The sequence below is a fragment of the Variovorax sp. dw_308 genome, from assembly GCF_019207085.1.
In the GTDB taxonomy this organism is placed as follows: Bacteria; Pseudomonadota; Gammaproteobacteria; order Burkholderiales; family Burkholderiaceae_C; genus Variovorax.
Genome location: NZ_JAATOM010000022.1, coordinates 1 through 110369 on the forward strand (window position 1 = coordinate 1; position 110369 = coordinate 110369).

Below are 110369 nucleotides of genomic sequence, written 5' to 3' on the forward strand. Positions count from 1 at the left end.
GCTGCTTGGGGACATTGGCACGGATCTGACGCGCAATGCGGTCAGGGAGGGCATCACCGGGCCGCTGGCCAAGTTCGGCGGCGATCTGTTGGGCGACGGCGGCGCGCTGGCTGGACTGCTCGGCAGCACCTCGAAGAAGGAGACGTTCGCCGGCCGCGGGGCCAGCGCATCGAACCCTCTCTACGTCCGGTCTGTTGACAGCTTGGGCGCTGCCGCCAACTCGTCGACGTTCGGTTCGTCAAGCGGCGGCGGCTCTGGCCTCGCCGGCGCAATCGGCTCGATCTTCGGCGGGCTGTCGAACGGCACCGCGACTTCGGTTGCCAACGCACTGCCAGGTGACTCGCTCGACAACCTCATCAAGCTCACCGGCGGGTGGGGAACGATGGCCGGCTTTGCCGATGGCGGATCGCCTCCGCTGAACCGCGTCTCCATCGTCGGCGAGCGCGGGCCTGAACTGTTCGTCCCGAAGCAGGCCGGCACCATCATCCCGAACCATGCGCTCGGTGGCGGAGGTGGAGGTGGCATCCACATCACCATCCCCGTCCAAGGAAACATCGACCGCCGCACCAAGGACCAAGTCGCGGCTGAAGCTGGCCGTGCTGTCCGGCGCGCCGCCCGCTTGGGGTGACTGATCTTCAATCATTAGGCCTAGCCGGCTGACCGAGTCCCGTCCCTCAAGGCAAATCGCGCTTTAAATCGGGCTGCGATAGCTTGCAGCTCAGTCGTGCTCCGTGCGCTGTTCGTGTTCATAGAGGTCCAAGAAGATCTCAACCTCCAATAGCTCCGTCGTTGCCAGATGGAAGAATCTGCTGCTGACACGAAATTGGTGAGGCATCAGAGCCTCGATAGTAAAGAAATCGCCCGGGAACAATTCGGGCATCTCGCCGCTGAACGTCAAATTCACCTCGCCGAGACCGTCTTTCCGCAGGGCTTGTTGCGCTTGATCGGTGAAGGAGTAGGTCGTTTTTTTTACGAGTGCCATCGGTGCTTTCTGTTGCCCCCTGATGCTACGGGCTAAAACGCGGTCGGCTGGATCTTCAGCGAGCCGCCCTGATCGGAGCTGATGCGGTACGAGCGCGCCTGCCCCTCGCGCACAGTGATCTCCGCTTCGGCATCGCCTCCGCCGCAGACCCCGTTCGGCCGGGCGCCGACGATGTGCTGGCCCGGCTGCAGGTAGATCACCACGAACTGCCCAGCGCGCAGATCCGCGATCGGCGAGCCATTGACATAGAGCCGCTGCGAACACGCGCCGCCCATGAGCCCGCTGTCCCGCTTGAACGTGACCGGAACAGTTCCCGGCGCGCTCTTGGACATCGCTGACGCCAAGGTTGTGCCAGGCGTCGCTTCCGAGATGGGGGTGACGGTAGTGGCGCATGATGCGAGTAGTACGGTGCACGCCGCCAGCGCCGATCGGGACCCGAAGAGGGCCGTCATCGATTCAGCCGTCCGACTTCACGCTGGCTCCGAATGTCCCCGCGTTTATCTCCACACTCTTTGCCTTCGTCGTGAAGTATGCGAGCGCGCCGCAAAGAGCCAAGGCGCCCAAGCCAAGCATCGCTTCCACGATTGGGTTGTCGACCGACCCGCCCGGGAACTCGATGAGCTTACGAACCGACATCAGATCTTCTGCATCCATTCTTCGTTTCCTTTGAGATTGTGACGAATTGTGTCGATGCAGATCTTACTGCGCGATAGGCTTGCTCCGTCGGCATCAGATCATGAAGTAATTCACGTGTACGGCCGTCGAATTTCTCAACGCGCTAGATCAATCATGGCGTGGTGGCGGCCAAGGAGATTGCTATCTGCTCAGTTGGTCGTACAGCCAGTCCAAATCCCAGACGTGAGGCACGACACCAATCCTCGTTAGTGCGGCTGGGGTGATTGCGCGGCCTGTGTCCTTAAACGTCATCGCAATCACTCGCGCGCCCACTTCCTGCGCCATATCAAGTTCCCACGGCACCCATTTGCGGCTTCGATGGGTGTTCTCGCCAACCAAGCAGAGACAGGCCTTGCAGGACTGGATCTTCGGCCGAATCACGCGCTTGATGTACTGCTCGTCGGTGCTGTCGATTGAATTGCGTAACGACACGTCATCCATCTCGAACGGGATGTTTCTGAATCCGGCAAGACCTCGCAGTGTCCACACCTTGAACTCGTCCTCGCCGCGGAAAGAGATGAATGTCTTGACGGGCATGTAGACCTCCGAATGGTCGCGGACTTTGGCACGTCTCCCCGATACCCACCATCTGGCGCTCGGCCTATATCGAGTCTTCCCCCGCCAAGGAAGGGGTGAATGTCGCGCGCAGACGCGAATTGTTCAATTGGGGCCGCAGTTGCTGCGTCCCTTCACATTGCATAGATTGAAGGCGTAACTCTTGCATTCCGTGAACGCGTCGAAGTCTATGAAAAACACCTCAAGCAGCCACTTGCGCCCCGGCTTCCGTTCGATGCGTCTCGTGCGACCGTCAAACAGCGTTGCAGTTGCCTCGAGTTGCTGTAGCGCCGTCAAGTCATCAAGAGGGCGCCCGCGACAGTACAAGAACCAACGAGCTCCGGCCATCGCAAGTAGGCACGACCCCGCGAGCAAGTTCTTCATCCCTCGTCTCCGTTCTATGTTGCTCGCGATGGTAGTGGCGACGCGCAGCATGACCGGCTCGGGTAAATACCAGCAAGAGGACTTGCATCTTTTTGATTTACAGTCACAATATCAAACATGGAAACGAAACCAACGGGCCGCGGCGGCGCAGGGCGAGGCCAAGGGCGAAAGCCTCTTAAGGAAGGGGTGGAGTCGGTCGCGGTGCATGTCCGCATGACTGTCGACCAGCGCGACAAGTTGAACCGTCTCGGCGGTCCGCCATGGGTTCGCGACCGCATCGACAAGGCGAAGGAGCCGAAGGAATAACCGCATCGGCCTGCAGCGGTGAATGCAGGCCACAAAAGGCGACGGCCGCAGGAGGTGAGAGTCCTGCAGCCGTCTACCACAACGTGCAACCAGCAAAGGAAACGCACACCATGGCTAAGTCAATTATCGCGCCTCCGAGCGCGCCATCATCCCCTGCAGCAAGGCCGGCCGGGCCGGATGCCGAACTGAAAAGCGCCCTCAACGAGGTCGACATGCTCGTGCAGGGTGCAAACGAATCGATCGGCGCCCTGGCGCGTTCAATCAGCATGCTGCTGCGCGAGCCCGACAGCGGGAACATGCGGTTGCGCATCAAGGCGCTCTGCGAGCTGATCGAGTACACGGCAGGCGACTTGTCGAACACCGTGAACTGCATTGCGGAGCAGCACGGCGCCCACTTCATCGACGAGGGGGACCTCAATGAGAGGAGCCTGATCTGGGCCGCCGTGCGGGACACCGCCGCCAAGAAAGAGGTGCAATCGTGATGGCCGGCACCACTCCCGTCGCGCGGGCTGCCGTCACTCTCGCGCCCATGTCGGCCACCGCCGCCGAACTGCTGCACCGCCTGCAGCAAGAGGCGGCCGATGCCGTGGCGCCGGCAGATGGCACCATCCTGCTGTCGCCACCGGCCGCGGCATGCGACTACTACCGCGCCACCGAGACCTCGTGCACCGCCTACTTTGGTGATTGCCGGGTCAGTCTCTTCCGCCACCGCGGCTACGCCTACTGGACGGGCGATGAGGAACGCACTGACGGCGATGGCCGCCGGTGGGAGCGGCGCATCAAGGCCGTGGTTGACAACTTTGGCGAGTTGATCGAGGGGCAATCATGAGCACGGCCACCGCCAAGCCCAGGAAGGCAGCTCGAGTGGCCGCCGCTGCGCAGCTCATCGACATGGAGGCCAGGGACTTCGAGCGCGGCCGCGACCTTGCCGTCGCGATGCTGCGCGAAGGGCATGCGCTTTGGAACACAGACGATGCGGCCGAACTGCGGCGATACCGCGAGGGCCGCGCGCAGAACAGATTCGCGCGCTCGTCGCTCGAGCGCCTGATCGAGGAGCCAGCACTGCTGGAGGGCTTTGCCGCAGTCTTGTCGGCCAAGCTCGGCGCCGGCGAAGGCGGCTATCCCGAGGCGTACGCAACCCTGCCCATGGCGGAGTTTGAAGCCGGCGAACTCGGTGCCGATGGGACGCAGGTCGAAGACAGCGCCCCAACGCCATCGACGGATACCGATCCATCGCAGCCCGCCCCACAAGGTCCAGGGAACATAGGAGACGCTTGGTTGCCAAGCGCGTTGCTCTCGGAAGCAGGTGCGGTCATGGAAATGGCCTTGGCAGGGTGGTGCAGCGATGTTGCGTATGGGGCACAAGAGTTGACGGAGGCATGCCGGAAACGGTTGGACCAGGCGATCGAGGCGAAGGACTGCAACGCCGTCGAGGCAGAGAGCTGTCGCATCGGGGTTGCGCTGGCGGTGATGTTGACCGTTGCGGAAGACGACGACGACCAGGTATGTTGGGCAGTCGTTCGCCTCCTGCAGTACGCCAAGAAAGAACTCGACGATGTCATTGAGCGGTTGCCCCCAGCTCGTCATTACGCTCAGCCGGAAATCGACGGGGCACACGAAGGAGGCGAAGGTCCAACTCGACGCGAAGCTCGGACCTGTCGAAGCGGCTACGGTATGACGCTTGAGCAGCTGCAGGCCACGCAGGCGGGGCGGACGATATGAAGGCCCGCAAGGACACCTCTCGGGCACGCTCGAACGTCCATCACCTGCGCTTGGTCCCTCCTGCCAAAAGTAAGCCGAACGCTGACTTGGTCCAGTCGCTGATGACCCTCGCCGCCGCCGCCGCCCGCGACGAGATCACAGGCATCATTTTCGCCGCCTCGCTGGACAAGCCGGACCGATTCATCAGCAACATCGTCGGCGAATGCGCTGATCGGCCGACCTACGCATTGGGACTCGTGTCGATGCTGACGGATCAGTTGAAGGGGTTGCAGCACGACATGAGGGACAACGGTGAGGCGTGACCGGAGGCCCGCTCGTCGTGATCTTCGGCCGGGAAGTCGGGCGCGTTAATCGACCAGGCCTCCCTTTTCGGGGGGTCTCTGGCCGATGTTAAGTTTGGCTAAGTGCCTGCGAGAGCGCTCGGCGTGTTCACCAATCCAAGGGGGTAAACGGAGTGCTTCATACCCCCATTGCTGCCCGTTACCCCGAAATTACCCCTTGCGGGGGCTTAGCTTGGGCTAATCCACAGCGGTCGGCGCTGGACACAAAAAAGCCCTAAGTGCTTGATTCACTTAGGGCTCTGTGGGTAAGATGGACTGTAATCGACCACCTTAGACGGGAAAATGGTGGCCTGGGGCGGAATCGAACCACCGACACGCGGATTTTCAATCCGCTGCTCTACCAACTGAGCTACCGGGCCTTGGTATGGAGCCTTCGATTATACAGCGCTTCTGCGCCCTCTCGAAAGATCGACGCCCAATTGTTTGAGTTTGCGATAAAGATGGGTGCGTTCCAGGCCGGTTTTCTCGGCCACGCGGGTCATGGAGCCGTTCTCCATTGCCAGGTGGAACTCGAAGTACGCCTTCTCGAAACCATCGCGTGCATCACGCAGCGGCCGGTCCAGGTCGAAGGTCTGGTTGGCGCGCGGGCCGGCCTCGACGACCAGCGCCGCCGTCGGCAGCGGCATCAGGCCGTGGTCGCCGGTGGTGGTCACCGCGGCGGCGAAGTGGCTGGTGGTCGGCACCACGCTGGCGGCGGCGCGGCGGGCGCTCTCGCGGGCCAGGCCCTGCTCCACCGCTTTCAGCAGCTTCTGCAACGTGATGGGTTTCTCAAGGAAGGCGAAGGCGCCGATGCGCGTGGCGTCGACCGCGGTGTCGATGGTCGCGTGCCCGCTCATCATGATGACGGGCATGCTCAACAAGCCAGCGGTCGACCACTCCTTGAGGAGCGTGACGCCATCGGTGTCGGGCATCCATATGTCCAGCAGGACCAGGTCCGGCCGCGCACGTTGCCTGGCCGCGCGCGCTTCCGCGGCGTTTTCGGCCAGCTCGACGTTGTGGCCTTCGTCGTTAAGGATCTCGAATAGCAGGTCTCTGATACCCAGCTCGTCGTCGACGACAAGAATGTTTGCCATGAATGCTTCGGTGTGCGCGCTCAGGCGACAGTGGTAGGCGAATGTTCGTCGGGTGTTGCGGGAGTGGCTGGCAGATCTGCCGCCAGCGCGAATGATAGCGAGACTTGCGCCCCCACTACAGCCCCATCGATGACACGATTGGAAAGTTCGACGCGTGCACCGTGCTCGTCGGCAATCTTCTTCACCACCGCAAGCCCCAGTCCGGTGCCCTTGGACTTGGTGGTGACGTAGGGCTCGAAGGCGCGCTTGAGGATGTTCTCCGCAAAGCCATGGCCGCTGTCCTGCATCGTCAGTCGCACGCGTTTGCCCGCGTCGTCCAGGCGAGTGCGAACGATGACTTCTCCACTGCCCTTGCCGCCCTGGGCCGTCTCGGTGGCGTCCTGCGCGTTCTGCAGCAGGTTGTGGATGACCTGCCTCAACTGCTGCGCGTCACCGCGTATCGGCGGGCAGCGCGCATCGAGTTCGGTGTGCACCGGCACCGCTGCGGCCTCGGTCTCGTAGAGGCTCAGCACGTCGATCACGACCGCGTTGAGGTCGACCGGCTTGAGCTCTGCCGCCGGCAGGCGCGCATAGTCCCGGAATTCGTTGACCAGCCGCTTCATCGCATCGACCTGGTCGACGATGGTCTTCACCGACTTGTTGAGGATCGCCTGCTCCGGCGGCTCGACCTTGCCGTTGAGTTTCATCTGCAGGCGCTCGGCGGAAAGCTGGATCGGCGTGAGCGGGTTCTTGATCTCATGCGCGAGCCGCCGCGCCACTTCGCCCCAGGCCTGCGCGCGCTGGGCCGAGACGATCTCGGAGATGTCGTCGAACACCAGCAGCCGCGCGCTGCCCGGCAGCTGCGCGCCGCGGGCGACGATGTTGATGGTGTCCTGCGCCATGCCGCCGCCGGGCGGGTGCAGTTCGAAGGCATGCTGCCAGTGGTCGAGCCCATGCTGCAGGTGCTCGACCTGGAAGTCGTCGAACTGCTGCTGCACGTCCTGCGCAAAATCCGTGAGCCCCGGCACCGCCACCAGTCGCTGGCCCTCGAAGGCCGCCAGAGGCGCCCGCAGCACGCGCGTGGCGCCGGGGTTGGTCTGCAGCACCGTGCCGGCCGCGTCCAGCACGATCACGCCGGAGGTGAGGTTGTCGAGGATGGTCTGCAGGTTGCCGCGCGCGGCATCGAGTTCACCCATGGTCTTCTCGACCGCGCCGCGCGCATCGGCCAGTTGCTGGGTCATGACCGCGAAGGAGCGCGTCAGCCCGCCCAATTCATCGCGGGTCTGCAGCACGGTGGTGGGCCGCAGGTCGCCGCCGGCCACCTGCCGCACACCATCGGCCAGCACCAGCAGCGGTCGGGCCAGCTGGTTGCCGAACAGCACCGCCAGCAGCACCGCGCCGAACACCGCGAGGAACAGGCACAGCGTGAGCGTGCCGATGTACATGCGCCGCAGCCCGCCACGCGCCAAAGCGCGCTCCTGGTATTCGCGATTGGCCTCCTGCACCGCCAGCGCGTTGGCCACCAGGGCGGGCGGGATCGGGCGCGTCACCTGCAGGAAGCGCGGATCGGTGCTGAACTCGAAGCCTGTCCGCTGCACGATGTTGAGCGCATGCACGGTCGCAGGCGGCGGCGTCAGGCCCGGCGGGGATGCCTCGTCCAGCCCCTCGATGTGCGCCACGCCGCGCTCGGTGCGCGCCTGGCGGAACTGCAGCGGGGTCGGCCGCTCCGGATTGAGCTGGAAGCGCGAGGTCCCCGCGCTGGCCACGAGCTGGCCGCTGCCGGTCCAGAGCACCGCGTCGCTCGCGCCGAGCTGGTCGCGGATGCGCTCGAGCACGAGGCCTGCGCTGGTATCCGGCACTTCGGCCAGTTGCACGCTGGCCGCACGCGCCTTGCTGGACAGGTCCTCGGTCAGCGAATCGAGTGTCGCGCGGCCCAGGTTGAGGCCGGCGTCCAGCGCGCCCTCGACCTTGACGTCGAACCAGCTCTCGATGGAGCGCGACATGAAGTTGTACGACACCACGTAGATCAGCGCCCCCGGCACCACGCCGACCAGCGCGAAGATGGCCGCCAGCTTGATCAGCAGGCGGCTGCCGAACTTGCCGAGCCGCAGGCGCTGGATGAGGCGGAACGCGACCCAGACCAGCACCAGCAACAGGAAGATCGCGACCACGACGTTGATGCCGAACAGCAGCGCGTAGTTGCGTTCGTAGAGCGCGCGGTTGTTGGTGGCCTGCGCCAGCAGGAACATCATCACCAGCCCGATGGCGGTGATCGCCGCGGCGCCAACGCCCATCGCCCAACGTACGGCCTTTGTGCGGCGCGTGTGGTGCGTGTGGGGCGGGTTGCGGCGGTCGCCGTGCGGCGCCTGGCCCGGGCCGGGGGTCACGGCGGCTTCCCTACTGTCAGCTTGGCGGCGCGTTCCGCTGCGATGTTCCAGTCGGTCTGGCCGGCCAGGCCGATCTGGAAGGGCCGCGGCAGTTGCGAGGTGTCGAGGCGGAACCGGAACTGGACCGGATGCACGGCGTCGTCGGAGATGTCGCTGGAATCGCCCATGCGCATCCGGCCGACGCGCTTGACCGCATCCAGCGCATCGGAGAGCGTGTCGAAGTTCTGGTTCAGGGTCGCGCCGAAGCCGGCGTTGGTGATGGGCACGGGTGACACGTTGAGGCGCCAGCGGCGTGTGAGGGGCTGGTAGGCCAAGCGCATGTAGCGTGCCACCTGGGCGATGCGGGCATCCGTCCAGTACCAGCGCTCGCGGTAGAGCTCCGCCTCCGCGACGAAATAGACGGCAATGCCCTTGTCGAGCACCTCTTCCACGAGTGTTGGCAGTTCAAATTGCACGGCAGCCGTGAGATACACGGCATCCCCGCTGCGTTCCAGCTTCATCTGCGTGACCTCGGCCGCCTCCGCCGCCGCCGGGGTTGGCAGCCATGCCGCCAGGAACACCAGCCACAACGCGCCGATCCAGGCTGCGATCGGCCAGCCGCGCCGGCTAGCGGGCTGGTTTTTCAAGCAAGGCGTAGAAGAAACCGTCGTGTTCACCCAGTCCATTGTCCGGGACGCCGCGCACGTTGCCGCCGCTTTGGGGCAGCAAATGGCCGGGCGAAGGCCGCAAACGGGCATGGGTGTTGTGCGCAAGAAACGCCTCGATCTGGTGCGCGCCTTCCTGCCTGAACACCGAACAGGTGCAATAGAGAAGGCGCCCTCCGGGCCGCACCAGCGGCCACAGCGCCGCCAGCAGCATGGCTTGCTGGAGGGCCAACTGCTCGATGTCGCTTTCGCGCCGCAACCAGCGCACGTCGGGATGGCGCCGCACGATGCCCGACGCGGTGCACGGCGCATCGAGCAGGATGGCGTCGAAGAGCCGGCCGTCCCACCATTGCTCCGGGCGGACGGCATCGGCCACCAGCACGTTGGCACTCAGGCCGAGGCGCGCCAATGTCTCGCCGATACGCTTGCTGCGGCCGGCGTCGATCTCCAGCGCCGTGACCTCGATGGGCATGTCGCCGGCATATTCCAGCAGATGGGCGGTCTTGCCGCCGGGCGCGGCGCAGGCGTCGAGCACGCGCAGGGGTACCGAGCCCCCAGGCCCGGGCTTCGCCCGGTCCGCCCCCCGAGGGGGATCAAGTCGAGATGGCAAAGCCACATCGACTTGAGATTCGCCCGGACGCAGCCCGTCGAGCAGCAAGGGCGCGGCGAGTTGCGCGGCGCTGTCCTGCACCGAGAACTCGCCTTCGGCAAAGCCCGGCAACTGCGTGACGGGGCGCGCCCGCGCGAGCTGGACACCGCTCGCCGCCACCGGGGTGGCCGCCATGCCTGCGGCCGACAGCGTCTGCAGGTAGAGGCCCTGGGAGGTCTTGCGCGTGTTCACGCGCAGCGTGAGCGGCGGTTGCTGGTTGTTGGTCTCCAGCACGCGCTGCCAGTCGCGCGGATGATCGCGCCGCAGCCGTTCGATCCACCAGCGCGGATGGTTCCATTGCGCCACAGGCTCGTGATCGGTCGCGGCGACCAGGTCGTCGCGCTCGCGCAGGAAGCGGCGCAGGCAGGCGTTGATGAAACTGCCTTGCGCCCGCGTCGCCGGGTCGCGCTTGGCGGCCTCGACCGCCTGGTCGACCAGTGTGAAAGGCTCATAGGGCGCACGCGCGGCATCCCATCCCAACGCCAGGGCGGTGCAGAGCAAGGCATCGGCGCCGGGCGGCGGCGTGCGCTTGGCAAGCTGGCGCCGCAGCGCCTCGGCACGGCCCAGCCAGCGCAGCGCCTGGAAGCCGAGCGCCTGCACGCCCGGCCGCAGCGCGGGCTCCACCGCTTCGAAGGCGGCACTGCCCGAGGTCCCGGCGCGAATCGCCGCGATGGCCTGCGCAGTCAACTGCAACTGGCGCCACAGCGGAGGCCCCAGATGGGGCGGTGTCGAACTGGAAGGGGGGGCGGTGAGGTCTCGCAAGCGGTTGATGGTAACAACCCGAAGCACCGCCGAACGCTTCCCTGCGGCTTCTTTTCAGATCAGCGGCATTGCGCGGCGCATGCCGAAGATGAACGCCATCAGCATCGCCGGAAACTGGGCGATGGCCGCGTTGTAGTTCAGCACCGCCTGGTTGAACTGGCCACGCGCGATCTCCGGTGCGGCCGACGCTTCGGGCCAAGCGATCGGCACGGCGACCGAAGCGACGGCAGGATCGTCGCCGGTGCTGCCCAGGGGAGCGGGCCGCGAGAGCGTGCCGTCGGCCTCGAACACCATCGCCGGATCGCCATGCTGCCGCTGCCAGGCGGACAGCAACGCGTGCAGCGCGGTCCCCAGCGCGGCCATGGCCTGCATATCGAGCGGTTGCTTGCGCGTAGCGCCCAGCATGTTGCCGAACTGACGGGCCGCGGCACGCAGCGACGCCCCACTGGTCAGTTCGCCCGGTCCGAAGGCGCCCGGCTCGGTCGGGATCACATGGGTCTGCACGAAATCGAGTTGGCGCATCAGTGCGGCATCGAGCGCGCCGTAGGCCTGCAACGCGCTCGAGCGCAGCCGCACCAGCCGGTTGTGCGCGCCGATGAACCAGAACAGCGCCACCGCACCGACGATCCACCAGGGCCAGCCTTCAGGCAATAGATTCATGGCTTGTTCATGGAGCATGAAAAACGCCCCCGATCCGCGCGAGCGAAAAGGGGGCGTCTGGGTCCGGTCATGGGGTCATGGCCGGGTCGCGCGGGCGATTACTCGCTGGCGGCAGCGGTCCCTTCGCCGGCATCCGCGGTGGCCGTGGCGGCCTCCTCGGTGCTGGACGAACTGTCGCCGGCCAGTTCCGCGGCTTCGGACTCGGCGATGGCGCGGCGCTCGGCCTCGTCCATCTGGTCCTTCACCTTGCGGGCCTGGTGGTACGCCATGCCGGTGCCTGCGGGGATCAGGCGGCCGACGATCACGTTTTCCTTCAGGCCACGCAGCTCGTCGCGCTTGCCCATGATCGCGGCTTCGGTCAGCACGCGCGTCGTTTCCTGGAACGATGCGGCGGAGATGAACGAGTCGGTCGACAGCGAGGCCTTGGTGATACCGAGCAGCAGGTTGGTGAACGTCGCGGGGATCTTGCCAGCGGCGCGCAGGGCGTCGTTGGTGTTGAGCATTTCGCTGCGTTCGACCTGTTCGCCCGAGATGTAGTTCGTGTCGCCGATGTTGTCGACCACGACGCGACGCAGCATCTGGCGAACGATCACTTCGATGTGCTTGTCGTTGATCTTCACGCCTTGCAAGCGGTACACGTCCTGCACTTCGTCCACGATGTAGCGCGCCAGTTCTTCCGAACCCAGCAGGCGCAGGATGTCCTGCGGATCGGCCGGACCGTCGACGACGCTTTCGCCCTTGTTCACCACCTGGCCTTCGTGCACCAGGATGTTCTTTTCCTTGAGGACGAGTTCCTCGTGGACCGTGCCTTCCGGATCGGTGATCTGCAGGCGGACCTTGCCCTTCGTTTCCTTGCCGAACGACACGGTACCGGTCATCTCGGCCAGCGTGCCCTTGTCCTTCGGCGAACGGGCTTCGAACAGCTCGGCCACACGCGGCAGACCGCCGGTGATGTCGCGCGTCTTCTGGCCTTCGACCGGGATGCGGGCCAGCACTTCGCCGGGGCCCACGTCCTGGCCGTCGCGGATCTGCACCAGCGAGCCGATCGGGAAGCCGATCGTCACCGAGTGGTCGGTGCCGGGGATCTTCACTTCGGCGCCGGAGGCGTCGATGAGCTTCACCTGCGGACGAACCACCTTGGCAGCGCCGCGGCGCTTCGGGTCGATCACGACCAGGGTCGACAGGCCCGTCACTTCATCGACCTGCTTCGCGACGGTCAGGCCTTCTTCGACGTTCTCGAAGTGGGTCTTGCCGGCGAACTCGGTGATGATGGGTCGGGTCAGCGGGTCCCAATTGGCAAGCACGTGGCCGGCCTTGATGGTCTGGTCGGCCTTCACCGCCAGCGTCGCGCCGTACGGCACCTTGTGGCGTTCACGCTCGCGGCCATGCTCGTCGTGGATGATGATTTCGCCGGAACGCGAGATCACCACCAACTCCTGCTTGGAATTGGTCACGTAGCGCATCGTGGCGTTGAAGCCGATCGAACCGTTCGACTTGGCTTCCACGCTCGAGGCGATGGCTGCGCGCGAAGCGGCGCCACCGATGTGGAAGGTCCGCATCGTCAGCTGCGTGCCGGGTTCGCCGATCGACTGCGCGGCGATCACACCGACGGCTTCGCCGATGTTGATCAGGCCGCCGCGACCCAGGTCACGGCCGTAGCAGGTGGCGCAGATGCCGAAGCGCGTGTCGCAGGTCAGCGCGGTGCGGACCTTGACTTCGTCGACGCCTTGCGCTTCGAGCTCTTCGATGTTGTCTTCGTCGAACATCTGGCCGGCGTTCAGCAGCACCGAACGGTTTTCCGGATGCAGCACGTCTTCCGCAGCCGAGCGGCCGAGGATACGGTCGCGCAGCGACTCGATCACTTCACCGCCTTCGACGATCGCGCGCATCAGGTAGCCGCCGTGTGTGCCGCAATCCTGCTCGGTCACGACCAGGTCTTGCGTCACGTCGACCAGGCGACGGGTCAGGTAACCCGAGTTCGCCGTCTTCAGTGCCGTGTCGGCCAGACCCTTACGGGCACCGTGGGTGGAGATGAAGTACTCCAGCACGTTCAGGCCTTCGCGGAAGTTCGCGGTGATTGGCGTCTCGATGATGGAGCCGTCAGGCTTGGCCATCAGGCCCCGCATGCCGGCGACCTGGCGGATCTGCGCGGCGGAACCGCGAGCGCCCGAGTCGGCCATCATGTAGATCGAGTTGAACGATTCCTGCTCGACTTCCTTGCCGTGGCGGTCGATGACGCGCTGCTTCGACAGCTTGGCCATCATGACCTTCGACACTTCGTCGCCGGCCTTGCCCCAGATGTCCACCACCTTGTTGTAGCGTTCGCCGGAGGTGACCAGACCGGACACGTACTGCTGTTCGATCTCCTTCACTTCCTTGGCGGAGCGCTCGATGATGCCGTGCTTTTCGGCGGGCACCAGCATGTCGTCGATGGCGATCGAGATACCGGCCTTGGTCGCGAGGCGGAAGCCGTTCTGCAGCAGCTTGTCGGCGAACACGACGGTCTCTTTCAGGCCGCACTTGCGGAACGAGACGTTGATGAGCTTGGAGATTTCCTTCTTCTTCAGCGCCTTGTTGATGTTCGAGAACGGCAGGCCCTTCGGCAGGATCTCGGACAGCAGCGCGCGGCCCACGGTCGTATCGACGAGCGAGGTCGACGCGGTGAACACGCCGGTTTCCTTGTCCTTCGAATACTCGGTGATGCGCACGGCGACCTTGGCGGTCAGCTCGACCACGTTGGCGTCGAGCGCGCGCTGGACTTCGCCGATGTCGGAGAAGATCAGGCCTTCGCCCTTGGCATTGATGCGGTCGCGGGTCGTGTAGTACAGGCCCAGCACCACGTCTTGCGACGGAACGATCGACGGTTCGCCCGAAGCCGGGAACAGCACGTTGTTGGAGGCCAGCATCAGCGTGCGGGCTTCCATCTGCGCTTCCACCGACAGCGGCACGTGGACAGCCATCTGGTCACCGTCGAAGTCGGCGTTGAATGCCGCGCAGACGAGTGGGTGCAGCTGGATGGCCTTGCCTTCGATCAGGATCGGCTCGAACGCCTGGATGCCCAGACGGTGCAGCGTAGGCGCACGGTTCAGCATGACCGGGTGTTCCTTGATGACTTCCTCAAGGATGTCCCAGACCACCGGCGTACCCGATTCGACTTCCTTCTTGGCAGCCTTGATCGTGGTCGCGATGCCCATGGCTTCGAGGCGCGAGAAGATGAAGGGCTTGAACAGTTCAAGCGCCATCAGCTTCGGCAAGCCGCACTGGTGCAGCTTGAGCGTCGGGCCCACCACGATGACCGAACGGCCCGAGTAGTCCACGCGCTTGCCCAGCAAGTTCTGGCGGAAACGACCGCTCTTGCCCTTGATCATGTCGGCCAGCGACTTGAGCGCACGCTTGTTGGCGCCCGTCATGGCCTTGCCACGGCGACCGTTGTCGAGCAGCGAGTCGACGGCTTCCTGCAGCATCCGCTTTTCGTTGCGCGCAATGATTTCCGGAGCCTTCAGCTCCAGCAGACGGCGCAGGCGCGAGTTGCGGTTGATGACGCGACGATAGAGGTCGTTCAGGTCGGAGGTCGCGAAGCGGCCACCGTCCAGCGGCACCAGCGGACGCAGGTCCGGCGGCAGCACGGGCAGGACTTCCAGCACCATCCAGTTGGGCTTGATGCCCGACTTGCGGAAGGCTTCCAGCACCTTCAGGCGCTTGGAGTTCTTCTTGACCTTGACTTCGGATCCGGTCAGGTCGCCGCGCAGGCGTTCGATCTCGCTGTCGAGTTCGATGCCTTCGAGCAGGTCCTTGATGCCTTCGGCGCCCATCTTGGCGACGAACTCATCGCCGTATTCCTTGCGCTTCGCGTCGTAGTCGTCCTCGGACATGATGTCGCGCTTCTTCAGCGGGGTCATGCCGGGGTCGGTGATCACGTAGGCTTCGAAGTACAGCACGCGTTCGATGTCGCGCAGCGTCATGTCGAGCACCAGGCCCAGGCGCGACGGCAACGACTTCAGGAACCAGATGTGCGCGCACGGTGCGGCCAGGTCGATGTGACCCATGCGCTCGCGGCGAACCTTGGTCTGCGTGACTTCAACGCCGCACTTCTCGCAGATGACGCCGCGGTGCTTGAGGCGCTTGTACTTGCCGCACAGGCATTCGTAGTCCTTGATGGGCCCGAAGATCTTGGCGCAGAACAGGCCATCACGCTCCGGCTTGAAGGTGCGGTAGTTGATCGTCTCGGGCTTCTTCACTTCGCCGAAAGACCACGAACGGATCTTCTCGGGCGAAGCCATGCCGATCTTGATGGCATCGAAATGCTCATCCGGCGTGAATTGCTTGAACAGGTCGAGTAATGACTTCATGTGACTCTTTCCTTGTCTGCTTATGAGCGTTCGAGTTCGATGTCCAGGCCCAGGGAACGGATTTCCTTGACCAGCACATTGAACGATTCCGGCATGCCGGCTTCGATGGAGTGTTCGCCCTTGACGATCGACTCGTAGACCTTGGTGCGGCCGACCACGTCGTCGGACTTCACCGTCAGCATTTCCTGCAGCACGTAGGCGGCGCCGTAGGCTTCCAGCGCCCACACTTCCATTTCACCGAAACGCTGGCCACCGAACTGGGCCTTGCCGCCCAGCGGTTGCTGCGTGACCAGCGAGTACGGGCCGGTGGAACGGGCGTGCATCTTGTCGTCGACCAGGTGATGCAGCTTCAGGAAGTGCATGTAGCCGACGGTGACCGGACGCTCGAACTGCTCGCCGGTGCGGCCGTCGTACAGGTACGCCTGCGTGCGCGTATCGGTCAGGCCCTTGAGCTTGGCGATGTCGTCCGGAAAGGCGAGCTTCAGCATGCCGCGGATTTCCTCTTCCGAGGCACCGTCGAACACCGGGGTCGCGAAGGTCGCGCCGTTTTGCAGGTTCTGCGCCATCTCGAGCACGTCGCCATCGCTCAGCTGGCTCAGGTCTTCCTTGCGGCCCGAGCCGTTGTAGAGCTGTTCCATGAACTTGCGCAGCTCGGCCACCTTGGCTTCTTGCTGCAGCAGGTCGCCGATGCGCTGGCCGATGCCCTTGCCGGCCCAGCCCAAGTGCACTTCCAGCACCTGGCCCACGTTCATCCGCGAAGGCACGCCCAGCGGGTTCAGGCAGATGTCGCACGGCGTGCCGTCGGCCATGTGGGGCATGTCTTCGACCGGAACGATCTTCGACACCACACCCTTGTTGCCGTGACGGCCGGCCATCTTGTCGCCGGGTTGCAGGCGGCGCTTGACGGCCAGGTAGACCTTGACCATCTTGAGCACGCCCGCGGGCAGCTCGTCGCCCTGCGTGAGCTTCTTGCGCTTTTCTTCGAACGACAGGTCGAAGCTGTGGCGCGTCTGCTCCAGCGAGTTCTTGATCGACTCGAGTTGCGAAGCGACTTCGTCTTCCGCCGGGCGGATGTCGAACCAGTGGAACTTCTCGACCGAGTCGAGATAGGCCTTGTCGATCTTCGTGCCCTTGGCCAGCTTGTTCGGGCCGCCATTGGCAGCACGGCCATTGAGCAGCTTGGCGATACGGTCGAACGCGTCGGCTTCGACGATGCGAAGCTGGTCGTTCAGGTCAAGGCGGAAGCGCTTGAGTTCGTCGTCGATGATCTGCTGGGCGCGCTTGTCACGCGTGATGCCTTCGCGGGTGAACACCTGCACGTCGATCACGGTGCCTTGCGAGCCCTGATCCACACGCAGCGAGGTGTCCTTCACGTCGGAAGCCTTCTCGCCGAAGATCGCGCGCAGCAGCTTCTCTTCCGGCGTCAGCGTGGTCTCGCCCTTCGGCGTGACCTTGCCCACCAGCGTGTCGCCCGGTTGCACTTCGGCGCCGACGTAGATGATGCCGGACTCGTCCAGGCGGTTGAGCTGCTGCTCGGCCAGGTTCGGGATGTCGCGGGTGATTTCCTCGGCGCCCAGCTTGGTGTCGCGTGCCATGACCACCAGTTCCTCGATGTGGATCGAGGTGTAGCGGTCTTCGGCCACGACGCGTTCGCTGATCAGGATCGAGTCTTCGAAGTTGTAGCCATTCCACGGCATGAAGCCGATGAGCATGTTCTGGCCCAGGGCGAGCTCGCCCAGGTCGGTCGATGCGCCGTCGGCCACCACGTCGCCCTTGGCGATCTTGTCGCCGCGCTTGACGATCGGACGCTGGTGGATGTTGGTGTTCTGGTTCGAACGCTGATATTTGATCAGGTTGTAGATGTCCACGCCGACTTCGCCGGCTTGCGCTTCGGCATCGTTCACGCGCACCACGATGCGGGTCGCGTCGACGTAATCGACGATACCGCCACGGGTGGCTGTCACCACGGTGCCCGAGTCGACCGCGGAGACGCGCTCGATGCCGGTACCGACCATCGGCTTTTCAGGACGCAGCACAGGCACGGCCTGGCGCTGCATGTTGGCGCCCATCAACGCGCGGTTCGCGTCGTCGTGCTCCAGGAACGGCACGAGCGAGGCGGCCACCGACACGATCTGCGCGGGCGACACATCCATGTACTGGATACGCTCGGCGCCCACCAAGATCGATTCGCCGGCTTCACGCGCGGAGACCAGGTCGCCGGTCAGCGTGCCGTCCTTGTCCAGCACCGCATTGGCCTGGGCAATGACGTACTTGCCTTCTTCGATGGCCGACAGGTAGTCGATGTCCATCGTGACCTTGCTGTCGACCACGCGACGGTACGGCGTCTCGATGAAGCCGTATTCGTTCAGGCGGGCATACAGGGCCAGCGAGTTGATCAGGCCGATGTTCGGGCCTTCAGGCGTTTCGATCGGGCAGACGCGGCCGTAGTGGGTCACGTGCACGTCACGCACTTCGAAGCCGGCGCGTTCGCGGGTCAGGCCGCCCGGGCCAAGGGCCGAGACACGACGCTTGTGCGTGATCTCGGACAGCGGGTTGGTCTGGTCCATGAACTGCGACAGCTGCGAGGCGCCGAAGAATTCCTTCAGCGCGGCCGAGATCGGCTTGCTGTTGATCAGGTCGTGCGGCATCAGCGGCTCTTGCTCCGCCTGGCCCAGACGTTCCTTCACGGCCTTCTCGATGCGGGCCAGGCCGGTGCGGTACTGGTTTTCGGCCAGTTCACCGACGCAACGCACGCGGCGATTGCCGAGGTGGTCGATGTCGTCCACTTCGCCGTTGCCGTTGCGCAGGTCCACGAGGATCTTGACCACGGCCAGGATGTCTTCGTTGGTCAGCACCATCGGGCCGGTCGACTCGTCGCGGCCGACCTTGGCATTGAACTTCATGCGGCCGACGCGCGACAGGTCGTACGTGTCCGGGTTGTAGAACAGGCGCTGGAACAGGGCCTGCACCGCGTCTTCCGTCGGCGGCTCGCCGGGGCGCATCATGCGGTAGATCGCGACACGTGCAGCGAACTCGTCGACGGTTTCGTCGATGCGCAGGGTCTGCGAAATGTACGCGCCCTGGTCGAGTTCGTTGGTGTAGATCACCTGGATGTCTTGCACGCCGGCCGTGCGCAGCTTCTTCAGCAGCGCTTCGGTCAGTTCGTCGTTGGCCTTCGACAGGATTTCACCCGAGTCGGCGTCGACGATGTTGCGGGCGATGACGCGGCCAACCAGGAAGTCTTCCGGCACGCTGATGTGCGTGGTTTCCGACTGCTCGAGCTCACGCGTGTGGCGTGCGGTGACGCGCTTGTCCTTGGCGACCACGACCTTGCCGGCCTTGTCGGTGATGTCGAAGCGCGCCACTTCGCCGCGCAGGCGCTCGGCGACGAATTCCATCTGGGCGCCGCTGTCCATCAGGCGGAAGTTGTCGTTCACGAAGAAGTTCGCGAGGATCGATTCCGGGTTCAGGCCGATGGCCTTCAGCAGGATCGTCACGGGCATCTTGCGGCGACGGTCGACGCGGAAGTACAGCATGTCCTTCGGGTCGAACTCGAAGTCGAGCCACGAGCCGCGGTAGGGAATCACGCGGGCCGAGAACAGCAGCTTGCCGCTGGAGTGGGTCTTGCCCTTGTCGTGCTCGAAGAACACGCCCGGCGAACGGTGCAGCTGCGACACGATCACGCGTTCCGTGCCGTTGATGATGAAGGAACCCTTCTCGGTCATCAGGGGCACTTCGCCCATGTAGACCTCTTGTTCCTTCACTTCCTTGACCACCTTGGATTGCGAGGTCGAGGACTCGCGGTCATAGATGATGAGTTGCACCTTGGCGCGCACTGCCGAGGCAAAAGTGAGGCCACGGGTCTGGCACTCGCGCACGTCGAAGGCGGGTTTCGCGAGGTTGTACTCGAGAAACTTCATCTCGACGAAACCGTTGTGCGAGACGATCGGGAAGGCCGCGTCGAACGCGGCTTGCAAGCCTTCGACGGTGCGTTTTTGCGGGGCGATGCCGGCTTGCAGGAACGCGGTGTACGCATCTTTCTGCATCTGCAGCAGGTACGGGATTTCAACGACGCTGTCGCGGTTGCCGAAACTTTTTCGGATGCGCTTGCGTTCTGTGTATGAGTAGGCCATGAGAGCTCCGGAGCTTGAGATCTTCAGCGACTTGGTTCGGGTGCAAAATGCACCACTCCTTGGCGGCTGGCCACTACCAGCCGTTGGCGGACGGTGATGCATTGCACATCACCCGAACCAAGGGGTCTTCTGCAGTCGGGGTCAGAAAACACTGGAAAAAAGACTTGGAAAAGTCCTTTTTCCGGTGTTTCTCTAAACACTCCGCCAGCGCCGAAGGCTCTGGCGGGGGTGCGCTCTGAAAGCGCGAAAGGCTGGAGGGCCTTTTCAGGCGCCTCCAGCCCTTGAAGGGACCGAATTACTTCAGTTCCACCTTGGCGCCGGCATCTTCCAGCTTCTTCTTGGCGGCTTCAGCGTCAGCCTTCGACAGGCCTTCCTTGACAGCCTTGGGAGCGGCTTCGACCAGGTCCTTGGCTTCCTTGAGGCCCAGGCCGGTGATTTCGCGAACTGCCTTGATCGCCGAAACCTTGTTCGCGCCAGCTTCCATCAGCATGACGTTGAACTCGGTCTTCTCTTCGACGACAGCGGCGGCGGCGCCACCACCAGCGGCGGGAGCCGACATTGCAGCGGCGCTCACGCCGAACTTCTCTTCGATGGCCTTGACCAGGTCGTTGAGTTCCAGGACCGTCATTGCGTCGAGCGCGGTCAGAAATGCGTCTTTATCGAATGCCATTTTTGTTTCCTAACAATTGGGTTGAATGTTTCAAACACAAGCGCTTCAAGCGGCTTGTGCTTCGGCCGGAGCCGCTTCTTCTGCAGGTGCTTCGCCACCACCACGCTTTTCCGCGAGTGCCGCGAGGACGCGGGCGGTGCGGGAAATGGGGGATTGCATCAAGCCCAGCAATTGCGCCAGCAACACTTCCTTGGAAGGGATGTTGGCCAGTTGCTTCACGCCTTCGACGTCCAGGGCCTTGCCACCGAATGCGCCACCGCGGATGACCAACTTGGCGTTGGTCTTCGCGAAATCGGCCACCACTTTCGCGGCAGCCACAGCGTCTTCGGAGAAGCCATAGATCAACGGACCGGTCATCTGGTCGCCGACGATCTCAAACGGGCTACCAGCAACAGCACGGCGTGCCAACGTGTTCTTCAACACGTTGAGGGTCACACCCTTGCTGCGTGCTTCGGCGCGCAGTTTGGTCATATCGGCCACCGTGATGCCACGGTATTCCGCCATCACGAGCGTTTGAGCTTTTGCGGCGAGGCTGGTCACATCACTGATGACCGCTTCTTTCTCACTGCGATTCAGACTCAAGGTCTACTCCTTTTAATGCAACCCTCGGCCGGGGCCTTGGATTGCGCTACATGCAGCGACCAACCGTTCAGGAAACAAAATCCTTTGCGGCGGGATCGCCATCTGCGCTGATCGCCTCCTGCGCGGAGGAGGCAATTAAGAACGGGCTGCCCTGCTCACCAGCGGTCTTGGATGGCTCGCAGCGACTTTTGAGAGTTGCTGCGACCCACCACATCGCCCCACCGTTTCACCGGCGGGACAAATACTTCTCAGCTCAGCCCGAGATGGTCTGCGTGTCCACGCGGACACCCACGCCCATCGTCGACGACACAGCCACCTTGCGCAGGTAAACACCCTTGCTCGATGCCGGCTTGGCCTTGACCAGCGCTTCGATCAGCGCAGCCAGGTTGCCTTGCAGCTTGTCGGTGTCGAACGAGCGACGGCCGATCGTGCCGTGGATGATGCCGGCCTTGTCAACGCGGAACTGGACCTGGCCAGCCTTGGCGTTCTTGACGGCGGTGGCAACGTCCGGGGTCACGGTGCCAACCTTCGGGTTGGGCATCAAGCCGCGCGGGCCGAGGATCTGGCCGAGCGTACCGACGACGCGCATGGCGTCCGGCGCGGCGATGACCACGTCGAAAGGCATGTCACCAGCCTTGACCATGGCAGCCAGGTCGTCCATGCCGACGATGTCAGCGCCGGCGGCCTTGGCTTCTTCAGCCTTGGCGCCCTGGGCGAACACAGCCACGCGCTTGGTCTTGCCGGTGCCGTTGGGCATCACGACAGCGCCACGCACCACTTGGTCCGACTTCTTCGCGTCGATGCCGAGTTGCACGGCCACGTCGATGGATTCATCGAACTTGGCGGTTGCAGCTTCCTTGACGATGCCGATGGCGTCGGTCAACGGGTACAGCTTGTTGCTGTCGACCTTGCCGGCCTGTGCTTTTTGCTTCTTCGTAACCTTGGACATTTACACGCCCTCCACATTCACGCCCATCGAGCGGGCCGTTCCGGCGATGGTGCGAACTGCTGCGTCCATGTCGGCCGCGGTCAGATCCTTCATCTTGGTGGTGGCGATCTCTTCGAGCTGTGCGCGCGTGATCTTGCCGACCTTGTCGGTGTGCGGACGGGCCGAGCCCTTGTCCAGCTTGATGGCCTTCTTGATCAGGACGCCGGCCGGCGGCGACTTGATGATGAAGGTGAAGCTCTTGTCGGCGAACGCGGTGATGACCACCGGCAGCGCCAGACCCGGCTCGTAGCTCTGCGTTTGCGCGTTGAACGCCTTGCAGAACTCCATGATGTTCAGACCGCGTTGGCCCAGTGCGGGACCGATCGGCGGTGAGGGATTGGCCTTACCAGCTGGCACTTGCAGCTTGATGAAGCCGACGATTTTTTTCGCCATGACTTGCTCCTTGCGGGTAGTAACGCTGTGCACTGGGCAACAGCTCCCCGGGGTTGACGACTCTTGCTGCTACGTTCCTTGCCGAGTCGGTTTGCAAGGAAACACGGAAATACAAAGACCCGCGACGCGGGCTTTGGTTCCCTTAAGTCTTTTCGACCTCGGCGAAGCCAAGCTCGACCGGCGTGGCGCGTCCGAAAATCATCACGGACACGCGCACCTTGTTCTTCTCGTAGTTGACGTCTTCGATCGTGCCGTTGAAGTCGGTGAACGGGCCTTCCTTGACGCGCACGAATTCGCCCACGACGAACTCGACCTTGTGGCGCGGCTTCTCGGTGCCCTGCTGCATCTGGTTGACGATGTCCTCGACTTCCTTCTGCGAGATCGGGGCCGGACGGTTCTTGGCGCCGCCGACGAAGCCCGTCACCTTGTTGGTGTGCTTCACCAGGTGCCAACTCTCGTCGTCCATGATCATTTCGACCAGCACGTAGCCCGGGAAGAAGCGGCGCTCGGTGGTGCGCTTCTGGCCGTTCTTGATCTCGACCACTTCTTCGGTCGGCACCAGGATGCGGCCGAACTTGGCCTGCATGCCCGCGCGGTTGATGCGCTCGAGAATGTTGCGCTCCACAGCCTTTTCCATGCCCGAATAGGCGTGGACGACATACCAGCGCAGGTCCGGATTGGCCGAGGGCGGCAGGGCAGACGTCGCTTCCGACGTAACTTCAACTTCTTCGGTCATTACTTTCTCCAACCCAGAATGAGGTCAAAAAACACCCATTCGAGGGTCTTGTCGGTGAGCCAAAGGAAGATGGACATGATCACCACGAACCCGAACACGTAGGCGGTCATCTGGATGGCCTCCTTGCGGGTCGGCCAGACAACCTTCTTGACCTCGCGCCAGGAGTCGCGGCCAAAGGCGATCAGCTGCTTGCCGTTCTCGGAACTCGCAAAGACGCCGACGGCGGCGGCCAGGCCCACCAGCAAGGCGATCCACTGCACCACGCCGCCTTGCTTCGAGAGCATGTAGAACGCAACAATGGCGCCCACCGCCAACACCACGGCCGCAGCCAACTTGGCTTTGTCGGCGCCGGTGCTCACGGTTTCAATTTGAGTAGTAGCCATCTTTGGGCGGTGTTTCCTGGCCTGTCGGCCTTCAATTCAATGCGGCATCTGTTAACGCCGAAGCCCGTCGTGGTTGCGACGGGCTTTTTGCCTGGTTAGGGCGCCACTTTCAGGTGGCAGGGGCAGTAGGAATCGAACCTACAACCTTCGGTTTTGGAGACCGACGCTCTGCCAATTGAGCTATACCCCTACGTTGCTTTCTTAGACGTCCAGAATCTTGGCCACGACGCCCGAACCCACGGTACGGCCGCCTTCACGGATGGCGAAGCGCAGGCCTTCTTCCATCGCGATCGGGTTGATCAGCTTCACGGTGATGCTGACGTTGTCGCCAGGCATGACCATTTCCTTGTCCTTCGGCAGCTCGATCGCGCCGGTCACGTCCGTCGTGCGGAAGTAGAACTGCGGGCGATAGTTGTTGAAGAACGGCGTGTGACGGCCGCCTTCGTCCTTCGACAGCACATACACCTCGGCGGTGAAGTGCGTGTGCGGCTTGATCGAGCCCGGCTTGCACAGGACTTGGCCACGTTCGACTTCTTCGCGCTTGGTGCCGCGCAGCAGCACGCCGACGTTGTCGCCAGCCTGGCCCTGGTCCAGCAGCTTGCGGAACATTTCCACGCCGGTGCAGGTGGTCTTGACCGTCGGGCGGATGCCCACGATTTCGATTTCTTCACCGACCTTGATCACGCCACGTTCGACGGCGCCGGTCACGACCGTGCCGCGACCCGAGATCGAGAACACGTCTTCGACGGGCATCAGGAAGGTGCCGTCCACGGCGCGTTCGGGCGTCGGGATGTACGTGTCGAGTGCGTCGGCCAGCTTCATGATGGCTTCTTCACCCAGCTTGCCCTTGTCGCCTTCGAGCGCCAGCTTGGCCGAGCCGTGGATGATCGGGGTGTCATCACCCGGGAATTCGTACTTGTCCAGCAGTTCGCGGACTTCCATTTCGACGAGCTCAAGCAGTTCGGCGTCGTCAACCATGTCGCACTTGTTCAGGAACACGATGATGTAGCCCACACCCACCTGGCGAGCCAGCAGGATGTGTTCGCGGGTCTGCGGCATCGGGCCGTCAGCGGCCGAGCACACCAGGATCGCGCCGTCCATCTGGGCGGCGCCGGTGATCATGTTCTTCACATAGTCGGCGTGGCCGGGGCAGTCGACGTGGGCGTAGTGGCGGTTGGCCGTTTCGTATTCGACGTGCGCGGTGTTGATCGTGATGCCGCGGGCCTTTTCTTCGGGCGCTGCGTCGATCTGGTCATACGCCTTGGCTTCGCCGCCGAACTTGGCCGACAGCACCGTTGCGATCGCAGCGGTCAGCGTGGTCTTGCCGTGGTCGACGTGACCGATCGTGCCGACGTTGACGTGCGGCTTGGTGCGGGTGAACTTGCCTTTTGCCATTTTTTCGCTCCGAAGAAATTACTGAATCAGCACACTGACATGGGGCCGCGATGTCATGACGGCAAGTGGCCGGCCATCGACATCCTCAACACAACCCGGGGGCGGATGCTGCGCCACCCCTTGAAACCTGGTGCCCTTTGCGGGAATCGGACCCGCGACCTCTCCCTTACCAAGGGAGTGCTCTACCACTGAGCCAAAAGGGCAAACTAACGAACGCTTTCCAACAATCAAAACAGACCGACTGGAGCGGGAGACGGGAATCGAACCCGCGTCATCAGCTTGGAAGGCTGGGGTTCTACCATTGAACTACTCCCGCATCAGGGGGCACTTCAGCAAGCACCCCGAAACCTGCACCCCGCCCGATTCAGGCGGTATCCAAACGCTCTTTCTGTCCGTTTCATCGCTGGTGGAGAGGGCTGGATTCGAACCAGCGTACTCGTAAGAGGGCAGATTTACAGTCTGCTGCCATTAACCACTCGGCCACCTCTCCAGCGAGCCTCGGAATATAGCACGAATAGAAGAGGCCGTCGATCCGCTACCCGGAATTTCACACCGAAGCCGTGCCTTGCGCGTCCCGCCAGGCCCTCGCCTGCCCGAAATGACCGCATCCGATGAAAGGCAGCGGCGGCCGCAGGGCCGACAGGGGCGAAGGGTGGTTGGCCACCAGCACCTTGTGGCGTTTCATGTCGATCAGGGCCCGTTTGCCCTGGGCGTGGGCGCCCCAGAGCATGAAGACGACCGGCCACTCGCCCTGCGCCACATGGCGGATGATGGCATCGGTCAGCACTTCCCAGCCTCGGCCCGCATGGCTGGCCGGCTGGGCCTCCTCGACCGTCAGGCAGGTGTTGAGCAGCAGCACGCCCTTTTTGGCCCAGTTCACCAGACTGCCGCCCGGATTCGGGAACGGCGGCGTCGGCGTGCCGAGGTCGCGCTGCAACTCCTTGAAGATGTTGCGCAAGGACGGCGGAATGGGCACGCCCGGCGCGACGGAGAACGCAAGTCCCTCCGCCTGCCCGCGGCCGTGGTACGGGTCCTGGCCGAGGATCACGACGCGTACCTGCTCCGGCGGCGTCAGTTCGAGGGCGCGCAGCGGATGCGGCGGGAAAATGACGGCGCCCGCCGCCAGGCGCTCGCCGAGGAAGCCCAGCAGCTTCTGCCCGACTGCGCCGCCCAGGAATTCGTCGACGAGCGGCTGCCAGCCGGGCGCGACCGGCCAATCGGCCGGGTCGTTGCTCGACAGTTGATCCGTGCGCGGGTCTGCCATGCCGACGCCTCAGCGGAACAGTTCGGCGAGCGCGTCGCCCGGTTCGTCGGCGCGCATGAAGGTCTCGCCGACCAGGAAGGCGTGGATGCCGGCGGCGCGCAGCCTGGCAACGTCGTCACGGGTGGCGATGCCCGACTCGGTGACCATCAAGCGATCCGAAGGTAGCTTGGGCAGCAGGTCGATCGTGGTCTGGATCGACACCTCGAAGTTGCGCAGGTTGCGGTTGTTGACCCCCACCAGCGGCGTCTTGAGCTTCAGCGCGCGCCCCAGTTCCTCTGCGTCATGCACCTCGACCAGCACCGCCATGCCCAGACCCAGCGCGATGGCTTCGAAGTCCCTCATCTGTGCGTCATCCAGCACGGCCGCGATCAGCAGGATCGCATCGGCGCCGATCGCACGCGATTCGTAGATCTGCCATGCGTCGACCATGAAATCCTTGCGCAGCACCGGCAACTCGCAGGAAGCGCGCGCCTGCTTGAGGTAGTCGATGCCGCCCTGGAAGAACTGCTTGTCGGTCAGCACCGAGAGGCAGGCTGCGCTGACGGTGCCGTCGCCTTCCGCATAGCTCTGCGCGATGTCGGCCGGGATGAAGTCGGCGCGGATCACGCCCTTGCTGGGGCTCGCCTTCTTGACCTCCGCGATCACCGCCGCCTGCCCTGCCGCGATCTTCGCCCGCATGGCGCCCACGAAGTCGCGCGTGAGCACGCGGCTTTCCGCATCGAAGCGGATGGCGTCGAGCGGCGTGCGCTGCTTCAGCGCCGCCACTTCCTGGTGCTTGACCGCAACGATCTTGTCGAGGATGTCGGACATGCTCAGTTCGCCCCCGCAGCCGTCGTCGCCTTGACCAGTTCAGCGAGCTTGGCCTTTGCCGCGCCGGACTCGATGGCCGTGCGCGCCTTGGCGACGCCCGCCGCCACGGAGTCGACCACGTTCGCCGCATAGAGCGCCGCGCCCGCGTTGAGCACGACGATGTCGCGTGCCGGCCCGGGCTGGTTGTCGAGCACGCTCATGAGCATGGCCTTCGACTGGTCAGGCGTTTCCACACGCAGGGCGCGGTTGCTCGACATCGAAAAGCCGAAGTCCTCGGGATGCAGCTCGTATTCGCGGATCTCGCCGTGCTTGAGTTCGCCGACCAGGGTCGCCGCGCCGAGCGAGATCTCATCCATGCCATCGCGGCCGTAGACGACCATCGCATGCTCGGTGCCGAGGCGTTGCAGCGCGCGAACCTGGATGCCGACCAGGTCGGCATGGAACACGCCCATGAGGATGTTCGGCGCGCCGGCCGGGTTGGTCAGCGGGCCGAGGATGTTGAAGATCGTCTTGATGCCGAGTTCCTTGCGCACCGGGGCGACGTTCTTCATCGCCGGATGGTGGTTGGGCGCGAACATGAATCCGATGCCGACGTCGGCAATGCACTTCGCGATCTGCTCGGGCTTGAGGTTGATGTTGACGCCCAGCGACTCCAGCACGTCGGCGCTGCCCGACTTGCTCGACACGCTGCGCCCGCCATGCTTGCTGACCTTGGCCCCCGCTGCCGCCGCGACGAACATCGAACAGGTGGAAATGTTGAAGGTGTGCGAACCGTCACCGCCGGTGCCGACGATGTCGACCAGGTTCCGGGTGTCCGCCACCGGCACCTTGGTCGATACCTCGCGCATGACCTGCGCGGCGGCGGTGATCTCGCCGATGGTTTCCTTCTTGACGCGCAGGCCGGTGATGAGCGCGGCCATCATCACGGGCGAGCATTCGCCGCTCATGATCAGCCGCACGATGTGCAGCATCTCGTCGTGGAAGACTTCGCGGTGCTCGATGGTGCGCTGCAGCGCTTCCTGGGGGGTGATGGGCATGGTGTCTCCTTGATTTGAATGCGTCAGTGCGCGGCGGGTGCGTCCGACAGTGCGAGCTTGATGCCGAAGCCGATGAACATGGCGCCGGCGATGCGGTCGAGCCAATGCATGCCCTTCTGCACCGCATCGCGGCGGGCCATCCAGGCACCGGCCAGCGCCCAGCCCGAATTCACCGGGATCGCGTTGACGTTGAAGAGCACGCCGAGCAGCACGAAGGCCAGCGCCTTGTTGTCCACGTCGGGCGCGATGAATTGCGGCACGAAGGCCAGGAAGAACAGCGCGACCTTCGGGTTCAGCACATTGGTCCAGAAGCCGCCCATGAAGACGGCCCGCAGGCTGCGCGGCGCCGTGGCCGACGCCATCGCAACCAGGTCGGTGGCCGGCGACGCCTTGGCAAAGATCATGCGCATGCCCATGTACAGCAGGTACGCGGCGCCAATGAACTTGAGCACGGTGAACGCATGCGCCGACGTGGCCAGCAAGGTGCTCACGCCCAATGCGGCAGCGCCGATGTGCACGAAGCAGCCCGCGGTGATGCCGAGGCCCGCCACGATCCCGGCGCGCGTACCCGAGCGCAGCGCGTGGCTGACGATGTAGAACACGTCCGGGCCGGGCGTGAGGTTGAGCAGCCAGCCGGCCGCGATGAAGACCAGCAGATGCGAAAGATCCGGCATCCCAGCGCCTTCAGTTCCTGAAATACGCGCGGACCGTTTCGATCGCGCGGTCGACACCTGCCGCATCGACGTCCAGGTGCGTGACGAAGCGCAGCTTGTAGAGGCCCGTCGCCAGGACGCCCTGCTCGCCGAGGTACGCCATCAGCCCGGCCGAGCGGGCCTTGGCCGGGCCTTCGAGGTCCACGAACACGATGTTGGTCTGGGGCGGCTCGACGATGAAGCCGTCGATGCCCGACAGGCCCTGCGCCAGCCGTTGCGCCAGCGCGTGGTCGTCGGCCAGTCGATCGACGTGGTGGTCGAGCGCGTGCGACGCCGCGGCCGCCAGCAGGCCCGACTGGCGCATGCCGCCGCCGGCCATCTTGCGGATGCGGTGCGCGCGCGCGATGAACTCGCGCGAGCCGCACAGCGCGGAGCCGATCGGCGCGCCGAGGCCCTTGCTGAAGCAGACCGAGACGCTGTCGAAGCACTGGGCGATGCGGCGGGCTTCGGCGCGCGCGTGTCCGCCGGTGGTTGCGGCCTGGGCCACGGCGGCATTGAAAAGGCGCGCGCCGTCGAGGTGGCGCTGCAAGCCCTTCGATTTCGCGAGGTCGGTGGCGGCTTGCACGTAGTCGAAGGGCAGCAGCTTGCCGCCAAGGGTGTTCTCCAACGCGAGCATCTTCGTCCGCGCGAAGTGCGCGTCATCGGGCTTGATCGCCGCCTCGATCTGCGCGAGCGGGATCGAGCCATCGGCCGCGTGGTCCAGCGGCTGCGGCTGCACGCTGCCGAACACCGCTGCGCCGCCGCCTTCCCAGCGATAGCAATGGGCCATCTGGCCGACGATGTATTCGTCGCCACGGCCGCAGTGCGAGAGGATGGCGCAGAGGTTGCTCTGCGTGCCGGTCGGGACGAACAGCGCGGCTTCGAAGCCGAGCATCGATGCGATCTTTTCCTGCAGCGCGTTGACGCTCGGATCGCTTGCGAACACGTCGTCGCCGAGCGGCGCGGCATCCATGGCCGCGCGCATCGCGGGCGTGGGCTGCGTGACGGTGTCACTGCGCAGGTCGACGGTATTTGAAGCGGTTGCCATGCTCAGTCCAGGAAGTTCTTGAGCATGGCGTGGCCATGCTCGGTGAGGATCGATTCGGGGTGGAACTGCACGCCCTCGATGCGCACGTCGTGTGCGTAGCCGGTGTGGCGCACGCCCATGATTTCGCCATCGTCCGTCCAGGCGGTGATGGCCAGCGCCGGCGGGCAGCTGGCACGCTCGATGGACAGCGAGTGATAGCGGTTGACGACGAATTTCTCAGGCAAGCCGGCGAAGACGCCCTCCTGCGTGGTCGTGATCTCGCTGGTCTTGCCGTGCATGAGCTGTTGCGCGCGGATGATCTTGCCGCCGAAGGCTGCGCCGATGGCCTGGTGGCCGAGGCACACGCCGAGGATGGGCAGCTTGCCGGCGAAGGCCTGGATGGCCGGGACCGACACGCCGGCCTCCGCGGGCGAGCACGGACCGGGCGAGATGACGAGACGCGTAACGCCCGCGCCGATGCGCTCGCCGATCTGCTCGACGCTGATCTCGTCGTTGCGCTGCACCTCGACCTCAGCCCCCAGCTCGCCCAGGTACTGGACGATGTTGTAGGTGAACGAGTCGTAGTTGTCGATCATCAAGACTTTCATGGCTTGCTCACGATCCTGTGGATGCCTTTGACGACGGGGAACACATTGAAGTTGATCAGCAGGCCCAGCTTGAGGCCGGACAGACGCAGCGCGGCCTGTACTTGCGCCCGGTGCAGGTCGCTCAGCACCTCCACGGCCCGCAGTTCGACGACGACCGATTGCTCGACGACAAAACCGGCACGGCACACTTCGCCGAGCGGCCGGCCCTTGTAGCTGGCCGACAGGGGCACGTCGCGCTGGAAGCCGATCTCGCGCTCGGCGAGTTCGACTTCGAGTGCCGTGGCGTACGCGGCTTCGCTCAAGCCCGTGCCCAGCATGCGCTGGACCTCGACCGCGGCGCCGATGATCTCGTGCGAGAAGTCGGTCTGGGGGACGGATGCGGTCATTCCAGGCCCTCCTCGACCAGTTCGGCCGCACGCAGGAGTGCCCGCGCCTTGGCTTCGGTTTCGCGCCATTCGAGCTCGGGCACCGAATCGGCCACGACGCCCGCCGCTGCCTGCACGTGCAGTACCTGGTCCTTGATGATGCCGGTGCGGATGGTGATGGCCACGTCCATGTCGCCGGCGTAGCTGATGTAGCCGCAGGCGCCGCCGTACAGGCCGCGCTTGGTGGGTTCCAGCTCGTCGATGAGTTCCATCGCGTGGACCTTCGGCGCGCCGGTCAGGGTGCCTGCCGGGAAGGTCGCCTTGAGCACGTCGATGGCCCTCATGCCGTCCTTCAGGATGCCCTCGACGTTGCTCACGATGTGCATCACGTGGCTGTAGCGCTCGACCGCGAAAGCCTCGGTCACCTTCACGGTGCCGATCTTCGCGATGCGGCCGATGTCGTTGCGCGCCAGGTCGATCAGCATGACGTGCTCGGCGCGTTCCTTCGGGTCGTTGATGAGCTCGACCTCGGCAGCCTTGTCGAGCTCGATCGATGCGCCGCGCGGGCGGGTGCCGGCGAGCGGACGGATGGTCACCTTCTGCTCGCCGTCGGGCATGTTCTCCTGGCGCACCAGGATCTCGGGCGAGGCGGCGACCACGTGGAAGTCGCCCATGTTGTAGAAGAACATGTAGGGCGAGGGGTTCATCGAGCGCAGCGCGCGGTACAGCGACAGCGGCGACTCGGTGTAGCGCTTGCTGATGCGCTGGCCGACCTGCACCTGCATGAAGTCGCCGCCGGCGATGAGTTCCTTGGCACGCTCCACCGCGGCCAGGTAGTCGGCCTTGGCGAAGGAACGCTCTGGCGGGTGCGGCTGGCTCGGCTTGACGTGCGGCGCGGCCACCGAGTACTTGAGCTGGTCGCGCAGCTCGCGCAGGCGGCGCTTGGCATTGGGATAGGCCTCGGGGCGCGTCGGGTCGGCGTAGACGATCAGGTAGAGCTTGCCGGAGAGGTTGTCGATGACCGCCAGTTCCTCGCACTGCAGCAACATGATGTCGGGGCAGCCGAGCGTGTCGGGCGGGCATGTCTTCTCGAGCTTCTTCTCGATGTAGCGCACGGCGTCGTAGCCGAAGTAGCCGGCCAGGCCGCCGCAGAAGCGCGGCAAACCGGGGCGCAGCGCGACCTTGAAGCGGCGCTGGTAGGCATCGATGAAGTCGAGCGGATTGCCGGTGGCCGTCTCGACCACGACGCCATCCGTCACGACCTCGGTGCGGGCCTCGTCAGCGAAGCCGCTGGCACGCAGCAGCGTCCGGGCCGGCAGGCCGATGAAGCTATAGCGCCCGAAGCGCTCGCCGCCAACGACGGATTCGAGCAGGAAGCTGAACTTGCCGCCGTCCTTGCTGTTCGCCAGCTTGAGGTAGAGCGAGAGCGGGGTCTCGAGGTCGGCAAAGGCCTCGATCATCAGCGGGATGCGGTTGTAGCCCTGGGCGCTGAGGCTCTTGAATTCGAGTTCGGTGATCACGGGATGTCCTCCGTCTGCCGGCCGGCGCTGCGTTGGCCGGTGGCGTTGTCATTCATGGTTGGCCCTGAGTCGAGAAGTGATCAGGCGCCGCGGGCGCACGGCGTGCGCCGTGCAATCAACGAGACAGCGACGACGGGCGACGCCAGGGCCAGGCTCCCCGGCTGCCTTGACCTGTCTGGATGACGTGATGAATGAACATGGAACGGCGGAGTTTAGCTGAGCGAGAATGCTCGTACAAAAAGATACATCTCGGGGAGAAGTTGAGACAGGACACGGAGATACACATGTTCCAGTTCGCCATCCGGCGTGCGCTTCCCTCGGTTCTTCTGGCGTTGGCCTCCTTGGTCGGGACCGCCGCTTCTGGCGCGACCATCGACGTCGCGGGCGTCAAGCTCGAAGAAGGCATCGAACTGCGCGGCAGCAAGCTGCAGCTCAACGGCGCCGGCATTCGCTACAAGGCGGTGTTCAAGGTCTACACGGCCGGCCTGTACCTGGGCAAGAAGGTCGGCACGCCCGAAGAAGTGCTGGCGGCCACCGGGCCCAAGCGCGTCACCGTGACGATGCTGCGCGACATCGATGCCAACGAACTGGGCAAGCTGTTCACGCGTGGCGTGGAGGACAACTCGGCGCGCAACGAATTCAGCAGCCTGGTGCCGGGCCTGCTCCGGATGAGCCAGGTCTTCTCGGAGCAGAAGCAGTTGAAGGCGGGCGACAACTTCCTGATCGACTGGGTGCCGGACGTGGGCACGGTGATCACCGTCAAGGGCGTGGTGCAGGGCGAGCCGATCAAGGAGCACGCCTTCTTCAACGCGCTGGTGCGGATCTGGCTCGGCCCGAACCCGGCCGACTGGAAGCTCAAGGACGCGCTGCTGGGCAAGGCGGGCTGATTTCGGCCAGGCTGTCGACGAAGGCGTCGGCGTCGACGCCCCGGATCGGCTCGCCGTGGTTGTACCCGTAGGTGACGAGCACGACGGGGCATCCTGCGGCCCGGGCGGCCTGCGCGTCGTTGCTGGAATCGCCGATCATGAGCGTGCGCGCGGGCGGGGTGCCGAGCGCCGCGCAGGTCTTCTGCAGGGGCAGCGGATCGGGCTTCTTGCGCTCGAAGGCGTCTCCGCCGAAGACGAATTCGAAGTAGCCGTCGAGCCCCTTGGCCGCGAGCAGGGGCCTGGCGAAATCGTTCGGCTTGTTGGTCAGGCAGGCCAGCCGCAGGCCTTGGGCGCGCAGCGCCTCGAGGCCTTCCAGCGCGCCCGGGTAGACCGCCGAATGCCGGCCGTTGATGACGAGGTAATGGTGGGTGTAGCGCTGCCAGGCCGCATCGCAGAGCGCCTCGTCGGCTTCGCTTCCACGCACGTGGCGCAAGGTCGAGCGGATCAGGTGCTCGGAGCCCTTGCCGACCATGGCCTCGACGTCGCGCGCAGTGACGTACCCCAGCGAGAAGTCGTCGAGCATGAGGTTCAGCGCCACGACGAAATCGCCGATCGTATCGACCATGGTGCCGTCGAGGTCGATGATGGCTGCGTCGAAGCGGGAGGGGTCGAGGGGGAGGATGTTCAAGGCAGGTGCAATGGCGTTCGAAAGGTGGCGAGCATAGCCGTGCGATGGCCGGGAGTCGGCTGCGCGCGCAAGGTGGGTCAGCGCCTGCACCACTCGAAGAACAGGTCGAGTTCCTTCGATTTGTCGAAGATCGCATCGGCGCCCAGCGCGAGGCTCCGGCGCCGCATCTCCTCGGTGGGGTAATTCGTGAACACCACCAGGCGCTGGTGCGGCAAGCGGTCCCGGCAGGCGCGCAAGACGGTCAGCCCGGTCCCTTCCCGCAGGAACAGATCCACCACCGCCAGTTGCCACCGGTCGTGGAGGTCCTCGAGGATGGCCACGGCCTCGCTCGCGGTTTCGGCGATCGCGACCACATCCACATCGGCGAGCTCCGCCAGCGCCGGGATCAGGTTGTCCCGGATGGTCTTGCTGTCTTCGACGAGGACGGTGGCGACGGGCATGGCTTTTGGCAGTTGCGCCCCTGCCGGATTTGTTGCGTCAAGTTGCAGAGCAACACGGTCTCCGGTTATACGGGCAGGGCGCGCGATGCGTGTAGGCCGACAGCCTGACCTGTTCCTTCCGGCAGCGAGCTTGCACAATTTTCAATAGCATCGGGCCGTTGCTCGAAACGAGGATCCCCATGTCCAAGCAGTCGTCATACACCGGCCCGGCCAATCCGGCCGTCCTGGCCGAGTCCCTGAAGGAAAACAAGGAGGCGGCGCAGGTGGTGCAGAAGGCTTCGGATGACCTCGCGGTCGTCCATGCAGTGCTGGACCACGGGGTGCCCAAGGGTTCACTGCCGCCAGACGTGGACCGGGCCGTCGCGCAGACCGAACGCATCGAGAAACAACTCAGTGCGTCGGTCGAGAAGCTCAAGAAGGTGAACGCGGCATTGGCCCGCGCGTTGCCGGACCCCAAGGCTTGACCTCGAGGCCGGCGCCGGAGGCAAGGTCAAAGCTTCCTGACGATCGCGCTGCCGATCGAATAGCCCGCGCCGAACGAGCAGATCACGCCGAGATCACCGGCCTTGAAGTCGGCCTGGTGGCGGTGGAAGGCGATGATGGAACCGGCGGAGGCGGTATTGGCGAATTCGTCCAGGATCACGGGCGCCTCGTCCGCCGTGGCGTCGCGGCCAAGCAAGCGGCGCGCGATGAACTGGTTCATCGACAGGTTGGCCTGGTGCAGCCAGAAGCGGCGCATGTCGGCGGGGGCGTAGCTGAACGCGGCCAGGTGCTGCTCGATGTGGTCGGCGGCCATGGGACAGACTTCCTTGAAGACCTTGCGGCCTTCCTGGCGGAAGAGCTGGTCGCGGTCGTCCGGGTCGCGGTCTTCGGCGCGCGACATGAACCCGAAGTTGTTGCGGATGTTGTTGGAAAAAGTGGTCAAGGCCCGAGTGCCCAGCACCTCGAAGGCGCCCGGCGGCGCCAGTTCCAGGCGCTCCACCAGCACGGCGGTACAGACATCGCCGAAGATGAAATGGCAGTCGCGGTCTTTCCAGGCCAGATGGGCCGAGGTGATTTCGGGGTTGACCATCAGCACCGCGCGCGCGCCGCCGCTGCGCACCGCGTTGTAGGCCATCTCCAGCCCGAAGGTGGCCGACGAACAGGCCACGTTCATGTCGAAGCCGAAGCCCTGGACGCCGAGCGCGGTCTGGATCTCCACGCCCATCGCCGGGTAGGCGCGCTGCATGTTGGCCGAGGCGCAGATCACCATGTCGACATCGGCGGCCGTCTTGCCAGCAGCCTGGAGTGCGTCCTGCGCGGCCTTGACGGCAATCTCGGCCATCAGCGAAAGCTCGTTGTCGGGCCGGGGCGTGAAGACCGGGCGCATGCGCGTGGGGTCCAGCACGCCGGACTTTTCCATGACGTAGCGGCGCTTGATGCCGGAAGCCTTTTCGATGAACTCGACGCTGGAGCTGGTCAGTGCGGCGTGGGTGCCGGCGGCGATTTCCCCGGCATGCTTCGCGTTTTCCAGCGCGGCGTATTGGTTGAAGGCCTCGACCAATTCCTCATTGGTGATCACCTCCGGCGGAATGAACAGGCCGGTGCTGCTGATGGCGACACGATGCATGACGGTCTCTCTGATCTATGTTGTGGATGGGGCAAGCGAACTGCCCGGGGGCGGGCCAGATTGTCCGCTACCGCTCACCCCTGCGCGGATACGGATTTGTGCCTAGCGGCGACCGGGACGAGCACCGAAGTAGTACCGTCCGCGTCTGCCGGTACGGGCAAGGATGCGGGTACGGGTACGGGTGCCGAACGCAGAAGGAATTCAAAGAAAATATTTGGTTTTCCTTTTGCGACTTCTGCGGAACCTTTGCGACTTCTGCGTTCGGCTCCCGATCCCGGACCGCCCACGCGGTGGCGCGTCAATTGCATGTCCGCCTTCCTCCCCCACACCCCGGCACCACCATGAAGCTGCACGCCACCTGCAAGATGACTGTCACCGCCAGCAGCGACTGCCCTGTCGTCGCGATGCTGCGGCCACGCAGCGGCGAGGCGCAATGGATGGTGCAGGAGCGCTACGAACTCGACCCGTGGGTGCCGACCACGGAATACGTCGACGACTTCGGCAACCTGTGCCAGCGCTTGAAGATCCCGCAGGGCCAGATGCGCATCGAAGTCGACATGCTCATGGTGACGGACGAGCTCATCGCCGTGGATTTCAACGCCGTGGCGACGCCTGTCGAGCAATTGCCTTTCGATGCGTTGAAGTACCTGCTGCAAAGCCGCTACTGCCCGTCGGACAAGATGGGCGACAGGGCGCAGGAGATCGTCGGCAACGCCGCTGCGGGCTATGCACAGGTCGAGGCGATCCGCGGCTGGAGCCATGCCAACCTGCAATACAAGTACGGCGTCAGCACCGGCAGCACCGACGCCCTCGACACGTTGAACGACGGCGCCGGCGTGTGCCGGGATTTCTCGCACGTGGGCATCGCCCTGTGCCGCGCGCTGCGAATCCCGGCCCGGTTCGTGGTGGGCTACCTCCATCGGCTGGACCCGATGGACATGCACGCATGGTTCGAAGCCTTCGTCGGCGGCCGCTGGTACACCTTCGACGGCACGCAGGATCAACCGCGCGGCGGGCGCATCGTCGTGGCCTACGGGCGCGACGCGGCCGACGTGGCCTTTCTTTCGAACTACGGGCCGCTGGAGATGGGGGAGATGGAGGTCACGGTGCGGGAGGTGTTGCCGGGCGATGCGGCTCAACGCTCCTCCATGTGACCGCCGCCCCGCGTCGGGCGCTCAGGAGCCCCGGTAGGTCGAGCAGCTCCAGCCCGAGCACAGCATCGGCACGTGGTAGTGCTGCTTCGCATCGAAGATCGAGAAGCGCACCGGCACGGTGTCGAGGAAGGGCAGCTCCGTGGCGTTGGCGCCGGGCCGCTGGAAGTAGTCGCCGATGTAGAACAGCAGCTCGTACTGCCCGACCTTGGCGTCCGCGGGTGCCAGCACGGGCGCGTCGGTTCGACCGTCCTTGTTGGTCGCGAGGGTCTTGACGAGTTTCCAGCTGGTTCCGTCGAAGACCGAGAAGTCGATGCGTACGCCCGCTGCGGGGCGACCGGTGCCGCTGTCGAGCACGTGGGTGGAAATGCCTGCCATGGTGGTTGTTCCTGGTGCGTTGAGGAGGTGCTCAGAGTCGCCTTAGCTGCCCCGGTAGTACGAGTAGCTCCACGGCGTGAAAAGGATCGCGAGGTGGATCCGTTCCTGCGGATTGCGCACGACGAAACGCAGCGGCACGGTCGACAGGAAGGTCGGCTTGGGCAGCGGCGTGTCGAAGCGAGCGAAGTACTCGTCGATGTGCAGCAGCACTTCGTAGCGGCCGGCCTTGTAGGTGCCCTCCAGCAGCAGCGGCTCGGCGGAGCGGCCGTTGGCTGCGGTCTCTATCGACTTGACTGGCTTGTAGCTTCCGCTGTCGAACATCGACAGGTCGGCCTTCATCCCCGCACCCGGCGTGCCGTGGAAGATGTCGATGGCGTGCATCGTGAGGCGGGGGCTCAGCTCGGCCTGCGACACCGGCGCGACGGTGAGACCCGCCGGCATCACCGGGGTTGCGGGTGCATCGGCGGCGCGAGCGTTGCCGGCCAGTTGCAGGCCAAGGCCGCCGAGCGCCAGGCTGGCGGGGAGGAATGAGCGACGGCTCAGGGGTTTGTCGATCATGTCGTGGCTCCCAGCGGTGAACGATCGGATTCCGGGGCGCGGAACAGCGCGGCGAGGCGGCGGCGCGTGATCAGGCCGATCTGGCGCAGCGCCTCTTCGCGCTCGGTGTCCGTATCGCGGTGGATGCGCATGCGCAGCGCGTCGAAGATGCCGGCGCGCGTGTGGCCCAGCACGGCGATGATGAAGGGGAAGCCGTGGCACTGCGCATAGGCCGCGTTGAGCTCGCGCAACTCGACGACCTGCGCGTGGCTCAGGCTGTCCAGCCCGCGCTGCTCGAAGGTCGAATGCCCGGTCATCGTGCCGGCCTGTGCTTCCTTGCCGGCCAGTTCGGGATGGCCGCGCAGGAAGGCGATCTGCCTGGGCAGCGGTGCGGCGCGCACCGCCTCCATCATGGCGCGATGCAGGGCGTCTTCGCTGGCGAAGGGGCGTACGGCCCATGCCGCCTCGGCCACCCAGGGCGCGTGTTCGAACAGGTCGCCGAGTGTGTCGATGAAGGTGCCGTGGTCCATCTCCGCGATGGCAGAGATCGTGAGGGTTGAAGTGGTCATCGTTGGCATCACTTTCCGTTGGCCTTGGCGACGAAGCGCGGAACGAACAGCAGGATCAGCACCGTCGCGCACACCTCGACGGCGGCGACGATCAGCAGGCCCGGAGCAAGTCCGCCGGTCTGCGTCTTGATGAAGCCCAGCATGGCCGGTGCACCGAAGCCCGCGAGGTTGGCAATCGAGTTGATCAGCGCCACGCCACCGGCCGCTGCGGCGCCCGCGAGGAAGCGGCCCGGCAACTGCCAGAACACCGGGATGGCGCTCATGGTGCCGATGATGGCGACCGTCTGCGCGACAAGCGTCAGCACCGGGCTCACCTGGATGAACAGCGACGTGAACAGCAGGCCGACCGCGCCGAGCGCCGCGGCAAACGCGCAATGCAGCCGCGCCTCCTTGCTGTGGTCGGAGTGCAGGCCGTTGACGACCATGCCGATGGCGCCGAACAGGTAGGAGGCCGCCATGATCCAGCCGACCGTGGCCGGGTCGGTGAAACCGACTTCCTTCACGACCGACGGGCCGAAGAAGGTCAGCGACGAGTTGGCCGCGATCACGCAGAAGAACACCAGGATCAGCAGCCAGAGGCGGCCGTCCTTCAGCGATGCGAGCAGGCTCTCCTCGCGATGGCCGAGCGAGGCCCTGTCGCGTGCGAGGTCGTCCTCGATGAGTTGGCGCTGCGCCGGCGAGAGCCACTTGGCCTGTTGCGGGCGGTCGGTCAGGTAGAACCAGGTGACGAAGGCCGCGATGATCGACGGCACGCCCTCGACCAGGAACACCCACTGCCAGCCGGCCCAGCCGTTGACGCCGTTCAGGCTGTTCATCACGGTGCCCGCGAGCGGCCCGCCGATCACGCCCGCCACGCCGGACGCCGACATGAACATGCCGAAGGCCTTGGCCCGGCGCTCGCTCGGATACCAGTAGGTGAGGTACAGGATGATGCCGGGGTAGAAGCCCGCTTCGAACACGCCCATCAGGAAGCGCAGGAAGTAGAACATCGCGGGCGTCTTGACGAACATCATCAGCACGCAGACGACGCCCCAGCCCATGGTGATGCGGGTGATGGTCTTGCGCGCGCCGATGCGTTGCAGCAGCAGGTTGGACGGCACCTCGAAGAAGAAGTAGCCGAGGAAGAAGATGCCGGCGCCGAGGCCGTAGATGGAGTCGCTCCACTTCAGGTCGTCGAGCATCGTGAGCTTCACGAAGCCGATGTTGACCCGGTCGATCCAGGCCAGCACCCAGAGGATGAAGAGGAAGGGAATGAGGCGCCAGGTGATCTTGCGATAAGTGGCGTCGAGGTCGTCGGTCGGGCCCGTTCCCGCGACTGCGGGGGAGGGCAAGGGAATGGTGGTCATGCGCGGCTCCGGGATGATTCGGTGGGGTCGGATCGGGGGTTGGATCGGGGGGTGGATCGAGAGGGCGAAGATTGCGCTTTTTCGAGCGAAAACGGGAGGCCTCGGCGGCAGCGGTTTCGATATAGAGTCGATCAGCAAAGACCATGTGGCACGGCTCGGGCCCTGCCCCGACCGCAATGCAATGACCTCACGCAGCAACGTCGACCAACTCGATGGCTACCTCATCCGCGCGCTCTGCGCGCTGGTGGAGGAGCGCAGCGTCTCACGCGCGGCGCGGCGCATGGGCCAGACCCAGCCGGCCGTCAGCGCAGCGCTCAAGCGCCTGCGGCTGATCCTTTCGGATCCGCTTCTGGTGCGCAACAAGCTCGACATGATCCCGACCGAGCGCGGGCTGCAATTGGCGGCGCAGGCGCGGGTGGCGCTGGACGCGATGTCGGTGCTGGTGGCCTCGCGCGAGGACTTCGATGCGCAGCGAGCGTCGCTCACCTTCCGCGTGGCCTCGCCCGACTACCTGGCGCCTTCGGTGCTGGCCGAGGTGGCGCGGCGCATCCGCGAAGAGGCGCCGCTGTGCCGGCTGGAGGTGCATCCGATGGGCCCCGATTTCGACAGCGAACGCGCGCTGGCCGACGACCTGCTGGACGTGATCATCGGCAACTGGCCCAACCCGCCCGAGCTGCTGCACACCTTGCTGTTGCTGGAGGACGAGCTGGTTTGCATGGTGCGACCGGGCCATCCGCTGGCTGATGCCGAAGCGTTGACCGAAGCGCAGTACCTGTCGGCATCGCACGTCGCGCCGATGCGCTATTCAGGGTTGCATCGGGGCGTGGTCGAGACGCACCTGGCGCGTCAGCATGTGGCCCGCGACGCACGCGTGTCGGTGCCCTACTTCGGCCTCGCGCCGCATGTGGTCGCGCGCACCGACCTGGTGTTCACCACGGCCAGGCATTTCGCCGAGCACTTCGCGCAATCGCTGGGACTGGTGATCCTGAAGGCGCCCTCGGGCTTTCCGACGATGCGCTTCTATCAGCTCTGGCACGAGCGCGCGCACCTGGCGCCGGCGCACCGGTGGCTGCGTGCGGTGATCGCGGAGGTGGGTCGGGCCCACGCGCCCAAGCCGGCGTGACGGCAGTCTTCAGGACAACTTGATCTCGTTCGACAGCGCCGCACCCGCCTCGAATTCGCTGACGCTGCGCACGGTGGTCTCGCAGATCGTGGTGATCGCCTCGCGCGTGAAGAAGGCCTGGTGGCCCGTGACGATCACGTTCGGAAACGCGATCAGGCGCTGCAGCACGTCGTCGGTGACGATGGTGCTGGACAGGTCGCGGAAGAACAGTTCCGCTTCCTGCTCGTAGACGTCCAGGGCCAGCCCGCCGAGTTGCCCGGTCTTGAGCGCCTCGATCGCTGCTTCCGCGTCCACCAGGCCGCCCCGGCTGGTGTTGACCAGCAAGGCGCCGCGCTTCATGCGGGACAGCGATTCGGCGTTGACGATGTGGTAGGTCTCGGGGGTCAGCGGGCAATGCAGCGAGACGATGTCGGCGCTCGCGCCGATCTCGCCGGGCTCCGCGTATCGCGCACCGAGCGCCTCGAATTCGCGGGAAGGAAACTTGTCGTAGCCGATGACCTCGCATCCGAAGCCCAGCATGATGCGTGCGAACACGCGGCCGATCTTGCCGGTACCGACCACGGCGGCGGTCTTTCCGTGCAGGTCGAATCCCATCAGCCCGTCGAGGGAGAAATTGGAATCGCGCGTCCGGTTGTAGGCGCGGTGAATGCTCCGGTTGATGGCCAGCAGCAGCGCCACGGCATGCTCCGCCACCGAGAACGGCGAGTAGTCGACCACGCGCACCACCTTGATGCCCAGGCGCGCCGCGGCCGCGAGATCGACGTTGTTGAAGCCGGTGCAGCGCAGGCAGACGAGCTTCGTGCCGCCGCGCTGCAGCACTTCGAGCATGGCGGCGTCGACGGTGTCGTTGACGAAGATGCAGACCGCCTCATGGCCGGCGGCAAGCGCCGCCGATTCGGGCGCCAGCGACGCCTCGAAATACTGCAACTGGTGCTGCTGGCCCGCATTGGCCAGGTCGAGGAATTCGCGGTCGTAGCGCTTGGCGCTGAACACGGCAATTTTCATGGGCACCCCAAGGTTCTGGCGTGTGTACCTCATTCGCCCCGGGCCGTGTTGCGCGTTACAGCGGGTAGCAATGCCGCGGCCACGGCCAGCACGCCCCCGTGTGTGGAATACCATCGCCAGAATCAACTTCGATCCAACAAATCGAACTCAATGTCTCAAAATTCGTTGATTTGAGCGACACAACGCTACACAATGCATCCCAAGGATTGAGAAATGGATCAAGAGTCTCGTTTCCAGGAAACACCAGGCGATGCCGACAAGCCGGGCGGCAGTGCGCTCGCCCGCGGCGTCCATATCCTCCAGGCCTTCAGCGTCGATGCACCGGCGCTCACGGCGCGCGACCTCATGACCGCGACGGGCCTGCCCAAACCCACGCTTTTCCGGCTGGTAACCACGCTGACCGAACTCGGGCTGCTGCGCTACGAGGAAGCCGACGGCCGCTTCATGCCCGCGCCGGGCCTGGCACGACTGGCCGCGCCGCTGCTCGCCCGCACGCCCATCCGGCAACTCGCCTTCAGCCCCATGCAGGCGCTGGCCGACCGGGTCTGCGCGCAGGTCTCGCTGGGCCTCGGGCTGGGCCTCGACCTGGTGTTCATCGAACTGGCGCAGTCGAAGGATTGCGTGACGGTGCGCCCCGCCATGGGCAGCCACATCTCGCTGTCGCGCACCGCCTCGGGCCGCGCCTACCTGGCCGCCCTGCCAACGGAGCAGGCGCAGCGCTACATCGACAGCGTTCGCGAGGCGGACGCCGCGCAAGGCGCCTGGCTGGCCGAGCGCATGCAGGAAACCCGCGCCGACCTGGCCGAGCGCGGCTTCTGCGTGAGCCACGGCGACCTGCAGCGCCAACTGGAAGCCGTGGCCGTGCCCCTGCGCGGCGCCGGCAGCGCGGACGAGATCTATGTGTTCGCCTGCACCGTGCCCAGCTTCGAGTTGAAGCCGGGTCAACTGCTGGAGGAGGTCGGCCCCCGGCTGGCCACGCTGGCACGCAGCATCGAGGCTGCGCTCGGCGCGCCGCCAACGCTCGGGGCTTGAACATGAGCGTTCTTCGGCGCGCGCTACGGAATCCTTCTCACCCTGAGAGCCATCCCGCTTTCCTGACCTGACTGCTCCACTCGCCGCGCATGAATTTCGACCTCTCCGAAGACCAGCAATCCGTGTGCGACGCCGTCGGCCGCATCTGCAACCAGTTCGACGACGACTACTGGCTCGGCAAGGACAAGGACGGCGGCTTTCCGTTCGAGTTGCATCGGGCGCTGGCCGAGGCCGGTTGGCTCGGCATCTGCATTCCGGAGGCGTACGGCGGCTCCGGCCTGGGCATCACCGAGGCCGCGCTGATGATGCAGACCATCAGCGCATCCGGCGCCGGGATGACGGGCGCATCGGCCGTGCACATGAACATCTTCGGCCTCTCGCCGGTGGTGATCTTCGGGACCGACGCGCAGAAGCAGCGCATCCTGCCGCCACTGGTCAAGGGCACCGAGAAAGCCTGCTTCGCGGTCACCGAGCCGAACACCGGCCTGAACACCACGCGCCTGAAGCTGCGTGCGGAACGCGACGGTGACCACTACGTGCTGAACGGCCAGAAGGTCTGGATCTCGACCGCGCAGGTGGCCGAGAAGATGCTGATCCTGGCGCGCACCACGCCCATCGAGGACGTGAAGAACCACACCGATGGCCTGAGCCTGTTCTACACCGACCTGGACCGCCGCTTCGTGGAAGTGCGCGAGATCGACAAGATGGGCCGCAAGGCGGTGGACTCCAACCAGGTGTTCATCGACGGCCTGCGCGTGCCGGTGGAAGATCGCATCGGCGAGGAAGGCAAGGGCTTCCACTACATCCTGCACGGCATGAACCCCGAGCGCATCCTGATTGCGTCGGAGGCCATTGGCCTGGGCAAGGTCGCGCTGCGCCGCGCCACGCAATATGCCAACGAACGCGTGGTGTTCGACCGGCCCATCGGCAAGAACCAGAGCATCCAGCACCCGCTCGCCGAATGCTGGATGAACCTCGAGGCGGCCAACCTGATGATGCTGAAGGCTGCCGACCGCTTCGACCGCGGGATGCCTTGCGGCGCCGAAGCCAACGCCGCCAAGTTCCTCGGCGCAGAAGCCGGCTACCAGGCCTGCCTGCAAGCGGTGATGACGCATGGCGGCTTCGGCTACGCGAAGGAATACCACGTCGAGCGCTACCTGCGCGAGAGCCTCATCCCGCGCATCGCGCCGATCAGCCCGCAGCTCGTGCTGTGCTTCATCGCGGAAAAGGTGCTGGGGCTGCCCAAGTCGTACTGAACAAGAACAATCGGAGACAACGTGCTGGATAACCTGGAGCGCTGGTCCTTGGAGAACCCGGCCAAACCCGCCGTCTGGGAGGAAGACGCCTCGACGCCCGTCACATATGCCGACCTGCACCGCCGCTCGGCCCAGGTCGCGCAATGGCTGGTGTCGCTGGGCCTGCCCGCGGGCGGCAGCATCGCGATGCTGATGGAGAACCGGGCGGAGTTCTACGCGCTGTGCTGGGGCGCGCGCCGCGCCGGGCTTTACTACACGACGATCAGCGCGCAACTCAAGCCGGCCGAGATCGCCTACGTGATGACCGACTGCGGCGCGACCCTGCTCGTCAGCACGCCGAAACTGGCAGCACTGGCACGCGAGGTGGTGGCCGGCAGCGGCTGGGCGGGGCGTGTGTTCATGCTGGATGACGAAGGACCGGCCGAGACCTCGGTTTCGGCGCAACTGGCGCGCTTCGATCCTGCAACGCCGCTGGCGCAGCGACCGGTCGGCCGCGAGTTCCTGTACTCGTCCGGCACCAGCGGCAAGCCCAAGGGCATCCGCCGGCCGATGATCGCCTTCGAGGACCGGTTCAAGGAAGCGTACGACTTCGCCGCCTGGCGCGACACCTACCGCGTGACGCGCGACAGCATCTACCTTTCGCCCGCGCCGCTGTACCACGCCGCGCCGAAGCGCTTCACCAACCGCATGATCGAGATCGGCGGCACGGTGGTGGTGATGAAGCGCTTCGATGCGGAGAAGGCGCTCGCGCTGGTCGAGCGCCACAAGGCCACGCACAGCCAGTGGGTGCCGACGATGATGATCCGCATGCTGGCGCTGCCCGAGGCGGTGCGCTGCCGCTACGACCTGTCGAGCATGCGCATGTTCATCCATGCCGCTGCGCCCTGCCCGCCCGATGTGAAGCGGCGCTGCATCGAATGGTGGGGACCGGTGGTCATCGAGTACTACGGCGGCTCGGAAAGCATCGGCCTGACCGCCCTCTACAGCGACGAGGCGCTGCAGCGCCCGGGATCGGTGGGACGGCCGGTGCTGGGCACGGTGCACATCGTCGGCGATGGCGGCGAGGAATTGCCGGCGGGGCAGCAAGGCGCGATCTACTTCTCCGGCACGCCCCGCTTCGAATACCACAACGATCCGGTGAAGACGGCCGCGGCCTACGATGCGCAAGGCCGCGCCACGTATGGCGACATCGGGCACGTGGATGCGGACGGGTATCTCTACATCTCGGGACGGCGCACCGACCTGATTCTTTCAGGCGGGGTGAACATCTATCCGCAGGAGATCGAGAACCTGCTCGCCGGACATGCCGACGTGCGCGATGTGGCCGTGATCGGCGTGCCGCATGCGGAGTTCGGCGAGGAGGTCAAGGCGGTGATCGAGCTCAATGATCCGCAAGCTGCAAGTGATGAGTTGGCGCAGGCGTTGATGGCGTTCTGCCGCGAACACATCGCGCACCTGAAGTGCCCGCGCAGCGTGGACTTCGTGGCGCAGTTGCCCCGGCAGGAGAACGGCAAGCTGTACAAGCGGGTGTTGATGGAGCGCTATGCGCAAGGCATTCAGGCGCCGGCTGCCTGCGCCTTGAACGCCAGCGCCACGTAGTCGACGAAGGCGCGCACCCTGGCGGCAAGCTGATGCCGCTGCGGATACACCGCATGAATGTCCGCATCCGGCGTGTCGTACTGCGGCAGGACGCGCACGAGCCTGCCGTCGCGCAGGTAGCGCTCGATGTCCCACTCGGCCCGCATCAGGATGCCGTGGCCATCGAGCGCCCACTTCACGGCGATCTCGCCATCGTTCGTGGCCAGGTTGCCGCGCGTCTTGACGGCTTCGGTGCTGGCGCTGCGTCCCTTGCCGCCTGACAGGCGCCACACGCCGTAGGCCTCTTCGCCCTGGCGGATGCCGATGCAGTTGTGCCTGGCGAGGTCGTTGGGCACCTTGGGGATGCCGTGCTTCGCGAGGTATTCCGGAGCGGCGCACAACAGTCTTCGATTGGCCGCGATGCGCCGCGAGATCACGCGCGAATCCGGCGGCGCGCCAAAGCGGATGCAGACGTCGAACGCGTCCTCCGTCAGCGGCGGCGGGTTCACCGACAACTGCAATTGCACCTCGACCTGCGGGTACTCGCGGACGAACTTCGAGATCAGTGGCGCCACGTGGCTGCGGCCGAAGCCGAGCGTGGCGTTGACGCGCAGCAGGCCCTTGGGCGTGGCCTTGGAGACGCCCAGCAGCTCGCCCATGCTGTCGATGTCGCCGAGGATGCGGCGGGCATGCGCCAGGTACAGCTCGCCCTCGGGCGTGAGGCTCATGCGCCGCGTCGTGCGGTTGACCAGCGACACGCCGAGGCGCGACTCCATCAAGGCCAGGTGCTTGCTCACTGCCGGCGTGGTGTTGCCCATCTCTCGCGCCGCCGCGCTGAGGCTGCCGGCACTCGCCAGCGTCGAGAAGAAGCCGAGATCGGCCGGCAGCACTTCACTGGCCATGGCCGCTCCATTGTTGAGTTCAGGTTAACGATGGATTCACTTTAGGCCCGGCTGCAAAGGCTGTCGAGTCCATACATTCACTCCACCCCCAACCACCCCTCGGAGACACCCCATGAAGACGTACAAGATCGCAACCATCCCCGGCGACGGCATCGGCAAGGAAGTCGTGCCTGCCGGCCAGCAGGTCCTCGAAGCGCTGGCCGCAGGCGGCGGCAACTTCCGGTTCGAGTTCGAGAACTTCGACTGGGGCGGCGACTACCACCGCGCGCACGGCGTGATGATGCCGGACGACGGGCTGAACGCGCTGCGCGACAAGGACGCCATCTTGTTCGGCTCCGCCGGCGACCCGCACATCCCCGATCACATCACCCTCTGGGGCCTGCGCCTGAAGATCTGCCAGGGCTTCGACCAGTACGCCAACGTGCGCCCGACGCGCATCCTGCCCGGCATCGACGGCCCGCTCAAGCGCTGCGGCCCCGACGATCTCAACTGGGTCATCGTGCGCGAGAACTCCGAAGGCGAATACTCCGGCGTCGGCGGCCGCGTGCACCAGGGCCACCCGATCGAGGCTGCCACCGACGTGTCGATGATGACCCGCGCCGGCGTCGAACGCATCATGCGTTTCGCCTTCAGGCTGGCGCAGTCGCGTCCCCGCAAGCTGCTGACGGTCATCACCAAGAGCAACGCGCAGCGCCATGCGATGGTGATGTGGGACGAGATCGCGCTGCAGATCTCCAGGGAGTTTCCGGACGTCAAGTGGGACAAGGAGTTGGTCGACGCATCGACTGCCCGCATGATCAACAACCCGGCTTCGCTCGACACCATCGTCGCAACCAACCTGCATGCCGACATCCTGAGCGACCTGGCCGCGGCACTGGCCGGCAGCCTGGGCATCGCGCCCACCGGCAACATCGATCCGGAGCGCCGCTACCCGTCGATGTTCGAGCCCATCCACGGCTCGGCTTTCGACATCATGGGCAAGGGCCTGGCCAATCCGATCGGCACCTTCTGGTCGGTCGTGATGCTGCTGGAGCACCTTGGCGAGACCGAAGCAGCAGCACGCGTGATGGCCGCCATCGAGAAGGTCACGGCCGACAAGACGCTGCATACGCGCGACCTCGGCGGCAAGGCGACCACGGCCGACGTGACCAAGGCCGTGTGCGGACAGGTCACTGCGAGCGGCCAGCGCAAGGCGGCCTGAGCGCCCGCTTCCCGGACGCCGAGCGAGGGTTGTCTCTCGCCCTGACCCCTGCGCCACGCCCGGGCCGCCAACCTCCTCCACCCAGGCCGGCGCAGCGCGCCGTGCCTTGCCCCGAAGCGGCCGTTCAAGCGCCGCGGGGGCCGGCTCGCGCCCCCATCACTCCCGGAGACAAATCATGCGACGCTACCTCGGAAAACTCTACGTGCAAGTGCTCATCGGCGTGTTCGCCGGTGTGCTGCTCGGCATCTTCGCGCCCAATATGGCGAGCGACTTCAAGCCCTTCGGCGACATCTTCATCAAGCTCATCAAGATGGTCTTCGCGCCGATCATCTTCGCGACGGTGGTGCTCGGCATCGCCCGCATGGAGAACATGAAGGAGCTCGGGCGCGTCGGCTTCCGGGCGCTCATCTACTTCGAGGTGCTGTCGACCTTCGCGCTGCTGCTGGGCCTGCTGGTCGTCAACGTGTTCCAGCCCGGCCATGGCATGAACATCGACGCCACGCAGCTCGACACCAAGGCCATCGCCAGCTACACGGCAGCCGCCGCCAAGCCCGAAGGCTTCGTCGAGTTCGTGCTGCACCTGGTGCCGACCAGCATCGTCGACGCGCTGGCCAGGAACGACATCCTGCAGATCCTCGTGTTCGCGACCATGTTCGGCGTGGCGCTCTCGCACATCGGGCCGCGTGCGAAGCCGGTGGTGGACTTCCTCGATTCGTTCACGCACGCAGTGTTCTCGGTCGTCGGCATGATCATGCGGCTCGCGCCGCTGGCGGCCTTCGGGGCGATGGCCTTCACCGTCGGCAAGTACGGGCTGGGCTCGGTGCTGTCGCTGGGCAAGCTGATGGGCACGATGTACATCACCTGCTTGCTGTTCGTGACGCTGGTGCTGGGCGCGATCTCGAAGATCTCCGGCTTCAGCCTCTGGAAGTTCCTGAAGTACATCAAGGACGAGCTGTTCACCGTGCTGGGCACCAGCTCATCGGAATCGGTGGTGCCGCAGCTGATGCGCAAGCTCGAGCATGCGGGCGTGTCGAAGCCGGTGGTAGGCCTGGTGGTGCCGGCCGGCCTCACCTTCAACCCTGACGGCCAGTGCATCTACTACACGATGGCGGCAATCTTCATCGCCCAGGCCACCAACACGCCGCTGACGATGACCGACCAGTTCGTGGTGCTGGGCGTGCTGCTGCTGACCTCGAAGGGCTCTGCGGGCGTGACCGGCTCCGGCTTCATCACGCTGGCGGCGACGCTCGCCTCGATGGGCAAGATCCCCGTGGCCGGCATGGTGCTGCTGCTGGGCGTGGACCGCTTCATGTCGGAAGCGCGCGCCATCACCAACACGATCGGCAATGCGGTCGGCACCGTGGCCATCGCCCGCTGGGTCGGCGCGGTGGACTGCGACCGGCTTGCCCAAGTGCTGGACGGCAAGAGCGATCCGGAGGACCTGCACGGGCTCTACGAAGGCGATGACGACAGCAAGGTGACGCCGCTGCGTCCGCCGGCCGACGTGGCCCATCCCTCCGCTGCGCGCGTGGCGGCCTGAAGCGCATGGATGCGAAGGTCGCGATCGACTGAGAGCACCATCGGTGGTCGAGAATGCCCGCTGACCCTGCCGCGGCAACCTCATGACCCACCTCGACACCTCCACCCGTGCGCTGATCGACACCTGCGCCCAGGCCTCGCTCGATCTCCTTGAAGCCAACCTCACCCCGCACGGCATCCTGGCCGCCAGCCGGACCGAGGCGGCGGTGGCGCGTCGCTACACGCGCATCTTCGGCCGCGACGCGGCGATCTGCGTGATGGCCATGTGCGGCAGCGGCGTGCCGGCACTGGAGCAAGGCGCGGTGGCCAGCCTCGATGCCCTGGCGGCGCAACAGGCGGCCAATGGGCAGATCCCCAAGTACGTCGACCCCGAAGGCCAGGACGCCGACTTCTGGTACCTGGGCTGCATCGACGCCACCTTGTGGTGGCTGATCGCGGTGGACCACGTGCGCCGCCACGGCAGCGTCGGCCCCGCGCACTGGGGCAGCGGTGTGCGCCGAGCGATCGACTGGCTGCTGGCGCAGGAGCACCAGCACTTCCGGCTGCTGCAGCAGAACGAGGCCAGCGACTGGGCCGACATCATGCCGCGCTCGGGCTACGTGCTCTACACCAACGCGCTCTGGTATGACGTCAAGCGCCGCTTCGCGCTGGACCATGCGGACGAGACGCTCTACCACTTCAACCACCTGTTCAACCCCTTCCAGCAGGACCTGCCCGAGTACCACCGCGCCCGGCTGCTGCGCCACTACGCGCGGCGCGGCCGGCAGGACCCAGGGATGTACCTGAGCTTCGTCAACCTGTCCGTGGTCGGCGACGAGGGCGATGTGTTCGGCAACGTGCTGGCGATCCAGGGCGGACTGGCCGACGCGGACATGGCGCGCCGCATCGTCGACACCATCGCCACGGCGCACGCGAGCGAGCCCTGGCCGGTGCGCGTGGTGCTGCATCCGCTGGCGCGCGAGCACGAGCTGTGGCGGGCGTACATGGGGCGGCACCAGCAAAACATCGTGCACCAGTACCACAACGGCGGCATCTGGCCTTTCGTCGGTGGGTTCTGGGTGATGGCGCTGGCGCAGCTGGGCATGCGCGAACGGGCGTGGACGGAACTGGGGCGGCTGGCCCGGGCCAACGAGCACGGGAACTGGCGCTTCACCGAGTGGTTCCACGGCAAGACGCTGGCGCCGATGGGGATGGCGGGGCAGAGCTGGAATGCGGCGGCGTTCCTGCTGGCCAAGCGGGTGCTGGAGGGGACGGGCGCGGCTTGGTGACACGGGTCGCGGCGAAGTTGCAAAGCGGGGACTCCCGCCAGCACGTGCCGCGCCTTGGCTCAGCGAGCAAATACATATAGATATTGACGAAATTGCCATTTTCACAATAATCTATGTGTATGCCAAAGACAGCCCGAGCCCTCCTCCAACTGCCGCCGGCGACCGCAGCCGCCCTCGGCAAGCTCGGCGCTGACCTGGCCGTCGCCCGTCTACGCCGCAAGGAATCCTTGAAGACCTGGGCCAAGCGCATGGGTGTTTCCGTGCCCACGCTGCAACGGCTCGAAGCCGGCGACCCCTCCGTCGGCATCGGCATCGTTGCCACCGCGCTCTGGCTGATCCAGCGCGATGGCGAGCTGGGCAATCTCGCCGCCCCTGAGCACGACCAAGGCGCCATCGAGATGGATGTCCGGGCGGCCGTCGAACTGGGCCGCGCGCGCGCCCAGGCCTCCGCGGAAGCGCGCATGAACAGCCAGCGCGCCAAGGCCTGAGATGCGCCTGGACGACCTTTACCTCTGGTTCCTGCACGACCCGGCCGCCCCGCGCCACGTCGGTGCGCTGAAGCTGGTCTCCGCCGGCAAGGGCGTCTCGCTGCACTACGCCACGGATTGGCTCGCCAACGGCTTTGCCCTGAGCGAAGACCTGCCCCTCATCGACAGCGAATTCCTGCCGCCGGGCCGCCTGTCGGCCGATGCGCAGCGTGCGGTCGGCGCGGTCGACGACGCGCGGCCGGATCGCTGGGGCGAAAAGGTCATCCGCTTCGTCGACAAGCCCCGGCGCCTTTCCCTGATGGAGTACCTCTACTACGCGGGCGACGATCGCTTCGGCGCGCTAGGCGTCTCGACGTCCGCAAGCCAATACCTCCCGCGCGAGACGGGTCCCCTGCCCCGGATCGGGGATGCGCAGAAGCTCAGCGAAGTCGCGGCCAAGATCGAGGCGTCGGAGCCGCTGACCAAGCTGGAAGCGAAGATCATCGCCGGCGGCGGCAGTCCGCTCGGTGGCGCGAAGCCCAAGGCCCTCATCGAGATCGAAGGCCAGCAGTGGGTCATCAAGTTCTTCAACAACGAGCCCGTCGACACGCCGCTCATCGAGCATGCGACCATGACGCTTGCCGAACGCGCCGGCATCACGGTCGCCACAACACAGGTCATCCGCCTTCAGGCCGAGCACGCGATCGCCATTCGACGCTTCGACCGCGAGCGAGGCCGACGGATTCACAGCATCTCGGCGGGCACCGCCATCCGTGCGGCAACTGCGTCGGGCGCGGAACCGGAGATGGGCTATCCGGAACTGGCGCGCATCCTCCGGCGGATCGGCATTGCCCACGACGGCATCAACCTGCGCGACGCGCGCGAACTGTTTCGTCGCATGGTCTTCAACATCCTCGTCGACAACACCGACGACCACGAGAAGAACCACTCGCTGCTGGTCGCCAACCCCTTCGAGAATGGACGCCTGAAGCTGGCGCCGGCGTACGACGTCTTGCCGACGAATTCGGGGCAGGGCTTCCAGGAGTTCATCTGCGGCGCGTATGGCCGGGACTCGACGCTCGAGAACGCGATGTCGCAGTGCGATGCATTCGGCCTGCTGCCCGCGGAGGCCGCCCTCGAAGTGGCCGCGGTGATCGAGGTCGTGAATGGCTGGCAGACGCACTTCGCAGCGGCCGGCGTGACGAGACGCGACATTGCGAGCCTGGCCGAACGCATCGACGGTGATGACCTGCAGATCCAACGCACCGCCTTCGATCCCAACAGCTTCAAGACCGCGCGGACCAAGTCAAAGCGTGCAAGCCCATTTCAGCGGAGCAATCCTCGCCACGAAACCTGAGGCCCGGCAGCGCAAGCTCAGGGGGCCGGTCGAAAGCCTCGCGGCCTACTCGCCACTGGGCATGGGCCACTCCACGAACGGCTACTTGCAACCCCGATTCAAGCCGTCGACTTGAGGTACGCCGGAGCCTGCACCTGGTTCTCATACGCCCCGTATCGAACGGATGAGGGGTAGTACTCCGCCGCAAACTGCACCTTTCCGGCGGCATCGTCACCGGCTGTACGGGCGATAAAGGCCAGCATGAGGTCGATGCCCGCCGAGACGCCTGCGGATGACCAGACGCCTCCGTCTTCGACGTAGCGCTGCTCGACCACCTCCACATCGCCCAGCGTGCGCAGCCGGTCGAGCGAGCCCCAGTGGGTGGTGGCTCTCTTTCCGGAAAGAAGTCCGGCGGCGTGGAGGATGAATGCGCCAGTGCAGACCGACAGCACGGCCTTGCAAGTCCTGGCTTGGGCAGAGACGAAGTCGAGCAAGTTCGGGTTGCCGACCTCAGCGCGCGTCCCTTGGCCGCCCGGAACCAACAAGTAATCGAGTGGCGGGCAGTCCGCGAACGAGCAGTGCGGATTGACGGACAAGCCCTTGGCGCATTGCACGGGCCCAGGGGACTCAGCAACGAGAAGACATCTGCCTGGGCCTTCGGCGACCTTGCTCCACATCGCAAGCATCTCCCAAGGCCCGACGAAATCAAGCTCCTCCACCTTGTCGAAGAGCAAGACGCCAAAGTTCATTGAAGCCTTTCCGGGCGCTTTCGCGCCACAGCAGACGAAGGGAGCGAAGGGCCGCCGACGGACGGCTCCAGTCTCTTTCAAATCTAGCAGTGCATGGTTTCGCGGGCAATCATCACGCCGACGTGCGAGAAGTTCAAAGGCACCGTTCCCGGCAGCGTGCGCCTACCAGAGCCGCGCCAACGGGAGTACCACGCCTGCGAAGAGCGAGGTCGTGGCAGGTCGCGGCCGCAGCGCGCGTGAAAGTCCCATGTCGAAAGTCAAGGTCTTGCTCGGACTGAAGGTCAGGGCACAGAGCAACTGAAGGCCGTTGTCCGCGCCGGCGCGGTGCGTGCCGGAGACTTCGCCGAGCATGCCCCAGTGCTGCGACAAGTTCACCGAGAACGCGCTCGCCCCGCCGAGTTGCGTGTGCGAGGTGCCTGGGTCGACCAGACCCAATTGCGTGAGATTCAGGTTGGCGTCCAGGTGGACCGGACCGAAGTCCTGGCTGTAGATCGCGTTGACGTCGTAGTCGGCCCTGCCGCTACCCAGGGGATCCTTGGCCGTCGGCAGCTTGACGTTGAACTCCAGGCCGAAAGCCGTCGCCTTGTCGACGACCCAGGCACGCTTGAGCGTGATGTTCGTGTCGCCCACGCCTTCGAATCGACCGTCATCGCCCCGCGACCAGATGTAGGCGTCCCCGCCCACGAGCAGGCCCCATTCGTTGTTGAACGCCAGCTTGAAGAGATAGGGCAGGTTGCCGCGTCGCGACGCGCCGCCCGTGCCCTGGCCTCCCAACTCGAGCTCCAGCTGGCCCGGGAACGGCAGTTGCGCCGGAGTGGAGACCGAAGGACGGTAAGGGGTGATCTGCTCGTATTCGGTGCCTTCGTCTGCACGCCCGGTGCCGGCGAGCGTCATCGCCAGGATCGTGACCAGCATGGTGCCGGAGGCTGAGCGTGGGTGTGGCATGGTACGTGTCGTGGCGGCAGCGCAGGTCGAGCGCATTCTCTCCGGCGCAACCGCTACGGCGTCCGGGTCCGAATCACCATCTGCCGATCTCGAAGCCAATGGCCTCGTCACGCGGCAGCGCGACGTCGCGGACGAACGGCGCGTGCACGTCACGCTGAGCGCGGCCGGGCGCAAGCTCAAGGCCAGGGCAGCGAACGTGCCGGCCTGCCTGCTGGCCGCGAGCGAGTGCTCCATCGACGAACTGGTCGGGCTCACGCGGCAGCTCCAGTCATTGCGCGACCGCATCAGGGCGGCCGCCGCCTAGGTTTTCTCCCAGCGCTTCGCCAATGAAGCATTTTTCTTTCACCCACCCCAAGGAACGACACGACATGACCACCGCACTCGACAAGGTTCTCTACACCGCTGAAGCCCACACCACCGGCGGCCGCGACGGCGCCGGCAAATCCAGCGACGGCGCCATCGACGTCAAGCTGAGTTCGCCCGGTTCGGGCAAGCCGGGCACGAACCCCGAGCAGCTCTTCGCAGTCGGCTATGCCGCCTGCTTCATCGGCGCCATGAAGGCGGTCGGCCCGAAGATCAGCGTCAAGGTGCCGGACGACGTGGCGATCGACTCCAAGGTCTCGCTCGGCCCGATCAACGGCGGCGCCGCCTACGGCATCGCGGTCACGCTGGGCATCACGCTGCCCGGCCTGGACGACGCGCAGAAGAAGCTGCTGGTCGAAACCGCGCACAAGGTCTGCCCCTATTCGAACGCCACCCGTGGCAACATCGACGTGAACCTCGAAATCGTCTGATCTTCAACTGATTTCGGCGCCCCGGCCGTCGCCCTCGAGGCGGCCGGGGCTTTTTTTCGAGCGCTGCCCTCAAGGGTGCGCGGATGCGACCTCGCAATCAAGCGCAGGGCAAGGCGATCCAACGCCGTCATGCGTTTGATTGCGAAGTCGTATAAGGTTCGGGGCCATCGCGGAGACCACCCCATGACCACCACCCTGCTCGCCCGCAAGGACGCCTTGCCCACCGCGCGCCTGCGCACCAGCGCGGACGTGCCGCTGGCAGAAGGCCAAGTCCGGGTCCGCATCGACACCTTCGCCCTCACGTCCAACAACATCACCCACGCCGCCTTCGGCGCGGCGATGAGCTACTGGAACTTCTTTCCGAGCGGGGAGGATGGCTGGGGCGTGATCCCGGTGTGGGGCTTCGGCACCGTGGTGCAGTCGCTGAACCCGGGCGTGGCCGTGGGCGAGCGCCTCTACGGCTACTTCCCGATGGCCGACCAGGTGGTGCTGCAGGCCGACCGGCTCAAGCCCGAAAGCTTCGTCGATGCCGCGCCGCACCGGGCCGAACTGCACGGCGTCTACAACCGCTACATGCGCTGCAGCGCAGATCCGATCTACACCGCCGACAGCGAGGACGTGCAGGCGCTGCTGCGCCCGCTGTTCACCACCTCATGGCTGATCGACGACTTCCTGGCGGAGAACGACTTCTTCGGCGCGGACACGGTGCTGCTGTCCAGCGCATCGAGCAAGACGGCCTACGGCACCGCCTTCATGCTGGCGCAGCGCGAGGGCATCGAGGTGATCGGGTTGACCTCGCCCGGCAACAAGCTGTTCTGCGAAAGCCTGGGCTGCTACAGCCGCGTGGTCGGCTACGACGAGCTGGACCAGATCCCGACCGACGCGGCCTGCGTGTACGTCGACTTCGCCGGCAACGCGGCCTTCCGGCTGGAGGTCCACACGCGCTTCGTCAACCTGAAGTTCAGCAGCTCGATCGGCGGCACGCATGTGGAGCAACTGGGCGGCGCGAAGAACCTGCCCGGGCCCAAGGCGACGCTCTTCTTCGCACAGGCGCAGATCAAGAAGCGCAGCGAGGACTGGGGCGCCGCGGAACTCAACCGCAAGCTGCTGGAGGCCTGGCACGAGTTCACCACGCAGGTGACCGATCCGGCGGGTCCCTGGCTGGTGGCCGACCATCATCGCGGCCCCGACGGCGTGCACGCGGCCTACCTGGAGGTGCTCGGCGGCAAGAGCCATCCGCGCGTAGGGCACATGCTGTCGTTGATCAAACCGGCGGCGACCTGAAGTCGAACACCTTCTTCAGTTCGATCCACTTGCTGCCGGCCGGCGTCCACGGCGTGGGCGCCTGGAACTTCCACATGAGCGCCTCCCAGTCGACTAGCACCGGATCGGACTCGCTCGCCGCCTGCATGCGCGCCGCGTCGTAGACCGCATCGTCGGTGTGCATCACCATGACCATGCGCGTGCCGAGCCGGTAGATCTTCATCTCCGACACGCCGTGGCGCCGCAGGTGCGCCTGCACCTCGGGCCACACGGCGCGGTGGTGCGCCTCGTACTCGGCAATGAGCGCCGGGTCGTCCTTCAGGTCGAGTGCGAGGACGTGCTGCATGGCCTGGTCGCGGTTCAGTCGTACAGGACCGCGGCGATCTTCGGATCGGCGATGTTGCTCTTGTCGTACCAGTAGAAGCCGGTGTCGATCACCTTCGGCAAGGTCTCGCCCTTCAGCGCCTTCACCGCCGCCTCGACCGTCTTGTAGCCGATGCCCACCGGGTTCTGCGTGATCGCCCCGGCCATGGTGCCGTCCTTGATCGCGTCCTTCTGCTGCTTGCCCGAGTCGTAGCCGACGATGACGATCTTGCGCTTGGTCTCCTTGGCTGCATTGACCACGCCAATGGCCGAGCCCTCGTTGGCGCCGAACATGCCCTTCAAGTTGGGCGAGGCCTGCAGGATCGACTTGGCGATCTCGGTGGACTTGAGCTGGTCGCCGCCGCCGTATTGGACGCTGACGATCTTGATGTTCGGGTAGGTCGACTTCATGCGATCGACGAAGCCGTCACGCCGGTCGACGCCGGTGCGGCTGGTCTGGTCATGCACCACCAGCGCCACTTCGCCGGACTTGCCGATCAGCTCGGCCATCTTGTCCGCGGCCAACGCTGCGGCCGCCTTGTTGTCGGTGGTGGCGGTGGTCACGGGGATGTCGCTGTCTACGCCCGAGTCGAACGCGACCACCGGGATCTTCGCGGCCTGCGCCTTCTTCAGCAGCGGGATCGCGGCCTTGCTGTCGAGCGCGGCAAAGCCCAGCGCCTGGGGCTTCTTGGCGAGCGCGGCGGACAGCATGTCGATCTGCTTGTCGACCATCGCCTCGGTCTCGGGGCCTTCGAAGGTGACCTTGACCTTGTAGTCCTTCGCGGCCTGGTCGGCGCCCTGCTTCACCGCTTGCCAGAACTGGTGCTGGAAGCCCTTGGACACCAGCGGGATGTAGACCTCTTGCGCCATCGCTACGCCGCTCAGGCCGAGGGATGCGGCCAGCACCGCGGCGATGTTCACTGCTCTTCTCTTCATGCTTCGTGTCTCCGTTGGGTTAAGGATTCGATATGCACAGGCCCCGAAGACGTGAAGAAATCGTAGCGAGCGCCCCGAGGTCGCGCCGAGGACCGGAACCGTATATCAATACGGTGAGGACCGGAGGTGCGAGATCGGGACGCGCAGTAGATTTATTCACGTCTTCGGCGCAGGATGTCCATGTAGACGGCCAGGATGATGATGACGCCGGTCACCACCGTCTGCCACTCCTGCGCCACCGACATGATGCGCAGTCCGTTGGTCAGCACGCTCATGATGAACGCGCCGATGATGGTGCCGATGATGGTGCCCGTGCCCCCGCTGAGCGAGGTGCCGCCAATGACCACGGCCGCAATTGCGTCCAGTTCGTAGCCTTGCCCCAGCGCCGGCTGCGCCGAGTTGAGGCGCGAGGCGATCAGCAGGCCGGCGATGCCGCAGATCGCGCCGCTCACCGAATACACCACGATCTTCCAGAAGTCGACGTTCACGCCCGACAGGCGCACCGCCTCCTCGTTGCTGCCCAGCGCGAATGTGTAGCGGCCCAGCACGGACTTGTTGAGCACGATGCTCGCGACCACCGCCACGATGAACAGGATCAGCACCGCGTTCGGAATGGGCAGCGCCGGGATCAGGTCGCCGATCAGTGACTCCTGCGAGATGTAGGTGAAGCCCGGCGTGTCGTTGAAGTAGATCGGCTTGGTGCCCGAGATGACCAGCGACAGGCCCTTGAGCAGCATCATCATCCCGAGCGTCGCGATGAAGGGCGGCACCTTGAGCTTGGCGATCAGCACGCCCGACGTGAAGCCGCACAGCGCGCCGAAGAGGATCGCGGCGGCAACACCCAACGCGAGCGGCAAGCCCCAGTAGGTGAGCACCACGCCCGCCATCACCGCGCAGAAGGTCATCATCGTGCCCACCGACAGGTCGATGCCGCCGGTGACGATCACGAAGGTGCAGGCGATCGCCAGCACGCCGTTCACGGCCGTGGCCTGCAGGATCGCGACCATGTTGTCGGTCTGCATGAAGTTCGACGAGGCGAAGCTGAAGAAGATCATCAGCACCAGCAGGCTCGCGAAGGCCAGCAGCTTCTGCCGCGTGGCCGGTCGGAACAGGCGGGCCGCGATGCCCGATGAAGGTGTGGCGGGGGGCGAGGAAGCAGTGGTGGTGGGGTTGTTAGCCATGGAAACGCTTCAGGCGGCGGTGGTCGTGCTTTCGCGCAGGGTGGCCAGGTGCATGATCTTTTCCTGCGTGGCCTCGTGGGCCTTCAGTTCGCCGGTGATGCGGCCCTCGCACATCACCAGGATGCGGTGGCTCATCCGCAGCACCTCGGGCAGTTCCGAGGAAATCATCACGATCGCCTTGCCCTGCGCGGCGAGCGCGTTGAGCAGCTTGTAGATCTCGCTCTTGGCGCCGACGTCGATGCCGCGCGTGGGCTCGTCGAAGAACAGGATGTCGCAGTCGCGCAGCAGCCACTTGGCAATCACGATCTTCTGCTGGTTGCCGCCCGACAGCAGGCGCACCAACTGCTGCACCGATGGGGTCTTGATGCTGAGCTGCCGGACGTAGTCCTTCGCGGTCTTCCCGATCGCGCCTTGGTCGATGAACATGCCGGCGCGGGTGAAGCGCCTGAGGCTGGCCAGCGCCACGTTGGTCTCGACATCGAGTCCCGTGGCCAGGCCGAAATGCTTGCGGTCTTCCGACAGGTAGCCGATGCCGTGGCCCACTGCGTCCTGCGGCGAGTGGATGGTCACGCGCTTGCCGTGCACCTCGATTTCGCCGGCATCGATGGGGTCGGCGCCGAACACGGCGCGCGCCACCTCCGTACGGCCTGCGCCCATGAGGCCGGCAAAGCCGAGGATCTCGCCCTTGCGCAGCGTGAAGCCCACGTCCTTGATGGCGGCGCCGCGCCGCAGGCCCCTGACCGCCAGCACGACCGGGTTGGCCGAGGTGTCCGGGATGTCCGGCACTTCCTGGCTCAGCTCGCGGCCGACCATCATGCTGATGATCGACTGCATCGGCGTGGTGGCCATCGGCACGGTGGCGATGTACTGGCCGTCGCGCATGATCGTCACGCGGTCGGCGATCTGGCGCAGCTCGTCCATCTTGTGCGAGATGTAAACGATGCCCACGCCCTCGGCCTGCAACTGGCGCACGACGCGAAACAGCTCCTCGATCTCGGCGTTGTTCAACGCGGCGGTCGGCTCATCCATGATCAGCACGCGCGAGTCGAAGGAGAGCGCCTTGGCAATCTCGACCATCTGCTGCTTCGCCACCGTGAGGTCGCCGACCTGCGTGCGCGGGTCGAGCTTCAGGTGCAGGCGCTGGAAGATCGTGTCGGCCTTGGCGTTGAGCGCGTCCTCGTCGAGGAACACGCCGAAGCGCCCGCGCGGCTCGCGGCCGATGAAGATGTTCTGCGCGGCGCTCAGGTGGTTCATCAGGTTGAGTTCCTGATGCACGATGCCGATGCCCAGCGCCTGTGCGGCACGTGGACTCTCGACGTCGACGGGCTTGCCGTCGACGAGGATTTCGCCTTCGTCCTTGCGGTAGACGCCGGCCAGCACCTTCATCAGCGTCGACTTGCCCGCGCCGTTCTCGCCCATGAGCGCATGCACTTCGCCGGGCAGCAACTCGAACTGCGCGCGGTCAAGGGCGCGCACGCCGGGGAAGGACTTGCTGAGGTTGCGGATGACGACGATGGGGGTCATTCGGGAATCTGCTCGCTGCGCACCGATGTGCGAGCAGCACCTTGGGGCGACCGGGCCGCCGGTCGGGGCTCTGCGCTCATCTCCATGCCGTAGAAACAAGCAGCCGTGCCGTGCCAGACCCGCGCTTGCTCGTCGGGCGACAGTTCGTCGATCAGGCTGTCGGCCACGTTGATCCAGTTCGCATAGTCGCTTGCAAGGTTGAGCACGGGCCAGTCGCTGCCCCACATGAGGCGCTCGGGGCCGAAGCAATGGATCAGGTGATCCCACACAGGCCGCAATTCCGTAGTGCCGGCACCTTCGGGTGCCTCGGTGAGCAGGCCGGAGAACTTGCAACTCACAAGAGGGTACGCGGCCAGTTCAGTCATCCGACGGCGCCACTGGCCGACCCAATCGGCATCCCAGCCTTCCACCAACGGCGGCTTGGCGGCATGGTCGATCACCACCGGCAGCTCGGGCCAGGATTCGACGAAACGCAGCAGCGCGCCCAGGTGTTGCGGCTTGACCAGTGCATCGAAGCGCAGGCCCAGGCGCTGCATCGTGCGGACCGTGTCGGCATGCGGCGCATGGGCGATCCAGTCGGGGTCGGCAAGGTCCTGCAGCATCGGCCGCACGCCTTTCAGGTGCGGATGCCACTCGGCCCAGCGCGCCAGCGTGGAGGCCGATTCGGCACGGCCCAGGTCGACCCAACCCACCACGCCGCCGATGAAGCCGGTGGACTCGGCGAGGGCCAGCATGAAGTCGGTCTCTGCTTCGCTCGGCGCGGCCTGCACCAGCACGGTCTGCGTGACGTGATGGACCTGCAAGGTGGCTTGCAGGTCCGCGGGCAGGAAGTCCCGGTACAGCGGCGCGAGCTTCGCATCGTCCGCACGCAGCCACCCGTAGTCGCCCCTCGCGGGTCGCCAGAAATGTTGATGCGCGTCAATCCGCCGGATCGTCATGGCCGGCAAATTATTGAGGAACGCACCTCGGCGCGGGCGCTCGTTGCGCTAGGACTTACCCGCGCCGGTACGTCGGTATCGGTCAGTTCGAGGCCCACGGCGACAATCGGGCCCATGTCTGCATCCAACGCGCTCGCGCACCCCTACGAGTCACTCACGCCGGACGTGGTGCTCGACGCACTCGCGACGCTCGACCTGCACGGCGACGGCCGCCTGCAGGCGCTCAGCTCGTACGAGAACCGTGTCTATCAAATCCACCTGGAGGACCGCAGCGTGGTGGTCGCCAAGTTCTACCGGCCGGGCCGCTGGAGCGAGGCGCAGATCATGGAGGAGCATGGCTTCTCGGCCGAGCTCACCGTCGCCGAGGTGCCCGCGGTCGCCCCGCTTGAACTCAAGGGCGCAACGCTGCACCAGCATGCCGGCTTCGCGTTCAGCGTCAGCCCCTATCGCGGCGGCAGGCCACCCGAGCTGGACGACTTCGAAGTGCTCGAATGGGTCGGCCGCTTTCTCGCCCGCATCCACACGGTGGGTGCCAAGAAGCCTTTCAAGACACGGCCCGCGCTGGACTTGCAAAGCTTCGGCATCGCCTCGCGCGACTGGCTGTTGAAGCACGACAAGATCCCGCTCGATGTGCAGAGCCTGTGGGAGAAGCACTGCAACGAAGCGCTGGAGATGATCGCGTCGACGGCGCTCTCGACGGACGCCAAAGGCGCCTTTGGCAACGAGTTCAGGAGCCTGCGCCTGCACGGCGACTGCCATCCCGGCAACATCCTCTGGACCCCGACAGACCGCCCCGGCGGCGGCCCGCATTTCGTCGACCTGGACGATGCGCGCACCGGCTTCGCGGTGCAGGACCTGTGGATGCTGCTCTCGGGTGATCGGGGCCAGCGCACCGGCCAGCTCAGCGGCCTGCTGGAAGGCTACGAGCAGTTCCGCGAGTTCGACCGGCGCGAGCTGGCGCTGATCGAACCGCTGCGCACGCTGCGCCTCATCCACTACAGCGCATGGCTGGCACGCCGCTGGGAAGACCCGATCTTCCCGATCAACTTCCCATGGTTCGGCTCCAGCGACTACTGGATGGGCCAGGTGCAGATGCTGCAGGACCAGTGCGAAGCCATGGCGGAGGAGCCGCTCTACGCCTGATGTGGTCTTGCCGCATGGGCTCGCGGGCGAGCCAGCTACTGCCCCGAGGCCAGCCCCTTGATCAGCCGATACATGAACTCGCGCCCGTCCTTCAACTGCTGGACGCCAATGTTCTCGTTGAGCCCGTGCACGCCCGTCTTCTCCGGGTCGACGAACAGGCCCGACACGCCGTACATCGGAATCCCCGCCGCGCGGAATCGATAGCTGTCCGTGGTGCTGACGCCCATCGTGGGGATCACCGGCACGCCCGGCCACATGGCCTCGCTGATGCGCTCGACGACACCCATGAAGGCCGGGTTCATCGGGGAAGCCGGGGCCGAGTCACTGAGCTCGATCGGCGTCACCTTGACCTTCGGCCCGGCGATCTCGTCGAGCTTTGCCTTGATGGCTGCGATGTCATCGCCCGGCAGCGCCCGGCAGTTGACGGTGGCCTTCGCACGCTGCGCCAATGCGTTGGGCGCATGCCCCGCCTCGACTTGCGTGGCCACGCAGGTCGAGCGCAGCAGCCCGACGATGGCCGAGCGATTCGAGAGCCGGTCGATCGCCTCCGGCGAAGGCTTGCCCGAGGCGACCTGGCGGAAGTCCGCGGCCAACGCAGGTTCCTGGAAGGGCGCGGAGCGTTCGAAGTACACACGCGTCGCCTCGCTCATCTGCACCGGAAAGCGGTACTGCCGCAGGCGCACCAAGGCATCGGCCAAGTCGTAGATCGTGTTGTCGGGCGTGGGCCTGGCGCTGTGCCCGCCGGGACCGGTCGCTTCGAACGCGTAGTCGAGGTAGGTCTTCTCGCCGATCTGCATCACATGCACCGATGGCTTGCCGCCCTTCAATTCACCGCGGCCTCCTTCGTTGATGCCGAGCTCCGCATCGACATCCGTGCGCCGGTTCTTCAGGAGCCATGCCGCGCCGTTGGATGGCACGTCGCGCTCTTCATCCGCGGTCAGGGCGAGCACGATGTCGCGGTTGGGCACGAAGCCCTCACGCCGCAACTGGCCGAGCGCCGACACGTACGCGGACGCCATGGCCTTGTCGTCGATGGCGCCGCGCGCGATGTAGTGGCCGTCCTGCTCCTGGAGCTTGAAGGGGTCGGTCTTCCACTCTTCCTTCTTGGCTTCGACCACGTCGATGTGCGCCAGCAACAGCAAGGGCTTCTTCGCGCCGGTTCCCCGATAGCGCGCCAGCAGGTTGCCGCGCTTGGGGAAGGGCTCGATCACCTCGACGTCCGCGGACGGCAGGCCTGAATCGACGAGACGCTTCTGCATCGCTTTCGCCGCTTCGGTGGTGTTGCCGACCGAATAGGTCGTATTGATTTCAATCAATTCCTTGTAGGTGTCGCGAAACCAGCTGGCTTCGTCGACCGGGGGCGCTGCCTGCGCCAGCCCGGCGCAAGCCCCGAGCACGGTCGGCAACAGCAATGCAAATGACCTGGGTTTCATGGGAACGTCTCCTCCTTGTGACTTGATTCCAGGTGCTTATTTTGATCAACGGCGCGCGGCGCGAGTGCCTCATGCACCACCGACACCCAGAACGCCGCGCCCAGCGGCAGCGCGTCGTCGTTGAAGTCGTAGTGCGGGTTGTGCACGGGCGGGTCGTTCGGCGTGCGTGCAGTGCCCAGCAGCACATAGGCGCCGGGGCAGGCCTGCAGCAGGAAGGCGAAGTCTTCCGAGCCCATGCGCAGGCCGCATTGGGTGTCGACCCGGTCGGCGCCGACCAGCCGCGTGGCCGCGCGCACCAGCACGCCGGTCTGCGCAGGCGCGTTGACCACGGCCGGGTAGTGGCGTCGATAGTTCAGGCTGATCTTGGTCTCGCTCGCCTCGGCCACGCCCGCGCAGACGGAGCGGATGCGCGCCTCGGCACGGTCCTGCACGGCCGGCACGAAGGAGCGGCAGGTTCCGCGCAGCGTGACCGTCTCGGGGATCACGTTCCAGGTGTCGCCGCCGTTGATCTGCGTGATGCTCAGCACCAGCGCGTCGGTGGCGCTCACGTTGCGGCTCACGATGCCCTGCAGTGCTGCGATGACCTGCGAACTCGCGACGACCGCATCGCGGCTTTTCTGCGGATGCGCGGCATGCGCGCCCTGGCCGGAGATCACGATCTCGAACAGGTCGGAGCAGGCCATCATCGGGCCCGGCCGGAGGGCGAAGTGGCCGAACGGCAGGTCGGGCGCGTTGTGCAGGCCGAACACGGCGTCGCACGGGAAGCGCTCGAACAGGCCCGCCTCCACCATCGCGCGACCGCCAGCCTCGTTCTCTTCAGCCGGCTGGAAGATGAAGTGCACCGTGCCCTCGAAGTCGCGCCGTTCGCTCAGGTGGCGCGCCGCGCCCAGCAACATGGCCATGTGGCCGTCGTGCCCGCAGCCGTGCATCTTGCCCGGCGTCGTCGACGCATGCGCGCGCTCGCCCTTCTCGCACATGTCGAGCGCGTCCATGTCGGCGCGCAGGCCGATCGTCGGGCCAGGGCCGTTGCGCAGCGTGGCAACCAACCCCGTGCCGGCGATGCCGCGCTGCACCTCCATGCCCATGCCCTCCAGCAACCCACCGATCACGCGCGCGGTGCGATGCTCCTGGAATGCGGTTTCCGGGTGGGCATGGAAGTCGCGGCGCCAGCCGATCATTGCGTTGAGGGTGGCCTCAGGGATCGTGACGAGGGATGGGGACAGCGAGGTCGAGGTCATGCGGTGGATTCTGAAAGTGCGGCACTTGGTGAACAATGGCAAACGCTGAACGGGAACGTTGACCAAATCAGAACAATCCGCCGCGTGCCCCCGCCACGTCGGTGCACACGCCCACCCTTGACGCCATGCAGGAACTGCTCGATTCGCGCCGCGTGCACTACTTTCTCCAGGTCGTGGCGAGCGGCTCCGTGCGCGCCGCGGCCGACCAGCTCGACGTCGAGGCCTCGGCCGTGAGCCGGGCCGTCTCCCTGCTCGAAAAGGAATGCGGTCTCACCCTGCTGGAGCGGCGCGGCCGCGGTGTCGTGCCCACCGATGCGGGCCGCCTGCTGGCCACCTACGCGCGGCGCCAGCTCGACGTGCAGGCCAGCTTCTATGCCGAGGTCGAGAGCCTGCGCCACGCCAACCGCGGCCATGTCGACCTGGTGCTCGGCGAGGGCATGCTCGACCTGTTCTTCCAGCCACTGATCACGGACTTCATGCGTGCCCACCCGCAGATGACGCTGGACCTCCACGTTCAGAGCACCACCGACAGCATCGACCTGATCCTGGAGGACAAGGCCCACATCGGCCTGGTGTTCCAGCCACCCACCGACGTGCGCCTGCGCTCGCATCACGCCACGCCGTCGGCGCCGATCCAGGCCATCGTGCACCGCACGCACCCGCTGGCGACGATCAAGCGGCCGCTGCTGTTGAGCGAGCTGATCGGGTACCCCGGCGCCGCCATGATGGATTCCTTCGGCGTGCGCCAGCATGTGCGCGCCGCCGAGATCAGCGAGCAGATCACGCTGCGCAACGTGCTGACCGCCTCCTCCTTCAAGGCGCTGTGGCAGTTCGTGGATGCGGGCCTGGGCTACGCGCTGACCACGGCCAGCGCCTCCTTCGCCGCGCGCATCCACATGCCGGACGTTGTCGCGCTGCCGATGGCCAACCCCATCCTCAACCGTGGCGCCACCCACGTCATTACGCGCACCGGGCGCCACCTGCCGCCCGCGGTCATCGCGCTGCTCGACCACTTCATCGCCGGAATTCCTTCACGACCGGAGTCCGTGCCCGCGCTCTGACGTTGCCATTTGCGCAACGATTTGCCGGCGCGTTCGTTATTGTTCGCGCCCGGAGCCGTCCTCAGAATCGGCGACGGCGCCTGGACCGGGCGCCGACCAACATCCAAGCGGGAGACAAATCGCATGAGTTTCGTTCTATCAGCCATCAGGTTCCGGGCCACCGGCACGCTGCTGCGTGCGGTCGCCGCGGGCCTGCTCGCAATCGCGGCCGGCGTCTGCGCGGCACAGCCGGCAGCCTTCCCGACGGTCAAGCCGATCAGCCTGATCGTCCCCTATTCGGCCGGCGGCCCCAGTGATGCGGGCGCGCGCATCTTCGCCACGCCCTTCGCGAAGGCCATCGTCCAAACGGTGCTGGTCGAGAACGTCGCCGGCGCCACCGGCAGCATCGCCGGAAACAAGGTGCTGGCCGCGCCGGCCGACGGCTACAACATCTACTACGGCTCGCCCAACGAAGTGATCCTGTCGCCGCTGGTCAACAGCGCCGTCAAGTTCAAGCCCGAGGACTTCCGGCTGGTGCATCCGCTCTCCACCTCCACGCTGGTGCTGCTCACGCGGCAGGACCTGAAGGTCGGCAGCCTCGATGAATTCATCACGCTGGCGCGCGCCTCCAAGGCCAAGCCGCTGGCCTATGGCTCGGTGGGCATCGGCTCGCTCTACCACCTCATCACCGAGGAACTCGGCCGCCGTATCGGCGCCCCGTTCAACCACGTGCCGTACAAGGGCTCGGCGCAGGTGCTGACCGACCTGGCCGGCGGGCAGATCGATTTCGCGGTGCTGCCCTACCAGGCCTCCATCGACGGCATGGTCAAGGAAAAGCGCATGCAGCTCGTGTCCAGTTTCTCGCGCAGCCTGCCGCCGGCCCTGAAGCATCTCAAGCCGGTGACCGACAGCAAGCTGCTCACCGACTTCGAGTTCACGATCTGGGGCGGCCTGCTGGTCAAGGCCAGCACGCCCGAGCCGATCGTCGACACCCTGCGCAACGCCACGGTCAAGACGCTCGCCAACCCCGATCTGCGCAAGCGCATGGAGGAAGAGGGCCGCATTCCTTTCGACGCCTACAGCAAGGAGCAGGTCGTCGAGATGCAGAAGACGCAGATCGCCGCCTACCGCGCAATGATCAAGGCGCTGGATTTCAAGCAGGTCAACTGATCGTTTTTTGATTTGGCAGGGAGGACCGCTGGCGCGCAACGTTCGCGTCAGCGGGTTTTTTTTGCTCGCGTCGGACACCCCCTTCACATCGGTGCTCCATGACGCCGGGTGGCTTGCGCGACTGACGACACCGAATGGGCGGGGCCGAGGACACCGGGTGGCTCCCTCCGCGAATGTCCCCCGCCTTCGGCTCCTCCTTTATTTCGCTGCGGGAGCCACCCGATGCCCTCGACCCAGGTCACGCTGCGTCGAGCCGGCAGATCGACAACCGCCTTGAAGGATCACGTCGATGGTGTGCTCTGCGCAGCGAAATAAAGGAGGAGGCCGCAGGCCGGGGGACATTCGCGGAGCAGAGTACGCCGTCGGCGTGATCCCGCTCGCAAGTCCCCGTGTGCAGTGCGCCGACAGGCGCCAAGCACCGCATTTCGTTTGGGGCGTTTTCTTGCAGTGTATGCGTGCCCGCAACGCGTGAAACCGGCGACCACAGCGGCCGGCCCGTGGCGCCGCAGGCGCATTCGGGGGTGGGTGCTATTTCTGCTGGACGACCCGCAGGAAGTTCTGCACCACCGCGTTGTCCGGACCACTGCGCCACACGCAGTAGGCATCCGAGCCCGGCACGTCGTCCTCCAGCGGCCGAAACACGGCGCCGCGCAGGGCAGCATGCTGGATTGCGGTCGGCACCAGGGCCACGCCCATGCCCTGCGACACCAGCGACACCACCGACAGCCAATGCCTCACTTCATGGCGCACCTCGGGCCGGAAGCCAGCGCCGGCGCAGATCGAGAGGATGCGCTCGTGGTAGTCCGGCGAGGCCTCGCGCGAAAACAGCACGAAAGGTTCGTTGCGCAGGCTCGCCAGGTCGAGCGTGCGCCTGCGCGCCAGCCGATGCCCTGCCGGCACGCACGCTGCAAAGGGCTCCGACATCAGCAGCACATGCCGCAGTTCCGCAGGAATCCGGCTGGTGTGCACGAAGCCGACATCCATGTGGTCGTGCATCAGTTCGGCGATCTGCTGGCCCGAGTTGAGTTCCGACAGCGAGACGCGCACCGCCGGGTGCGCCGACTGGAAGGCCGCGAGCGCCTGCGGCAGCCCGCGGTACAGCATGGCCCCGACAAAGCCGATACGCAGGCGCCCGGCCGAGCCTTGCGACACGTCGCGAGCCTCCAACGCCGCTTCGTCGGCCTGTCGCAGCAGCGTCTGCGCGGAGGCACGTAGCGCCTCGCCGGCCGGCGTGAGCCGCACTTCCTTGCTGTTGCGCTCGAACAGGCGCGCGCCCACCGAGGACTCGAGCTGGCGGATGGCCACGCTCAATGGCGGCTGCGAGATCGACAGGCGGCGCGCCGCACGGCCGAAGTGCAACTCTTCCGCGAGAACGGTGAAGTAACGCAGGTGCCGCAATTCCATCGATAGGTCAATCAAATCGAACAAGACAAATTTGATATTAGACAGATATCGTCGCAATGCCAACAATCGGCCCGAACCGAAGGAGACAAGACATGGCAGACCTTACCGCCCATCCCGTTCCGGACCGCCACGGCCAGAACCTCTTCACCACCGACACCGAACTGCACAAGCTGCTCGCGCTCTATCTGCCGAGCGACCTGCTGCGCCACATGCAGCCGCACTTCGAGCGCCTCGGTGCGCTGGCCGGCGGCCCGCTCGACGAGCTGGCGCACACCGCTGACGTCAACCCGCCCACGCTCTCGCTGCGCACCCGCACCGGCATCGACGACCAGCGCGTCAACAAGCACCCGGCCTACGTCGAGATGGAACGCCTCGCGCTCAGCGAATTCGGCCTGGCCGCGATGTCGCACCGCGAGGAGACGCTGGGCTGGAAGGGCAAGATGCCGCCGCTCATCAAGTACGTGCTGACCTACCTGTTCGTGCAGGCCGAGTTCGGACTGTGCTGCCCGGTATCGATGACCGATTCGCTGGCGCGCACGCTGAAGAAGTTCGGCAGCCCCGAGCTGGTCGAGCGCTTTCTGCCACGCTTCCAGTCGGTGGATTTCGATGAGCTCGCACAAGGCGCGATGTTCATGACCGAGCAGGCCGCAGGCTCCGACATCGCGGCCACGGTCACCAGCGCCGCGCAGGACAAGAACGGCCAATGGCGCCTGAGCGGCGACAAGTGGTTCTGCTCCAACCCCGACGCCGATTTCGCGATGGTGCTCGCTCGCGTCGAAGGCTCCGCCGCCGGCATGAAGGGCGTGTCGCTGTTCCTGCTGCCGCGCCAGCTCGACGATGGCTCGCACAACCACTACCGCATCATCCGCCTCAAGGACAAGCTGGGCACGCGTTCGATGGCCAGCGGCGAGATCCGCCTCGAAGGCGCCATCGCCTACCTCGTCGGTGAACAGGGCCGCGGCTTCGTGCAGATGGCCGACATGGTCAACAACTCGCGCCTGTCGAACGGCGTGCGCGCGGCCGGCCTGATGCGCCGCGCCTGTGCCGAGGCCGAATACATCGCGAGCCAGCGGCAAGCCTTCGGCAAGCGCCTGGCCGACATGCCGCTGATGCAGAAGCAGTTGCAGAAGCTGCGCCTGCCGGCCGAGCAGGCCCGCACGATGGTGTTCCAGACCGCGCAGGCGCTGATGCGCTCCGACGGCGGTGAAACCGCTGCCTACCCGCTGCTGCGCATCCTTACGCCGCTCATCAAGTTCCGCGCCTGCCGCGATGCGCGCAAGGTCACGGGCGATGCGATGGAAGTGCGCGGCGGCTGCGGCTACATCGAGGAATGGTCCGACCCGCGCCTCGTGCGCGATGCCCACCTGGGCTCGATCTGGGAAGGCACCAGCAACATCGTCGCGCTCGACGTGATCCGCGCGGTGACGCGCGAGAACTCGCTGCCGGCGCTGCAGGCGCACTTCGGCGCGCTGCTCGACGATGCGCCCATCGCGCCGGCCTTCGCGACCGCGCTGCGCGGCGCACTGGACCGCGCCTGCGCCCTTGCTATGCAAGCATCCGAAGCAGCCAAGGACGGCGACGTCATCGCCCGCCAGGCCGCCTCCGCGCTGTACCACACGTGCAGCGCCATCGCGATGGCCTGGGAAGGCGCACGCGGCGGCTCGGCCCAGCGCATCGACTGGTCGCAACTCGTGCTGCTGCACCGCGTGCTGCCGCGCGACCCGCTCTCACCCACAGGCATCCCGGCCGACTGGACGCAAGCTGCGCCAGCCACCGCCGCGATCCCCGCCTGACACAGCCCCAAGAAGATCACCAGAGACAAACATGAAACTGTTCAAGACCCTGTTGCTTGCCTGCGTTGCAGCCCTCCCGCTGCTGCCCGCGGCCCACGCGGAAGGCTTTCCCGACAAGCCCATCATGCTGGTCATCCCCTTCCCGCCCGGTGGCCCGACCGACGCCATGGCGCGCACCCTCGCCGCGGAGATGAAGGACCGCCTCGGCCAGCCCATGATCGTGGAGAACCGCGCCGGCGCCGGCGGCAACATCGGCGCGGAATACGTCTCGCGCGCCGCGCCCGACGGCCAGACCCTGCTGTTCGGCACCTCGGGCCCGCTCGCCATCAACTCCAGCCTCTATCGCAAGATCGGCTACGACCCGGTGAAAAGCTTCGCGCCCATCATCCAGGTCGGCCACCTGCCGAACATCCTGGTCGTGAATCCGGCGGTGCCCGTCAAGAACGTGAAGGAACTCATCGCCTATGCCAAGGCCAACCCCGGCAAGCTGAGCTATGCCTCCTCGGGCAACGGAGCCTCGTCGCACCTGGCTGGCGTGATGTTCAACACCATGGCCGGCGTCGACCTGCAGCACATCCCGTACAAGGGCACCGGCCCGGCCTTGACCGACCTGCTCGGCGGCCAGGTCAGCATGAGCTTCACCGACGTGCTCACCGCCCTGCCCTACGTCAAGTCCGGCAAGCTGCACGCCCTCGGCATCACGACCGCCACGCGCTCGCAGGCACTCCCCAACGTGCCGACCGTGGCGGAGCAAGGTGTGCCGGGCTACGACGTCAGCGTGTTCTTCGGCATCGTCGCGCCGGCCGGCACGCCGCCGGATCGCATCGCCAAGCTCAACAAGGCTTTCGCCGAAGTGATGGCCACACCCAAGGTGAAGGAACTGTTGGCGGCGCAAGGGCTGGAGCCGGCCCCGTCGACCGCGCCCGAGCAACTCGGCAAGTTCATCAGTACGCAGACGACGAAATGGGCCAGCGTCGTCAAGCAATCGGGCGCCCAGCTCGACTAACGCCAGTGTGAACAGGCCTCGAATCCAACAACATCAAGGAGACAAGACATGACCTTCCCACTCACCCGCAGACACCTTCTGACCGCCGCAACCGCCGCACTGGCCTGCACCGCCGGCAGCGCGATGGCGGCCGGCTATCCCGACAAGCCGATCACCCTGATCGTCCCCTACGCCGCCGGCGGCCCGACCGACCAGCACTTGCGCGTGCTGGCCGATGAGGCCGGCAAGCTGCTGGGCCAGGCCATCGTGCTCGACAACAAGCCTGGCGCCAACGGCATCAACGCCGCGGCCGCGATGCCGCGCGCCAACCCCGACGGCTACTTGCTCGCGGTGCTGCCCGCTTCCGTCTACCGCGAGCCCTACGTCAACAAGGTCACTTTCGACCCAGCCACCAGCTTCTCGTACATCCTGATGCTGTCGGACTACACCTTCGGCCTCACGGTCAAGGCCGATGCGCCGTGGAAGACGTGGAAGGACTTTGCCGCGGATGTCGCGAAGCGTCCGGGCAAGGTCAACGTGGGCGCCACCGGCGCGGTCGGCACGCCGCGCATCGTGATGGATGAGATCGGCGCCGCTGCCAACCTGCAGTTCAACATGGTCCCGTACAAGGGCGACGCGGACGTGGCCACCGCCATCCTCGGCGGCCACATCGACGCGGCGCCGCTGTCTGGCGTGGCCACTCCGCACATCGAGGCGGGCAAGATGCGCTATCTCGCGATGCTCACGCCCAAGCGCGTGAAGCGCTACCCCGACCTGCCGACGCTCAAGGAGCAAGGCGTCGACGCCTTCATCGAATCGCCCTACGGCATCGCGGGCCCGGCCGGCATGGACCCGGCCAAGGTCAAGGTGATCCACGATGCATTCAAGAAGGCGCTCGAATCGCCCGCCGGCCTGGCCGTGCTCGACAAGTTGAACCAGTCGGTCAACTACATGGGGCCCGAGGACTATCGCAAGTACGCCCTCTCGGCCTATGCCCGCGAGAAAGATCGTGTTGCGCGCCTGCGCAAGGCCGGCCTGCTGGAATGAACATCCGATGACCACTGCAACAACATCCCCCCGCGCCCTCGACGGCGTTCGCGTGCTAGACCTGAGCCGCGTACTGGCTGGCCCCTGGTGCGCCCAGCTGCTCGGCGACCTGGGTGCCGACGTCGTGAAGATCGAAGCGCCCGGCCGCGGCGACGACGCGCGCGAACTCGGCGTGGCCATGGAAGCGCCGCAGCCCGGCAAGGGCCGCGACTCCAACTTCTTCCTGGCCTGCAACCGCAACAAGCGCTCCATCGCCATCGACTTCTCGAAACCCGAGGGCGCCGATCTCGTCCGCGCGCTGGCGACCGAATGCGACGTGCTGGTCGAGAACTTCAAGGCCGGCACGCTGCGCCGCTACGGGCTCGACTACGAGACGCTGCGCGAGCTGAACCCGCGCCTGATCTATTGCTCGGTCACGGGCTTCGGGCAGGACGGCCCCTATGCACCGCGTCCGGCCTACGACTTCATCATGCAGGCCATGACCGGCATGATGAGCACCTGCGGCCCGGCCGACGGCGCGCCGATGCGCACCGCGATCCCGACCACCGACCTCGTCACCGGCTACCAGGCCAGCCTGGCCGTGCTGGGTGCGCTGATCCAGCGCGGCGTCACCGGACGCGGGCAGTTCATCGACGCGGCCATGCTCGATGCCAGCATCGGCTTCAACGTGCACCTGGCGCAGGGCTTCCTGCTCAACGGCGAAGTGCCTTCGCGCCAGGGCAACAACAACCCGATCGCAGCGCCCTCGGGCGTGTTCCGTACGGCCGACGGCTGGGCGGTGATGGCGGCAGGCAATGACCGGCAGTTCGTCGCCATGTGCGGCGTGCTCGGATGCCCGGAACTGGTGACCGACCCGCGGTTCGCCACCAACGGCCAGCGCGTCGTCGAGCGCGAGGCGCTGCACGCCGAACTGGAACCAAGGATCGCGCGCGAAACCACCGCGCACTGGCTCGCGTTGCTGGAGACCGCCCAGGTTCCCTGCACCCGCATCAACACGATGGACCAGGTTTTCGAAGACCCGCAGGTGCGCCACCGCAAGATGACGGTGCAGGTCGACCACGGCAGCGGCCGCACCATTCCCATCCTGCGCAGCACGCTCAACATGAGCGACAGCCCGGTGAGCTACCGCGCGCCGCCGCAGCTGGGCCAGCACACCGATGAAGTCCTCGCGCACTGGCTGTCGATGGATGCATCGCAGATCGCCGAGCTGCACGCCAAGGGCCTCGCGCACTCGGCATGAAACCCTTCGAGAACGAAGCCCCGGGCATGCTGTTCGGCCTGCCGATGCCGATGGCGCAGGCATTCGGCTTGCGCGGCGAGAAGATCGGCGACATGCACGCCACCGTGCGCATGCCGCGCAACGAACTGCACACCAACAGCCGCGGCGACGTGCATGGCGGTGCGCTCGCGGTGCTGCTCGACTGCACGCTGGCCAGCGCCGCGCGCGCGCATGCGCCGGTGCGCTTCGGCGTCGTCACGGTCGACATGGCCCTGCACTTCGTCGCCCCCTGCAACGGCGACGTGATCGGCACCGCCACCTGTGAGCGGCGCGGCCGCTCGCTGTGCTTCGTGCGCGGCGAGGCGCGCAACGTGCAGGGCGAGCTGCTGGCGCTGGCGACCGGCACCTTCAAGCTGGTCGAGCGCGCCGCGAGCGCCTGACCCTCGACCCCTCTCAAGTTCCCCAAAGGAAGTCTTCGATGACCACCCCAGCCAACACCGGCGCCCTCGCGGGCATCCGCGTGCTCGACATCTCGCGCATCCTCGGCGGCCCGTACTGCGGCCAGATCCTCGGCGACCACGGCGCCGACGTGCTCAAGGTCGAGCCGCCACAGGGCGACGACACGCGCACCTGGGGCCCGCCCTTCCGCGACGGCGTGGCCTCGTACTACCACGGGCTCAACCGCAACAAGCGCACCATGTCGCTCGACCTCGGCAGCGAGCAAGGCCGCGAAGCCTTGCTGGCACTGGTGGCCGAGGCCGACGTGCTGATCGAGAACTTCAAGACCGGCACGATGGAGCGCTGGGGCATTGGCTACGACGACTTGTCGAAGCGCTTTCCCAAGCTGGTCTGGTGCCGCGTGTCGGGCTTCGGTGCCGACGGCCCGCTCGGCGCGCTGCCGGGCTACGACGCCGCGGTGCAGGCCATGACCGGCATCATGAGCATCAACGGCGAAGCCTCGGGCGACCCGCTGCGCGTGGGCCTGCCGGTGGTCGACATGGTGACCGGCCTCAACGCCGTGATCGGCGTGCTGCTCGCCTTGCAGGAGCGCCAGCGCAGTGGCAAGGGCCAGTTTGTCGAGGCGGCCCTGTACGACAGCGGCCTCTCGCTGTTGCACCCGCACGCGGCCAACTGGTTCATGGATGGCCGCAAGCCGAAGCGCACCGGCAACGCGCACCCCAACATCTACCCCTACGACGCGCTCAACACCGGCACCGACCCGATCTTCCTGGCGGTGGGCAACGACCGGCAGTTCGCCAGCTTCTGCCGCGTCATCGGCCAAGCCGAATTCGCGCAAGACCCGTTGTTCCGCGACGCCGGCTCGCGCTCCACGAACCGCGTCGCGCTCAAGGAAAAGCTCGAGGCGGCGCTGGCCTCCTTCGACGGGCGCACGCTCGTCGACCAGCTCATGGCCGCTGGCGTTCCCGCGGCTCCGGTGCTGCCGGTCGACGCGGCCTTGAACCATCCGCACACCGCGCACCGCGAGATGGTGGTGGAACTGGAAGGCAGCTACCGCGGCATCGGTGCGCCGGTGAAGCTGAGCCGCACGCCGGCCAGCTATCGGCACGCGCCGCTGACGCCGGGGGATGGCTTCCTCAAGGCGGCCGACATCACCGGCTGAGCGCCGACGCGTCGCACCAAGGACGTGGGCAAGCCGGCCGGCGGACACGCTTTCCCGTGCTTCCCGCGCAACAGTCAAGTCCTACACCGGCGCAATGCGCTTCATCGCGGCAAACGCCGCGAGAGCGGGCATCCAGGCCACTCGCGGTCGCACTTTTCCCTGAATGAAAAGGAGTAAATTCCGCCTCAACGAGGAACATACCTCGCAACTTCAGGGACCCACCATGTCAAGTGCAACCGCGGCGCGTACGGCGCTGGTGCTCGAAACCAACAATCTTCACGACGGCCCCGGCATGGAGCTCGTCTCCTCCAGCCTGCAGCGGCTGATCTTGCTGTTGGGCCAGCAGACGCTGCCGCTGACGTCGCTCGCACAGGTCGTCATCACGCACGACGGACTTCCTCCCCACATCTGCAAGAGCATCGAGCGCCTTGCTCAGCGGCCGATCGACTTCGTCGCGATCGACCCCTACACCGGCTACTACGATGCCAAGAACGTCGGGTTCGACATGACCGATGCGGCGCTTTGCGACTACGTCGCCTTTGCCGATGCCGACTGCCTGCCGGCGGCCGACTGGCTCGAACGCCTGCTCGAGCCGCTCGACGGCCCCGAGGGGCCCTCGGTCGTTGCCGGTCGCACAAGCTACGACACCAGCCTGACGGGCATCGCGCTGACAACGCTGGACTTCATGTATTTCCCGAGCCCACTGCGCCAGGGCGGCACGCGCAACTTCTATGCGAACAACGTGGTGTTCCGACGGGACGTGTTCGAGCGGTACAGCTACCAGGTGCTGGACGGCGTCTACCGCGCCCAATGCGAAGTGCTGGGCCTGCGGCTGCAGGCGGCCGGCGTGCCGGTCTGCTACGAGGCCCGCGCCCACACCCAGCACCGTCTTCCAGGCACGCGCCGCGACTGGTTCAAGCTGCGCTGGTTGCGAGGGCAGGACAGCCGCGGCCTGACACCGTTGCTGGTCGAGACCTGCGTGCCCGCGCCGCTGCAGTGGCTGGCTCGCAGCGGCCCCATCGGCACGCTGTGCGTGCAAGCGTCACGGATGGTCTTCAGCCTGCGCGCCATCAACCACCAGGACCTCCCCCGCGTGCGCGGCCTGCGCTGGCTTGGCACGGCGCTGCTGGTGATGGCCTATTCGGCCGTCGACATGGCCGGCGGGCTGTTTCGCGGTTTCGGCGCGCATACGCTCGATCACCAAAAGGCGGACGAACAGGCCCTCTCGTACCACCGCTGAAGACGCCCGAATGGCATGCGCCAAGAGCCTCGACCGCCTGGGGATTCGCCTCAGAAGGTGTGAAGACTTCGTAGCGAGGGTCCGCAGTAGAAATATTCACACCTTCTCAGGGCGCGATCGGGTTCCCGGGCGACCCCAGCGGCGCGGCGCCGACCACGATCGCGCTTTGCGCCGACGCCTGCGGGTCATGCAGGATCACGCTCTTGCCAACCCCCACGCCCACCCCGCCAACGCCGACGCCAACACCCAGTCCTGCACCTGCGCTGGCGTAGACCTGGCCCAGGTGATTGATGCCGACGCCTGCGCCCAGCGGGCCCCAGCCGGTGTTGATGCCGAGGGCCGGTCCGCCGGGGCCGACGCCGAGACTCAGCGAGATGCCCGGGACGATCGGCACCGCGATGCCGGCGCCGACTGCGCACCCGCCCACCGCGAGGCTGGCCGCAAGCAGGGCGCCGCACGCGCCGATGTGGCGCATGGTGCGGGAGGCGGGACTTTGATGTGAACTGGCGATGGTCATGGCACTTCCCTGAATGAACGGCCGGACTCGGTGCCCGACCATCGCGCCCGAGCCTAAATCAGGAGAGCGTTGACGCGGCGCACATAGGCAGCGGGATCTTGCGGCAGTCCACCCTCGGCCAGCAAGGCCTGGTCGAACAGGATGTTGGCCAGGTCGTCGAAATGTGCCGATGTCTCCAGCTTCTTCACCAACGCGTGCTCGGCATTGACCTCCAGCACGGGCTTCAGGTCGGGCGCGGGCTGGCCGGCCTGCTTCAGCATGCGGGCGAGCTGCGTGCTCATGCCGCCGTCCTTGACCACCAGGCAGGCCGGTGAATCGACCAGGCGCGTGGTCACGCGCACGTCCTCGGCCTTGTCCTTCAGCGCTTCCTTCAGGCGTTCGAGCACAGGCTTGAAGGTCTCCGCGGCGGCTTCGGCGGCCTTCTTCTCGTCTTCATCCTGCAGGCTGCCGAGGTCGACCGCGCCCTTGGCCACGCTTTGCAGCGGCGTGCCGTCGAACTCGTGCAGGTAGCTCAGCGCCCATTCGTCGACGCGGTCGGTCATCAGCAGGACCTCGATGCCCTTCTTCTTGAACAGTTCGAGCTGCGGGCTGTTCTTCGCGGCGGCGAGCGTGTCGGCCGTGATGTAGTAGATCGCGTCCTGGCCTTCCTTCATGCGGGCCTTGTAGTCGGCCAGGCCCACGCTCACGGTGTCGGTGGTGCTGGAGGCGAAGCGCAGCAGCTTGGCGATGCGGTCACGGTTGCCGTGGTCCTCGCCCAGGCCTTCCTTCAGCACGGCGCCGAACTCGGCGTAGAACTTCGCGTACTTGCCGGCGTCCTCGCTGTTCGATTCGCTTTCTTCCTTCTTGTCGACCACATCGGTGACTTCATCGGAAGCAGGCTTGTCGGCGGCGGGTGCAGCAGGCTCGGCTGTGGCTGCGGCAGCCTTGTTCGCCAGGTCTTCCAGCATCGACAGCACACGCTTGGTGCTGCCTTCGCGGATGGCCTTCACGTCGCGGCTTTCCTGCAGCAGTTCGCGGCTCACGTTGAGCGGCAGGTCGGCTGAGTCGATCACGCCCTTGACGAAGCGCAGGTAGCTCGGCAGCAGCGCCTCTGCATCGTCCATGATGAAGACGCGCTTGACGTAGAGCTTGAGGCCTGCGCTCTTGTCGCGGTTCCACAGGTCCATCGGCGCCTTTGACGGGATGAACAGCAGTTGCGTGTACTCGGTGCTGCCTTCGACGCGGTTGTGGCTCCAGGCCAGCGGCGCCTCGTAGTCGTGGCTGATGGTCTTGTAGAACTCGCTGTACTGCTCGGGCGTGATGTCCTTCTTGGCGCGGGTCCAGAGGGCGCTGGCCTTGTTGACCGGCTCCCATTCGCCGGTCTTCACCATGTCGCCGGGCTGGTCGTTCTCGCCCTCTTTCCATTCCTCTTTTTCCATGAGGATGGGCAGCGAGATGTGGTCGGAATACTTGCCGATGACCTGCTTGAGCTTCCAGGCGTTGAGGTAGTCCTCCGCGTCTTCGCGCAGGTGCAGCGTGACGCTGGTGCCGCGCTGCGGGCGGTCGATGGATTCCACTTCGAAGTCGCCGGCGCCACCGCTCACCCAGCGCACGCCTTCGCCCGCCACCATGCCGGCGCGGCGCGATTCGACGGTGATCTTGTCGGCCACGATGAAGCCCGAGTAGAAGCCCACGCCGAACTGGCCGATGAGCTGCGCGTCGGCCTTCTGGTCGCCGCTGAGCTTGCTCATGAAGTCCTTGGTGCCGCTCTTGGCGATGGTGCCGAGGTTGTCGATGGCTTCCTGTTTGCTGAGGCCGATGCCGTTGTCGGCAATGGTGAGCGTGCGGGCGGCCTTGTCGAAGGACACGCGCACCTCGAGATTGGGCGCGTCCTCGTACAGGCCGCTGTCGTTGATCGCCTCGAAGCGCAGCTTGTCGCACGCGTCCGATGCGTTCGAGATCAGCTCGCGCAGGAAGATTTCCTTGTTCGAGTAGAGCGAATGGGTGACGAGGTGAAGCAGCTGGGCGACTTCGGCCTGGAACGGGAGTTTGGTGCTGGCGCTGGTCATGGAAATAAGAGTTTTCGATGGTCAAAAGGGCGGCCGATCAAAGCCGGTCGGAGCCGCCCGGGTTCAGTTGGTCATTGCAGCCGTATTTTCAAGCGCGGCGCGGCGCGCCTTGTAATCCATTTCACTGACAGGCACAAAAGCCTGATGCATTTTCCATACGCCTTTTCGTGATTTATTGAAGGTTGAGAACAGTTTGAATGACGAATGCGCCCAGTTTCGCAGGGTGCGGCTTACATTTGCGTCGGCAAGGCCTGTCACCCTTCTTTGTCAGTCACTCAGGGATCGAATATGAAAAAGCTGTTACTCGCGTCCGCGCTCGCCGCGTTGCTCGTGCCACTGGCCGCCCAGGCCGAATCCACCGTCACCAACAGCCTCACCGCCGCGGCGCCCGCGCCCGCCAGTGCACGACTCGACTTCAGGATCACCATCCCGAAGGTGCTGTTTCTCCAGGTCGGCACCGGTGCAGCGGCGCCGCTGGCGGCCCTCGGCACCATCAACAAGATCGAATTCGACGTGCCCGCGGGCAACGTCGGCAACGGAACCGCCGTGGCGCCGACCACCGGCGGCGACCTCCTCGGCGGCACCGGCGTGACCGTGCGGGTCTACTCCAACACCGGCAGCCGGGTCGACCTGACCAGCACCACGACCGGCCCGATGACCGCTGGCGGCGCCGCCTCCGTGCCGTGGTCCGACATCGCCGTCACGACGGCGTCGCTGGCGACCCCGACGGCAGGCTATTCCAACATCGCCATTCCGCACCCGGCCTTCACGACCGGCGCCTCCGGCGGCACTTCGGCAGCGGTGGCGCTGACCGGGGCCGGCGGCGGCAGCCCCGCGGGGCTGGTGCGTCGCGAGGGCAGCTGGGTCTTCGCCTATGCCAATACCGCGGCACTGCCGGCCGGCGTCTACGGCGACACGGCAGCCAACAACGGACGAGTGACCTACACCGCCACAGCAGTGCCCTGAGCGTCGGGCCCAGCCCTCGCCGCACGGACACGGCCTGCGCGCCATGGACACACGCGTCCCCGCTCCGGGCGCATCGCCACGCCTGCGCGCGTCGGCGATGCTGCTCGCCTTGCTGGCCGCCGCGCTGGATGCGCAGGCGTACACCATCGCCATCACGGCCGGCAGCCGCACGCTGTACCTGCAGGTGGGCGTCGGCAGTTCGCTGGGCGCCGTGCTCGCGGGCGGCGGCCTTCCCCCCAACAACAGCACCGTCAACCAGGTCAGCGTGACGGTGCCTGCGGCGGGCTCAGGCTCCGGCACCCCCTATGCCATGGCGACCGACAGCCCGGTCAGCAACAGTCCCTACGACGACTTCGCGGGCTACTGCACGCCGACGGTCAACGGAGAGGTGTACGTGGGCGGCTTTTTCCGCGTGCCGGGTGCCGGTGCGGGTGCCGCGGCCACGCTCACCGTGACCGCGCCTCCCAACCTGGTCAGCGCGAGCGGCGCCACGCTGCCCTTCAGCGAAATCGAGTGGACCTCGGCTGGCCTGGAAGATGTCACGCCGACCATTCCCAGCGGCCGATTCCCGGGCACGGGCGCGACCAGCACCTTGCTCTCGGTCGCGCGCAATACGTGGTTCGAGAGCTGCCTCGCGTTTCGCTACCTCAACACACGGCTGGTGCCCGGCGGCACCTATTCGGGCCGCGCCGTCTACACGCTGACCGCGCCATGAAGCACCTCGCGCTGCGCGGGACCCGCGCGCTCACGAAGGCGCTGGCCCTGGCGGCGAGCGCGCTGCCCGCACCCCCGGCGATGGCGGCGACCACCTACCGCATCGACGACACCGGCACCGTCAGCAGCCCGGCCGTGACACCCATGCGCTGGCGCCGCCTGGCACCCGGGCGCGCCGCCGACAACACGGTCGAAGGCCAGGTGGCCGTCGCGGCCCGGCTCAACCTCGGCGCGTGGGTGCATCGGCAAGCCCGCATCTACCTTGCGCTGGCGCCCACCGAAGGCGACCAGTTGAGCGTGAGCTGGCGCACGCAGGGTCGCCTGCTGCCGGGCCAGATGCGGGCCGGCACCCGCACCGTGGTGTTCGAAGGCGTGGTGAGCGAGCCCTTCCTGCAGGAGACGCTGCTGTTCCAGCTCACGGCCGACGGCCGGCGGCTCGCGCGCGCACAGGCGCTCCAGTTCCATTTCGAGATCGAGGTCACTCCATGAAGCCGCACCTGCTTCGCTGGCGCGCGGGCTGCCGGCTCGCTGCCGCGCTCTGGTGCGCAGCCGTGGCCTTGCCTGCGCATGCGCAGTTCGCGCTCGCCATTTCGCCGCCACGCTTCGAACTGGAGGCCGAGGCGGGCGACCGCGTTCGCGACACCATCGAGTTGACGCACACCGCGGCGGGTTCGGGCAGCTACACGGTCCGCACCGCCGACTGGCGCATGAAGCCCGACGGCAGCGTCGAGTTCTCCGATGCGCTGGCGCCGGGCAGCTGCCGGCCGTGGGTGGCAATCGAGCGGCGCGAGCTCAGCATCGGCCAGGGACGGCCCTATCGCTTCCGCTTCGAAGTCGTGCCGCCGCCGGACACGCCGCCGGTGGAGTGCCGCTTCGCACTGATGGTGGAAGGCAAGGACGACGCTTCGGCGGCGGGCATGCCGCTGACGTTCTCGGGCCGCATCGCGGTGATCGTCTATGTGGCCGTGGGCAAGGTGTCGCCCGTCATCGACGTGACCGGCAGCGGCGTGAGGCAGGTCGACGGTCAGGCCCTGCCCTATCTCCGCGTGCGCAACACCGGCAACGCGCACGGTCGCCTCGCAGGCTACCTGGCCGGGACGGACGCCAGCGACGCCCGGCTCGAATTCCAGCCTGAGGCCCTGGCCATCCTGCCCGGCGACACGCGCGACGTGGCCCTCGTCCCGAGCAAGCCAGGCGACGCTGATGCCGCCGTGGCCGTGGCCTTCCCACTGACCATCCAGGGCAAGGTCGAGTGGGGACGCAGCGGCACGACGGCGATCGACAAGCGCTTCGCGCGATGACGCGCCGGCTCGCCTGCGCGGCGGCGCTGGGACTCTGCGGGGCCAGCGCCCTGGCGCAGACGGCGCCCGCGGCCAGCGTCTATGAGGACCGCGTGCTCGACGCCGGGCCGCAAGCCGACCTGGCCGAAGCGGACCCCGCAGCGACCTCCGGCTGGCCGCGCGGCTGGAGTGCCGAATTGCAGTCCACACGGCAATCGGGCCAGGCCGAGGCGCGCAATGAAGCGGTGCTGTTCTCCGGCTACGTCGACACGCCCGACTACGGCGCACTGTCGGCCAACCTGAACCTCAACCGCTATCGCAACACCTATTCCGACACGGCGATCGCCGGCAATTTCGGCGCGAACTACACCCTGGCGCCTTATCGCTACGAGACCGGCAACACCTGGCGCATCGACCAGCGCGCGATGCCCTTCGACGGCGGCTGGTTCGGCAACAGCAGCGCCGGCAACATCAACATGGCCGTCGCGCCGATGGGGCGCGGCATCGGCCGCGTGACGCTCCCGGCCCTGTCGATCGAGGGCATGGCGGCGACGCTCGAGCGCCCCGGACGCACCAGCTTCAATGCCTCGGCCGGCCGCCTCGGCTACTTCTCCGGCCTCGACTCGCAGGGCTTCGCGACGGGCAAGGGCACCGCCGCAGGCTTCGGCGCGCAGACCCAGCTCGCCGGCGCCGACCAACCGGATGCGCCGGGGCGCGTCGACGCCGCCGCGCAGTTCATCGAAAGCCGCGATGTCAATCCGAACGGCGTGGCGGGCTTCCGGCAAGACACCCGTGCGCTGTGGGCCGCGGCGTCATGGCAAGGCGTCGCGCCGTGGGCCGATACGCTCGGCGCCGGGCAGGGCGGCATCGGCGAGCGCGTCGGCGGCATGCGGGTGCAGGGCAAGGTGGTGGGCAGCACGAGCCAGCCTTCTAGCGGCTATTCGCTCGCCGGCCGCGACTCGGCCAGCGGCGCCTGGGTCGACGCCAACTGGCGCAGCGCGTGGCTGCAGCAGTCGGCCTCCGCCTATTACTTCGAGCCGCAGTTGCGGTGGGGCGCGGACGGGCTGCCGGCCAACATCAAGGGCATGACCTGGCGCGGCGACATGCAGACGCGCCAGTGGCAGCTCGGCCTCAACACCGAATGGAGCGACAGCGTCACCGGCCCGCAGAACCGCTCGTTGTATGTGAACGTCTTCGGCCGCTACCGTCTCGATTCGCGCGACGCGGTCTCGGGCAACGTGGCCGTTCGCAGCGGGGCGTATGCGGCGCAGTCCGCGCAGTTGACGTGGGAGCACCAGTCGGCGTGGGGCTACACGCAGTGGCGGACGGACGTCGCGCTCGGGAAGGACCTGCGCGTCGTGCGCACGGGCGTGGACCACAGCTGGAAGGTGGGCGAGAGCCAGACCTTGTCGACCACGCTGGCCTTCGAGCATTCGTACCAGGGCGGCGACACCGCGCGCAGCGTGCAGTGGGGCGTGCTGGGCACCGCGCCGCTGCCGGGCACAAGCGGTGCGCGCCTCGACCTCACGGTGCGTGGCAGCCAGGGCGTGGGCGACACCGCCAACCGCTTCCTGAACGCCAACGTGCGGCTGGTGTGGCCGCTGGCGCCGGGCTGGTCGTTCGTCGCCCAATACGCGGCGTCGCGCGGGCAGGAGCAGTTGAACCCGGCCGTGCTTTCCGCGCTGACGGTGGCGACGCTGCAGCCCACGCTGGTGCAGCCTTCAGGGCGGTCGATGCTGCTGGCGCTGCGCTACGAGAGCCGCGCGGGCAGCAGCAGTGCGCCGATCGGCGGCGCTCCGGGTGCGGGCTCTGGCCGCGTCGAAGGCCATGTGTTCTTCGACCAGGACCACAACGGCAAGCGCGAGGCGAGCGAAGGCGGCGTGCCCAACGTCACCGTGATGCTGAACGGCCGCTACGTGGCGCGCACCGACGCGCAGGGTTACTACAGCTTTCCGGCCGTGGCCGCGGGCGCCTACGAGGTGGAGTTGGTGCCCGACAACCTGCCGCTGCCGTGGATGCCGGCGGTGCGCGAGGGGACGAAGGTACAGGTGTATGTGCGCAGCGCCGCGACGGCGGACTTCGCGGTGCAGCGCGAGCGGTAGGTCCTGGTCAGGTTGACGTGGGGTTGAGGGGCCAAGCTGCAGATCGATCCACAACCTCCACACAGGGAACGCCATGAACTTTTCTCATCCCACCCGGTCGCTGCTAGCCGCGTCGTGCCTTCTGTTCGGCGCCGTCGCCGCTCAGGCGCAGGTGCCCGCCGACGCACCGGCCGGCACCACCGTGCAATGCAAGGACGACAGCTACGCCAGCCCCGAGACCAAGTCGGGCGCGTGCCGCGGCCACAAGGGGATCAAGACCTGGTACGGCAAGACTGCCGGCGCTGCGGCGCCTGCGCCGGCCGCCGCGGCAGCGCCAGCAACAGCCGCAGCAGCGCCAGCAGCCGCTGCCGCCGCGCCCGCCATGGCCAAGCCCGCAGCCACCGCGGCAAAGGCACCGGCTTCCACCGACAAGACCGCATCGATGGTGCAAGCGCCCGGCGGCGGCGCCGGCAAGGTGTGGGCCAACGACGAGACCAAGGTCTACCACTGCATGGGCGACAAGTACTACGGCAAGACCAAGAAGGGCGAGTACCTGAGCGAGGCCGACGCCAAGGCGAAGGGCATGCACGCCTCACACAACAAGGCCTGCAGCACCTGAGGCTCGACGCCGGGCTCACGACGCTTCGGGTCGCTCATCCAGGCGCTGGCGGCGGCAACACCCGCAGCCCGGCAAACCCGGTTCCGCGGTGTTCGGGCCGGGCCCCCGGCCGACTTAGCGTGGCTGCGACTCGACCTCGCTTGTCCACTTGTCGATCAGCCGCTTGCGCTCGGCGGCTTTGCCGTACTTCTCGAAGTCGTACTTGATGAGCTTGACGCCGTCCGATGAGGGGATGCGCGGGTCGGGCTTGAAGGTCTTGTTGGCGGGGGTCTGGAAGCTGCCGGCCTTCGCGCCGATGGACTGGCCCGCCGGGCTCATCAACCAGTCGTAGTACCGAACAGCGTTGGCCTTGTTGCGTGCGCCCTTGACGAGCGCGATGCCGCCGATCTCGTAGCCCGCGCCCTCGCAGGGCGATGCGGTCTTCACCGGAAATTTGTCGTAGCGCCAGCGCTCGAAGCCGAACAGGAAACTCACGCCGATGCCGACTTCGCCCTTGGCCACGCTGGGCGCCTGCGCCTGGCCGCTGCGGGTATAGCTGGTGACGTTCCTGTGCAGCTTCTTCATGTAGTCGAAGGCGGCATCCTCGCCCATCAATTGCACCAGGCCCGCGATGATGGTGTACGCCGTGCCGCTGGTGGCAGGATGCGAGATCTCGATCTCGCCCTTGTACTCGGGCTTGACCAGGTCGGCCCAGCACCTGGGCTCGGGCAGCTTCTTCTTGCGGAGTACGTCGGTGTTGAAGCCGAATCCGATGGTGCTGGTGTAGAAGCCGCCAACCTGGTTGCCGCTCATCGCATATTGCCGCACGGACCAGTCGAACAGGTCGTTCAGGTAGGTCGGCCGGTAGGCATCGAGCAGGCCCTGCTCGGCCGCCTGCAGGAAGGGATCGCCGGTGCCGCCCCACCAGATGTCGGTCTTGGGATTGGCCGCCTCGGCGCGCAATTGCGCGCCGATCTCGCCGGTGCCCTTGTGCGCCTGGTTGACCTTGATGCCGGTGGCGCGCGTGAACTCGGCCGCAGCGGCCTCGCACCAGCCCGCATCGGTGCTGCACAGCGCATTGACCGTGCCCTGTTGCGCCCACGTGCTCATGCAAAGGGAGGCCGCGGCTGCCGCCACGGCCCAACGCCCGAGGCCACGCCGTGCCTGTACCGATGCCCGCGGGGGATCGACCCGGGATGGCAAGGCCAGGTCAACTGGCAAGCGGATGGCGACGGCCTGGACAGCAACTGGAGACATGCGGCAACCCCGTGAATTGAGATGAAACCGCAGGATAGCCGCGCCGGCGCCGGAAAGCCGGGGGATTCGTGAACAGGTTCCGCGCCGACGATGACCACAGGTCGCAAGACGTCGCCAAAGCGCCGATATCGCTTCCACAATCCGCCCCGCCCGACCCCGTTCGGGCGTTTTTTTGCATTCACTACAAGGACTTCAGGGATATGGAACACAGCACTTTCAAGAAGTGGTCAGCCGAGTTCGCCGGTACTTTCTGGCTTGTCTTCGGCGGCTGCGGCAGCGCAGTCCTGGCGGCCGCGTTTCCTCAACTGGGCATTGGCTTTCTCGGCGTGTCGCTGGCCTTCGGGCTGACGGTGCTCACCGGCGCCTATGCCTTCGGCCCGATCTCGGGCGGACACTTCAACCCGGCCGTGTCGGTGGGCCTCGTGCTCGGCGGGCGCTTTCGCGCATCGGAACTCGCGGGCTATGTCATCGCGCAGGTGCTGGGCGCCATCGCGGCAGGCGGCGTGCTCTATGTGATCGCCACCGGCAAGGCCGGCGCGGAGATCGGCGGCTTCGCGACCAACGGCTTCGGCGAGCACTCGCCAGGCAAGTTCAACATGACGGCCGCGCTGGTCACCGAGATCGTGCTGACGGCCGTGTTCCTGATCGTCATCCTCGGCGCGACGGCCAAGCGTGCAGCCGCCGGCTTCGGCGGCATGGCCATCGGCCTGTGCCTGACCCTGATCCACCTGGTGTCGATCCCCGTGACCAACACCTCGGTGAACCCGGCACGCAGCACCGGCGTCGCACTGTTCGGCCCTGCCTATGCGATGTCGGAGCTGTGGCTGTTCTGGGTGGCGCCGATCGTCGGCGCGATCATCGGTGCGGTGATCTACAACGTCTTGCTGAAGGAGGACTGAAGCAGCATCAGCTTGTCAGACGCTTGTTCGTGGGCACCCCCCGGGGAACCGGCTTTGCCGGGCCGCCGGGTGCGTCCCCTCGAGGAGCTGCCTCAGGCGACCGCCCAAGCGCCGCAGGCACATTCGGGGGTAGGCCTGATTTCAGCCGCCGGCGCCTGGCAGCCGGTGCGCCGTGGTCTCGCCGACGGACTCGCTGGAGGTCGCGTGCGAAGCCGCCACCGCGCCCTTGTAAGCCTCGTCGGCCGACATGCTCGAACTCAACGCGGGCGCTGCCGTCGACTGGCCGACGGCCTCGCTGTTGCCGCCGGCATGGGCCGCGGCGATGGCCTCGCGCTGAACGTCCTCGGCGCGCACTGTCGAATTCATCATCCTCGGGCTGGTGGATTGCCCGATGGCTTCTGTGCCGCTGGATTCTCGTTCGTCCTGCGCCTGCTGCGCGAAGGCGGACGCCACGCTCAATGCGGCGCATGCGGTCACCGCGGCGGTCACGAGATGTCGAAGGGTTGCTTGCATGGTGAGGTGTCTCCTGGAAAGCCTTCACTCTAGGCAAGCAGAGTGAGCGTCCCATGAGCAAAGTCTTAGGCAGGGGTGAGCAGGTGCACGCGCGCGATGAGGCCCTGCGTGCCCTCGCCGTCCTCCTGCCGGTCGCGCAGTTCGATGCGCAGGCCCTGGCGTGACGCCGCGGCCTGCGCGATCGCCAGCCCCAGCCCGCTGCCGCCGGGCGGCGTGCCCGGCACGCGAAAGAAACGGTCGAACACCTGGTCGCGCCATTCGGGCGCGATGCCCGGGCCATCGTCGACGACATCGACCACGGCACGGCCTTCGATCGCATGCAGGCGCACGTCCACTGCGCCGCCTTCGGGCGTGTGGCGCAAGGCGTTGTCCACGAGGTTGTCGAACACGCTGTGCAGGTCGGCCGGCGATGCATCGAGCACCGGCGCGATGCGGCCCTCGAAGCCGACGTCGACGCTGCGCTGGTCGGCCAGCATCATGCGTTGGCCCAGGCTCTCGCGCAGAAGCGCCGCCACGTCGACCGGCGAACGCGAATCATCGACCGCCCCTTCCTGACGCGACAGTTGCAACAGTTGCTCGATCAGGTGCTGCGCGCGGGTGACGCCGGCCTCGAGTTGCCAGAAGCGTTCGCTCGCCTCGCCCTCTGGCACATGGCTGCGCAGGTTCTCGAGCTGCAGGCCGATGGCGGTCATCGGCGTGCGCAGTTCATGCGCTGCGTCCTGCACGAAGCGGCGTTGAGAAACGAAGGCGTTGCGCAGCCGCGCGAGCAGGGTGTTGAAGGCCGCGACCAGCGGCCCGATCTCGTCGGGCACGCGCGCCAGCGGCAGCTCGGCCATGGAGCGTTCGTCCTGCGCCGCCACCTCGCGCGCCACGCCGCGCAGCGCGCGCGAGGTGGCGCTTACGATGAGCCACAGCATCAGCAGCGTGGCCGGCAGCATCAGCGCCAGCGGCAGGCCCTCATAGAGCGCGCGGCGTGCGATGCGCTTTTGCCGGAAAGCCTCGCTCTGGATGACCTGCACGCGAGGATGCCCGGGCTGCTCTTCATCGAGAGGGACCGTGAAGACGCGCCAGCCTTGCCCCTCGGCCGGGCCCGTTCGCACGTCGGCAAAGCCCGGCGTCTCCTGCAGCGGGACGACCGCGGCCGGATAGGCGCTCGCAAGCGGCGCAGCGCCGTCGGCCGACCACTCCTGAACAACGACCGCGCCGTGCGCCTGCACGTCGGTGGCATCCAGCATCTGCAAGGGTCCGGGCTTGCGATTGCCGGCACGGGACTCGGCCACCAGCCGCATCTGGTCGTCCATGAAGGTGTGCACCATCCGCCCGTAGGCGCCCCAGGAGAACCACGCGGTGGCGGCCGCGGCGATCAGGTGCAGCGTGATAAGCCACAGCAACAGTCGCGTGCGCAGGGAGCGCGGGCGCCAGCGGCTCCCGCCGGTCCAGCTCATGCGGGCACCGCGACGCGCCAGCCCAGACCGCGCACGTTGCGGATCGCATCCGGCCCGATCTTGCGGCGCATGCCGTGGATCAGCACGTCGACCGCGTTGCTGGTGACTTCCTCGCCCCAGCCGTAGATCCGGTTCTCCAATTGCTCGCGCGACAGGATGGCGCCGGGGCGTTCGAGCAGCGCATGCAGCAGCGCGAACTCGCGCGCGGTGAGCGTCTCGCGCACGCCGTTCTGCAGCACCTCGCGCGTGGTCAGGTCGAGTTGCAACGCGCCGAAGCCGATCAGCGAATGCGCCGCCCCGTCACGCCGCCGCACGACGGCGCGCATGCGGGCCAGCAACTCGCGAAAGGCGAAGGGTTTCTGGAGGTAGTCGTCCGCGCCGAGGTCGAGCACGTGGATACGGTCCTCGATGTCGCCGCGCGCCGTGAGCACCAGCACCGGCGTGGCATCGCCGCTTTCGCGGGCGCGGCGCAGCACTTCGGCGCCGTCCCGGCCCGGCAAGCCGAGGTCGAGCAGCACGCAGGTGTAGTCGCCGTCATCGAGCGCGCTTTGCGCGAGCGGGCCGTCGCGCACCCAGTCGACCGACCAGCCCGCACCTTCCAGGGCCTGGCGCAGGCTGCGCCCGATCATTTCGTCGTCTTCCACCAGCAATGCGCGCACGGTTGTCCTCGGTCTGGAGCTATCCAGGCGAGGAGGCTACGCCTGAATTGTTAGGCGTGCATGAGGGCGTGCAGCGAAGCCCGTTCACGGCCCCCGGGGGTGGGCTAGAACTTTTCGTGCAGCCCGAGGTAGCGCCACTGGCCGGCCGGCAGGTTGCCCAGCACCACGCGCCCAATGCGGATGCGCTTGAGGCCGACCACCTTCAGGCCGACCTGCTCGCACATGCGCCGGATCTGGCGCTTCTTGCCCTCGGTGAGCACGAAGCGCAGTTGCTCGGGGTTCTGCCAGTCCACACGCGCGGGCTTGAGCGGCTGGCCGTCCAGGCTCAGCCCATGCCGCAGTCGCGCGAGCAGCGCGGGTGGAAACACCTTCTGCACGTCGGTCGCGATGTCGCCCTTGTCGCCGGGGCCGCTGCCGGGCGGCGACCAGGTCACGCGCACCAGGTATTCCTTCTCCATGCCCGAGTCCTCGCCGATCAACTGACGCGCCACGCGGCCGTCCTGCGTCAGCACGAGCAGGCCGACCGAGTCGATGTCGAGCCGGCCGGCCGGCGCGAGGCCGCGCAGTTGCGGCGGCGAGAAGCGGTTGGTGCTGGGGTCCTCGCGCCAATGGGTGCGCGGGTTGATCAACACCACCGCCGGCTCGTGGCCGTCCTCGGCCTGGCCGCTCACGTAGCCCATGGGCTTGTGCAGCAGGATGGTGACCTGCGTGGCCTGGTGGCCGTGCGCCTTCCTGTCGACCTCGACGCGGTCGTCCGGCGTCACCTTCACGCCCATCGGCGCGACCTGGCCGTTGACCTTGACCCAGCCTTGCTCGATCCATGCATCGGCCTCGCGGCGCGAGCACAGGCCCAGTTCGGCCATGCGCTTGTTGAGGCGCACGGCGCCGGGAGCGGTCGAGGAAGTGGCATCGGTCATGGTGGCGCCGATTATCCCGAAGCGCTGGCCGACGCGTGATGCCAAGGCATTCCTACACGCCGCCCGCACCACCGTCGCAGGCTGCTGCTTCCATCCTTCAGAAAGCAGGAGCCAACCATGCCAAGAGGTGATAAATCTTCCTACTCGGACAAGCAGAAACGCCAGGCCGAGCACATCGAAAAAGGCTACGAGCAGCGCGGTGTGAGCGAAGGCGAAGCCGAGCGGCGCGCCTGGGCCACGGTGAACAAGGAAACCGGTGGCGGCAAGAAGAGCGGCTCAGGTCGCGGCAAGCCGGAGAACCACGCGCCCTCGCGCAAGGGCGGCCGACTGGGCGGCGCGGCTTCGGCGTCGCGCTCGGCGGAAGAACGCTCGGCATCGGCGAAGAAGGCCGCAGCGACGCGCAAGCGGCACGCTGCGGCACGGCATCAGTAGGGAGACCGTCCAAGTCCCCGCGGACCGCGCATCCTCGCGCGGGGCTTGATCAGGGACTCAGCGCAGCGCAGGCGCTTCGGCGTCGACCGTCGACTTGGGCGGCGCGGCGCCCATTCCCTCTGCCGCGGCAAGCGCCTTGCGCATCGCCTCCACATTCACGCGCTCCAGGTAGCGCGGGATGTTGCGCCAGAGCGTGTGGTACCCATAGCCACCGCGGAACATCTCGTGGCGCGCCGCGTCCTTGCTCCAGCCTTGGACCACCATGCGATAGAGCGCGATCACCACGCCGGTGCGGTCGGCGCCGTGCCAGCAATGGACCAGCACCGGACCCTTCTTCTCGGCCGCGCAAATGGCGATGAGCGCCCGCAACACCTCGTCGTCGTTGATCGACCAGGTGTCGATGCGCACGCGCTGGCGTTCGATGCCGGGATGGTCGCCCAGCGCCCGCTCGTCACTGTTGAACGAGCGGAAGCTCAGCACGGTGCGGATGCCCAGCGCCTCCAGCGCGGGCGCATCGTCCCGGCGCGGCTGGCCGCTGCGGTAGAGCGTCGGTGTGACGCGGTGCAGGTTCTCCGGCAGGACGCCCGGCACGTGGCTGTGCAACCGCTCGGCCCAGTGCCCCGGGCGCACGTCGAGCACGGCAGAGTGCCGTCGCGAATGGCGCCTCATTTCCAGCCCGTCCGCGCAGGGCTTCGATGCAGGAGCCAGAGGATCAGCGCCGCACCGCCAAGCCCGATCCAGTAGTCCACGGGGGCACCCAGCAGCCAGTGCGGATGCCACGCGACGTGCGCCGGATCGAACCTGGCCCAGCCATAGGCCGGGTTGGCCACGAACCAGACGAAGTCCTCTACCATCCAGAAGGTCACCACGCCGGCCAGCGCCAGCGCGGCATCGCGCCAGCGCCACTTGCCGTTGAAGGCGAGCGGCGAGAAGAACACCAGGGCCATGAACGAGAACACCCAGGCGTGGTAGCCGGTCATGGCGCGGCCGCCCCAGAAGATGTCGAGCAGCCAGTGCTTCTCGATGCGCCAGGTCGGCAGGCTGGCGGCCCAGCCGGCGCTGCCTTCGATCTGGATTTCAACGTTAGCGAAGAAAAACGCCATCAGGAGTACCCACGCGAGGTACCCCGCAGTCCGACGAACGCTCATGCCTACCAGCAGTTCGCCAGACTCAGGAGGTTGCCGGCCAGGTCGTAGTTGGACTTGGTGCCGTCCGCCTGGATCCGGAATTCGAGGCAGGCGGTGTCGGCGGTTTGTGGGCCACCGGTCTTGGGCTTCGCCTTGGCGAGGTATCCCGTGGCATCGCTGACCACCGTGAGCTGGTAGAAGGCCGAGCCGCTCGAATTGATGTCGAACGGCCACGTCGACCCGGCGCCATAGCCGAGCGTCGGCGGGTCGAGTGAATATGAATTGGTATTGCTGAACACGCGTTCCTCCCTTGCAGCCAGATCCAACAACGCATTCTTGGCGTCGGCTCTGCGCGACTTGCGGATGTACGACTGGTAGGACGGGTAGGCGATGGCGCTCAGGATCCCGATCACGGCCACCACGATCATCAGTTCGATCAGCGTGAAGCCTCGCACATGCTTGCGTCGCGACACCCGGCCGGCTTGACAAGAAAAAGTGGCCTTGATCATAGCGGCGTCCTCGCGTTGCATGGATTGGCTGGCGTGCTGCGTTGTCTACGACAGCACATCAGCGCATCTTGATCCAGGTCAGCCGGCCACCGCCGCTGGCCGAGCCGGGATTGACCTGCGTCACCGAACCCTGCCCGCTGACGGTCTGCGTGGCCAGGTACTTCTTGGTGCCGGCGCTCACGATCGACGGCGAGCCGACGCCGCTCAGGCCGATGCCCGCCACGATCTGGCCCGTGGCCGACACGAAGTTGTTGGTGGCATCTCCAAAGAACGACGACGCCGGCGGCGCGCCGGTGGCCGGATCGATGGCCATCGTGAAGCCCGAGGCCGGTTGCTGGTCGCAGCTCAGGGCCTGGTTCACCGCCGGCAGCGTGGTGTTCACCAGGAACAGGCCGTCGGAAACGATGGGGTTGTAGATGATCTGCTCATTGGCGCCGGGCAATTGCACCGACCATCCGAACTTGGTGTTGCCGGTGGTGCAGGCGGTCGAGCCTTGCCAGCAGATCGTGTTCCGGGTGACGGTGCGCGCGCCGGAAATCAGCCCGTTGGAATAGGTGGTGTCGGTGGTCACGGTCTGCGACTGGAGTGACGAGGTGGTCACCGTCTGCGCGGTCGCCAGGCTGGTGTATTGCGCCGAGCCCTTGTTGTTCCACGCGGCCATGTCCCAGTCCCAGATACCGAACATGTACTGCGTCCCGGTCGTGGGCGTGGCGGCGGACGTCAGGGTCTGCGGGTAGATCTGGCCGGTGCCGAAGGTCACCATCAGGCGCGGCGCCGTCGACGCGGCAACGACCGACGACACGGTCAGGCGGGAGGTGATGGGCTTGCCGCCCGTGTAGAAGATCGCCGTCGAACGGACGGCCCAGTTGCCCGCCGTCGCGCTGGTCACGTCGAAGCGCCAGACATTGCCGAACACATCGCCGGCATACAGGTAGTCGATCACGTGGTCGCCATCGAGGTCGGCGGAGCTGACGTAGGCAATGCCGTTGCGCGCGGTGACCGTGCTACCCGACATGGTCGGGCCGGAGCCCGGGCCCGCCGAGAGGTAGCGGAAGGTCCTGGCGCCGGTGGTCTGGTCGACCGTCATGATGAAGATGCCCGCGCCGCCGTTCTTGCTGTTGAGGCCGTTGCCGAAGATGACAGCCCAGTTGCCGTCATGCATGCGCCGGATGATCGGGGTGCCGTAGGTGCTGCCCAGGTTGTCCTGGCAGCTGACCGCGGCCACGGCGGGCGTGCTGCCGCTGGCGGCGACGGCGGCGACGTCCGTGGCGGCGCAGGGCAGTGTGCTCGAACTCCATTCACCCAGCACCAGGTTGGCCGCATTGGACTCCGCGAAGTTGGCGGCGGTGGGGGTGGTGACGTCGAGCGCGTAGATCGCACCTTTGGCGACGGTGGTGTTGTCGCCGATCACGCCGCCCGCATTGCCGCCCGCACCCAGCCCGCCCACGAGCCAGGTGTGCCACTGGCCGCCGTAATACAGGTCGCCCGTGCCCGGCGTGGCGTCGACGAAGGCATTGTGGCCATATTGCGGCGACGAGAAATCGAGTGCCGCCGTGGTGTTGGAGTGGATGGTGTTGAGGGCCATGGCCGGCATGTACGCCAGCAGTTCCCTGCCGTCGTTGAGGGCGGTGGTGTCGAAGTCCCCGCCGGCGGTATAGGCCCCCGCGCGGAAGCCGTGGAGCAGCCCATCGTTGCTGCCCGCGTACACCACGTTGGTGCGGGTCGCGTTGGCGGTCGCGAAGGCGCTGTAGGTGGTCGAGCCTTCGGGCATGGTGGTCGACGGCGCCAGCAGGTCCTTCCAGGGGGAAGTGAACGGGGACTGCGGCGGGCCGACCCATGTCGGGCTCGAGTTGACGATGTCGCCCAGCACGCTGTCGCGCAGGCGGTACGTGCCGGTGCCGCTGGAGGTGAGTTCGTTGGTGCGGTCCCCGCGCAGGTAGTTGAGCCGGTTCGCGGTGTTGGGGGGGGTGTCCCCCGCGGTCAGCACCGCCTGCTGGCCGCCCGTGCCGCTGCCCAGGTTGGTCCACTGGAACGGAATGCCAATCGAGTTATTGGACGTGAGGATGGTGCGCGCCGCGGAGGCCTGCGCGGTGGTGGCGACGCCGGTGCTGGCGCAGGCGCCGCCCGTGAGCACGCAGCTCGCATCCCAGTTGGCCGTCGGGTTGATCGACACCGTGTTGTTGGTGGTGTTGATGACCAGGTTCTTCGCGGAGAGCTGGCCCCACCAGTTCACCGGGTGGTAGAAGGCCAGGTAGATCTGCGAGCCCACCTGCACCTGCGCCGACTGCTGGATGTTGATACCGGCGGAGCTCGCCGCCACGTTCACTGGCGCCGCCTTGAAGCAGACGATCTCGTGCACGTTGCTGCCGCCGCCCGTGCCGGAGCTGAAGCCGAAGCGGAACTTGGAAGGCAGGGCGCCATTCGACGCGGTGATCAGCTGCTTGTTGATCACGGTCTGCGCGGCGCCGCCGTCGTAGCTGTAGTTCAGGCTGAGCAGGCCGTCCTGTGTGATCTTCAAGCCGTAGGTGATGGCCTTCGCGGCGCCGCGTTTCGGATTCGACACGCCCTCCTGGTTGAAGATGGGCGACTGCACCGTGAGCGCGCTGGTCGCGATGAGCGGGTAGTCCAGGACTTTGACTCCGGTGTCGACCGGTAGCGCGGCGTTGGTGTAGTTCCACAACGTTCCTGTGCGGCACGTATTGCCGACGGCGAGTTGCCGAAAGTTCGAGGGCACGGTCGACGGGTAGTAGTTCGGGTACTGGCTGTTGAGCGCGGTCCAGTTGATGTTGCCGGCGCCACGCAAACTGACACGCCCCGGGGCCGAGCCCGAGCCGCTGGCGGTGTTGTCGCCGGGATTGGAGAAGTTGCCGAATTCGTCGATGCCCAGGCCGACGTAGGCACCCTGCAGGCCGTCGTTGACGTCCTTCGCGTTCGCGCAGCTGTAGCCCAGGCTGCCGCCGTACGCGCCGGTCTTGGTGTTGGCATCCACGCTCTTGACCAGGTCCCCGTTGACGAGGAAGAAGGCGATCCCGTCCGCGCCCGACTTCTGGTTCGCCGAGTTTTGATAGCTATTGCCGCCATAGGTCACCGTCTTGAAGGTCACCTCGACGCCCTGGTTCGACGGAAAGTCGAACTGCGAATAGACGGCGCCGGTCTGGTTCGTGCCATCGCTGCCACCATCGGTAAGGCGCAACGCGCCGCTTCCGACCGGATCGCCCGTGCTGCCGAGACTGCCGTTGACGCCACCCACCAGGTCGCTGCCGCGTGAGGTGTAGTAAGGCAGCCCGACGCACTTGGGAATCGTGCCGGTGCCGTCACCCGCGGTCAGGCAGGCGCCGGCCAGGCTCTGCCACGGGTACTGCGAAGACGCACCCGTCAAGGTGTCGCTGATGACCGTCTGGGCGTGCGCGCCCAGCACGACCAGCCCGAGCGCGGGCAGCGCGACGAGCCAACGAAAAAGCCTGGAGGACATGGTGTGGCTTTCAGGGACCACTGAGGTCCTTGGTGGAAGACGTGTAGGCGGCATAGACGCTTTGCACCACGCTGACGGTCGTATCGCGCCCGCCGTAGCCGACGCCGGTGATCTGGTACAGCACCGACTTGCCGTCTGCGCTGTAACCCAGCAGCGCGATGTGCAGGGCCGGGCTCTTGGCATAGTTGACGTCGCCGACGGTGCCGCTCGACGACTGGCTGTTGACGTTGCCCGCCGTGTTCACCGGCATCTGCGGCGGCTTGTAGGTGATGCTGCTGGTCCACGGCAGCGTGCCCGGATTCACCAGCTTGCTGTTGGTGCCGCTGCAGATCCGCATGTTGGCCTGCACGGTGCCGTCGACGGTGCCGCTGCACGAGCCGCCGGCCCCTGCGTTGCCCTGGCCGAGCCACCATTCGCCGTAGCGCACGGCGCTTTCGGCGGCAGACAAGGAACGTTGCTTCTCCAGCGTGTTGCCGGCAATCGACTCCTGCGTGCCGAAGCTGCGGTACATGCTCACCGCGACCAGCGACACGATGACCAGGATGAGCAGGCTGGTGAGCAGCGCGACACCGCGTTGCGCACGGGGACCGGTGGATGGAAGGTGCGGCTTCATTTGGTGTTCATCAGGTTGATGACCTGGACGACGGTGACGGTCTGCGTCGTGCCGTCGACCTTCTTCTGCGGGAACCCGAGCGAGACCCGCGCGGTGTAGACGTTGCCCCAGAGATTCGCCGCCGTGATGCCGGCGGCCGGCATGTAGGTGTCGACGGCGTGCTTGTCGTCGCCATCGCTGTCGACGCCGTACAGCACGCTGAAGTTGCTGACATTGGTGGCCAGCGCCACCGGCGCGCCGGCGCCGGTGCCGTCGTCGAGCGTGCAGGTGAGTTCGTTGTTCGCATTCACCCTGAAGGTGTTGACCGTCACGGCCACGCTGCCGAGGGCACCGGCGGTGTTGGTGACGCCCTGGCAGTTCATGAGGCCGTCGCCGTTCGCGCGCTGGTAGCGGACCGTGACGGAATCGGCCGCCGCACCTGTGCCGGCGCCGGTTGTGCCGACGATTCCCTGCCCGGCATCGAAGGCGTAGCTGGACCCGTCGGCCCGGGTCACGGTGGTCACCTGCGGCAGCGCCTGTGGGCGCGTGTCGCCCAGCGGATCGACGAAATAGCCGGCCGACTGGATGGTGGTGGTGAGCATGGTGAGCGCGAGGCGCTGGCTGTCCTGCAACTGCGCGAGGTCGTTCTGCGCGTTGAAGGTGTTCTTCATGTTCAGGTAGACGTTGAGCACCGCCGCGAGCAGGAACAGCGCAATGGCGATGGCCACCATCAGTTCGATCAGCGTGAAGCCGGCTTGTCGGACGGCGCGCAGGATGCTGGGTCTTCGCATGAAACGGCCCTCAAGGTTCGATGTAGAGCGTGTACGAACGCGCACCGCTGGTGCCGAATCCGGTTCCGGCCGCCGTCTTCGTGGAGTTGATGTACCTGTCGTTCCACTGGATCGTGAGAACGCAACTCACGGGCACATCGGAGCTGCTCGAGCAGTTGACGAGCGAAGTCGTGCCGGGGAGCAGGGCGTCGAGGTTCCGCGCCCAAATGCCGACTTCGAGCGCCGCCATCTGCTGCAGGGAGCATTTGGGCCCTGACGGCTTCGTGGCCGAGGTACATTCGCCCGACGGGATCGTGCTCACTACGCCGGTGGCGTCAGTGACCACGGCGCCATTGGTGCTGAAAGTCCTCACGACCAGCCCGCCGTCGCGCCAGAACTCCCGGTTGCCGTGCATGGCCGCGGCCAGGCTGTTGGCCTGCATGGCCACGATCGAGCGGCTGCTGGCGGTCTGCGTGCTGGAGACGGCCAGCGCCTGCATCTTGGCAAAGCCGAAGATGCCGATCGTCAGCAGCAGCACGGCGACCATCACCTCCAGCAGGGTGAAGCCGGCCTGAGCTGTCCGCGACCGACGCGAAGACGACAGTGAATTGCGCTTCATGAGCAGGTTCCCCCCGCGGTGAGAACCTGCTGCCGCCCGGCGAGGTTCAGGGTCACGCAGCGCGTGGCCTTGGCATTGACGGGGCTGGTGTTGAGCGTCAACTGCACCGTGCCGCCGGGCAGGTTCAATGCAAATCCGTCGCGGCTGTAGGTGATGGCGCCCAGGCCGCCGCTCGCGGTGAAGGTGTCGGTGCCGCTCCACTTGGCTTGCCTGCGCATGACCGTCTCGCCGGTGTCAATGGTGATGTTCGACGCATTGCCGTTGTTGAAGATGAGCCAGCCGTTCTGCCAGGGCGTGTTGTTGCCGCCGCACACCGCGGTATTGGTGGCGGAGGTGGCGCACACGGTCACGGTTTCGCCGCGGCGGATGGCTTCGGCGCGCGCGAACTGCAGGTCGCCGACAAAGCCATTGACCTCGGTGGCAACGCGATTGCGCTGCGTCAGGTCGATGAAGGAAGGCGCGGCGACGGTGGCCAGGATGGCCACCACCGCGAGGACCACCATCAATTCGACGGCGGTCACGCCGCGAAGGCGGCGCACGACACGGAGACTTGTGCGGAAAGTCGCGCGGCTGAAGGCAACGACGTGGATCGGGCAGATCATCGATCGGGTACAGGTTGCTGGCGTTCTTCACCTGTGGCTCCCTGGCCTGCTTCCTGCCCGCAAAGGCAAGGAAGTAAGTCGATAGATTGCACTTTTCGAAGCCGTTTGAGTTAGTGCGCGCGCACTTCTTCCGACAAACGGCGCCCGGCCGACGATGGGCGGCGTGACTACAACTTCAGGCCGAAGCCGTCCGGCCGGCCTCGCGCACAGTCGCGCGCGCCATCAGGCGTACTTATGCAGCGTCGCCCTGGAGCACGCGTTCCAGCACGCGCCGCGCGGCGTCCGGCTTGCCGAGCCCACGGCTGATCCGCGCCATGCGGGCGAGCTGTTCCGGCGCGGCCATCAGGCGGGCGATCTTGTATTCCAGCCCGATGGTGTCGTAGGCGAGCCAGGCGGCCCCCTCCTCCATCAGGAAGCCGGCGTTGTGCTCCTCCTGCCCCGGAATGGGCGACACCAGCAGCATCGGCTTGCCGAGCGCGAGGCATTCGGAGATGGTCAGGCCACCCGGCTTGGTGACCACCAGGTCGGCCGCGGCCATGAGCCGCTCCATCTCGTTGGTGAAGCCGATGGCGACGAGCCGGCCGGCCGAGCGCTCGCCCAGGCGCTTCAGCGCCGCGTGCGCCGCTTCATTGCGGCCCGCGACGGCAATCACCTGGAAGTCGCAGCCCGGGCCTTCGAGCGCCAGCACGCGCTCGACCATGCTCGGGAGATCGCCCACGCCGGCGCCGCCCGAGACCATGAGGATGACCTTGCGCGCCGGATCGAGGCCCAGCCGGGCGACGCAGGCGTCGCGCGCCAGTTCGGGCGCATCGGGCTGCGAGAAGGCCGGCATCACCGGGATGCCGGTGACGTGGATGCGGTCGGACGCCAGGCCGCGCGCCCGCATGCGGACCGCGACCTCATCGGTGGCGGCAAGGTAGCCGGCCATGCCGGGGACGATCCACATGTTGTGCAGGTCGTAGTCGGTGACCTGCAGCCAGACCGGGCAGTCGATCCGGCCCTTGTTCTGCTCGCGCATGAGCAACTCGGCCGGCAGGAAGTGCGTGCAGACGATGGCCTTGGGATCGACGCGATGCACCTCGCGCAGCAGCGCGCCGGCGCTCACCCGCTCGATGCCGCGGCGCAGGCGCTGCGAGGTGGCGCTGTGCGGCGTGGTGTCGGTCTTCTGGTGCAGGTAGGACCAGACCTCGGGCGCGCGGTTGACCAGCTTGATATACCAATCGGTATAAATCTTGCGGAATCCGCTCGGAAAGTGGGCCATGGCGTCGATGTGGGTCGCGCCGCAAGGCGGTACGAGGGCTTCGGCCGTGGCGGCGAGCGCCTGCGCGGCGCGGACGTGGCCGTTGCCGGCACTGACGCTGAGGATGAGGAGTTGTCGGGATGTCATGGGCGTTGAGTGTCTCGCGAAGGGGGCGGAAAGGCCGAACGCAGAGGTCGCAAAGGTTTCGCAGAAGTCGCAAAAAAACCAGAATTGAGATGTCTTCTTCTGCGACTTCTGCGACTTCTGCGTAGATCCTGTATTCCTTCTGCGTTCGGCTGTCCGGCCCTTTGATTCGAGGGCTACATCACCAGCCGGTAGCCCACCGCGGTCTCTGTCAGCAGGTGCCGCGGCTGTGCCGGATCGGCTTCGAGCTTCTGGCGCAGGTGGCCCATGTAGATGCGCAGGTAGTGGCTCTGTTCGGAATGCGACGGGCCCCAGACCTCGCGCAGCAACTGGCGCTGCGTGAGCACGCGGCCGGGGTTGGCCGCGAGCGTGGCCAGCAGGCGGTATTCGGTGGGCGTCAGGTGCACTTCGTGGCCGGCACGGCGCACGATGCGGGCGGCGCGGTCCAGTTCGATCTCGCCGAAGCGGAAGGTGGCCTCGGGCTCCTCGCCGCCGCCGCCCGCGGCACGCGGCCGGCGCAGGTTGGCGCGCACACGGGCCAACAGTTCGCCGGTGCCGAAGGGCTTGGTGAGGTAGTCGTCCGCGCCGGCATCGAGCGCCTCGACCTTGTCGGCTTCGTCGGTACGTGCCGACAGCACGATGATCGGCACCGCCGACCAACCGCGCACATCGCGGATCAGGGTGACACCATCGCCATCGGGCAAGCCCAGGTCGAGCACCAGCAGGTCGGGCTGGCGCGTGCCCGCCGCCGCGAGTCCGTCACGCAGGTTGCCCGCCTCATGCACCTGCCAGCCCTCGGCCTCCAATGCGCCGCGTACGAAGCGGCGGATCTGGGGCTCGTCCTCGATCACGATGGCGGTGGGTGGGGGCATGGGTTCAGGAATTCGGATGCGGGATCGGACTTGACCGTACGCGAAGGGCGCGAAGATACGCGAAGGACGCGAAGGAATTCAAAGAAAATTTCTGTCTTCTTTCGCGTCCTTCGCGGGACCTTTGCGTCCTTTGCGTCCTTTGCGTCCGGCTGTCCGCTTTCATGGCACCTCCATCGTCGGCGGCTCTCGCCTCGGCAAGGTCACGGTGAATTCTGCGCCGCCGCCTTCAGCGTCGGACGCGGTGATGGCGCCACCATGCGCGTGCACCACTGCCTTGCAGATGGCCAGGCCCAGGCCGACGCCGGGGGTCGCGGACTCGGACTGGCCGCGCGTGAACTTGTCGAAGAGGGTCTGCTCGCGGCCTTTCAGTGCAGTGGGCAAGCCGGAGCCGTGGTCCCGCACCGTGAGGACCAGCGTCGACGGCGTGACGGTCGCGCCCAGCACGATCGGCGGCGCGCCGTACTTGGCTGCGTTCTCCAGCAGGTTGACCAGCACGCGCTCGATCAGCACGGCATCGAACTCCACCAGCGGAAGATCGGGCGCGAGTTCGGTCTGCACGGGTCGCTCACCCAGCGCGGGACGTGCGGCGCGGATCGCGGCGCCGACCACCTCCTCGATCGATTGCCAGTCGCGCCGCAGGTTGACCGTGCCGTCGCCCATGCCGCTTTCGAGCCGCGCCATGTCGAGCAGGTTGTCCACCAGCGCATTGAGGGCGCGCGCCTGCGCCACGATGGCCTGCGCCGCCTCGGCATGCTGCTGCGGCGGCAGCGTGCGCAGCGATTCGGCCAGTGCGATCAGCGCAGTGAGCGGCGTGCGCACGTCGTGGGAGATGGCGCCGAGCAAGGCGTTGCGCAGGCGCTCCGATTCCATCTCGACGACCGCCGTCTGCGCCACGTTGACGTAGTGCACGCGTTCGAGCGCGATGGCGATCTGGCGCGCCAGCGTCTCCAGTTGCTGCGCCTGCTCGGGGATCAGCAGCCATCGCGTTTGCGCGGGTGCGAGCGCCAGCACGCCGCGCACGCGCATCGGCGCCTGCAAGGGGATGTAGTGCCATGGCTGCGCGGCCAGCGTGGCGGTGCCCAGGCCCGCTGGCTGGGCCTGGCGGAAGGCCCAGTCGGCCACGCTGAAGTCGAAGCCCTCGGGCACGGGTTCGGGCGGCAGGAGTTGGTCGGCCTCGTTGGTGATGAGAACGCGGGCCCGGCCGCCGAAGTAGCGTTGCACGGCGGCCGTGCCGAGCTCGACGACCTGGCTGCTTTCCAGCGCCGCCGACAAGTCACGCGCCAGTTCGAACAGCGACTGCGCGCGGCGCTCGCGGCTGTTCGACACGTTCATGGAAAAGGTCAGCGACGCGGTCAGTTGCCCGACCAGCAGGCCGACGACCAGCATGACGGCGAAGGTCACGAGGTACTGGACATCGCTGATCGAGAACGACATGCGCGGCGGCACGAAGAAGAAATCGAAGGCGCCCACGTTGAGCAACGCCGCGAAGGCCGCGGCGCGGGCCCCGTAGCGCGCGGCGACGATCACGACGCCGAGCAGGAACAGCATCACGATGTTGGCCGGCGCCAGCACGCCGGTCAGCGGCGTCGCGAGCAAGGTGACCGCGAGGCTGCTCACGGCCGCCGCGACAAAGCTGCGCCAGCGCGAGGGTGGCTGGTGCTCGGCCACGTCGGTCGCGGCATGGCCCCGCGCGTCCAGCGGTGCGCGTGCGAGGCGGCGCGTGGCCTCGACATGACCGACCGCGACGATGTCCAGCGCGGGCGCGTGGCGCGCCAACCGACGCGCAAGCGATATGCGCCATGGCCACCAGCGGCGCCAGCCTTCGGGCTCCGCGCGCCGGCCCACGACCAGCATCGCGCAGTTGAGTTTGCGGGCCTGCAGGGCGAGTTGCTGCGCGACGTCATCGCCGGTCAGCACTGCAGTCTCCGCACCGAGTTGCTCCGCCAGCTTCAGCACGGACAGGACGCGGTCGCGCCGCGATGCGGCCAGCCGCTGCAAGGGCGGCGTCTCGACATAGGCCGCATGCCAGCGCACGTTGAGCTGGCCCGCGAGCCGCGCGGCGGTGCGCACGGTCTGGGCCGCATCCTCGTGCGGGCCGACGCACGCGAGGATTGCGCCCGAGGTGTTCCAGGCCTGCAAGGCGCTGGTGCCGGACTGTTCGACGCGCCAGCCGCGCATGTCGTCTTCCACGTGCTCGGCGGTGCGGCGCAAGGCAATCTCGCGCAGCGCCATGAGGTTGCCCCTGCGGAAGAAGTTCTGCGCGGCGCGCTCGGCCTGCTGCGGCAGGTAGACCTTGCCGGCTGCCAGGCGCGCGGTAAGTTCGTCGGGCGTGACGTCTACCAGCACAACTTCGTCGGCCTCGTCGAGCACTGTGTCGGGCACCGTCTCGTGCACCCGCACGCCGGTGATGGCGCCGACCGTGCCGTTGAGGCTTTCAAGATGTTGCACGTTGATGGCTGACCAGACTTCGATGCCCGCGGCCAGCAGCTCCTGCACGTCCTGCCAGCGCTTGGCATGGCGCGAGCCGGGGGCGTTGGTGTGGGCCAGTTCGTCGACCAGGAGGACCGCGGGCTTGCGTTGCAACGCTGCGTCCAGATCGAACTCCGGGAGTGCGCGGTCGCGGTAAGGCATCTGGCGCAGCGGCAGTTGTTCGAGGCCTGCGAGCAAGGCGGCCGTTTCGCTGCGGCCATGCGTCTCGATGACGCCGACCAGCACGTCGCGCCCGGCTGAACGTTCGCGTTGCGCTGCGCTCAGCATGGCCCATGTCTTGCCGACGCCAGCGCTCGCGCCGAAGTAGATGCGCAACTTGCCGCGTTGGGCGCGCGCCTCGTCACTGCGCAGTTGCGCGAGCAATGCGTCAGGGTCGGGGCGGAGGGCGTCGTTCATGCGTTGGTGTTGAGCGTACGACCAGATGCGGGATCGGACAGCCGTACGCAGAGGACGCGAAGGTTACGCGAAGGACGCGAAAGGAATATCAAAAATGTCTTCTGAATTCCCTTTGCGACTTTTGCGAAACCTTTGCGACTTCTGCGGTCGGCCGCATTCACTGCGCCCCGTCCAAGGCCAGATTGAGTTCCAGCACATTGACGCGCGGCTCGCCGAGCAAGCCCCACAAGGCGCCTTCGGTATGGCTCGCGATCAGTTGCTCGACCTGCGCCGGCTGCATGTTGCGTGCGTGCGCGACACGGGCCGCCTGGTAGCGCGCGGCGGCGGGACTGATGTGCGGATCGAGTCCACTGGCCGATGCGGTAACCAGGTCGACCGGCACCGTCGCGGTGTTGCCGGGATCGGCTGCGCGCAAGGCCTCGATGCGGGCCTTGACTGCGTCGGCCAGTGCCGGGTTCAACGGGCCTTGATTGGCGCCACCGGACGCAGCGGCGTTGTAGGGCATCGGCGCGGTGGCGGAGGGGCGGCCCCAGAAGTGCTTCGGGTCGCTGAAGTTCTGGCCGATCAGCGTGGAGCCGATGGCCTTGCCGTCACGCATGACCAGGCTGCCCGCCGCCTGCGCGGGGAACGCGGCGTGCGCGACGCCGGTGACGGCCAGCGGATAGAGCACGCCGGTGAGCAGCGTGAGGGCCGTGAATATCACGAGCGCGGGGCGAATGATCTGGTTTGTCATTGGAATTCCTTGGTTTGATGATCGGGTCGAAGAACGCGACGTGCGCGCGGCCTTGAGGGCGTGCTCATACCCACCCGACGAGAGCAAGCAGCCAGTCGATGGCCTTGATGCCGATGAACGGAACGACCAGCCCGCCCAGACCGTAGACGGCGAGATTTCGCCGCAGCAGCGCGGCCGCGCCCACCGGCCGGTAGCGCACGCCCTTCAGCGCCAGCGGGATCAGGAACACGATCACCAGTGCATTGAAGATGACCGCCGACAGGATCGCGGACGACGGACTCGCGAGCTTCATCACGTTGAGCGCGCCGAGTTGCGGATAGGTCGACACGAAGATCGCCGGGATGATCGCGAAGTACTTCGCCACGTCGTTGGCGATCGAGAAGGTGGTGAGCGAGCCGCGCGTCATCAGCAGCGCCTTGCCGGTCTCGACCACTTCGAGCAGCTTGGTCGGGTTGGAGTCGAGGTCGACCATGTTGCCGGCCTCCTTCGCGGCCTGCGTGCCGCTGCCCATCGCGACCGCTACGTCGGCCTGCGCGAGCGCGGGTGCATCGTTGGTGCCGTCGCCGGTCATCGCGACAAGGCGGCCTTCGGCCTGGTACTGGCGGATCAGCGCGAGCTTGTCTTCGGGCGTGGCCTCGGCCAGGAAGTCATCGACGCCGGCCTCGGCCGCGATGGCCGCGGCGGTGAGCTTGTTGTCGCCGGTGATCATCACCGTCTTGATGCCCATGCGGCGCAGCTCGGCAAAGCGCTCCTTGATGTCGGCCTTGACGATGTCCTTCAGCTCGACGATGCCGAGCACGCGATTGCCCTCCGACACCGCCAGCGGCGTGCTGCCGCGGCGCGCCACGTCGTCGGCCGCGCGCATCACCTCCGGCGCCATCGAACCGCCGAGCGCCTCGACATGCTTGCGCACCGCCTCGACCGCGCCCTTGCGCAGCATCACGGGACCGGTGTCGACGCTGTGCCCGCCAGCGGGCAGGTCCGCCCCGCTCATGCGGGTCTGTGCGGTGAACGCAACGATTCGGCCGCCCGCGTTCGCCACCGCGTGCACCGCACCGACCGAACCGACTGCACCGGCTCCGGCAGAAGTCTTCGCATCGCGCGCCTTCCCCTCGCCGCCAAGCAAGCCCGCAACGGCCGCATCGCTCACGCCCATGCGGCGCGCCAGTTCCACGATGCTGCGGCCCTCGGGCGTCTCGTCCGCCAGCGAGGCAATGACCGCCGCATGGATCAGGCGCTGCTGCGCAATGCCGGGCCCGGGCAGGAAGGCACTCGCCTGCCGGTTGCCATGCGTGATGGTCCCGGTCTTGTCGAGCAGCAGCACGTCGACGTCGCCCGCGGCCTCCACCGCACGGCCAGAGGTCGCGATCACGTTGGCCTGCATCATGCGGCTCATGCCCGCCACGCCGACCGCTGACAGCAGGCCGCCGATGGTGGTCGGGATCAGGCACACCAGCAGCGCGACCAGCGCGGTGAGCGACACCACGCTGCCCGCGCCCACCGCGCCCACGCTGAACTGCGAGTACGGCAGCAGCGTCACGGTCACCATGAGGAACACTAGCGTCAGCGCCACCAGCAGGATGGTCAGCGCGATCTCGTTCGGTGTCTTGTGGCGCTTGGCCGCCTCGACCATGCCGATCATGCGGTCCAGGAAGGACTCGCCGGGGTTCACGCTGATGCGCACGACCAGCCAGTCCGACAGCACGCGCGTGCCGCCGGTCACGGCAGAGAAATCACCGCCCGACTCGCGCACCACGGGCGCCGATTCGCCGGTGATCGCGCTCTCGTCCACCGAGGCCACGCCTTCGACGACTTCGCCATCGAGCGGGATCACGTCGCCCGTTTCGACGAGCACGAGGTCACCCTTGCGCAGGTTGGGGGCCTGCTCCGGAAGGAAGCCTGCCTTGTGATGCGGCGCATTCAGCTTCTTGGCCCAGGTGTCCTTGCGCAGGCCGCGCAAGGATGCCGCCTGCGCCTTGCTGCGCCCCTCGGCCAGTGCCTCCGCAAAGTTGGCAAACAGCACGGTGAACCACAGCCAGACCGAGATGGCCAGCACGAAGCCCGGCGGCATGCCGGTGCCGCCCTCGAAGCTGAGGGCATGCAGCCACAGCAAGGTGGTCAGGATGCTGCCGATGTAGACCACGAACATCACGGGATTGCGCCACTGCACGCGCGGGCTCAGCTTGGCGAAAGCGCTGCGCAGCGCGGGCACGACCAGCGTGGCGTCGAACAGCGAGAGGGACGAGCGCGTCGACAGCTTCGGCATCGGGACGACAAGGTTTTCGGATTTCATGGGATCACTTCCAGAGCATCAAGTGCTCGACGACGGGGCCCAGCGCCAGCGCGGGCACGTAGTTGAGCAAGCCGACCAGCAGCACCGTGCCGATCAGCAGGGAGACGAACAGCGGGCCGTGCGTGGGCATGGTCCCCTCGGTCTCGGGCAGGCGCTTCTTCGCGGCGAGCGCACCGGCAATCGCCAGCACCGGCACGATCACGCCGAAGCGTCCGAGCCACATCACCAGGCCGAGCAGCGCGTTGTAGAACGGCGTATTGGCCGAGAGGCCGGCGAAGGCGCTTCCGTTGTTGTTGCCGGCCGATGTCAGCGCGTAGAGGATCTCCGAGAATCCATGCGCGCCGGGGTTGGCAATGCCAGCCTTGCCGTCCGCCAGGCTCACCGCGAGCGCGGTGCCGGCCAGCACCAGGATCGGCGTGACCAGGATCGCGATCGAGGTGAGCTTCATCTCATGCGTCTCGATCTTCTTGCCGAGGTATTCCGGCGTGCGGCCGATCATCAGGCCCGCGATGAACACCGCGAGGATCGCGAAGATCAGCATGCCGTAGAGCCCGCTGCCGACGCCGCCGAACACCACCTCGCCGAGTTGCATCAGCACCAGCGGCACCAGCCCGCCGATGGGCGTGAGCGAGTCGTGCATCGCGTTCACCGCGCCACACGATGCGGCCGTGGTCACGGCGGCGAACAAAGCCGAGGTATCGATCCCAAAGCGCACTTCCTTGCCTTCCATGTTGCCGCCGGCCTGCAATGCGCTGCGCAATTGGTCTACGCCCATCGACGCGAGCAAGGGGTTGCCCGCCTGCTCCGCCGGCACCAGCGCGACCACGGCGATGACGAACATCACTGTCATCGCAGCCAGCACCGCCCAGCCTTGGCGCAGGTCGCCCACGACACGGCCGAAGGCGAAGCACAAGCCAGCCGGGATCAGGAAAATCGCCAGCATCTGCACGAAGTTCGCGAGCGCGCTCGGGTTCTCGTAAGGATGCGCCGAGTTGGCATTGAAGAATCCGCCGCCATTGGTGCCGAGCATCTTGATCGCCTCCTGCGACGCGACCGGGCCCATGGCCAGCGTCTGCGTCTTGCTGCTCGCGTCTTCCATCACCGGGTTGCCGGCAGCGTCTTTCAGGGGCTGGCCATCGGGGCCGTTCTTCGGCTGCTGCCAGCTTTGCGTTTCCACTGTGTCGACGGTCTTGTAGCTGTCGAAGTTCTGGATCACGCCCTGCCCCGCGAAGAACACGGCGATGACGAAGGACAGCGGCAGCAGCAGCCACACCGTGATGCGCGTGGTGTCGACCCAGAAGTTGCCGACGAAGCCCTTGCCATCCGTGCGACGCGCAGCAAAGCCTCGGGCCAGTGCGAACGCGACCGCGATGCCTGTCGCGGCCGAGAGAAAGTTCTGCACCGTGAGCCCGAGCATCTGCGTGAGATAGCTCATCGTCGACTCGCCGGCATAGCCTTGCCAGTTGGTGTTGGTGACGAAGGCGACGGCGGTGTTGAAGGACGAGTCGGGCGACACCGCGCCCATGCCGGCCGGGTTGAGCGGCAAAAGGCCTTGCAGGCGCTGCAAGCCGTAGACGACGAGCGCACCTAGCGCATTGAACGCGAGCAGCGCCAGGGCGTAGCTGCGCCAGTGCATCGACGCATCAGGGGACACGCCGGCGAGCCGGTAGAGCGGCGCTTCGATGCGCGCCATCCAGCGCGGCAGGCGGCCCTCGCACAAGGCCGCGAGGAAGCGGCCGACCGGCCAGGCCAGCAGCCCCAGCACGGCGAGGAAGAGGACCAGCAAGGTCCAGGCAGAGGCGTTCATTTCAGAAGTCCTCCGCGTACAGCAGCGCGTAGACCAGGTAGGCGAACAGCGCGATCGCGATGAACGCGCCGAAGCCGTAGAGCACGTCGAGGCTGATCACGGCCGTTCCCCTTTGCCGGCCTGCAGCTTGTGCAGGCCCGCCACCATCTGCACCACGCCCAGCCACAGCACGGCCAGGGCGGCAATCCATATCAAGTCCATTCAGACACTCCGGTTTCCAGACATGCAGGCAGTCTCCGGAAGCGCGCGTAAAAACGGGGAATGGAGTGCGGCGAGCGGTGTAAAGAAGCCGTAAAAAAGGCCGGCGGCCAGCCGTGTTTGCAGACCCCGCGACACGCGAGTACCGTGCGGTCTGCCACGTCCGGATCAACCACACACCCACGACCATGACCGACTCCACCCCAACCGATCTCAAGGCCGGCATCCCGCTCGACCGCATCGCCGACGGCGCCATGCTGCCCGGCCAGGTCGACGGCGAAGACGCGCTGCTGCTGCGCCAAGGCGATGCCTTCTACGCGATTGGTGCGCAGTGCACGCATTACCACGCGGCACTCGCCGACGGCCTGCTCTGCGAGCATGTGCTGCATTGCCCGATGCACCATGCGCAGTTCGACATCCGCAGCGGCGCGGCCTTGTGCGCGCCGGCACTCGACGACCTGCCGAGCTGGCGCGTCGAGCAGGCCGATGGCCGTGTGTTCGTGCGCGAACGCATCGTCGCCGCGCCGCGTTCGCTCATCCGGAATAGCGACGCGCCGCTGGACGAGGTGGTCATCGTCGGTGGCGGCGCGGCCGGACTGGCCGCTGCCGACCGCTTGCGGCGCGAAGGCTACGAAGGCCGCCTGACGATGCTCAGCGCCGACGTCGACCCGCCCTCCGACCGGCCGAACCTGTCGAAGGACTTCCTCGCCGGCACGGCGGAGCCCGACTGGATACCGCTGAAGCCCGACGACTGGTACCGCGAGCGGCGCATCGACCTGCGGCTGAGCACGCGCGTGGAGGCGATCGACGTGTCCGCGCGCATGCTGCGCATGGCCGGCGGCGAATCACTGCGCTTCGGCGCGTTGCTGCTCGCCACCGGGGCCGACCCGGTGCAGCTCGAAGCACCCGGTGCGGCGCCGGGGCAGGTGCTGAGCCTGCGCAGCTTCGCGGACAGCCGCGCGATCGTGGCGCAGGCGGCATCGGCCCGCTCGGCGCTGGTGATCGGCGCGAGCTTCATCGGGCTGGAGGTTGCGGCATCGCTGCGCGCCCGTGGCCTGGAGGTGCATGTCGTGGCGCCCGACGCGGTGCCGATGCAGCGCGTGCTCGGCCCGGAACTCGGCGCCTTCGTGCGCGACCTGCATGCGTCGAATGGCGTGAACTTTCATCTGGGCACGAAGGTGACGCGCGTGGACGGCCGGCGCGCCTCGCTCGCCGATGGCAGCGTCGTCGAGGCCGACCTGATCGTCGCGGGCGTTGGCGTGCGGCCGTCGATCGCGCTGGCCGAGCAGGCCGGGCTCGTCATCGACCGCGGCGTGAGCGTCGACGCGTACCTGCAGACCAGCGCGCCGGGCATCTTCGCGGCCGGCGACATTGCGCGCTGGCCCGATCCGCATTCGGGCGAACGCATCCGCGTCGAACACTGGACGCTCGCGCAACGCCAGGGCCAGATCGCCGCCCTGAACATGCTCGGCCAGCAACGGCACTTCGATATCAGCCCGTTCTTCTGGAGCCAGTACTACGACGTGACGCTGCAGTACGTGGGGCATGCGGAGCGGTGGGATGCGATCGAGATCGATGGGTCGCTGGAGAGACGGGATTGCAGCGTGCGCTATCGGCTGGGTGGGCGGGTGCTGGCGGTGGTGACGATCGGGCGTGACCTGGGCAGCTTGCGTGCGGAGCGGGAACTGGAGGGAGATGTTGCGCCGGGGGAGCCTGGGGTTGTCGGCGCGCTCGGTGCGTAAATTGGCGGCGCGCTCGATCAGGTCACATTGGATTCGTCAGCGTCGCTTT

Annotated in this window: 106 protein-coding genes, 5 tRNA genes and 1 pseudogene; 39 read left to right on the forward strand and 73 right to left on the reverse strand. The window is 66.4% G+C overall.

Going from position 1 to position 110369, the window contains the following annotated elements:
• Positions 1 to 628 (forward strand): annotated as a pseudogene (locus HCU76_RS28935) (hypothetical protein); the annotation flags it as partial.
• A 90-nt stretch (positions 629 to 718) separates the two neighbouring features.
• On the opposite strand, the gene HCU76_RS28940 reads toward HCU76_RS28935, so the two are convergent.
• From HCU76_RS28940 to HCU76_RS28955, 4 genes are all read right to left on the reverse strand, one after another.
• On the reverse strand, positions 719 to 982 hold the full coding sequence (locus HCU76_RS28940; RefSeq protein ID WP_218511223.1) for a hypothetical protein: 264 nt from the start codon (positions 980 to 982) through the stop codon (positions 719 to 721).
• 32 nt (positions 983 to 1014) lie between these two features.
• Positions 1015 to 1314, reverse strand: a complete 300-nt coding sequence (locus HCU76_RS28945) for a DUF2846 domain-containing protein (RefSeq protein ID WP_218511224.1) — start codon at positions 1312 to 1314, stop codon at positions 1015 to 1017.
• Positions 1315 to 1438: 124 nt separating this feature from the next.
• Entirely contained in the window at positions 1439 to 1636 is a 198-nt protein-coding gene (locus HCU76_RS28950; RefSeq protein WP_218511225.1) for a hypothetical protein, read from the reverse strand.
• Positions 1637 to 1798: 162 nt separating this feature from the next.
• Entirely contained in the window at positions 1799 to 2194 is a 396-nt protein-coding gene (locus HCU76_RS28955; RefSeq protein ID WP_218511226.1) for a TIR domain-containing protein, read from the reverse strand.
• 791 nt (positions 2195 to 2985) lie between these two features.
• Between HCU76_RS28955 and HCU76_RS28960 the strand changes: the two genes are divergently transcribed.
• From HCU76_RS28960 to HCU76_RS28975, 4 genes are all read left to right on the forward strand, one after another.
• Positions 2986 to 3384, forward strand: a complete 399-nt coding sequence (locus HCU76_RS28960; protein WP_218511227.1) for a hypothetical protein — start codon at positions 2986 to 2988, stop codon at positions 3382 to 3384.
• On the forward strand, positions 3381 to 3731 hold the full coding sequence (locus tag HCU76_RS28965) for a hypothetical protein (protein WP_218511228.1): 351 nt from the start codon (positions 3381 to 3383) through the stop codon (positions 3729 to 3731). The genes HCU76_RS28960 and HCU76_RS28965 overlap by 4 nt, the downstream gene beginning before the upstream one ends.
• Positions 3728 to 4624: a hypothetical protein gene (locus HCU76_RS28970; RefSeq protein ID WP_218511229.1), complete on the forward strand. Its 897-nt coding sequence runs from the start codon at positions 3728 to 3730 to the stop codon at positions 4622 to 4624. Before HCU76_RS28965 ends, HCU76_RS28970 begins: the two co-directional genes overlap by 4 nt.
• Positions 4625 to 4725: 101 nt before the next feature.
• Positions 4726 to 4926: a hypothetical protein gene (locus HCU76_RS28975; RefSeq protein WP_218511230.1), complete on the forward strand. Its 201-nt coding sequence runs from the start codon at positions 4726 to 4728 to the stop codon at positions 4924 to 4926.
• Positions 4927 to 5248: 322 nt separating this feature from the next.
• Here HCU76_RS28975 and HCU76_RS28980 read toward each other — a convergent pair.
• The 27 genes from HCU76_RS28980 to trpE form a co-directional block, all read right to left on the reverse strand.
• Positions 5249 to 5324: transfer RNA gene (locus HCU76_RS28980), tRNA-Phe, on the reverse strand.
• An 18-nt stretch (positions 5325 to 5342) separates the two neighbouring features.
• Positions 5343 to 6038, reverse strand: a complete 696-nt coding sequence (locus HCU76_RS28985) for a response regulator (protein WP_213958611.1) — start codon at positions 6036 to 6038, stop codon at positions 5343 to 5345.
• Positions 6039 to 6058: 20 nt separating this feature from the next.
• Positions 6059 to 8311, reverse strand: coding sequence for an ATP-binding protein (locus HCU76_RS28990; protein ID WP_218511263.1), 2253 nt, complete (start codon positions 8309 to 8311; stop codon positions 6059 to 6061).
• Positions 8312 to 8400: 89 nt separating this feature from the next.
• Positions 8401 to 9030, reverse strand: a complete 630-nt coding sequence (locus HCU76_RS28995; RefSeq protein ID WP_371319915.1) for a DUF4390 domain-containing protein — start codon at positions 9028 to 9030, stop codon at positions 8401 to 8403.
• A complete protein-coding gene (gene rsmB / locus HCU76_RS29000; protein WP_218511264.1) occupies positions 9011 to 10414 on the reverse strand; it encodes a 16S rRNA (cytosine(967)-C(5))-methyltransferase RsmB in 1404 nt (467 codons plus the stop codon). Before rsmB ends, HCU76_RS28995 begins: the two co-directional genes overlap by 20 nt.
• A 99-nt stretch (positions 10415 to 10513) precedes the next feature.
• Positions 10514 to 11119 (reverse strand): LemA family protein, encoded by a 606-nt coding sequence (locus tag HCU76_RS29005; RefSeq protein ID WP_218511232.1) that lies wholly within the window; start codon positions 11117 to 11119, stop codon positions 10514 to 10516.
• A gap of 98 nt (positions 11120 to 11217) precedes the next feature.
• The gene (rpoC, locus tag HCU76_RS29010) at positions 11218 to 15468 is read right to left on the reverse strand and encodes a DNA-directed RNA polymerase subunit beta' (RefSeq protein WP_218511233.1); all 4251 of its coding nucleotides are present in this window, start codon (positions 15466 to 15468) and stop codon (positions 11218 to 11220) included.
• 20 nt (positions 15469 to 15488) lie between these two features.
• Complete coding sequence (rpoB, locus tag HCU76_RS29015; protein ID WP_218511234.1) at positions 15489 to 19601, reverse strand: DNA-directed RNA polymerase subunit beta; 4113 nt, start codon at positions 19599 to 19601, stop codon at positions 15489 to 15491.
• A gap of 295 nt (positions 19602 to 19896) precedes the next feature.
• On the reverse strand, positions 19897 to 20271 hold the full coding sequence (gene rplL / locus HCU76_RS29020) for a 50S ribosomal protein L7/L12 (RefSeq protein WP_218511235.1): 375 nt from the start codon (positions 20269 to 20271) through the stop codon (positions 19897 to 19899).
• Between the two features lie 45 nt (positions 20272 to 20316).
• Complete coding sequence (gene rplJ / locus HCU76_RS29025) at positions 20317 to 20853, reverse strand: 50S ribosomal protein L10 (RefSeq protein WP_213958617.1); 537 nt, start codon at positions 20851 to 20853, stop codon at positions 20317 to 20319.
• Positions 20854 to 21106: 253 nt separating this feature from the next.
• Positions 21107 to 21802, reverse strand: coding sequence for a 50S ribosomal protein L1 (gene rplA, locus HCU76_RS29030; RefSeq protein ID WP_218511236.1), 696 nt, complete (start codon positions 21800 to 21802; stop codon positions 21107 to 21109).
• On the reverse strand, positions 21803 to 22234 hold the full coding sequence (rplK, locus tag HCU76_RS29035; RefSeq protein WP_213958619.1) for a 50S ribosomal protein L11: 432 nt from the start codon (positions 22232 to 22234) through the stop codon (positions 21803 to 21805).
• Between the two features lie 142 nt (positions 22235 to 22376).
• A complete protein-coding gene (gene nusG, locus HCU76_RS29040; RefSeq protein ID WP_218511237.1) occupies positions 22377 to 22970 on the reverse strand; it encodes a transcription termination/antitermination protein NusG in 594 nt (197 codons plus the stop codon).
• Positions 22970 to 23353: a preprotein translocase subunit SecE gene (secE, locus tag HCU76_RS29045; protein ID WP_218511238.1), complete on the reverse strand. Its 384-nt coding sequence runs from the start codon at positions 23351 to 23353 to the stop codon at positions 22970 to 22972. The genes nusG and secE overlap by 1 nt, the downstream gene beginning before the upstream one ends.
• A 114-nt stretch (positions 23354 to 23467) precedes the next feature.
• Positions 23468 to 23543: transfer RNA gene (locus HCU76_RS29050), tRNA-Trp, on the reverse strand.
• Positions 23544 to 23554: 11 nt separating this feature from the next.
• Complete coding sequence (gene tuf, locus HCU76_RS29055; RefSeq protein ID WP_218509802.1) at positions 23555 to 24748, reverse strand: elongation factor Tu; 1194 nt, start codon at positions 24746 to 24748, stop codon at positions 23555 to 23557.
• Positions 24749 to 24876: 128 nt separating this feature from the next.
• Positions 24877 to 24951: transfer RNA gene (locus tag HCU76_RS29060), tRNA-Thr, on the reverse strand.
• 39 nt (positions 24952 to 24990) lie between these two features.
• Positions 24991 to 25064 (reverse strand) — tRNA-Gly (locus HCU76_RS29065).
• An 88-nt stretch (positions 25065 to 25152) separates the two neighbouring features.
• Positions 25153 to 25238: transfer RNA gene (locus HCU76_RS29070), tRNA-Tyr, on the reverse strand.
• 57 nt (positions 25239 to 25295) lie between these two features.
• Positions 25296 to 26012, reverse strand: coding sequence for a uracil-DNA glycosylase (locus HCU76_RS29075; protein ID WP_218511239.1), 717 nt, complete (start codon positions 26010 to 26012; stop codon positions 25296 to 25298).
• A gap of 9 nt (positions 26013 to 26021) precedes the next feature.
• On the reverse strand, positions 26022 to 26822 hold the full coding sequence (trpC, locus tag HCU76_RS29080; protein ID WP_213958058.1) for an indole-3-glycerol phosphate synthase TrpC: 801 nt from the start codon (positions 26820 to 26822) through the stop codon (positions 26022 to 26024).
• A gap of 2 nt (positions 26823 to 26824) precedes the next feature.
• A complete protein-coding gene (gene trpD / locus HCU76_RS29085) occupies positions 26825 to 27859 on the reverse strand; it encodes an anthranilate phosphoribosyltransferase (RefSeq protein WP_213958059.1) in 1035 nt (344 codons plus the stop codon).
• 23 nt (positions 27860 to 27882) lie between these two features.
• Positions 27883 to 28533, reverse strand: a complete 651-nt coding sequence (locus HCU76_RS29090; protein WP_213958060.1) for a LysE family translocator — start codon at positions 28531 to 28533, stop codon at positions 27883 to 27885.
• Positions 28534 to 28543: 10 nt separating this feature from the next.
• Positions 28544 to 29599: a low-specificity L-threonine aldolase gene (gene ltaE, locus HCU76_RS29095; RefSeq protein ID WP_213958061.1), complete on the reverse strand. Its 1056-nt coding sequence runs from the start codon at positions 29597 to 29599 to the stop codon at positions 28544 to 28546.
• Between the two features lie 2 nt (positions 29600 to 29601).
• The gene (locus HCU76_RS29100) at positions 29602 to 30186 is read right to left on the reverse strand and encodes an aminodeoxychorismate/anthranilate synthase component II (RefSeq protein WP_213958062.1); all 585 of its coding nucleotides are present in this window, start codon (positions 30184 to 30186) and stop codon (positions 29602 to 29604) included.
• Complete coding sequence (locus HCU76_RS29105; RefSeq protein WP_213958063.1) at positions 30183 to 30572, reverse strand: GxxExxY protein; 390 nt, start codon at positions 30570 to 30572, stop codon at positions 30183 to 30185. Before HCU76_RS29105 ends, HCU76_RS29100 begins: the two co-directional genes overlap by 4 nt.
• Entirely contained in the window at positions 30569 to 32071 is a 1503-nt protein-coding gene (gene trpE, locus HCU76_RS29110; RefSeq protein WP_213958064.1) for an anthranilate synthase component I, read from the reverse strand. The genes HCU76_RS29105 and trpE overlap by 4 nt, the downstream gene beginning before the upstream one ends.
• 284 nt (positions 32072 to 32355) lie before the next feature.
• Here trpE and HCU76_RS29115 point away from each other — a divergent pair, with 284 nt between their 5' ends.
• Positions 32356 to 32958, forward strand: a complete 603-nt coding sequence (locus HCU76_RS29115; RefSeq protein WP_213958065.1) for a chalcone isomerase family protein — start codon at positions 32356 to 32358, stop codon at positions 32956 to 32958.
• Here the strand turns inward: HCU76_RS29115 and HCU76_RS29120 are convergent.
• Together HCU76_RS29120 and HCU76_RS29125 are read right to left on the reverse strand one after the other, a co-directional pair.
• On the reverse strand, positions 32927 to 33625 hold the full coding sequence (locus HCU76_RS29120; protein WP_256354552.1) for a phosphoglycolate phosphatase: 699 nt from the start codon (positions 33623 to 33625) through the stop codon (positions 32927 to 32929). The genes HCU76_RS29115 and HCU76_RS29120 overlap by 32 nt on opposite strands.
• A 77-nt stretch (positions 33626 to 33702) precedes the next feature.
• On the reverse strand, positions 33703 to 34065 hold the full coding sequence (locus HCU76_RS29125) for a response regulator (RefSeq protein ID WP_218511240.1): 363 nt from the start codon (positions 34063 to 34065) through the stop codon (positions 33703 to 33705).
• A gap of 179 nt (positions 34066 to 34244) precedes the next feature.
• Here HCU76_RS29125 and HCU76_RS29130 point away from each other — a divergent pair, with 179 nt between their 5' ends.
• Positions 34245 to 34529: a hypothetical protein gene (locus tag HCU76_RS29130; protein WP_218511241.1), complete on the forward strand. Its 285-nt coding sequence runs from the start codon at positions 34245 to 34247 to the stop codon at positions 34527 to 34529.
• A gap of 26 nt (positions 34530 to 34555) precedes the next feature.
• Here the strand turns inward: HCU76_RS29130 and HCU76_RS29135 are convergent, their stop codons facing one another.
• Positions 34556 to 35674, reverse strand: a complete 1119-nt coding sequence (locus HCU76_RS29135; protein WP_213958068.1) for a beta-ketoacyl-ACP synthase III — start codon at positions 35672 to 35674, stop codon at positions 34556 to 34558.
• Between the two features lie 341 nt (positions 35675 to 36015).
• Between HCU76_RS29135 and HCU76_RS29140 the strand changes: the two genes are divergently transcribed.
• Positions 36016 to 36828 carry a transglutaminase family protein gene (locus HCU76_RS29140; protein ID WP_218511242.1) on the forward strand — a complete coding sequence of 271 codons (813 nt, stop codon included), beginning with the start codon at positions 36016 to 36018 and terminating at the stop codon, positions 36826 to 36828.
• 21 nt (positions 36829 to 36849) lie between these two features.
• Here HCU76_RS29140 and uraH read toward each other — a convergent pair whose 3' ends face one another.
• Genes uraH through HCU76_RS29160 form a run of 4 tightly spaced genes read right to left on the reverse strand, consistent with a single transcriptional unit; the run spans position 36850 to position 39655 of the window.
• Positions 36850 to 37203, reverse strand: a complete 354-nt coding sequence (gene uraH, locus HCU76_RS29145) for a hydroxyisourate hydrolase (RefSeq protein ID WP_213958070.1) — start codon at positions 37201 to 37203, stop codon at positions 36850 to 36852.
• 42 nt (positions 37204 to 37245) lie between these two features.
• Entirely contained in the window at positions 37246 to 37761 is a 516-nt protein-coding gene (locus HCU76_RS29150; protein WP_218511243.1) for a hydroxyisourate hydrolase, read from the reverse strand.
• Positions 37758 to 38309 carry a 2-oxo-4-hydroxy-4-carboxy-5-ureidoimidazoline decarboxylase gene (uraD, locus tag HCU76_RS29155; protein WP_256354553.1) on the reverse strand — a complete coding sequence of 184 codons (552 nt, stop codon included), beginning with the start codon at positions 38307 to 38309 and terminating at the stop codon, positions 37758 to 37760. Before uraD ends, HCU76_RS29150 begins: the two co-directional genes overlap by 4 nt.
• Positions 38310 to 38317: 8 nt before the next feature.
• Positions 38318 to 39655 carry an MFS transporter gene (locus tag HCU76_RS29160; protein WP_218511245.1) on the reverse strand — a complete coding sequence of 446 codons (1338 nt, stop codon included), beginning with the start codon at positions 39653 to 39655 and terminating at the stop codon, positions 38318 to 38320.
• A gap of 181 nt (positions 39656 to 39836) precedes the next feature.
• Between HCU76_RS29160 and HCU76_RS29165 the strand changes: the two genes are divergently transcribed.
• Positions 39837 to 40778 (forward strand): LysR family transcriptional regulator, encoded by a 942-nt coding sequence (locus HCU76_RS29165; protein ID WP_213958074.1) that lies wholly within the window; start codon positions 39837 to 39839, stop codon positions 40776 to 40778.
• A 9-nt stretch (positions 40779 to 40787) separates the two neighbouring features.
• Here the strand turns inward: HCU76_RS29165 and HCU76_RS29170 are convergent, their stop codons facing one another.
• Positions 40788 to 41783: a 2-hydroxyacid dehydrogenase gene (locus tag HCU76_RS29170; protein ID WP_218511246.1), complete on the reverse strand. Its 996-nt coding sequence runs from the start codon at positions 41781 to 41783 to the stop codon at positions 40788 to 40790.
• A 213-nt stretch (positions 41784 to 41996) separates the two neighbouring features.
• Between HCU76_RS29170 and HCU76_RS29175 the strand changes: the two genes are divergently transcribed.
• The 3 genes from HCU76_RS29175 (at position 41997) to HCU76_RS29185 (ending at position 45670) form a co-directional block, all read left to right on the forward strand.
• Positions 41997 to 42815 (forward strand): IclR family transcriptional regulator, encoded by an 819-nt coding sequence (locus HCU76_RS29175; RefSeq protein ID WP_218511247.1) that lies wholly within the window; start codon positions 41997 to 41999, stop codon positions 42813 to 42815.
• 89 nt (positions 42816 to 42904) lie between these two features.
• The gene (locus tag HCU76_RS29180) at positions 42905 to 44071 is read left to right on the forward strand and encodes an acyl-CoA dehydrogenase family protein (protein WP_218511248.1); all 1167 of its coding nucleotides are present in this window, start codon (positions 42905 to 42907) and stop codon (positions 44069 to 44071) included.
• Between the two features lie 21 nt (positions 44072 to 44092).
• Positions 44093 to 45670, forward strand: a complete 1578-nt coding sequence (locus HCU76_RS29185) for an AMP-binding protein (protein WP_371319916.1) — start codon at positions 44093 to 44095, stop codon at positions 45668 to 45670.
• Here the strand turns inward: HCU76_RS29185 and HCU76_RS29190 are convergent.
• A complete protein-coding gene (locus HCU76_RS29190; protein WP_218511249.1) occupies positions 45628 to 46551 on the reverse strand; it encodes a LysR substrate-binding domain-containing protein in 924 nt (307 codons plus the stop codon). The two genes, HCU76_RS29185 and HCU76_RS29190, sit on opposite strands and share 43 nt — an antisense overlap.
• 112 nt (positions 46552 to 46663) lie before the next feature.
• On the opposite strand from HCU76_RS29190, the gene HCU76_RS29195 reads away from it, so the two are divergent.
• The 5 genes from HCU76_RS29195 to HCU76_RS29215 all read left to right on the forward strand — a co-directional run bounded on the left by HCU76_RS29195 (position 46664) and on the right by HCU76_RS29215 (position 52383).
• The gene (locus HCU76_RS29195) at positions 46664 to 47752 is read left to right on the forward strand and encodes a tartrate dehydrogenase (protein WP_218511250.1); all 1089 of its coding nucleotides are present in this window, start codon (positions 46664 to 46666) and stop codon (positions 47750 to 47752) included.
• Between the two features lie 172 nt (positions 47753 to 47924).
• Positions 47925 to 49292, forward strand: coding sequence for a C4-dicarboxylate transporter DctA (dctA, locus tag HCU76_RS29200; protein ID WP_371319920.1), 1368 nt, complete (start codon positions 47925 to 47927; stop codon positions 49290 to 49292).
• A gap of 82 nt (positions 49293 to 49374) precedes the next feature.
• Positions 49375 to 50559, forward strand: a complete 1185-nt coding sequence (locus HCU76_RS29205) for an amylo-alpha-1,6-glucosidase (protein WP_213958081.1) — start codon at positions 49375 to 49377, stop codon at positions 50557 to 50559.
• Between the two features lie 119 nt (positions 50560 to 50678).
• Complete coding sequence (locus HCU76_RS29210; RefSeq protein ID WP_213958082.1) at positions 50679 to 51047, forward strand: XRE family transcriptional regulator; 369 nt, start codon at positions 50679 to 50681, stop codon at positions 51045 to 51047.
• 1 nt (position 51048) lies between these two features.
• A complete protein-coding gene (locus HCU76_RS29215; RefSeq protein ID WP_218511252.1) occupies positions 51049 to 52383 on the forward strand; it encodes a type II toxin-antitoxin system HipA family toxin in 1335 nt (444 codons plus the stop codon).
• A gap of 98 nt (positions 52384 to 52481) precedes the next feature.
• Here the strand turns inward: HCU76_RS29215 and HCU76_RS29220 are convergent, their stop codons facing one another.
• Positions 52482 to 53111 carry a DJ-1/PfpI family protein gene (locus HCU76_RS29220; RefSeq protein WP_213958084.1) on the reverse strand — a complete coding sequence of 210 codons (630 nt, stop codon included), beginning with the start codon at positions 53109 to 53111 and terminating at the stop codon, positions 52482 to 52484.
• 162 nt (positions 53112 to 53273) lie between these two features.
• Positions 53274 to 54056 carry a transporter gene (locus HCU76_RS29225; RefSeq protein WP_256354554.1) on the reverse strand — a complete coding sequence of 261 codons (783 nt, stop codon included), beginning with the start codon at positions 54054 to 54056 and terminating at the stop codon, positions 53274 to 53276.
• Here HCU76_RS29225 and HCU76_RS29230 point away from each other — a divergent pair.
• The 3 genes from HCU76_RS29230 (at position 54055) to HCU76_RS29240 (ending at position 56134) form a co-directional block, all read left to right on the forward strand.
• Positions 54055 to 54360: a hypothetical protein gene (locus tag HCU76_RS29230; RefSeq protein WP_256354555.1), complete on the forward strand. Its 306-nt coding sequence runs from the start codon at positions 54055 to 54057 to the stop codon at positions 54358 to 54360. The two genes, HCU76_RS29225 and HCU76_RS29230, sit on opposite strands and share 2 nt — an antisense overlap.
• 64 nt (positions 54361 to 54424) lie before the next feature.
• A complete protein-coding gene (locus tag HCU76_RS29235; RefSeq protein WP_213952747.1) occupies positions 54425 to 54850 on the forward strand; it encodes an organic hydroperoxide resistance protein in 426 nt (141 codons plus the stop codon).
• 183 nt (positions 54851 to 55033) lie between these two features.
• On the forward strand, positions 55034 to 56134 hold the full coding sequence (locus tag HCU76_RS29240) for a DUF2855 family protein (protein ID WP_218511253.1): 1101 nt from the start codon (positions 55034 to 55036) through the stop codon (positions 56132 to 56134).
• Here the strand turns inward: HCU76_RS29240 and HCU76_RS29245 are convergent.
• The 5 genes from HCU76_RS29245 to HCU76_RS29265 form a co-directional block, all read right to left on the reverse strand.
• Positions 56115 to 56459, reverse strand: a complete 345-nt coding sequence (locus HCU76_RS29245; RefSeq protein WP_218511254.1) for an L-rhamnose mutarotase — start codon at positions 56457 to 56459, stop codon at positions 56115 to 56117. The genes HCU76_RS29240 and HCU76_RS29245 overlap by 20 nt on opposite strands.
• A gap of 14 nt (positions 56460 to 56473) precedes the next feature.
• Positions 56474 to 57346, reverse strand: a complete 873-nt coding sequence (locus HCU76_RS29250) for an ABC transporter substrate-binding protein (protein ID WP_371319921.1) — start codon at positions 57344 to 57346, stop codon at positions 56474 to 56476.
• Between the two features lie 218 nt (positions 57347 to 57564).
• On the reverse strand, positions 57565 to 58593 hold the full coding sequence (locus tag HCU76_RS29255) for an ABC transporter permease (RefSeq protein ID WP_213952743.1): 1029 nt from the start codon (positions 58591 to 58593) through the stop codon (positions 57565 to 57567).
• Between the two features lie 9 nt (positions 58594 to 58602).
• On the reverse strand, positions 58603 to 60117 hold the full coding sequence (locus tag HCU76_RS29260; RefSeq protein ID WP_218511256.1) for a sugar ABC transporter ATP-binding protein: 1515 nt from the start codon (positions 60115 to 60117) through the stop codon (positions 58603 to 58605).
• On the reverse strand, positions 60114 to 61055 hold the full coding sequence (locus HCU76_RS29265; RefSeq protein WP_213952741.1) for an amidohydrolase: 942 nt from the start codon (positions 61053 to 61055) through the stop codon (positions 60114 to 60116). Before HCU76_RS29265 ends, HCU76_RS29260 begins: the two co-directional genes overlap by 4 nt.
• Positions 61056 to 61169: 114 nt before the next feature.
• On the opposite strand from HCU76_RS29265, the gene HCU76_RS29270 reads away from it, so the two are divergent.
• Complete coding sequence (locus tag HCU76_RS29270) at positions 61170 to 62198, forward strand: serine/threonine protein kinase (RefSeq protein WP_213952740.1); 1029 nt, start codon at positions 61170 to 61172, stop codon at positions 62196 to 62198.
• A gap of 35 nt (positions 62199 to 62233) precedes the next feature.
• On the opposite strand, the gene HCU76_RS29275 is transcribed toward HCU76_RS29270, so the two are convergent.
• Complete coding sequence (locus HCU76_RS29275; protein WP_213952739.1) at positions 62234 to 63631, reverse strand: M20/M25/M40 family metallo-hydrolase; 1398 nt, start codon at positions 63629 to 63631, stop codon at positions 62234 to 62236.
• Positions 63628 to 64869 (reverse strand): M20 aminoacylase family protein, encoded by a 1242-nt coding sequence (locus HCU76_RS29280; RefSeq protein ID WP_213952738.1) that lies wholly within the window; start codon positions 64867 to 64869, stop codon positions 63628 to 63630. The genes HCU76_RS29275 and HCU76_RS29280 overlap by 4 nt, the downstream gene beginning before the upstream one ends.
• A gap of 101 nt (positions 64870 to 64970) precedes the next feature.
• On the opposite strand from HCU76_RS29280, the gene HCU76_RS29285 reads away from it, so the two are divergent.
• Both HCU76_RS29285 and HCU76_RS29290 read left to right on the forward strand, forming a co-directional pair.
• Positions 64971 to 65930, forward strand: coding sequence for a LysR family transcriptional regulator (locus HCU76_RS29285; RefSeq protein ID WP_371319917.1), 960 nt, complete (start codon positions 64971 to 64973; stop codon positions 65928 to 65930).
• A gap of 123 nt (positions 65931 to 66053) precedes the next feature.
• Positions 66054 to 67079 carry a tripartite tricarboxylate transporter substrate binding protein gene (locus tag HCU76_RS29290; protein ID WP_213952737.1) on the forward strand — a complete coding sequence of 342 codons (1026 nt, stop codon included), beginning with the start codon at positions 66054 to 66056 and terminating at the stop codon, positions 67077 to 67079.
• Between the two features lie 528 nt (positions 67080 to 67607).
• Here HCU76_RS29290 and HCU76_RS29295 read toward each other — a convergent pair.
• Positions 67608 to 68483, reverse strand: coding sequence for a LysR family transcriptional regulator (locus tag HCU76_RS29295; RefSeq protein ID WP_213952736.1), 876 nt, complete (start codon positions 68481 to 68483; stop codon positions 67608 to 67610).
• 92 nt (positions 68484 to 68575) lie between these two features.
• Here HCU76_RS29295 and HCU76_RS29300 point away from each other — a divergent pair, with 92 nt between their 5' ends.
• The 7 genes from HCU76_RS29300 (at position 68576) to HCU76_RS29330 (ending at position 76388) form a co-directional block, all read left to right on the forward strand.
• Positions 68576 to 70276 (forward strand): acyl-CoA dehydrogenase family protein, encoded by a 1701-nt coding sequence (locus HCU76_RS29300; RefSeq protein ID WP_218511257.1) that lies wholly within the window; start codon positions 68576 to 68578, stop codon positions 70274 to 70276.
• 31 nt (positions 70277 to 70307) lie between these two features.
• Positions 70308 to 71282, forward strand: coding sequence for a tripartite tricarboxylate transporter substrate binding protein (locus tag HCU76_RS29305; protein WP_218511258.1), 975 nt, complete (start codon positions 70308 to 70310; stop codon positions 71280 to 71282).
• 48 nt (positions 71283 to 71330) lie between these two features.
• Positions 71331 to 72308 carry a tripartite tricarboxylate transporter substrate binding protein gene (locus HCU76_RS29310; protein ID WP_213952733.1) on the forward strand — a complete coding sequence of 326 codons (978 nt, stop codon included), beginning with the start codon at positions 71331 to 71333 and terminating at the stop codon, positions 72306 to 72308.
• 7 nt (positions 72309 to 72315) lie between these two features.
• The gene (locus HCU76_RS29315; RefSeq protein WP_213952732.1) at positions 72316 to 73548 is read left to right on the forward strand and encodes a CaiB/BaiF CoA-transferase family protein; all 1233 of its coding nucleotides are present in this window, start codon (positions 72316 to 72318) and stop codon (positions 73546 to 73548) included.
• Positions 73545 to 73967 (forward strand): PaaI family thioesterase, encoded by a 423-nt coding sequence (locus tag HCU76_RS29320; protein WP_256354556.1) that lies wholly within the window; start codon positions 73545 to 73547, stop codon positions 73965 to 73967. The genes HCU76_RS29315 and HCU76_RS29320 overlap by 4 nt, the downstream gene beginning before the upstream one ends.
• Before the next feature lie 38 nt (positions 73968 to 74005).
• Entirely contained in the window at positions 74006 to 75148 is a 1143-nt protein-coding gene (locus HCU76_RS29325) for a CaiB/BaiF CoA-transferase family protein (protein ID WP_213952731.1), read from the forward strand.
• 223 nt (positions 75149 to 75371) lie between these two features.
• Entirely contained in the window at positions 75372 to 76388 is a 1017-nt protein-coding gene (locus HCU76_RS29330; RefSeq protein ID WP_213952730.1) for a glycosyltransferase family 2 protein, read from the forward strand.
• Positions 76389 to 76494: 106 nt separating this feature from the next.
• Here the strand turns inward: HCU76_RS29330 and HCU76_RS29335 are convergent, their stop codons facing one another.
• From HCU76_RS29335 to HCU76_RS29345, 3 genes are all read right to left on the reverse strand, one after another.
• Positions 76495 to 76905, reverse strand: a complete 411-nt coding sequence (locus tag HCU76_RS29335; RefSeq protein WP_213952729.1) for a hypothetical protein — start codon at positions 76903 to 76905, stop codon at positions 76495 to 76497.
• Positions 76906 to 76958: 53 nt separating this feature from the next.
• The gene (gene htpG / locus HCU76_RS29340) at positions 76959 to 78953 is read right to left on the reverse strand and encodes a molecular chaperone HtpG (RefSeq protein ID WP_213952728.1); all 1995 of its coding nucleotides are present in this window, start codon (positions 78951 to 78953) and stop codon (positions 76959 to 76961) included.
• 63 nt (positions 78954 to 79016) lie between these two features.
• Positions 79017 to 79211 (reverse strand): hypothetical protein, encoded by a 195-nt coding sequence (locus HCU76_RS29345; RefSeq protein ID WP_213952727.1) that lies wholly within the window; start codon positions 79209 to 79211, stop codon positions 79017 to 79019.
• A 30-nt stretch (positions 79212 to 79241) separates the two neighbouring features.
• Between HCU76_RS29345 and HCU76_RS29350 the strand changes: the two genes are divergently transcribed.
• The 6 genes from HCU76_RS29350 to HCU76_RS29375 all read left to right on the forward strand — a co-directional run bounded on the left by HCU76_RS29350 (position 79242) and on the right by HCU76_RS29375 (position 84613).
• Positions 79242 to 79919, forward strand: coding sequence for a hypothetical protein (locus HCU76_RS29350; RefSeq protein ID WP_213952726.1), 678 nt, complete (start codon positions 79242 to 79244; stop codon positions 79917 to 79919).
• Positions 79920 to 79962: 43 nt separating this feature from the next.
• Positions 79963 to 80634 carry a hypothetical protein gene (locus tag HCU76_RS29355; RefSeq protein WP_213952725.1) on the forward strand — a complete coding sequence of 224 codons (672 nt, stop codon included), beginning with the start codon at positions 79963 to 79965 and terminating at the stop codon, positions 80632 to 80634.
• Entirely contained in the window at positions 80631 to 81122 is a 492-nt protein-coding gene (locus tag HCU76_RS29360) for a hypothetical protein (RefSeq protein WP_213952724.1), read from the forward strand. The genes HCU76_RS29355 and HCU76_RS29360 overlap by 4 nt, the downstream gene beginning before the upstream one ends.
• The gene (locus tag HCU76_RS29365) at positions 81119 to 81934 is read left to right on the forward strand and encodes a hypothetical protein (protein ID WP_213952723.1); all 816 of its coding nucleotides are present in this window, start codon (positions 81119 to 81121) and stop codon (positions 81932 to 81934) included. The genes HCU76_RS29360 and HCU76_RS29365 overlap by 4 nt, the downstream gene beginning before the upstream one ends.
• Positions 81931 to 84015, forward strand: coding sequence for an SdrD B-like domain-containing protein (locus tag HCU76_RS29370; protein ID WP_218511259.1), 2085 nt, complete (start codon positions 81931 to 81933; stop codon positions 84013 to 84015). Before HCU76_RS29365 ends, HCU76_RS29370 begins: the two co-directional genes overlap by 4 nt.
• A 73-nt stretch (positions 84016 to 84088) precedes the next feature.
• Positions 84089 to 84613, forward strand: coding sequence for a DUF3761 domain-containing protein (locus HCU76_RS29375; RefSeq protein ID WP_213952721.1), 525 nt, complete (start codon positions 84089 to 84091; stop codon positions 84611 to 84613).
• Positions 84614 to 84727: 114 nt separating this feature from the next.
• On the opposite strand, the gene HCU76_RS29380 is transcribed toward HCU76_RS29375, so the two are convergent.
• Positions 84728 to 85702, reverse strand: coding sequence for an ABC transporter substrate-binding protein (locus HCU76_RS29380; protein WP_213952720.1), 975 nt, complete (start codon positions 85700 to 85702; stop codon positions 84728 to 84730).
• 347 nt (positions 85703 to 86049) lie between these two features.
• Between HCU76_RS29380 and aqpZ the strand changes: the two genes are divergently transcribed.
• Positions 86050 to 86748, forward strand: coding sequence for an aquaporin Z (aqpZ, locus tag HCU76_RS29385; RefSeq protein WP_213952719.1), 699 nt, complete (start codon positions 86050 to 86052; stop codon positions 86746 to 86748).
• 141 nt (positions 86749 to 86889) lie between these two features.
• On the opposite strand, the gene HCU76_RS29390 is transcribed toward aqpZ, so the two are convergent.
• From HCU76_RS29390 to HCU76_RS29405, 4 genes are all read right to left on the reverse strand, one after another.
• Positions 86890 to 87261 (reverse strand): hypothetical protein, encoded by a 372-nt coding sequence (locus HCU76_RS29390; RefSeq protein ID WP_213952718.1) that lies wholly within the window; start codon positions 87259 to 87261, stop codon positions 86890 to 86892.
• A 65-nt stretch (positions 87262 to 87326) separates the two neighbouring features.
• A complete protein-coding gene (locus HCU76_RS29395; protein WP_213952717.1) occupies positions 87327 to 88706 on the reverse strand; it encodes a HAMP domain-containing sensor histidine kinase in 1380 nt (459 codons plus the stop codon).
• Complete coding sequence (locus HCU76_RS29400) at positions 88703 to 89365, reverse strand: response regulator transcription factor (RefSeq protein WP_213952716.1); 663 nt, start codon at positions 89363 to 89365, stop codon at positions 88703 to 88705. Before HCU76_RS29400 ends, HCU76_RS29395 begins: the two co-directional genes overlap by 4 nt.
• Positions 89366 to 89469: 104 nt before the next feature.
• A complete protein-coding gene (locus tag HCU76_RS29405) occupies positions 89470 to 90282 on the reverse strand; it encodes a pseudouridine synthase (protein WP_213953276.1) in 813 nt (270 codons plus the stop codon).
• Between the two features lie 117 nt (positions 90283 to 90399).
• Between HCU76_RS29405 and HCU76_RS29410 the strand changes: the two genes are divergently transcribed.
• Positions 90400 to 90714 (forward strand): plasmid stabilization protein, encoded by a 315-nt coding sequence (locus tag HCU76_RS29410; protein ID WP_213952715.1) that lies wholly within the window; start codon positions 90400 to 90402, stop codon positions 90712 to 90714.
• 57 nt (positions 90715 to 90771) lie between these two features.
• Here HCU76_RS29410 and HCU76_RS29415 read toward each other — a convergent pair whose 3' ends face one another.
• The 15 genes from HCU76_RS29415 to kdpF form a co-directional block, all read right to left on the reverse strand.
• Positions 90772 to 91353 (reverse strand): tyrosine-protein phosphatase, encoded by a 582-nt coding sequence (locus HCU76_RS29415; RefSeq protein ID WP_345944598.1) that lies wholly within the window; start codon positions 91351 to 91353, stop codon positions 90772 to 90774.
• Between the two features lie 26 nt (positions 91354 to 91379).
• Positions 91380 to 91817: a hypothetical protein gene (locus HCU76_RS29420; RefSeq protein WP_345944597.1), complete on the reverse strand. Its 438-nt coding sequence runs from the start codon at positions 91815 to 91817 to the stop codon at positions 91380 to 91382.
• A 47-nt stretch (positions 91818 to 91864) separates the two neighbouring features.
• Positions 91865 to 92371: a type IV pilin protein gene (locus tag HCU76_RS29425; protein ID WP_275946394.1), complete on the reverse strand. Its 507-nt coding sequence runs from the start codon at positions 92369 to 92371 to the stop codon at positions 91865 to 91867.
• Between the two features lie 37 nt (positions 92372 to 92408).
• Complete coding sequence (locus HCU76_RS29430; protein ID WP_213952712.1) at positions 92409 to 95822, reverse strand: pilus assembly protein; 3414 nt, start codon at positions 95820 to 95822, stop codon at positions 92409 to 92411.
• A gap of 10 nt (positions 95823 to 95832) precedes the next feature.
• Positions 95833 to 96435 (reverse strand): PilX N-terminal domain-containing pilus assembly protein, encoded by a 603-nt coding sequence (locus HCU76_RS29435; protein WP_218511260.1) that lies wholly within the window; start codon positions 96433 to 96435, stop codon positions 95833 to 95835.
• Positions 96432 to 97205 (reverse strand): PilW family protein, encoded by a 774-nt coding sequence (locus HCU76_RS29440; RefSeq protein ID WP_213952710.1) that lies wholly within the window; start codon positions 97203 to 97205, stop codon positions 96432 to 96434. The genes HCU76_RS29435 and HCU76_RS29440 overlap by 4 nt, the downstream gene beginning before the upstream one ends.
• 10 nt (positions 97206 to 97215) lie before the next feature.
• A complete protein-coding gene (gene pilV, locus HCU76_RS29445; protein ID WP_213952709.1) occupies positions 97216 to 97803 on the reverse strand; it encodes a type IV pilus modification protein PilV in 588 nt (195 codons plus the stop codon).
• A complete protein-coding gene (locus HCU76_RS29450; RefSeq protein WP_345944596.1) occupies positions 97800 to 98342 on the reverse strand; it encodes a GspH/FimT family pseudopilin in 543 nt (180 codons plus the stop codon). Before HCU76_RS29450 ends, pilV begins: the two co-directional genes overlap by 4 nt.
• 295 nt (positions 98343 to 98637) lie before the next feature.
• Positions 98638 to 99792, reverse strand: coding sequence for a glycosyltransferase (locus tag HCU76_RS29455; protein ID WP_213952707.1), 1155 nt, complete (start codon positions 99790 to 99792; stop codon positions 98638 to 98640).
• A gap of 173 nt (positions 99793 to 99965) precedes the next feature.
• Positions 99966 to 100661: a two-component system response regulator KdpE gene (gene kdpE / locus HCU76_RS29460; RefSeq protein ID WP_213952706.1), complete on the reverse strand. Its 696-nt coding sequence runs from the start codon at positions 100659 to 100661 to the stop codon at positions 99966 to 99968.
• 159 nt (positions 100662 to 100820) lie between these two features.
• The gene (locus HCU76_RS29465) at positions 100821 to 103547 is read right to left on the reverse strand and encodes a DUF4118 domain-containing protein (protein ID WP_213952705.1); all 2727 of its coding nucleotides are present in this window, start codon (positions 103545 to 103547) and stop codon (positions 100821 to 100823) included.
• A gap of 157 nt (positions 103548 to 103704) precedes the next feature.
• Positions 103705 to 104280, reverse strand: a complete 576-nt coding sequence (gene kdpC, locus HCU76_RS29470; protein WP_213952704.1) for a potassium-transporting ATPase subunit KdpC — start codon at positions 104278 to 104280, stop codon at positions 103705 to 103707.
• Positions 104281 to 104344: 64 nt separating this feature from the next.
• Positions 104345 to 106573: a potassium-transporting ATPase subunit KdpB gene (gene kdpB / locus HCU76_RS29475; protein WP_305729959.1), complete on the reverse strand. Its 2229-nt coding sequence runs from the start codon at positions 106571 to 106573 to the stop codon at positions 104345 to 104347.
• Positions 106574 to 106577: 4 nt separating this feature from the next.
• Entirely contained in the window at positions 106578 to 108380 is a 1803-nt protein-coding gene (gene kdpA / locus HCU76_RS29480) for a potassium-transporting ATPase subunit KdpA (protein ID WP_218511261.1), read from the reverse strand.
• Position 108381: 1 nt separating this feature from the next.
• Positions 108382 to 108480, reverse strand: a complete 99-nt coding sequence (gene kdpF, locus HCU76_RS29485) for a K(+)-transporting ATPase subunit F (RefSeq protein ID WP_213952702.1) — start codon at positions 108478 to 108480, stop codon at positions 108382 to 108384.
• A gap of 286 nt (positions 108481 to 108766) precedes the next feature.
• Here kdpF and HCU76_RS29490 point away from each other — a divergent pair, with 286 nt between their 5' ends.
• Complete coding sequence (locus HCU76_RS29490; protein WP_218511262.1) at positions 108767 to 110320, forward strand: FAD-dependent oxidoreductase; 1554 nt, start codon at positions 108767 to 108769, stop codon at positions 110318 to 110320.
• Positions 110321 to 110369 lie beyond the last annotated feature (49 nt).

Bases quoted from the DNA above. Each gene is read 5' to 3' on its own strand.
- HCU76_RS28940 (WP_218511223.1), bottom strand. From the start codon at position 982: ATGGCACTCGTAAAAAAAACGACCTACTCCTTCACCGATCAAGCGCAA.
- HCU76_RS28945 (WP_218511224.1), bottom strand. From the start codon at position 1,314: ATGTCCAAGAGCGCGCCGGGAACTGTTCCGGTCACGTTCAAGCGGGAC.
- HCU76_RS28950 (WP_218511225.1), bottom strand. From the start codon at position 1,636: ATGGATGCAGAAGATCTGATGTCGGTTCGTAAGCTCATCGAGTTCCCG.
- HCU76_RS28955 (WP_218511226.1), bottom strand. From the start codon at position 2,194: ATGCCCGTCAAGACATTCATCTCTTTCCGCGGCGAGGACGAGTTCAAG.
- HCU76_RS28970 (WP_218511229.1), top strand. From the start codon at position 3,728: ATGAGCACGGCCACCGCCAAGCCCAGGAAGGCAGCTCGAGTGGCCGCC.
- HCU76_RS28975 (WP_218511230.1), top strand. From the start codon at position 4,726: ATGACCCTCGCCGCCGCCGCCGCCCGCGACGAGATCACAGGCATCATT.
- HCU76_RS28985 (WP_213958611.1), bottom strand. From the start codon at position 6,038: ATGGCAAACATTCTTGTCGTCGACGACGAGCTGGGTATCAGAGACCTG.
- HCU76_RS28990 (WP_218511263.1), bottom strand. From the start codon at position 8,311: ATGGGCGTTGGCGCCGCGGCGATCACCGCCATCGGGCTGGTGATGATG.
- HCU76_RS29005 (WP_218511232.1), bottom strand. From the start codon at position 11,119: ATGAATCTATTGCCTGAAGGCTGGCCCTGGTGGATCGTCGGTGCGGTG.
- rpoC (WP_218511233.1), bottom strand. From the start codon at position 15,468: ATGAAGTCATTACTCGACCTGTTCAAGCAATTCACGCCGGATGAGCAT.
- rpoB (WP_218511234.1), bottom strand. From the start codon at position 19,601: ATGGCCTACTCATACACAGAACGCAAGCGCATCCGAAAAAGTTTCGGC.
- rplL (WP_218511235.1), bottom strand. From the start codon at position 20,271: ATGGCATTCGATAAAGACGCATTTCTGACCGCGCTCGACGCAATGACG.
- rplA (WP_218511236.1), bottom strand. From the start codon at position 21,802: ATGTCCAAGGTTACGAAGAAGCAAAAAGCACAGGCCGGCAAGGTCGAC.
- rplK (WP_213958619.1), bottom strand. From the start codon at position 22,234: ATGGCGAAAAAAATCGTCGGCTTCATCAAGCTGCAAGTGCCAGCTGGT.
- nusG (WP_218511237.1), bottom strand. From the start codon at position 22,970: ATGACCGAAGAAGTTGAAGTTACGTCGGAAGCGACGTCTGCCCTGCCG.
- secE (WP_218511238.1), bottom strand. From the start codon at position 23,353: ATGGCTACTACTCAAATTGAAACCGTGAGCACCGGCGCCGACAAAGCC.
- tuf (WP_218509802.1), bottom strand. From the start codon at position 24,748: ATGGCAAAAGGCAAGTTCACCCGCACCAAGCCGCACGTCAACGTCGGC.
- HCU76_RS29075 (WP_218511239.1), bottom strand. From the start codon at position 26,012: ATGGCAGACCCGCGCACGGATCAACTGTCGAGCAACGACCCGGCCGAT.
- trpC (WP_213958058.1), bottom strand. From the start codon at position 26,822: ATGTCCGACATCCTCGACAAGATCGTTGCGGTCAAGCACCAGGAAGTG.
- trpD (WP_213958059.1), bottom strand. From the start codon at position 27,859: ATGCCCATCACCCCCCAGGAAGCGCTGCAGCGCACCATCGAGCACCGC.
- HCU76_RS29090 (WP_213958060.1), bottom strand. From the start codon at position 28,533: ATGCCGGATCTTTCGCATCTGCTGGTCTTCATCGCGGCCGGCTGGCTG.
- ltaE (WP_213958061.1), bottom strand. From the start codon at position 29,599: ATGGCAACCGCTTCAAATACCGTCGACCTGCGCAGTGACACCGTCACG.
- HCU76_RS29100 (WP_213958062.1), bottom strand. From the start codon at position 30,186: ATGAAAGTCTTGATGATCGACAACTACGACTCGTTCACCTACAACATC.
- HCU76_RS29105 (WP_213958063.1), bottom strand. From the start codon at position 30,572: ATGACCGCATCCGTCCCCCAGACCGACTTCTCGCACGAGATCATCGGC.
- HCU76_RS29115 (WP_213958065.1), top strand. From the start codon at position 32,356: ATGTTCCAGTTCGCCATCCGGCGTGCGCTTCCCTCGGTTCTTCTGGCG.
- HCU76_RS29125 (WP_218511240.1), bottom strand. From the start codon at position 34,065: ATGCCCGTCGCCACCGTCCTCGTCGAAGACAGCAAGACCATCCGGGAC.
- HCU76_RS29130 (WP_218511241.1), top strand. From the start codon at position 34,245: ATGTCCAAGCAGTCGTCATACACCGGCCCGGCCAATCCGGCCGTCCTG.
- HCU76_RS29135 (WP_213958068.1), bottom strand. From the start codon at position 35,674: ATGCATCGTGTCGCCATCAGCAGCACCGGCCTGTTCATTCCGCCGGAG.
- HCU76_RS29140 (WP_218511242.1), top strand. From the start codon at position 36,016: ATGAAGCTGCACGCCACCTGCAAGATGACTGTCACCGCCAGCAGCGAC.
- uraH (WP_213958070.1), bottom strand. From the start codon at position 37,203: ATGGCAGGCATTTCCACCCACGTGCTCGACAGCGGCACCGGTCGCCCC.
- HCU76_RS29150 (WP_218511243.1), bottom strand. From the start codon at position 37,761: ATGATCGACAAACCCCTGAGCCGTCGCTCATTCCTCCCCGCCAGCCTG.
- uraD (WP_256354553.1), bottom strand. From the start codon at position 38,309: ATGACCACTTCAACCCTCACGATCTCTGCCATCGCGGAGATGGACCAC.
- HCU76_RS29160 (WP_218511245.1), bottom strand. From the start codon at position 39,655: ATGACCACCATTCCCTTGCCCTCCCCCGCAGTCGCGGGAACGGGCCCG.
- HCU76_RS29165 (WP_213958074.1), top strand. From the start codon at position 39,837: ATGACCTCACGCAGCAACGTCGACCAACTCGATGGCTACCTCATCCGC.
- HCU76_RS29170 (WP_218511246.1), bottom strand. From the start codon at position 41,783: ATGAAAATTGCCGTGTTCAGCGCCAAGCGCTACGACCGCGAATTCCTC.
- HCU76_RS29175 (WP_218511247.1), top strand. From the start codon at position 41,997: ATGGATCAAGAGTCTCGTTTCCAGGAAACACCAGGCGATGCCGACAAG.
- HCU76_RS29180 (WP_218511248.1), top strand. From the start codon at position 42,905: ATGAATTTCGACCTCTCCGAAGACCAGCAATCCGTGTGCGACGCCGTC.
- HCU76_RS29190 (WP_218511249.1), bottom strand. From the start codon at position 46,551: ATGGCCAGTGAAGTGCTGCCGGCCGATCTCGGCTTCTTCTCGACGCTG.
- HCU76_RS29195 (WP_218511250.1), top strand. From the start codon at position 46,664: ATGAAGACGTACAAGATCGCAACCATCCCCGGCGACGGCATCGGCAAG.
- HCU76_RS29205 (WP_213958081.1), top strand. From the start codon at position 49,375: ATGACCCACCTCGACACCTCCACCCGTGCGCTGATCGACACCTGCGCC.
- HCU76_RS29210 (WP_213958082.1), top strand. From the start codon at position 50,679: ATGCCAAAGACAGCCCGAGCCCTCCTCCAACTGCCGCCGGCGACCGCA.
- HCU76_RS29215 (WP_218511252.1), top strand. From the start codon at position 51,049: ATGCGCCTGGACGACCTTTACCTCTGGTTCCTGCACGACCCGGCCGCC.
- HCU76_RS29220 (WP_213958084.1), bottom strand. From the start codon at position 53,111: ATGAACTTTGGCGTCTTGCTCTTCGACAAGGTGGAGGAGCTTGATTTC.
- HCU76_RS29230 (WP_256354555.1), top strand. From the start codon at position 54,055: ATGGTACGTGTCGTGGCGGCAGCGCAGGTCGAGCGCATTCTCTCCGGC.
- HCU76_RS29225 (WP_256354554.1), bottom strand. From the start codon at position 54,056: ATGCCACACCCACGCTCAGCCTCCGGCACCATGCTGGTCACGATCCTG.
- HCU76_RS29235 (WP_213952747.1), top strand. From the start codon at position 54,425: ATGACCACCGCACTCGACAAGGTTCTCTACACCGCTGAAGCCCACACC.
- HCU76_RS29240 (WP_218511253.1), top strand. From the start codon at position 55,034: ATGACCACCACCCTGCTCGCCCGCAAGGACGCCTTGCCCACCGCGCGC.
- HCU76_RS29245 (WP_218511254.1), bottom strand. From the start codon at position 56,459: ATGCAGCACGTCCTCGCACTCGACCTGAAGGACGACCCGGCGCTCATT.
- HCU76_RS29250 (WP_371319921.1), bottom strand. From the start codon at position 57,346: ATGGCGCAAGAGGTCTACATCCCGCTGGTGTCCAAGGGCTTCCAGCAC.
- HCU76_RS29255 (WP_213952743.1), bottom strand. From the start codon at position 58,593: ATGGCTAACAACCCCACCACCACTGCTTCCTCGCCCCCCGCCACACCT.
- HCU76_RS29260 (WP_218511256.1), bottom strand. From the start codon at position 60,117: ATGACCCCCATCGTCGTCATCCGCAACCTCAGCAAGTCCTTCCCCGGC.
- HCU76_RS29265 (WP_213952741.1), bottom strand. From the start codon at position 61,055: ATGACGATCCGGCGGATTGACGCGCATCAACATTTCTGGCGACCCGCG.
- HCU76_RS29270 (WP_213952740.1), top strand. From the start codon at position 61,170: ATGTCTGCATCCAACGCGCTCGCGCACCCCTACGAGTCACTCACGCCG.
- HCU76_RS29275 (WP_213952739.1), bottom strand. From the start codon at position 63,631: ATGAAACCCAGGTCATTTGCATTGCTGTTGCCGACCGTGCTCGGGGCT.
- HCU76_RS29280 (WP_213952738.1), bottom strand. From the start codon at position 64,869: ATGACCTCGACCTCGCTGTCCCCATCCCTCGTCACGATCCCTGAGGCC.
- HCU76_RS29290 (WP_213952737.1), top strand. From the start codon at position 66,054: ATGAGTTTCGTTCTATCAGCCATCAGGTTCCGGGCCACCGGCACGCTG.
- HCU76_RS29295 (WP_213952736.1), bottom strand. From the start codon at position 68,483: ATGGAATTGCGGCACCTGCGTTACTTCACCGTTCTCGCGGAAGAGTTG.
- HCU76_RS29300 (WP_218511257.1), top strand. From the start codon at position 68,576: ATGGCAGACCTTACCGCCCATCCCGTTCCGGACCGCCACGGCCAGAAC.
- HCU76_RS29305 (WP_218511258.1), top strand. From the start codon at position 70,308: ATGAAACTGTTCAAGACCCTGTTGCTTGCCTGCGTTGCAGCCCTCCCG.
- HCU76_RS29310 (WP_213952733.1), top strand. From the start codon at position 71,331: ATGACCTTCCCACTCACCCGCAGACACCTTCTGACCGCCGCAACCGCC.
- HCU76_RS29315 (WP_213952732.1), top strand. From the start codon at position 72,316: ATGACCACTGCAACAACATCCCCCCGCGCCCTCGACGGCGTTCGCGTG.
- HCU76_RS29320 (WP_256354556.1), top strand. From the start codon at position 73,545: ATGAAACCCTTCGAGAACGAAGCCCCGGGCATGCTGTTCGGCCTGCCG.
- HCU76_RS29325 (WP_213952731.1), top strand. From the start codon at position 74,006: ATGACCACCCCAGCCAACACCGGCGCCCTCGCGGGCATCCGCGTGCTC.
- HCU76_RS29330 (WP_213952730.1), top strand. From the start codon at position 75,372: ATGTCAAGTGCAACCGCGGCGCGTACGGCGCTGGTGCTCGAAACCAAC.
- HCU76_RS29335 (WP_213952729.1), bottom strand. From the start codon at position 76,905: ATGACCATCGCCAGTTCACATCAAAGTCCCGCCTCCCGCACCATGCGC.
- htpG (WP_213952728.1), bottom strand. From the start codon at position 78,953: ATGACCAGCGCCAGCACCAAACTCCCGTTCCAGGCCGAAGTCGCCCAG.
- HCU76_RS29350 (WP_213952726.1), top strand. From the start codon at position 79,242: ATGAAAAAGCTGTTACTCGCGTCCGCGCTCGCCGCGTTGCTCGTGCCA.
- HCU76_RS29355 (WP_213952725.1), top strand. From the start codon at position 79,963: ATGGACACACGCGTCCCCGCTCCGGGCGCATCGCCACGCCTGCGCGCG.
- HCU76_RS29360 (WP_213952724.1), top strand. From the start codon at position 80,631: ATGAAGCACCTCGCGCTGCGCGGGACCCGCGCGCTCACGAAGGCGCTG.
- HCU76_RS29365 (WP_213952723.1), top strand. From the start codon at position 81,119: ATGAAGCCGCACCTGCTTCGCTGGCGCGCGGGCTGCCGGCTCGCTGCC.
- HCU76_RS29370 (WP_218511259.1), top strand. From the start codon at position 81,931: ATGACGCGCCGGCTCGCCTGCGCGGCGGCGCTGGGACTCTGCGGGGCC.
- HCU76_RS29375 (WP_213952721.1), top strand. From the start codon at position 84,089: ATGAACTTTTCTCATCCCACCCGGTCGCTGCTAGCCGCGTCGTGCCTT.
- HCU76_RS29380 (WP_213952720.1), bottom strand. From the start codon at position 85,702: ATGAGCACGTGGGCGCAACAGGGCACGGTCAATGCGCTGTGCAGCACC.
- aqpZ (WP_213952719.1), top strand. From the start codon at position 86,050: ATGGAACACAGCACTTTCAAGAAGTGGTCAGCCGAGTTCGCCGGTACT.
- HCU76_RS29390 (WP_213952718.1), bottom strand. From the start codon at position 87,261: ATGCAAGCAACCCTTCGACATCTCGTGACCGCCGCGGTGACCGCATGC.
- HCU76_RS29395 (WP_213952717.1), bottom strand. From the start codon at position 88,706: ATGAGCTGGACCGGCGGGAGCCGCTGGCGCCCGCGCTCCCTGCGCACG.
- HCU76_RS29405 (WP_213953276.1), bottom strand. From the start codon at position 90,282: ATGACCGATGCCACTTCCTCGACCGCTCCCGGCGCCGTGCGCCTCAAC.
- HCU76_RS29410 (WP_213952715.1), top strand. From the start codon at position 90,400: ATGCCAAGAGGTGATAAATCTTCCTACTCGGACAAGCAGAAACGCCAG.
- HCU76_RS29420 (WP_345944597.1), bottom strand. From the start codon at position 91,817: ATGGCGTTTTTCTTCGCTAACGTTGAAATCCAGATCGAAGGCAGCGCC.
- HCU76_RS29425 (WP_275946394.1), bottom strand. From the start codon at position 92,371: ATGCAACGCGAGGACGCCGCTATGATCAAGGCCACTTTTTCTTGTCAA.
- HCU76_RS29430 (WP_213952712.1), bottom strand. From the start codon at position 95,822: ATGTCCTCCAGGCTTTTTCGTTGGCTCGTCGCGCTGCCCGCGCTCGGG.
- HCU76_RS29435 (WP_218511260.1), bottom strand. From the start codon at position 96,435: ATGAAGCCGCACCTTCCATCCACCGGTCCCCGTGCGCAACGCGGTGTC.
- HCU76_RS29440 (WP_213952710.1), bottom strand. From the start codon at position 97,205: ATGCGAAGACCCAGCATCCTGCGCGCCGTCCGACAAGCCGGCTTCACG.
- pilV (WP_213952709.1), bottom strand. From the start codon at position 97,803: ATGAAGCGCAATTCACTGTCGTCTTCGCGTCGGTCGCGGACAGCTCAG.
- HCU76_RS29455 (WP_213952707.1), bottom strand. From the start codon at position 99,792: ATGACATCCCGACAACTCCTCATCCTCAGCGTCAGTGCCGGCAACGGC.
- kdpE (WP_213952706.1), bottom strand. From the start codon at position 100,661: ATGCCCCCACCCACCGCCATCGTGATCGAGGACGAGCCCCAGATCCGC.
- HCU76_RS29465 (WP_213952705.1), bottom strand. From the start codon at position 103,547: ATGAACGACGCCCTCCGCCCCGACCCTGACGCATTGCTCGCGCAACTG.
- kdpC (WP_213952704.1), bottom strand. From the start codon at position 104,280: ATGACAAACCAGATCATTCGCCCCGCGCTCGTGATATTCACGGCCCTC.
- kdpB (WP_305729959.1), bottom strand. From the start codon at position 106,573: ATGAAATCCGAAAACCTTGTCGTCCCGATGCCGAAGCTGTCGACGCGC.
- kdpA (WP_218511261.1), bottom strand. From the start codon at position 108,380: ATGAACGCCTCTGCCTGGACCTTGCTGGTCCTCTTCCTCGCCGTGCTG.
- HCU76_RS29490 (WP_218511262.1), top strand. From the start codon at position 108,767: ATGACCGACTCCACCCCAACCGATCTCAAGGCCGGCATCCCGCTCGAC.